The sequence below is a fragment of the Roseitalea sp. MMSF_3546 genome (assembly GCF_030732865.1).
Lineage (GTDB): Bacteria > Pseudomonadota > Alphaproteobacteria > Rhizobiales > Rhizobiaceae > Roseitalea.
In genome coordinates this window covers 1-110790 of sequence record NZ_JASHKB010000001.1, presented here as the reverse complement: position 1 = coordinate 110790, position 110790 = coordinate 1, and the positions used below count along the sequence as shown (strand labels likewise).

The window sequence follows — 110790 nt, the reverse complement described above, 5'->3', positions numbered from 1 at the left end:
CAGGCCGAGCGCGACATTGAGCGGCGAGCCGCCAAGGACGCCGTCGACGGTCACCGCGAACCGTTTGCCGCCGGCATGGTCGCCGACGAACATGTCGTAAAGCGCTTCGCCGCAGGTCAGGATCATGGTGCACCCGGCAATCGGGAGCGCCGTCGCGGCGCTCGCAAGGAAACGGTGGTGCCGGCACGAATCGCGCACCCGGCGGCCTGGCCCATTGTCTACTTTGCGCGCCTCGTCATGCAAGCGCGTCGTCGGCCTTGCGAACGCCCGATGCCGGAAAAGCGCGGTGCGGGCAAGACAAACGCCGTTGACTGTTGCATCAATTGATGCTGGCGCAACGGTGCACCGTGTCAGCGGGTTGCTGACGGGAACTCACGGAAAGGAGGCCAGCCATGCCGGGCGTGCGGATCGCCTTCGTTGCCAGCGCTCTGATGATCATCCTTGCCAGCGGCACCGTGTTCTTCCGCCTCGTGGAGGGTTGGAGCTGGGTGGACAGCTATTTCTTCACCGTGGTGACCCTGTCGACGGTCGGCTATGGCAGCCTCGTGCCGCAGACCGTGCTCGGCAAGATCGCGACGACCGCCTTCATCTTCGTCGGCCTTGGAATCTTCGCCGCCGCGATCCAGCAGATCGCGACCTTTGCCACGACCAGCCAGGAAGAACGGCGCGCCAGGCGGCGACTGCGCCGGGCGCAGCGGCGCAAGGCGCGCAAGCTGATCGGCGACGATGATGTCGCCCAGACCGAGCGCGAGGAGGCGTAGCGTGGGCTACCCGTCCGCCTTCAGCTCCAGCCGGCGCGCGTGCAGGATCGGCTCGGTGTAGCCCGAGGGCTGCTCGCGGCCCTTCAGGACCAGTTCGAGCGCGGCCTGAAACGCGATCGAGGCGTCGTAATCGTCGGCCATCGGGCGATAGGCCGGATCGCCGGCATTCTGCCGGTCGACGACCCTGGCCATCTTCTTCATGGTCTCGACCACCTGCTCTTCGGTGACCACGCCGTGATGCAGCCAGTTTGCCATGTGCTGGGAGGAGATGCGCAACGTGGCGCGATCCTCCATCAGGGCAATGTCGTTGATGTCGGGCACCTTGGAGCAGCCGACGCCCTGGTCGACCCAGCGCACCACATAGCCAAGGATGCCTTGCGCATTGTTGTCGAGCTCAGCCTGGATGTCCTGGGGCGTCCAGTTGGGCTGGCGGGCAACGGGCACGGACAGAATGTCGTCCAGGCTGGCGCGCGGACGGTCCTTGAGTTGCGCCTGGACGGCGAAGACATCGACGGCGTGATAGTGCGTGGCGTGCAGGGTCGCGGCGGTCGGCGAGGGTACCCAGGCGGTGTTGGCGCCGGATCGGGGATGGCCGAGCTTCTGGTCGAGCATGGCGGCCATCAGATCCGGCATCGCCCACATGCCCTTGCCGATCTGCGCCCGGCCCGAAAGGCCGCAGGCGAGCCCGATATCGACGTTCCAGTCCTCATAGGCGGCGATCCAGGCAGCGGACTTCATGTCCGCCTTGCGGATCATCGGCCCCGCTTCCATGGCGGTGTGGATCTCGTCGCCCGTGCGGTCGAGGAAACCGGTATTGATGAAGACGACACGGTCACTGGCGGCGCGGATGCACTCCTTCAGGTTGACCGTGGTGCGCCGCTCCTCGTCCATGATGCCCATCTTGATGGTGGCCGGCGCCATGCCGAGCGCCGCCTCGACGCGGCAGAAAAGGTCCACCGCGAAGGCGACCTCCTCGGGGCCGTGCATCTTCGGCTTGACGACATACATCGAGCCGGTGGCCGAGTTGGCGCGCCGGCCGTTCGGACCGATGTCGTGCAGCGCGATCAGCGCGGTACACATGGCATCCATGATGCCTTCGGGGATCTCGCTGCCATCCTCGAGCACGATGGCGGGATTGGTCATCAGATGGCCGACATTGCGCACCAGCATGAGCGCGCGGCCCTTGAGCGTCTTGGCCGTGCCGTCGGGCGCGGTGAAGACCGGATCGGGGTTGAGCCGGCGCGTAAAGATCCTGTCGCCCTTGGTGACCTGTTCTTCAAGGTCGCCCTTCATCAGGCCGAGCCAGTTGCCGTAGACGAGCGTCTTGTCGGCGGCGTCGACCGCGGCGACCGAATCCTCGCAATCCATGATCGTGGTCACGGCCGATTCCAGGACGACATCGGCAATATGGGCGGGATCGGTCTTGCCGATCGGGTTCGTGGCGTCGATGACGACGCGCACATGCAGGCCGTTGTTGACGAGAACAACCGCGTCCGGGGACCTCGCCTCGCCTTGATGGCCGGCGAACCGATCGGCCTCGCGCAGCCCGGCGATCCGGCCGTCCTCCATCTGAACGGCCAGTGCGCCGTCCTCGACGGCAAGCGCGCGCGCCTCGCGCCAGTCGCCGTCGAGCGCAAAGTGCCCATTGAGAAAGTCGCGCGCCCAGGCGATGACGCGTTTGCCGCGATCGGGGTCGTAGTCCGCGCCCTGCGGCAGATCGCCGAGCGCGTCGGTGCCATAGAGCGCGTCATAGAGCGAACCCCAGCGGGCATTGGCGGCATTGAGCGCGAAACGCGCATTCATGATCGGCACGACGAGCTGGGGACCTGCGACCGAGGCGATCTCCGGATCGACATTGGCCGTGGTGACGGAGAAATCGGCGCCCTCGGGCAGCAGATAGCCGATCTCGGTCAGGAATGCCCTGTAGGCCGCCATGTCCGATGGCGCACCGTTCTCGCGATGCCAGGCATCGAGCCGGTCCTGAAGTTCGGCGCGCTTTCCAAGAAGGGCGCGATTGGACGGCGCCAGATCGTGGGCGATTTCGGAGAAGGCGGCGAAGAAGGCGTCAGGCTCGACGCCGGTGCCGGGGATGGCGGCGTCCACGAGAAAGTCGTGCAGCCCCTTGTCGATCTGCAGTCCGTGGCGGTCGATGCGTTCGGCCATGATGCGCTCCCGGCTCCGGTGATGTCGGGTTGCCATAGAAAGCAGCGTCCATTGCCGTCAATCAGGCGAAAGTGCGAAGCTTCTTTTCCGTCAAGGCACAAATGGGCCGGCATTGCCCTGCATCTGTCATGGCCCGTGCCGAGAAAAGCGCCGATGCGCCGGATCACCATCGCCTCCGCTACCGCCTGACCACGCGCATCGGAAGGCCGTCCTTGGCCTGCACGGTCAGCTTCTGCACAGGCCAGGGGGCGAGGTCCGGGGTCGGTTCGAAGCCGAACTCGTTGAGCAAGAGCGCCAGCGCGATCACCGCCTCCTGAAGCGCGAAGGTGGCGCCGATGCAAACGCGCGGGCCGACGCCGAAGGGCAGATACTGGAAACGGTCGATCGCATCGCGGTTGTGCGGCCAGAAGCGTGACGGCTGGAAGGCATTGGGGTGGTCCCAGAACATGCGGTGCCGGTGCAGCACCCAGGGCATGACCAGCACCGTCGTGCCGGCAGCGATCGCCACCTGCGTGCCGTCCCTGAAGGTGAACACCTCGTCGTTTACCGCCATGCGGTTGATCGACGGCGCGGGCGGATAGAGCCGCATCGCCTCCTCGAAGGCCGCGCGGGTCTTCGGCATGCGATCGAGCCATTCCACCGGCGGCGGGTCGTCCGCCAGCACCGCGGCGATCTCCTCTTCGACGAGCACCCGCTCATGCGGCGCGTTGGCGAGCAGGTAGAGCGTCCACCCCAGCGCGCGCGCCGTGGTCTCGTGGCCGGCACCGATGAAGGTGATCAGATTGTCCTCGATCTCGCCGGCGGTCAGTCCGTCGGGCCCTTCCGCCCTGAGCAGCAGGGTCAGGAAGTCGTCGTGCACCGTCTCGGGCGCCGATCTCATCGTTTCGCGGCGCGCCTTAATGGTGTCGCGCACCACCTTGCGGAACTTGGCCATGGTCGACCGGCCGCGCACCCGCTGAACGCGCGGCACCCATTGCGGCGCCTTGAGCAGATCGAGCGGATCGACCCGGCCCATGGTCGACAGCAGACGGTCGACATCGTCGGCAAAGTCCATCCCGCCGGTCCTGATCTCGTCGGAGAACAGGGTCGTCGCCAGGATCTCGTAGGTCAGATCCGTCATGTCGTGGGCGATGTCGCGCACCGTGCCCTGGGCGGTCCGATAGCGGTCGAGGAAACTGTCGGCCCGGGCGCGCATCATGTCGGCAAAGCCCTTGATGTGGCGCGGCGTGAACACCGGGGCCATCGCCTTGCGCGAACGGCGCCAGACCTCGCCCTCGGCGGTCAGCAGCCCGTCACGCAGGATCGGCCGCAGGATGAGCTGGCGCACGCGCGCCATGCGGTAGTTGGCCTGGTTGTCGACGAGCACATGCCGGATCAGCTCGGGATGATTGCAGATCAGCGTCGTCTCGTTCAGGAAACGCGTGCTGATATGCGTACGCGTGTAGGAGGGCTCGCCCCACAGTTCGAGCGGGTTGCGCATGATCGTGCGCACCACTTCGAGCCGCGTCGGAATGTGGGTGCGCGGCACCGGATGGGGCGGCACGAAGGGCTGGGGCTTGGCATCCATGGGCGTTCGGCGTCCTGTCGCCAGTGAGTATGGGCCACGATCATGGCCGGTCAACGGCGCGGGGTGCGGCCATTCGCGCCGATCGGGACCCCGCGGCACCGCCATGGTGCAACGCACGGGTGGCGCAATGCGCCGCGGCGGGCTAGACAGGAGACCTCGAAACGGCCTTCCACCACATCCGGGGAACCTCCATGCGAATGCGCAAGCTCGGCCGCACCGGCCTGAACGTGTCCGAGATCTGCCTGGGCACCATGACCTGGGGATCGCAGAACACCGAGGAGGAGGCTCATGCGCAGATGAGCTACGCGCTCGAGGCGGGCGTGAACTTCTTCGACACCGCCGAGATGTATCCCACCACGCCCTTTGCCCTTCAGACCGCCGGGCGCACCGAAGAGTTCATCGGAAGCTGGCTCGCCGAGGGCGGGCGCCGCGACAAGGTGATCCTGGCCAGCAAGGTGATCGGTCCGGGCGGGCACGGCATCGATGGCGGCAAGCCAATCACGCCGGCCAAGATCCGCAAGGCCTGCGAGCGCAGCCTGAAACGGCTGCGGACCGACCATATCGACCTGTACCAGATCCACTGGCCGAACCGCGGCTCCTATCACTTCCGTCAGCACTGGGACTATGCGCCCGAAAAGCAGGACAGGAAGAAGGCGGTGGCCGATATCGAGGCGACGCTGGCCACGCTCGACGAACTGGTCAAGGCCGGCAAGGTGCGCCATGTCGGCCTGTCCAACGAGACCGTGTGGGGCACGATGCACTATCTGCGCATCGCCGAGGAGAAGGGCTATCCGCGCGTTCAGTCCATGCAGAACGAGTATTCGCTTCTGCACCGGCTTTACGACCTCGATTTCGCCGAGCTGGCCCATCACGAGCATGTCGGCCTTTTGACATATTCGCCGCTGGCGGCCGGTCTGCTGACGGGCAAATATGCCGGCGGTGCGGTGCCCGAGGGCTCGCGGCTGACGATCCACGAAACCCTGGGCGGACGCGTCTCGCCCTATGTCGAACCGGCGCTGAGCGAATATCTCGACGTTGCGCGCAAACACGGACTCGACCCGGCGCAGATGGCGCTGGCATGGTGCCTGACCCGGCCGTTCATGACCGCGGTGATCATCGGGGCGACATCCATGGACCAGCTCAAGACCTGCATCGATGCCAAGGATGTGAAGCTCGACGAGGCCGTGCTCGCCGACATCGAGCAGGTCCATCGCCGCTGGCCAATCCCGATGTGAGGGCTGAAGCCGGCGCAATTTGCCGGCTAATTCCGGTTCGACAAAGCCGGCTAACGGTTCACGCGTTCCTGCACCTTGGCGCTTTCGAGCTCCCGCAGCGCATGGCGGCCGATCCATCGGCGCGCCGGCGTATCGGCATCCATCAGCACCGCGCAAGTCCGGCGCGCGGACGCGTTGAGGTTCGCATTGCGCTTGCCGACGGCGCGCAGGGCCATGTCGACCGCCTTCTTGACCAGCGGCCGGGCATCCTCCGGCGCGGCCTCGATCAGCGCCAGCGCCTTTTCGAACGCGGCATCGCCGGCCGCCTTGTCGTGCACCGACAGCGCCCACACCAGAGCATAGGCCGCCCGGCGCACGAATTCCGCCTCGCGCGGAGCCCATTCATGGACCTTGGCCCAGGCGAACGGCGTCCTGTCGAAGAGCACGAAACAGGTGTGATCGCAGATCGCCCAACTGTCGAAATCGGCGCACCACCGGTCCATCACCGCCTCGGACAGCCGCGCCGGATCGGCGATCTCCGCGGCGAGCACGCGCGCCTCGTATTTGCCGATATCCCAGAGGGCGAGCGCCAGATCGTGATCGCGGCCGATCGCTTTTGCCTTGCGCTTGAGATCGCCCATGGCGATGCCGAAGGCGTTGTCGCCGGGAATGTTGTAGCGCGCCATCGAGGCCAGGCCTTCGGGCGTGCCGTTTCCGGCGAGCCAGGCAAGGATTGCGTCAACCGTCATGGGGCTATCGTTGGTCGGCGATCGTGTCATCGCTGCCTCCGGCGGTGCTGGCGCCGCATCATGCCACGAGCCCCTTGTGCCGGCTCATGGAAAACGCCCTGCCCTTCGTGTGCAAGCTGTGGCACAATGGCGCCGTGGGGTCGATGACGAGGTACGATCCATGGCAAAGGCAACGGGCATTGGCGGCGTGTTTTTTCGCGCCCGCGACCCCGAGGCGCTCAAGGCGTGGTACGCGACCCATCTGGGCGTCGACAGCGCGCCGGTCTGGATGCAGCAGGCCGGGCCGACCGTGTTCGCACCATTTGCCGAGGACACCGACTACTTTGCGGCGGACAAGTCCTTCATGATCAATTTTCGTGTCGACGATCTCGACGCGATGATCGCGCGATTGCAGCAGGCCGGGATCGCCGTCGAGACCCGCGCCGAGTGGGACGCGCATCCGGAAGTGGGCCGCTTCGCGCGCATCCACGACCCCGAAGGCAACCCGGTCGAGCTGTGGCAGCCGGCAAGCAGATGAGCGCCGCAGCCGACCGCGCATCCCTCAATGCAGCACGATCTCGCCGTCCACCTTGCGCCATTCGCCGGGGCTGATCAGCTTCTTGTGGGTGTAGCGCACCGAGTGCAGCGGGCCGTCGAGATTTTCCTCCCAGAAATCCAGAAACCGGCGCATTTCGGGGAACTTCGGCGCCAGGTCGTAATGCTGCCAGATGAAGGTCTGCAGGATGCCCGGATGGTCGGGCATGCGATAAAGAATGTGCGCCGTGGTCAGCCCGTAGCCTTCCAGTTGCCGTTCCAGATCGCCGTGCGTCGTCATCGTCACCTCGTGAAATGGTCCAACGAATCATGAACTGTGGCGACTTGGAAGTAAAAAGTCAATGAATTCAGTGGCTTGGCAGCCGCACCGCCGAAGTGCTGCCAAGCCTGTCCGCAGCAGGCCCGCCGCGGACCGCAACTGCGGTGGGCACCCTCGGCGCGGTTTGGATTTCGGGCCGAAAAACCCTATATGACAGCAATGACTTGCCGCCGATTCGCGCAATCGGGCGCGGGCGGGAACCTGGACAAAAGGCCGCATGAGCGACGCACCCGAACAATCCCTCCCCGATGCCGACACGACGAGCAATGGCGATTACGGCGCCGGATCGATCAAGGTCCTCAAGGGCCTTGACGCGGTGCGCAAGCGTCCGGGCATGTATATCGGCGACACCGATGACGGCTCGGGCCTGCACCACATGGTCTACGAGGTCGTCGACAACGCCATCGACGAGGCGCTGGCCGGCCATGCCGACCGGGTCACGGTCACGCTCAATGCCGACGGCTCGGTCACGGTCACCGACAACGGCCGCGGCATTCCGGTCGACATCCACGAGGGCGAGGGCGTCTCGGCGGCCGAGGTGATCATGACGCAGCTGCATGCCGGCGGCAAGTTCGACCAGAATTCCTACAAGGTCTCGGGCGGGCTGCACGGCGTCGGCGTCTCCGTGGTCAACGCGCTGTCGGTCTGGCTGACCATGAAGATCGGCCGCAACGGCAAGTTCCACGAGATGCGCTTTTCGAACGGCGTGGCCGACGCGCCGCTGGCCGTCACCGGCGAGGCGGGCGACTTCACGGGCACCGAGATCACCTTCATGCCCTCCACAGAGACGTTCTCGCAGACCGAGTTCTCCTTCGACACGCTCGAACACCGGCTGCGCGAACTGGCCTTTCTCAATTCGGGCGTGCACATCGTGCTCACCGATGCGCGCCACGCCGACAAGCGGGTCGTCGACCTGAAATATGACGGCGGGCTGGAGGCGTTCGTGCGCTGGCTCGACCGCGCCAGGAAGCCGCTCATCGACACGCCCGTGGTCATCCATGGCGAGCGCGACGGCATCACGGTGGAGGCGGCGCTGTGGTGGAACGACAGCTACCACGAAAACTTGCTGTGCTTTACCAACAACATCCCGCAGCGCGACGGCGGCACCCATCTGGCCGGTTTTCGCGGCGCGCTGACCCGGCAGGTCAACGGCTATGCCGAGGCCTCCGGGCTCGCCAAGAAGGAAAAGGTCTCGCTGACGGGCGACGATTGCCGCGAAGGGCTGACCTGCGTGCTGTCGGTGAAGGTTCCGGACCCGAAATTTTCCTCCCAGACCAAGGACAAGCTGGTCTCCTCGGAGGTGCGGCCGGTGGTCGAGGGCCTGGTCAACGAGACGCTCGGCGAGTGGCTGGAGGAGCACCCGGCCGAGGCCAAGACGCTGGTCTCGAAAGTGGTCGAGGCCGCCGCCGCGCGCGAGGCGGCGCGCAAGGCGCGCGAGTTGACCCGCCGCAAGGGCGCGCTCGACATCACATCGCTGCCCGGCAAGCTGGCCGACTGCCAGGAGCGCGATCCGGCCAAGTCCGAAATCTTCATCGTCGAGGGCGATTCGGCGGGCGGGTCAGCCAAGTCGGGCCGCTCGCGCAAGAACCAGGCGATCCTGCCGCTGCGCGGCAAGATCCTCAATGTCGAGCGCGCGCGCTTCGACCGCATGCTCGGTTCCGACCAGGTCGGCACGCTGATCACCGCGCTGGGCGCGGGCATCGGCAAGGACGAGTTCGACCCCGACAAGCTGCGCTATCACAAGATCATCATCATGACGGACGCCGACGTCGACGGCGCCCATATCCGCACGCTGCTGCTGACCTTCTTCTTCCGGCAGATGCCCGAGATCATCGAGCGCGGGCACCTTTATATCGCCCAGCCGCCGCTCTACAAGGTGACCCGCGGCAAGGCCTCGCAGTACCTCAAGGACGAGGCGGCGATGGAGAGCTATCTCGTCGATGTCGGGCTCGAGGAGGCGGTGCTGGAGACCGCCAATGGCGACATTCGCGCCGGCAACGATCTGCGCGCGCTGATCGAGACCTGCCTGCGCGCGCGGTCGGTGCTCGAGGGCCTGCATTCGCGCTATGACCGGGCCGTGGTCGAACAGGCCTGGCTCGGTGGCGCGCTGGATCCGGCGCTTCTGACCGATCTGGGCCGTGCCGCCGACATCGCCTCGACGGTCGCCGGCCGGCTCGACATGATCTCCGAGGAGACCGAGCGCGGCTGGACCGGGCGCATCAACCCGTCCAACGAGGGCGATGGCGGCTTCATCTTCGAGCGCACGGTGCGCGGCGTGAAGGAGGCGATGATCATCGATGCCGGGCTGATGCAGTCGGCCGACGCGCGCGCGCTCAACGGCCTGACGCCGCGGCTGGAGGTAGCCTTCGACGCGCCGGCCACGCTGCGCCGCAAGGAAACGGCCAAGACCATCAACGCGCCGACCGAGCTCATCGACACCATCTTCGACACCGCCCGCAAGGGGCTGACACTGCAACGCTACAAGGGGCTCGGAGAGATGGATGCCGAGCAGCTCTGGGAGACCACGCTCGACCCCGAGGCGCGCTCGCTGCTGCAGGTCAAGGTGACCGACGCCACCGACGCGGATTCGCTGTTCAGCCGGCTGATGGGCGACGAGGTCGAGCCGCGCCGCGAGTTCATCCAGGACAACGCGCTGTCGGTGGCGAACCTGGATATCTGAGGCAGGCCGCGACCGGCGGTCGTGCGACCGCCAGCGGCATGCGAGCGCTTCAGGCGGCGGCGCGCATCTTCGTACGCGACCTGTTGCGGCGGGGCCGTGCCGGCCTGGCGGCTCGCGGCTTGCCGGAATTTGCGGCCAGCGGATGCCAGGGTTGGCCGCCGCCGACCGGGATCGACGCCTTGAGCAGCTTCTGGATGTCCTTCAGCGCCGCCGACTCGTCGGCCGAGCAGAAGGCGACCGCGCGCCCATCGGCGCCGGCGCGGGCCGTGCGGCCGATCCGGTGCACATAGTTCTCGGCGACGTTCGGCAGGTCGTAATTGTAAACGTGCCCGACGCCTTCGATGTCCAGCCCCCGGGCCGCCACATCGGTGGCGACCAGCACCTTAGTCGTGCCCTTTCGGAAGGCGGCAATGGTGCGCTCGCGCTGGCCCTGGCTCTTGTTGCCGTGGATCGAGCCGGCGGCGAAACCGGCCTTGGCGAGCTGTTTCATGATCCGCTCGGCACCATGCTTGGTGCGCGCGAACACCAGCGAGCGCTCGCCGGGGTGGTCGGCAAGCATGGTCTTGAGCAGGGCGAGCTTTTCGGGCTGGGCGACGAAATGCACCCACTGGTCGATCCTGTCGACCGCAAGCCCCGGACGGGCCACCTCGATGCGGACCGGATCGGTCTGATAACCGCGCGAGAGCTCCTCGATCTGGCGCGGCATGGTGGCCGAAAACAGCATGGTCTGGCGCCTTGCGGGCAGCAGCCGGGCGATGCGCCGGAGCGCGTGGATGAAGCCCATGTCGAGCATCTGATCGGCTTCGTCGAGCACCAGAAAGCGCGTGTCGTCGAGCGACAGCGCCTTGCGCTCGATCAGGTCGATCAGACGGCCGGGCGTGGCGACGAGAAGGTCGACGCCCTTGCGCAGCGTGTCGGCCTGCCGGTTCATCGAGGCGCCGCCGACCACGAGCGAAACCCGCAGATGCGAGCCGCGGGTGAAGTCGCCCAGCGTGTCGGCGATCTGTTTGGCGAGTTCGCGTGTCGGCGCCAGAACGAGGCCGACGGGCCTTTTGGGCTCGGGCCGGACGCCGGTCTTGCCCAGCGCGTGCACGAGCGGCAGGCCGAAGGCGGCGGTCTTGCCGGTCCCGGTCTGGGCGAGGCCGATCACGTCGCGGCCGGCGAGTGCGTGGGGGATGGCCTGCGCCTGGATCGGCGTGGGCGTGACGAGCCCGCCTTCGGCGAGGCGGGCGGTGAGGCGGGGCGCGAGCCCCAGCGATTGAAAGTCCATCATGTTCCTTCGGGCGGGCGCGCGGCCCGCATTGCTTGGCCGCCGGCCCCGCGATCCGGGTCCGGTCGGTAACGCGACGCGCGCAAGCCGGCCGCACGATGAACGTGCCGGGCCGCATCTTGCGCCGCTTCCTGCGTGAAGGGGGAAACTGTCGTCTGAACGTCGGCCTTGGCGGCGCCCGTGGCGCCCTCTGCTCACGCGGCAGGGCTGACGACGTGGCCCTCAGATCGGACGTTCGGGCGGACAAGTCAACCCATGACGCGCAACTTCCTGCCGCCGCCTTGCGCCGGAGGGCGCATCGAGGCGCCATGCGTGCTATGCTGACAGGCAAGAAAGGCAGACGGCGTGAGCGATCCATTGGACACGTTCTTCGGTATTCCGAGTTCCTGGACACTTGGCGAGCTCTCCGGGTCGGGCCATCGCGTGGTGTTCGAATGCGTTCATTGCGGGCATCGCGCGCCGCTCGATCTCGAAGCGCTCATCCGCAAGCACGGGCCGCGGACGCGGATCGCCTATTTCAGGCGCAACATGGCCTGCATCCGCTGCGGGCGAACCGGGCAGGGCTGATCGGCGGCAGGCTGCGGCAGCGTGTCATCTCCCGGCCGTAGGGACCGGGAACCATATCCGCACCGAAAGGTTGTGGCTATGGCAGAATCCGTCTTCGATCCCTTCATCCTGTCGCGCATCCAGTTCGCGGCGAACATCACCTTCCATATCCTGTTCCCGACGATCACGATCGCGCTGGGGTGGGTGCTGCTGTATTTCAAGCTGCGCTACAGCCGCTCGGGCGATGAAGCGTGGATGCAGGCCTATTTCTTCTGGGTGAAGATCTTTGCCCTGTCCTTTGCGATGGGCGTGGTCTCCGGCATCACCATGAGCTTCCAGTTCGGCACCAACTGGCCGGGCTTCATGGAGACCGTCGGCAATGTCGCCGGTCCGCTGCTCGCCTATGAGGTGCTGACCGCGTTCTTCCTGGAGGCGGTTTTCGTCGGCATCATGCTGTTCGGCTTCAGGCGCGTGTCGAACCGGGTGCATACGCTGGCGACTTTCCTGGTCGCCTTCGGCACCACGATGAGCGCCTTCTGGATCCTGGTGCTGAACTCGTGGATGCATACGCCGGCCGGGTTCGAGATGCGCGAGGGCGTCGCGCACGCCACCGACTGGTGGGCGATCGTCTTCAACCCTTCCATGCCCTACCGGCTCGCGCACATGCTGCTTGCCTCGGGTCTGACGGTGGCCTTCCTCATCGCGGGCATTTCGGCGCTGCGCTACCTGCTGGGCGATCGCTCGGCGGCCATGCGCAAGGCGCTGAACACTGGCATCGTTCTGGGCGCGGTCCTGATCCCGATCCAGATTTTCGCGGGCGACCTGCACGGGCTGAACACGCTCGAGCACCAGCCGGCCAAGGTCGCCGCCATGGAAGGGCATTGGGAAACCAAGAGCGGCGCGCCGCTGATCGTGTTCGCCCTGCCGGACGAGCAGGCGCGCGAGAACCGCCTGGAGCTCGGTATTCCGGGCCTGGCCAGTCTGATTCTGACCCATTCCTGGGACGGCGAGGTGCCGGGGCTGAACGATTTCGTGCTGGAGGACGGCACGGTGAAGCACCCGCCGGTGGTGCCGGTCTTCTTCGCCTTCCGCATCATGGTCGGCATCGGCGTGCTGATGCTGGCGGCAAGCTGGGTCGGCGCGTGGTACCTTTGGCGGCGTCGGGCGAGCGACGATGCGCTGCCGCGCTGGCTGGCCATGGCCTTCGTGCCGATGGCCCTGTCGGGCTGGGTCGCCACCATCGCCGGCTGGTATGTCACCGAGATCGGCCGCCAGCCCTGGCTGGTGACGGGCGTGATGACGACAAGCGACGCGCTCGGCCCCGTCGCAGGCGGCATGGTGATGTCGACCCTGCTCGCCTATCTGGCGGTCTATGTCCTGCTGCTTGGCGCCTACGCCTTCGTGATCGTGCGCCTTGCCAGCAAGGCGGCGAAGGCCGGCGGGTCCGACAGGCCCGAACCCGATCCGGCGGGCGGCACCGCCATTCCCGGCGGTCGGGACGCCATGCCCGTGGTAGCGGAGTAGGTATCATGGACGTGTCCCTCATATACCCGCATCTGCCGGTGATCTTTGCCGTGCTGATGGGCATTTCGATCCTGGTCTATGTCATCCTGGATGGCTTCGATCTGGGCGTGGGCATCCTGTTCGCGGTCGCGCCTGTCGAGGATCGCGACCGGATGATCGCCTCGATCGGCCCGTTCTGGGATGCCAACGAGACCTGGCTGGTGCTGGCGATCGGCATCCTGCTCGTCGCCTTTCCGATCGCCCATGGCGTGATCCTGACGGCGCTCTATCTGCCCGTGGCGGTCATGCTGATCGGGCTGATCGCCCGCGGCATCGCCTTCGAATTCCGCGCCAAGGCGAATGCCGACGAGAAATGGCTGTGGAACCGGGTGTTCTTCGGCGGCTCGCTGGTGACCGCACTTGCCCAGGGCTACATGCTCGGCGCCTATGTGCTCGGCCTGCGCGGCGACATGATCGGCGTTCAGTTCGGGCTCGTGGTCGCGCTGTGCCTGACCGCCACCTATGCCGCCACCGGCGCGGCCTGGCTGATCTACAAGACCGAGGGCGATCTGCAAAAGCGCGCGGTCGGCTGGATGCAGCGGGCGCTGCTGTTCACCATGATCGGCATGCTCGCCATTTCGCTTGCAACGCCGCTTGCCAGCGCGCGCATCTTCGACAAGTGGTTCTCGGTGCCCGAGATCGTGTTCCTGGCGCCCCTGCCGCTGATGGCGGGCTTTCTGTTCGGCTTCCTGTTCTGGCAGCTTGCCTATCTGCCAGACCGCAATGACCGGTTCTCGCTCGTGCCGTTCATCGCCATGACGGCGATCCTGGCGCTCGGATTTGCCGGGCTCGCCTATTCGTTCTATCCCTATGTCGTTCCCGACCGGTTGACGATCTACGAGGCGTCGGCCGCGCCCGAAAGCCTGATCATCATTCTGGCGGGCACGCTGGTGGTGTTGCCGGTGATCGCCGGCTATTCGGTGTTTGCCTACCGTGTGTTTGGCGGCAAGGCGACCGAGTTGCGCTACGATTGACCGAAGGATCGCCGATCCGCATGCGGACCGACCCCATGGCATCCCTGCCCGAAGGCGTGCAGCATCTGCCCGCCGCGCTGGACGCCGATGAACAGCGGGCGCTGCTGGCCGATATCCGTGCCGTGGTCGGCAAGGCGCCGCTGTTCGTGCCGGTCATGCCGCGCACCGGCAAGCCGATGAGCGTGAAGATGACCAATTGCGGCGCGCTCGGCTGGCTGACCGACAAGCTGGGCGGCTATCGCTACCAGCCGACCCATCCGGTGACGGGCGCGCCATGGCCGCCCATGCCGGACAGCGTGGTCGCGCTCTGGGACCGGTTCGCCGGCTATCCGCACGCGCCCGAAGCCTGCCTGATCAATTTCTATGCGCCGGACGCCAGGATGGGCCTGCACCAGGATCGCGACGAAGACGACTTCGACGCGCCGGTGGTGTCGGTCTCGCTGGGCGATGACTGCCGGTTCCGCATCGGCGGCAGCAAGCGCGGCGGCAAGACCATCTCGCTGCGGCTGCAATCGGGTGACGTGCTGGTGCTGGGCGGCGCCTCGCGGCTCGCCTATCACGGCGTCGACCGGATCGACGCTGGCACCTCGATGCTGCTGAAGCAGCCCGGCCGCATCAATCTGACGCTTCGGCGGGTGACGGCGCCCTGATCCGTCTCGAATGGCTCATGCTGCCGGCATCCTTCACCCTTCCCAAGCCGGCGGAAGGGATGACGGTGGGGCAACCTCACAGCTTCCTGAGCAGCACCGATTCGACCAGATGATCGGAGCCCTTGCGCAGGATCAGATCGGCGCGCGGGCGCGTGGGTAGGATGTTCTCGCGCAGATTCTTCAGGTTGATGTTGACCCAGAGCCCCTCGGCGATCGCGCGGGCGGCATCGGTGGAAAGCTGCGAATAGCGATGGAAGAAGGATTTGGGGTCGCGGAATGCCGTCTCGCGCAGGCGCATGAAGCGCTCAAGGAACCAGTCGCGGATCAGCCCGTCATCGGCATCGATATAGATCGAGAAATCGAAGAAGTCGGACACGAACGGAATGGTGCGGCCGTCCTCGGGCAGGTCGCGGACCTGAAGCACGTTGATGCCCTCGAAGATCAGGATATCCGGCCGGTCGATGGTCTGGTAGCGGCCCGGCAGCACATCATAGGTCAGATGCGAGTAGAGCGGCGCCGAGACCTTGCCCTCGCCTGCCTTGATCGCCGACAGAAAGCGCAGGATCGCGGCGACATCATAGCTTTCGGGAAAGCCCTTGCGCTCCATCAGGCCGCGGGCGCGCAATTGCGCGTTCGGCAACAGGAAGCCGTCCGTCGTCACCAGGTCGACCTTGGGGCTGGACGGCCAGCGCGCCAGCAGTTCGGTGAGGATGCGTGCCGTGGTCGACTTGCCGACCGCCACCGAACCGGCAATGCCGATGATGAAGGGCGTCTTGATGGCGTCGGGGAAGTTCAGGAAGCGCTTGCGCTGCTGGAACAGCCCCTGCGAAGCCTCGACATGGGCCGACAACAGCCGGGAGATCGACAGATAGATGCGCCGGACCTCGTCGAGATCGACGGGGTCGTTCAGCGAACGCAGGCGTTCGACCTCCTCGGCGCTGAGCGTCAGCGGCGTGTCGGCACGGAACTCGGCCCAGCGCTCGGCCGTGAAATGGCGATAGGGAGACACCTCGCCGCCGGCGAGCTGGTCGATTGTGGTCAGACCGTCGGCGAACATCTCAAGGCTGTCCGGCTCCAATTCGGTCGTTGCGGCGTTGTCGGCTGTCCGGTCCATGGTCGATGCGATCGGTCGGCGGAACTGCCCCGCCTTATGCGGTGCGCGAGGCCTTTTCCGCAAGACCACTTTGGGCGGAGCGGCGTTCCAGTTCGGCCAGCACCTCGTCGAGCCCGACGCCGCGCAGCCGGCACACGACCAGCCAGTGGTAGAGAAGGTCGGCGCTCTCGGCGACGAGCGCCTGCCGATCCTCGCCAAGCGCGGCGATCACGGTCTCGATCGCCTCCTCGCCGAGTTTCCGGGTCGCCTTTTCCGGTCCGGCGGCGATCAGCCTGGCGGTCCAGGATTGGGCGGGGTCGGCGCTTGCGCGCTCGGCGATGGCCGCTTCGAGGTCATGCAGGGAAAACCGGGTCATGGCGCCTTATGCCGCCGGATCGAGCCGGACCGCAAGGCCGGCCCGCGCCATATGCGCCTTGGCCTGGGCGATGGTATGCGTGCCGAAATGGAAGATCGAGGCGGCAAGTACGCCGGTCGCATGACCGTCGCGCACCCCCTCGACGAGATGGTCGAGGGTGCCCACGCCGCCCGAGGCGATGACCGGCACGCGAACCGCATCGGCAACGGCGCGGGTGAGCGCGATGTCGAAACCGGCCTTGGTGCCGTCCCGGTCCATGGACGTCAGCAGAATCTCGCCGCCGCCCAGATCGACGACCTTCCTGGCGAACGCGACGGCATCGATGCCTGTCGGCGTACGGCCGCCATGGGTGAAGATCTCCCAGCGATCCGGCTCGCCCTCGGCGGACACCTTCTTGGCGTCGATGGCGACGACGATGCACTGATTGCCGAACTTGTCGGCCGCCTCGGCCACGAATTGCGGTGTCTTCACCGCCGCGGTGTTGATCGAGACCTTGTCGGCGCCGGCCAGAAGAAGCTTGCGGATGTCCTCGATGGTGCGCACACCGCCGCCGACCGTCAGCGGCATGAAACAGTGCTCGGCCGTGCGCGCGACGACATCGAAGATCGTCTCGCGGTCGTCCGACGAGGCGGTGATATCGAGAAAGCACAACTCGTCCGCGCCCGCCGCATCATAGGCGCGGGCCGCCTCGACCGGATCGCCGGCATCGATCAGATCGACGAAGTTGACGCCCTTGACGACGCGGCCGTCCTTGACGTCGAGGCAGGGAATGACGCGGGCCTTCATCGTCATGACGTCACATCCGCAATTCCCCTGTAGAGCGCGGCCAGGTCGAGGCCGATGCCCAGGCCGTCAAGTTCCACGGGCGTTTTCGGATCGTCGCAGATGACCGGGTCGCCGAACCGACCCTCGTCATCGCGCGCCCAAAGCCAGATGCGCGGGGTGTCCTGGGCGATCACCAGATAGTGTTTGAGCGAGGCAATGGCGAGATATTCGTCGGCCTTCGGCCCGAAGTCGTCGCGCATCGACGCCGGGGACAGGATCTCGGCGACAAGCAGGGGTTCGGCGGTCGCCAGCCCGGCGGCCTGCGAGGGACGGTGGACCATGACGTCGGGATAGCGGACGCTGTTGCCGGCCCGGACGCCGAAATCGGACGAGCCGACAATGTATTCGTCGAGCCCGATCTGGTCGACGATCTGTCGCTGCAGGCGTACCGCCAGCCAGTAGTGGCGTTCGGTGACGTTGATCATCATCTCCACCACCTTCCCCTGCACGAATTCGCGCCTGCCTTCGCGTTCGTGGTTCCAGCGCAGGAACTCGTCGGCATTGGTCGGATGTCGGAACTGAAGGTTCACCCTTGCGTCTCCGCTATGCCCTTGTAGAGCGCGGCGAGGTCGAGGCCGACGCCCAGGCCGTCGAGTTCCACGGGCGTTTTCGGATCGTCGCAGATGACCGGCTCGCCGAACCGACCCTCGTCATCGCGCGCCCAAAGCCAGATGCGCGGGGTGTCCTGGGCAATCACCAGATAGTGTTCGAGCGAGGCAATGGCGAGATATTCGTCGGCCTTCGGCCCGAAATCGTCGCGCATCGACGCCGGCGACAGGATCTCGGCGACAAGCAGGGGTTCGGCGGTGGCCAGCGCCTTGCCGTCGCCGCCAGCCGCCTCGACGATCACGTCGGGGAAGCGAATGCCGCTTGCCGTCCGAACGCCGAAGTCGGCCGAGCCGATCATGTACTGGTCGGTTCCAAGCTGGCTGGTCAGGGCAAAGAGCAGCCTGTTCGCCAGATTGGCGTGATTGCGCGTCACATTGATCATCAATTCGACCACCCTCCCGTGCACGAATTCACGCTTGCCCTCGCGCCCTTGGTTCCAGCGCAGGAATTCGTCGGGGGTCGTCGGCCATTTGTCCTGGATGTTCATGGCGCGATCATAGCACGGCGTGCGCGTTCACGTGAACAAGCCCTCGTCCGGCGGCAGGATGCCGTTGAGCACGCCCAGCGCGATCTGCGGGTCGATGCGCCCGTCATAGAGCGCACGGCCGGAAATGGCGCCCTCGAGCCGTTCGGCATCGGGCATGACCATGCGGACGACATCGGCGAGCGAGGCGAGCCCGCCCGATGCGATCACCGGGATCGAGACCGCATCGGCCAGATCGATGGTCGCATCCCAATTGATGCCCGACAGCACGCCGTCCCGGTCGATGTCGGTGAAGACGATGGCGGCCACACCCGCGCCCTCGAAACGCCGGGCCAACTCGATGGCGTCGAGCTCGGACGTGGCGGCCCAGCCCTCGACCGCAACCTTGCCGCCGCGCGCGTCGATGCCGACGGCGACCTTGCCGGGGAACGCCTTGCAGGCCTGCCGCACCAGGTCGGGATCGCGTACCGCCGCCGTGCCGAGGATCACGCGCGCCAGGCCCTTGTCGAGCCAGCCCTCGATATCGGCCATGGTGCGGTTGCCGCCGCCAAGCTGGACCGGGTTTTTCGTCGCCTTCAGGATCGCATCGACCGCAGCGCCATTGACGCTTTCACCCTCGAAAGCGCCGTTGAGGTCGACCACGTGCAGCCATCCGAAGCCTTCGTCCTCGAAGGTCTTCGCCTGCGCGGCCGGGTCCTCGTTGTAGATCGTGGCCTGCTCCATGTCGCCGAGCTTGAGCCGGACGCATTGGCCATCCTTGAGATCGATGGCGGGGAAGAGAATTTTCGGCTTCATGGGGCGCCGTTAACACTAGATTTAGTGTTTGAACAAAATGGAAACACTGTATATGTGTTCATGAGGCGCTTGCACAACCTAAACGAGTCGCCTTCTATGAAAATGAGAAAGCCGGGATGGACCCCCGGCCTTCTCTCGCTGAACACGGGCCCAGCGAGCCTCCTAGAAATGGCTTGCGCATCCCTGCATGTTCGCAGGCGAAGCGCAAGTCCCCAAAAAGGCAAATCGGCCCGCTAGGCAGAAAGGAATTGCTATGCCTAACGGTAAACTGACGAAATCTGAGGCCATCAAGACGTGGGTACTACGTGCGGTTGGCTGGAAAGTGCGCGATATCCAGAGTCGCTTCGACGTTGATCCTCGCCGACTGTACGACGTTTGGGAAGAACGGACCCATAAGGGCAGCCGCACTCTAGCAATTCGCTTGTTCGAAAAGCTGTTCCCGAATGAAGAATCGGCCGGGCGATTTGATGTTCATCGACGTCGTTTTGAACGCAAACAAAAGGGGTCCGAGAACCCGATGCTACCCGGACTTTAAGGCGCCCATTTGAGAAAATTGGCGATCAGGGCCAGGCCGAGGGTCTGGCTCTTTTCGGGGTGGAACTGCGTGCCCGCCATATTGTCCCGGACGACGATCGCGGTGACCGGTCCGCCATAGTCGCAGGTGGCAACGACGTCATCGGGGTCTTCGGCGGCCAGATGATAGGAATGGACGAAATAGGCGTGATATCCGTCGGGGCCGGTGCGGATACCGTCCAGCAGAGTGTGGGGCCGCCTGACATCGAGCGTATTCCAGCCAATCTGCGGGATGCGGAGCGCCGGGTCGGCCGGGGTCATCTCGACGACATCGCCGCCGACCCAGCCAAAACCCGGCGTGACCGTCTTTTCGAGCCCGCGCGTCGACATCAGCTGCATGCCGACGCAAATGCCCAGAAACGGCCGTCCCTTGTCGCGCACGGCGGTTTGCAGCGCCTCGACCATGCCCGGCACGGCATCGAGCCCGGCGCGGCAATCGGCATAGGCGCCGACACCGGGCAGCACGATCCGGTCGGCGGTCGCAACGCGACCGGCATCGGCGGTCACCTCGACGCTCGCCTCGATGCCGACCTCGCGCGCGGCGCGCTCGAACGCCTTGTGCGCCGAGCGCAGATTGCCCGAGCCGTAATCGATCAGGACAACGCGCATCAGCGGCTCGTCCCTTGCGGCGGTTCATAGAGGAATTCGGGCACGTCGCCTTCGGACGGACCGGGATTGCCATCGGACCGGTTGTCGCGACCGGAAAGGCCGAACCGCTCGGCAAAGCGCAGTTCGGCCTCGGCACGGTCGCTGGCCTCGATGATGTCGACGACAGCATAGCCCTGCCGGCGGGCCTTGGCGACGCGCCAGCCCTGGGCCTCGAGCCCGACAAGGATGGCCAGGACGATCGACGCCGCCAGCACGAAACCCCCAAGTTGCGGGTCGCTCGAAAAAAAGCCCAGCGCCAGGCTCGCAGCGATCAGCAGCAAGGAGGCGATCCACAGCCGGTGCCACAACAGCCACAGCAGCGGAAAGGCGAGCGCCAGAAGGGACCCGCCATCGCGGATGGCGATCACCGCCGGCCGGCTGCGCGGCTGGGTCCGCTCGTCGCGCATGATCACGTAGCGCGCCATCGCCTATCCGCCCAGCGAGCCCTTGGTGGAGGGAATGGCGTCGGCGCGGCGCGGGTCGATCTCGACGGCGGTCCGCAACACCCGCGCCACCGCCTTGAAGCAAGTCTCGGCGATGTGGTGGCTGTTGGCGGCATAAAGATTCTCGACATGCAGCGTGATGCCGGCGTGCTGGGCGAATGCCTGGAAGAACTCGCGGACCAGTTCGGTGTCGAAGCCGCCGATCTTCGGCGCGGTGAAGGCCACCCGCCAGACCAGGAACGGCCGCCCCGAGACATCGACGGCGGCGCGGGTGAGCGCCTCGTCCATGGCCAGATCGAGGCTGGCGTAGCGGGTGACGCCACGCCGGTCGCCGAGCGCGCCGGCGATCGCCTTGCCCAGCACGATGCCGGTGTCCTCGACGGTGTGATGGTCGTCGATATGGGTGTCGCCATTGGCGCGAACGGTGATGTCGATCAGCGAATGGCGGGCCAACTGGTCGAGCATGTGGTCGAAAAAGCCGATGCCGGTGACGATGTCGCCCTGCCCGGTGCCGTCGAGATTGACGGTAGCGGCGATATCGGTCTCGTTGGTCTTGCGGTTGATCGTGGCGCTGCGCGCGGTCATGGCCTTGTCCCGGTTCGTGCGGTCGGGTCTTATCAAGTGGTTCCGGCAAAGACCAGCGGCAAGGCGGCCGGTTTGCACCGCCGGCCGACGCACCTACATAGGGCGCGACCAATGACGGGAATGATTCAAATGAGCCAGACCAACGCACTGCCTTCCATGCATGCAACGACCATCGTCACCGTGCGCAAGGGCGGCACGGTGGTGATCGCCGGCGACGGTCAGGTGACCATGGGCCAGGCCACGGTGATGAAGGGCAATGCGCGCAAGGTCCGCCGCATCGGCAAGCAGGGCGAGGTGATCGCCGGGTTCGCGGGCGCGACGGCCGACGCGTTCACCCTGCTCGAACGCCTCGAAAAGAAGCTCGAGCAATATCCGAACCAGCTCATGCGCGCCTGCGTCGAACTGGCCAAGGACTGGCGCACCGACAAGTATCTGCGCAATCTCGAAGCGCTGATGCTGGTCGCCAACAAGGAAGTCACGCTGTGCGTGACCGGCAATGGCGACGTGCTCGAACCCGAACAGGGCATCATGGCGATCGGCTCGGGCGGCAATTACGCGCTTGCCGCGGCGCGGGCGCTCGCCGACAGCGACCTGGATGCCGAGGCCATCGCGCGCAAGGCCATGGCGATCGCGGCCGACATTTGTGTCTACACCAATGACAATGTGATCCTGGAAACGCTCGATGAAGGCTGAGCCGGGCGCAGTCACCTTCAGGCCCGTCACCGAAGCCGACCTTGCGATACTCGCCCAGTGGCTGGCGCGGGAACATGTGCGGCAATGGTGGGGCGATGTCGATACCCAGATCGGACGCCTCCGCGCGAAGCTGGATGGCCAGGATTCCACCCGGCCCTTCATCTTCGAGCTGGAGGGCGTACCGGCAGGCTACGTCCAGTATTCGTTCTTCGACGACAACAAGACGCCCGCCCAGCTCGCCGAAACCCCATGGCTGGACCTGCTGCCCAACGGCGCCGTGGGCATTGACCTGTTCATCGCCGAAGCCGGTTCGCTGTCGAAAGGCCTCGGATCGGCCGTGGTGCGCCTGATGGCCGAAATGCTTTGGCAGAAGGGCTATCGCCTGATCCTGATCGACCCCGACGCGACCAACACGCGCGCCGTCAGGGCCTATGAAAAGGCCGGGTTCCATGCGGTCGATGAACTGCGAGGCAAGACGGACAATTACCTGATCATGCGGTTTGATCCCGCAATCATCCGGCAAAGGGGAAGCTGAATGCTGTCGCGGGCGCAACTGGACGACGCCGTCGCCCGTCAGATCATCGATGCGGGCCAGCGCGACCGGCTGATGGCGCTCGCCGAAGGCACGCTCGATGCCGAAACGGTCCGGTCGACCGTCAACGCCAGCATCGACGAGAACATGCGCCTGATCGGCGGCGGCAACGACGTTTTCGTGACCATCGGCATCGTCATGCTCGGTGCGGGGCTCTTCGCCGCCGCGAGCACCGTGCTCGGCGTCGGCCAGGCGAGCGTGTTCGCATTGATGGCGGTGTTCGCCTGGGCCGTCGCCGAGTTCGTCACGCGCCAGCACCGCATGCGCCTGTCCTCGACCGTTCTGGGCCTTGGCTTCGTCGCCGCCTCAGGCGAGCTGACCTGGCTGCTCGTCTCCTCGCAGTTCGACCTCGCCGTGCCGGACAATCCGCTGCAGCTCGCCGCCATGCGGCCGCAGCTCGGCATGGCCGGCACGGTCTTTCTTGGCGGCATCGCGCTGTCGGCCGTGCTCTATTTCTGGCGCTTCAGGGTGCCGATCATGGCCGGCGTGATCGCGCTCGGCCTGACCGCCCTGGCCTTCTTCTACGTTGCGCTGTTCCTTTATGACGGGGTCACCGAGGGCCGGCTGACCATGCCCGCCCTCGAGGAACTGCCCGAACTGTTGCGCAGCGCGCTCTACATGCCGCTCGTGTCCGGTCTGATCATCTTCGCGGTCGGGGTGATGTTCGACCTGCGCGACCGCGAGCGCGTGACGATCTGGTCGGACTGCGCCTTCTGGCTGCACGTCATCTCGGCGCCGCTGCTGGTCCATCCGCTGTTCATCATGGCGACGGGCCAGGATGTCGTCTTCGGCGAGATCGAGCCGGGCACCAGTGCGATGATCCTGCTGGCGGTGCTGATCACGGGTTTCGTCTATGTCGCGCTGGCCATCGACCGGCGCTCGCTGCTGATCCCCACGCTTGCCTATTTCGGCTCGCTCGGCATCTACTATCTCATCAATTCGACCGCCAACCAGACGGGCATTCCGCCCTTCGCGCTGATCCTGCTGGTGGTCGGCGCGCTGATCATCGTGTTCGGCGCCGGCTGGCAGCGCATCCGCAACTTGATCGTGCGGCCCACCCTCCCCACATCGGTGCTCGACAGATTGCCCCCGATCAAAGTGTGACTGCGCGTATGACCCATTTCTCTCCCCGGGAAACCGTCTCGGAACTCGACCGCCACATCATCGGCCAGAAGGACGCCAAGCGGGCCGTGGCCATCGCGCTGCGCAATCGCTGGCGGCGCCAGCAGCTCGACGATGCGCTGCGCGACGAGGTGATGCCCAAGAACATCCTGATGATCGGACCGACCGGCGTCGGCAAGACCGAAATCTCGCGACGTCTGGCCAAGCTCGCCGGGGCGCCCTTCATCAAGGTCGAGGCGACCAAGTTCACCGAGGTCGGCTATGTCGGCCGCGACGTCGAGCAGATCGTGCGCGATCTGGTCGAGATCGGCATCTCGCTGGTGCGCGACAAGAAGCGCGAACAGGTCAAGGCCAAGGCGCGGATCAACGCCGAGGAGCGCGTGCTCGACGCGCTGGTCGGCAAGAATGCGAGCCCCGCCACGCGCGATTCGTTCCGCAAGAAGCTGCGCGAGGGCAGCCTCGACGACAAGGAAATCGAGATCGAGGTCGCCGATACCGGCCAGGGCGGCATGCCCGGCTTCGAGATCCCGGGCATGCCCGGCGCCAATGTCGGCATGATCAATCTGGGCGACCTGATGGGCAAGGCGTTCGGCCAGCAGCGCACAAAGCAGGTCAAGACCACGGTGCGCGAGAGCCACGATCTGCTGGTCGCCGACGAGTCCGACAAGCTGCTCGACGAGGACCAGCTCGTTCACGACGCGCTCCGGCTGGTGGAGAACGACGGCATCGTGTTCCTCGACGAGATCGACAAGATCGCCGTCGGCGAAGGCCGGCTGGGCGGCTCGGTCAGCCGCGAGGGCGTGCAGCGCGACCTTCTGCCGCTGGTCGAGGGGACGACGGTGGCCACCAAATACGGCCCGCTCAAGACCGACCACATCCTGTTCATCGCCTCGGGCGCCTTCCATGTTTCCAAGCCCTCGGACCTTCTGCCCGAACTGCAGGGCCGTCTGCCGATCCGCGTCGAGCTGCGGGCGCTGGAACGCGACGACTTCCGCCGTATCCTGACCGAGACCGAAGCGAGCCTGATCAAGCAATATGTGGCGCTGATGGCGACCGAGGAAGTGGCGCTCGAATTCACCGACGATGCCATCGACGCGCTGGCCGACATCGCCGTCGAACTCAACGCATCGGTCGAGAACATCGGAGCCCGGCGCCTGCAGACGGTGATGGAGCGCGTGCTCGACGACATCTCCTACACCGCGCCCGACAAGCCGGGCGAGACGGTCACCATCGACGCCGACTATGTGCGCAAGAATGTCGGCGAACTGGCCAAGAACACCGACCTTTCGCGGTATATTCTTTAGACTGCAGGATGCTCGCTCGCTCCTCAGGATGAGGCGAGAGCACGGTCCCGGTCACCGCCCGGCGTGCCTAATCGCCGCGTCGAGCCGAAGCCGCAGATCCTCGAGCGTCTCGTCGCCAAGAACCTCGATTCCGGCCGCCAGAAGATTGGCCAGTTCCGTCGCCTTGGGCGACAGGTTCGAGGTGTCGATCGTCACCTTCGGCGCCGATTGCAGGGCGAGGCGCTGCAAATCGTCGGCTTCGTCCCAGATGATGTTGAGGCAGGCGACGATCTGCTGGACGAGGATCCAGCGCGGCGTGCCGCGCTTGCCGTGTTCGAGCGCCGAAAGATAGGCGGCCGACACGCCGATCGCCTCGGCCATCTGCTTTTGCGTCATGCCCCGTTCGGCGCGCAGTTCGCGCAGGCGCTGGCCGAACGGCGTCATCGCCGCGCGGACCGGCGGTGATCGCCCGGCCGGCGCAGGCGGACATAGAACGCGCCCTCGCCGCCATGGCCGCGCGCCGCCTGGCGGACGCCGCTGACGAGCGAGGCGAAGGGTTCGGCGGCAAGCCAGATCGGCAGCATGCGGCGCAACACGCCCTCGCTGTGCGGCGAGCGTCCCTTGCCAGTCACCACGAGCACGTGCCGGCAATCGCGCGCCCGCGCCTGAACCAGAAAGCGGTGCAGATGGGTGTGGGCCTCGTCCTGCGTCAGGTGATGCAGGTCGATGGAGGCATCGATGGGCATGCGACCGCGCGCCAGCTTGCGATAGACCGGCTGCTCGAGCGGGCCGGGTCCGGACGGCCTGTGGCCCGGTCGGGGTTCGGGCCGGGCCGGCGCCGCGCCAGTGCGCGGCAGGGCGGCGCGACGGGTTTCGCCGGAGGGGCGCGAGACGGGCCTGTCCGTCGGCGGTTGGTCGTCGAAGGCCTCAGCCACCCATTCGGCCCAGACCTCCTGCTGGGCGGCGCGATGGCGCGCCCGGTCGAGCGGATTGACGGTGCGCGCCACGCGGTTCCACAGGATCCGGTCTTCCAGCGACAGCGGATGGTTCGGCTTGTGGTCGGCCCGGCGCTTGCTCATGCGTCGAGCTCCCCGGGAAGACGTTCGGCCAGCGCGCGCGGCACGAGCACGGTGAAGTCGCAGGCCGAACGCACGCCGCCGGCGGCCTCTCCGGCCGTCTCGCCGGTGCCGAAGAAGATGTCGCCGCGCGCCGGGCCGACAATCGCCGAGCCGGTTTCCTGGGCGATCATCAGGCGCCGAACCGGCTTGCCGGCGACGGCGTCGGCATGGACATGGATCGGCGTGCCGAAGGTGTGGATGAGCCGGTCGACGGCGAGCGAGCGATGCGCGGTGAGCGGGATCTTCGCGGCGGCGACCGGCCCGTCCCGCGGGTCGCCCGGCGGCATGGCCTTGAAGAAGATGTAGGACCGGTTTTCCCGCATGAGCGCGGCTGCCCGGTCCCGATGGCCGGTCAGCCAGGCCCGGATGGTCTGCATCGAGACCGTTTCGGCGTCGATCTCGCCGCGCTCGACCAGAAGCCGGCCGATCGCGGTGAAGGGATGGCCGGTCTTGCCGTCATAGCTCACGCGCATGACCGAGCCGTCGTCCATGGCGAGCCGGGCGGCGCCCTGGACGTGCACGAAGAAGGCGTCGACCGGATCGGCCAGCCAGGCGATTTCGAGCCCCTGCCCGGCGAGCGCGCCCGCCTCGATGGCGGCACGGTCGGGATATTCGGCCAGCCGGCCATCGGGCAGGCGGCGGGCGAACCGAAAGCCGGCATCGAGTTCGGGCGGTCGGCCGGCCTTGTCGACGGCGACCAGATCCGGCGGCCGGCGCAGGAGCGGCGTCGCGAAGGGCGGCTTGCGGTCGCGGCTCGCCGGCAGGACCGGTTCGAAAAAGCCGGTCACGAGACCGCGCGCACCGTTGCGGGCGTGAAGGCGAAACGGCGCGAAATGGGCCTCGAAAAAGGCGCGGGGAGAGAGGCGGGCCCTGCGATCGCCCGCCTTGCGGGCGAGATCGATCAGGGGATCGGGCGCAATGCCCAGCCGGCCGGTGCGATAGCGCTCGGCGGCCGGCTTTTCGCCATGGCGACGAAAGGTCGCGAGCGCCGCGCCGTGGTCGTCCTCGCGCCAGCCCGGCAGTTCCGCGAAGTCCGTCGGGCGAAGCTGCCACATGGTCCGGCGGCCTCCCGCGCCCGCGCCTCAGTCGTCGGCTTCGGTCGCTTCCAGCTTCCAGTTCGGATCGCGGTCGCGCACGTCGCGCACGAAGGTCCAGACATCCTGCACTTCGGCCACGGCATCGGGATCGCCCTCGACGATCTCGCCGTCGGCGCCGCGGGTCGCCGAGACGAGCTGGCTGACCACCGAAACGGTCACCAGCGCTTCGTGCTCGCGCATCTGGGCAGCGCTGATGGAAATGGAGTCGATGCCGACGAAATTGGTCTGGACCGTCTCGCCGCGCGCCTCGCGCTCGTCGAGCGCGGCCTCGAAGCCTTCATAGACATCCTTGGTCAGAAGGTTGCGGAGCGTCTTACGGTCGCCGTCGGCGAAGGCCATCACGATCATCTCGTAGGCCATCTTGGCGCCAGCCAGAAACTCCTGAGGGTCGAAGTCGGGCGCGGCATCGCGAATGGCGCGCAGGCCGGCGTTCAGTTCGGTGCCGGGCTTGGCGACCTTGTCGATATCGGAATAGGGATCGGATTTCTCGCCGCGTCCGGGCAGCGTGATGACATTGTCCGCTTCGCCGGCATCGTCATTGCCCACATCCTTGCCCGATCGCGCATAGGGGTCGAAAGGCGGTCGCTCATGGCCGGTGCGCCGGCCAAGGACATTGCGCAACTGCAGGAAGACAAACACCGCCGCGACCACGAAGATGAGGGTGACTATGTTGGAGGTGTCCATCGATACGTCCGCTACTGGTGTTTGCTGCGTTTGGCGCGCTCCTTATGATATAGAACGCGCGGCGTCATCATTCAAACCGGGTGCCACAGTACCTAGATGATGGAAAACAACGTCGCCAATGCGCCGACGATCCAGATTTCCGGAGTTGCATGCCGTTTTCCCTCATTCCCTTCGCGCTTCTGGTGATCCCGCTGATGGAGATCGCCGTGTTCGTTGTCGTCGGCGGACAGATCGGCGTGCTCGCAACGCTGGCTCTGGTGGTGGTGACGGCCATCGGCGGGTCGATCCTGCTGCGCATTCAGGGCTTCGGCCTGGTCAACCGCATCCAGGCGGACATGAATGCCGGCCGCGTGCCGGCGCGCGAACTGGTTCATGGCGTGATGATCCTGGTGGCGGGCGTGCTGCTGCTGACGCCGGGCTTCGTGACCGACGCGGCGGGCTTTGCGCTGTTCGTGCCGTTCATCCGCGACACCGTCTGGGGCTTCGCGCGCAGCCGCATCAGGGTGGTCACGCCGCACGACACCGGCACGCCGCGCGGCAGCGACCGGGGCGATGGCGGGCCGACCATCGATCTGTCCGAGGACGACTACGCGCGTGATCCGGACCCCGATTCGCCCTGGGGCGAAGACGAGCCGCCGGCCAGGCGCTGAGCCGGGCCAGTGCTTGTCAGGCCTCATGCACCATGCTAGGCGACCGCAACCGGCGCGGCAGGCGCATCATTGTTTCCAATTCCCAATCAGCAGGCGATTTCGATGGCGAAGGACACGCAGACCAAACCCGAGGGCGAAAACGGCGCGACCGCCAGCGGCAATGGCAACGGCCAGGCGCCGCGGCTCAGCGTGCTGACGCAGTATGTCAAGGATCTTTCCTTCGAAAGCCCGGGCGCGCCGATGTCGCTGCGTCCGCGCGAAAAGGCGCCGGCGATCAACATCAATGTCAATGTGAACGCCAACGCCATCGCCGACAATGACTATGACGTGGTGCTGACGCTGAACGCCACCGCCAAGGACGGCGAGAAGGTGCTGTTCAATGTCGAACTCGTCTATGGCGGCGTGTTCCGCATCGAGGGCTTTCCCAGGGAGCAGACGCTGCCGGTGGTGTTCGTCGAATGCCCGCGCATGCTGTTCCCCTTCGCCCGCCAGATCGTGGCCGAATGCACGCGCAATGGCGGCTTCCCGCCGCTGATGATCGACCCGATCGACTTCTTGAAGATGTTCCAGAAGCGCATGGCCGAGGAACAGGCCAAGCAGAAGGTTCAGCAGCAGCAGCCGGCCACGAACTGAGCCGGAAGGCCGATCCGGCCGTCAACCCAGCTTTCGCCACAGCGCGTCCTCGCCCAGAAGCTCGACCATGCGGGCATGGGCGGCCGCCTCTTCTTCGCTGAGGCGCGGGGCGAGCGGGCTCGGCCGTTCGCCATGGCATGCGCGGCTGCGCACACCCGCGCCTTCGGCCTGATAGTCGCCATCGGCGATGTCGAATCCCAGCGCCGCCTGCTTGCCGCCGACCAGTTCGATATAGACCTCGGCCAGAAGCTCACAGTCGAGCAGGGCACCGTGCTTGGTGCGCCGCGAATTGTCGACGCCGTAGCGCTGGCACAGCGCGTCGAGCGAATTGGGACCCATCGGATGGCGGCGGCGCGCCAGCGCCAGGCTGTCGACGACGCGCTCGGCCTCGATTTGCGGGAAACCGATGCGGTCGAACTCGGCGTTGAAGAAGCCGACGTCGAAGTTCGCGTTGTGCGCGATCAGCCGGGCGCCTGCGGTGAACTCCAGCCATGCATCGACCACTTCGGCAAAGCGTGGCTTGTCGCGCAGCATGTCGTCGCCGATGCCGTGCACGGCGAGCGCGTCGGGATGCACCGGTCGGCCGTCGGGATTGATGAAGACATGATAATGGCGGCCGGTCAGGAACCGGTTGTCGAGTTCGACGGCGCCGATCTCGATGATGCGGTCGGCGGACGGGTCGAGCCCGGTGGTCTCGGTGTCGAAGATGATCTCACGCATCGCGTTCCGATTCATACGCGATCGGGGCGCGCGCTCAAGGGGACAGCAGGCCTGTCCAAGCCTATTGGCGGATCGTCGCCGCCTCGGCCTGGCGGGCTTCGGCGTTCAGCACGGCGATCAGGTCGCGCACCTTGGCGCGGGCATTGTCAAGGCCAAGCGAGGTGTCGATGAGAAAGTCGGCACGGCGGCGCTTTTCGGCATCGGGAACCTGACGGGCGAGGATCGCGTCGAACTTGTCGCCGGTCATGGACGGCCGGCCCAGCACGCGCTCGCGCTGCACCTCGGCCGGCGCTGTGACCACCAGGATGCGGTCGACGCGATCCTCGGCGCCGACCTCGAACAGAAGCGGGATATCGAGAACCACGAGCGGGACGCCCCGCGCCGATGCCTCGGCCAGGAAACGGTCCTCGGCCTGGCGCACAAGCGGGTGGACGATCGCTTCGAGCCTTGCCATCGCCTCGGGGTCGTCGAGCACGCGCGCACCGAGCCTTTCGCGATCGACCACGCCGTTTTGCGTGGTGCCGGGAAAGGCGGCTTCGATCAGCGGGGCGGCCTCGCCGCGATACAGTTCATGCACGGCGCCATCGGCATCGTGCACCGGCACGCCGGCGTCGGCGAACATGGCCGCCGTGGTGGACTTGCCCATGCCGATCGACCCTGTGAGTCCCAGCCGGATCATGCCAGGCCCGCCCTTGCGAGGTCGGCGACGATATGGGCGCGCAGCGCCGCATCGACCTTCGGGCGTTCGCCGAACCAGCGCTGAAAGCCCGGCACCGCCTGATGCAGGAGCATGCCAAGGCCATCGACGGCGGTCAGCCCTCGTTCGCGGGCGGCCTCGAGGATCGGGGTATGAAGCGGCGCATAGACGATGTCGACGACAATGGCGTCATCGCGGGCGCGGGCCAGATCGAGCGTCAGGGGCGGCTGCCCCTTCATGCCCAGCGAAGTGGTGTTGACGATGAGATCGGCATGCGGGGCAAGGCGATCGAGCGCCTCGAGCGATGCGGGGTGGACGCTGGCGCCGAAGCGGGCCGCCAGGTCACCGGCGCGGGCCAGGGTGCGGTTGGCCAGATCGACATGACGAAATCCGGCGCCGACAAGGGCGTGGATGACGGCGCGGCTGGCGCCGCCGGCGCCGATGACCAGCGCGCGCGCGCCGGCGCGCCAGTCCGGGGCGAAATCATCGAGATTGGCGGCAAATCCGTAGGCGTCGGTATTGCCGGCGCATGGCGCGCCATCCTCGAACCAGACCGTGTTGACCGCGCCGATGACCCGGGCCGCCTCATCGCGCCGATCGAGCGCGGCGAAGGCCGCCTCCTTGTGCGGGATCGTCACATTGCCGCCGGCCCAGCCCGCGTTCGCAAGCGAATCGAGGAAGGCACGGAAACCGGCGGGGGCGACATCGACCGCCTCGTAGCTGCCGGCAATGGCGAGCGCTCGAAGCCAGTAGCGATGGATCAGCGGCGAACGCGAATGGCCGATGGGATGGCCGACGACGAAGGCGCGCGGCGCCTCAGCCATCGATCGCCGCCATCGCCCGCAACTGCGCCAGAAGCGGCAGCAGCGGCAGGCCGATAATGGTGAAATGGTCGCCATCGACCCGTTCGAACAGCTGAATGCCCTCGCCCTCGATCCGGTAGGCGCCGACGCTGGCGAGCGCGGCCTCGCCGACCCGCGCAAGATGGCGGCCGACGAAGCCAGGCGACAATCGGCGCACATGCATGTGCGCGGTTGCGACATGGCGCCACAGCGTTTCGCCGTCGCGCGTGAGCGCCATCGCGCTGTGCAGGCTGTGGGTCTTGCCCGAAAAGGCCAGAAGGCGCCGCCGTGCTTCATCCATGTCGGCGGGCTTGTGCAGCAATCGCCCTTCAAAGGACAGGGTCTGGTCGGCGCCGAGCACCAGCCGGCCGGGATGGCGCGCGGCGACCTCGGCGGCCTTGGCTTCGGCCAGCACCGCGGCAATGTCGGCGGCATCGAGCCCGCCTTCGAGGAGCGGGGCTTCGACGGCGCGCTCGTCGATGCGGGCCGGCGCCGTGTCGATGACAAGGCCCGCATTGCGCAGGATCTCGGCGCGAAAGGCGCTGGCCGAGGCCAGGATGAGGATCGATGCGGGTTCGGATCGCTGTGTCATCGTGCCTGCCGTTTAGAACCCCCGGGCCCGTCAAGGCAAGCGATGCATTGGAACGCGGACGGACGGGGAATCGCCTGGCCGGTGTGGACAACGCAAAGCGCGGCGAACGGACATGCACAGGGGCGGCGAAAAGCGCCTTTTGCATCAACATGTGGAGGATGGGGGAGGCGAAAGGCGCGCCGGATGTGAATTGCGGGAATTGGGCGAAAACGCACGCCGTATCCGCGCGCGATCCAAAGACGGCGTTCGGGTGAGCGGCGCGCAAGGGCTTGAGAGCGTTACCGATTTGCTGCTATCCACAGATCGGTCGCTTCTTGCACAGCCAATGTGGCGGTCCGTAGGTCGTTTGGGATGGCGCGGGGCTTTGACGGGCGAAGGAAACAATTCCGGCTATTCACAGACTCATAGAAGAATCAAGAATCCCTAATCTCCATCATTTCTCTATAGAAGGCTGTGAAAGGACCGCTGCGCATGGCGATGGCGACGCGAAACATCCTGAAGGTCATGCAGGGCGAAACGGTGAACCCGCCCCCGATCTGGGTGATGCGGCAGGCCGGACGATACCTGCCCGAATACCGGCAGACCCGGGCCCAGGCGAAGAGCTTTCTCGATTTCTGCTATACGCCGGACCTTGCCGTTGAAGCGACGATGCAGCCGATCCGCCGCTACGGCTTTGACGCGGCGATCCTGTTTGCCGACATCCTCCTGATCCCCGATGCGCTGAAAAGGGACGTGACCTTCGTGCAGGGCGAGGGACCGCGCATGCGGCCGCTGGAGCCCGGAGAGGTCGACACGTTGAGTATCGCGACGGTGACCGATCATCTGGCGCCGGTCTTCGAGACGGTGCGGCGGCTGCGGGCCGATCTGCCCGAGGAGACGACGCTGCTCGGCTTTTGCGGTGCGCCGTGGACGGTTGCGACCTACATGATCGCCGGCCGCGGCACGGCCGATCAGGCGCCGGCGCGGATGATGCTCTATCGCGAGCCGGCCGAGCTCGACAGGCTGCTGGACCTGCTCGCCGAGGCATCGGCACGCTATCTCGTCGGCCAGCTCGATGCCGGTGCCGATGCCGTGAAGATCTTCGACAGCTGGGCGGCGGTGCTCGACGAAGCGGCATTCGAGCGCTGTTGCGTGCGTCCGGTCCGACGGATCATCGAGATGGTGCGCGCCGAACGGCCCGGCGCGAAGGTGATCGCCTTTCCGAAGGGCGCCGGTTACCAGTATCGCGGCTATCGCGAGAAGACGGGCGCCGACATGGTGGCGCTCGACTGGACGGTGCCGCTCGACATCGCCGCGGAGATGCAGAAGGAGGGGCCCGTGCAGGGCAATCTCGACCCGCTGCGCGTCGTGGCCGGGCGCGCGGCGATCAGGGAAGGGGTCGACCGGATCCTGGAAGCGCTGTCGGGTGGTCCGTTCGTGTTCAATCTGGGCCATGGCATCACGCCGCAGGCCGACCCGGACGACATGGCCTACCTTGTCGATTACGTGCGCGGGCAGGCATGATCCTTGCGTGAAGCGGAGCACGATGTGAGCGCGGAAGCCCGTGAGACCGGCGCGCAGAAGGGGCGCAAGGCGGCAATGCGCGCGGCGATGGCGCTGGTCGCGTTTCTGGCGCTGGCGGCGTTCGTGTTCGTGTTGTCGCCCGCGGCTCGCTATGACTGGGCCAGGGCGGTCCATGTGATCGCGATCATATCCTGGATGGCGGGCATGCTCTATCTGCCGCGCCTGTTCGTCTATCATTGCGACGCCGAGCCCGGCTCGGTGCAGGCGCAGACCTTCGTCGTCATGGAACGGCGGCTGCTGAAGGTCATCATGCTGCCGGCCATGCTGGTGTCGTGGGCATTCGGCCTGTGGCTCGCCTGGGCGGGCAGTTTCTGGCTGGCGCCCTGGTTCGTGCTGAAGATGGTCGCGGTGCTGGCGATGACGGCGGCGCATGGCTATCTGGCGCGGTCGGCGCGGCATTTCGCCGAAGGCACCAACACGCGCAGCGCGGGGCACTGGCGCATGGTCAACGAGGTGCCGACGCTCGCGATGATCGCGGCGGTGATCCTGGTGATCGTCAAGCCGTTGTGATCGGACGCTCGCGATCGGAGGGGTCCGCGCGGTTTCGGCGCGGCGCGTCTTGAAATCGGCACAAAGAGCCCGTAAATGGCGCAACAGGCGGTCGCCGCACTTCTTCCTTCCCCTGCGCGTATTCTGCTGCCTTCTCCTTTTTCCTGACCAGGTTCGACCATGGAACAGATGAAGCTACACGATTTGCAACAGAAATCGGCGCCCGAGCTCGTCGAATTCGCAGAGAGCGTGGAAGTGGAAAACGCCAGTGTCCTGCGCAAGCAGGAATTGATGTTCGCCATTCTCAAGCGCATGGCGGCCGATGAGGTCGAAATCATCGGCGAAGGCGTTGTCGAGGTCTTGCAGGACGGTTTCGGGTTTCTACGCTCGGCGAGCGCCAACTATCTGCCTGGTCCGGACGACATCTATATCTCTCCCTCGCAGATCCGCCGTTTTTCGCTGAAGACGGGTGATACGGTTCAAGGCACGATCCGCGCGCCCAAGGACGGCGAACGCTACTTCGCGCTTCTCAAGGTCAACACGATCAATTTCGAGGATCCCGAGAAGATCCGCCACAAGAGCCATTTCGACAACCTCACGCCGCTCTATCCCGATCAGCGGATCAACATGGAGGTCGAAAACCGGCAGACCAAGGATCTGTCATCCCGGGTGATCGATCTCATCGCGCCGCTGGGCAAGGGCCAGCGCGGGCTGATCGTGGCGCCGCCGCGCACCGGCAAGACGGTTCTGCTGCAGAACATCGCCCATTCGATCACCGCCAACCATCCCGAATGCTATCTGATCGTCCTGCTGATCGACGAGCGGCCCGAGGAGGTCACGGACATGCAGCGCTCGGTCAATGGCGAGGTCGTGTCGTCGACCTTCGACGAGCCGGCGTCGCGGCACGTGCAGGTCGCCGAGATGGTCATCGAGAAGGCCAAGCGGCTCGTCGAGCACGGCCGGGACGTTGTGATCCTGCTCGATTCGATCACGCGCCTGGGCCGGGCCTACAACACGGTGGTGCCCTCGAGCGGCAAGGTGCTGACCGGCGGTGTCGATGCCAATGCCCTGCAGCGGCCCAAGCGGTTCTTCGGCGCGGCGCGCAATATCGAGGAAGGCGGATCGCTGACCATCATCGCGACCGCCCTGATCGATACCGGCAGCCGCATGGACGAGGTGATCTTCGAGGAGTTCAAGGGGACCGGCAATTCGGAGATCGTGCTCGACCGCAAGGTGGCGGACAAGCGTATCTTCCCGGCGATGGATATCCTCAAGTCCGGCACGCGCAAGGAGGACCTGCTGGTGCCACGGTCCGACCTACAGAAGATTTTCGTGCTGCGCCGCATCCTGGCGCCGATGGGGACGACGGATGCGATCGAGTTCCTGATAGACAAGCTGCGCCAGACCAAGAACAATGCCGAGTTCTTCGATTCGATGAACGCCTGATATCGATTCGTTTGCGGAACGAAGAGTTCATCACGCCTATCCGATTCGTTTCCGCAACGAATTTCTCGGTGGCCGCGACACCATGCATCGGATCTGTCGGCCGACCATCCGATTCGGGGGCGCAACGATATGGACACGATCATTGCCCTTTCGAGCGGCGCGCCGCCCAGCGGCGTGGCGGTGATCCGCATCTCGGGGCCGGGTGCCGGACCCGTGGTGGAGCGATTGTGCGGGTCCGTGCCCGAACCCCGCATGGCGAGCCTGCGGGCGTTACGCGATCCGGATGGATCGCTTATCGATCGCGGGATCGTGGTGTGGATGCCGGGGCCGGCGAGCTTCACCGGCGAGGATTCGGCGGAATTGCAGCTTCACGGCAGTCGCGCCGTCATCGACCGTGTGCTCGAACTGGCGACCGCCCAGACCGGTGTGCGGCTGGCGGAGGCCGGGGAATTCGCCCGCCGCGCCTTTGCCAATGGCAAGCTGGACCTGACCGCCGCCGAAGGGCTTGGCGATCTTATCGCCGCCGAAACGGAAGCGCAGCGGCGCTTCGCCGTGCAGCAGGCCGAGGGAACCCATGGAGCGCTCTATGCGGCATGGCGTGATCGGTTGCTGCATGCGCGGGCGATGATCGAGGCGGAGATCGATTTTGCCGACGAAGATGACGTGCCGGGGTCGGTCGCCAATCGGATCTGGGGCGATATGGCGGCGCTGCGCGAGGAGATCGGCCGTCATCTTGGCGCCGAGAAACGCGGCACGATGATGCGTTCGGGCTTTCAGATCGTGATCGTGGGACAGCCCAATGCGGGCAAGTCGACGCTTCTGAACGCGCTTTCGGGCAGCGATCGGGCGATCGTTTCGTCGGAACCGGGGACCACGCGCGATATCGTCGAGGTTCGGCTCGATCTGGGCGGATATCTGGTTGTCCTGGCCGATACGGCCGGGCTGCGCGAAGCCGATGGGGTTGTCGAACAGGAAGGCATCCGGCGCGCTCGGGCCCGGGCACGGGATGCCGATCTGGTGTTGCAGCTCTCCGAAGGCGATGGCTTCGACGATCTCGACCTGCCGGCCGCGGTTCCGGTCTGGCGCATTGCGACGAAAACCGATCGGGGTCGGTCGGCCGCCGACGCCGATCTTGGCATCAGCGCCCTGACCGGTGACGGTGTCGATGTTCTGCTGACCCGGTTGACGGCGATGATCGGGGAACGGGCGGGCTCGGTTGTCGATGTGGCGCCGAGCCGGGCGCGCCATGTGGGTCATCTGCGGGCCTGTGCCGAGGCCTTGACCCGCGCTTGTGACGGTGGCGCGGCGGTGGAACTGCGGGCCGAGGATCTGCGTATCGCGGCCGAGGCGCTCGGCAAGATCACCGGGGCCATCGATGTGGAAGAGGTGCTCGGCGAGATTTTCGGCGCATTCTGCATCGGCAAGTGATTCACGTGAAACATCACCGAACGCGGCGCTGGCCAGGTTATGGGCCTAGAAGGCGGACTGCGTGTTTCACGTGAAACAGCGTGGCTCTTGACGCGGCGGCGCGATCGGGCCAAGTCGTCGCCATTGGCTTGAAGCGGAGTGCGGTCGATGACCGACAGCTATGACGTCATCATTGTGGGCGGCGGCCATGCCGGCGTCGAAGCCGCACGGGCGGCCGCGTCCACCGGGGCGCGCACGGCGCTCGTCACGCATCGGTTCGACACGATCGGCGTGATGTCCTGCAATCCGGCCATTGGCGGGCTTGGCAAGGGTCATCTGGTGCGCGAGATCGACGCCCTGGACGGGCTGATGGGCCGCGTTGCGGACGCGGCCGGTATCCAGTTCCGGCTGCTCAATCGGCGCAAGGGTCCGGCGGTGCGAGGCCCGCGAACCCAGGCCGACCGCAAGCTCTATCGCCAGGCCATGCAGACTGAAATCCGAGCCATGGACGGCCTCGATGTCGTCGAGGCCGAGGTGGCGGCACTGCATTTCGACAGGCCGGGGCGCGTCGCCGGAATCGTCACCGGAAGCGGCGAGGCGATCCGCGCCGGCGCCGTGGTGCTGACGACCGGCACGTTCCTGCGGGGCATGATCCATATCGGCGAGCGGTCCTTCGCCGCCGGGCGCATGGGCGAGCAGCCAAGCATCGGCCTTGCCGAACAGCTCGCCGCGCTCAACGTTCCGCTCGGCCGGCTGAAGACGGGTACGCCGCCCCGGCTCGACGGATGCACGATCGTCTGGGACCGTCTCGAGCGGCAGGAGGCGGACGATGATCCGGTTCCCTTCTCCTATCTGACCGGGTCGATTGCCAATCCGCAGATTGCCTGCGGCGTGACGCGCACGACCGAGGCAACGCATGCGCTCATTCGCGATAATATCGAGCGGTCCGCGATGTATTCGGGTCGGATCGAAGGCGTGGGACCGCGCTATTGCCCGTCGATCGAGGACAAGGTGGTCAGGTTCGGTGACCGCGACGGACACCAGGTCTTTCTCGAGCCGGAGGGGCTGGATGACGACACGGTGTATCCGAACGGCATTTCCACGTCGCTGCCGGAGGATGTCCAGCATGCGTTGCTGGCGACGATCGCCGGCCTCGAACAGGCGGTGATCGTGCAGCCGGGTTACGCGATCGAGTATGACTATGTCGATCCGCGTGCGCTGCATCCAAGCCTGGCGCTGCGCGGCGTCGAGGGATTTTATCTTGCCGGGCAGATCAATGGCACGACCGGCTACGAGGAGGCCGCGGCACAAGGGCTTGTCGCCGGGCTCAACGCGGCGCGGTTTGCCGGCGGCGCGGATCCGGTGCTGTTCAGCCGGGCGGAAAGCTATATCGGGGTGCTGATCGACGATCTGACGTCGCGGGGCGTGTCCGAGCCCTACCGGATGTTCACGTCGCGCGCCGAATACCGGCTTTCGCTGCGGATCGACAATGCCGATATGCGTCTGACACCGCTGGCGATCGAAACCGGGCTGGCGTCCGATGCCCGAAAGATCCATTTCCAAGCGGCGCGGGAAGCGCTCGAGGCGGGCCGGCAGCGGGTGAAGTCAGTGTCGGTAACGCCGCAGGAGGCAAACCGATTCGGACTCGAAATCAATCATGACGGGGTGCGCCGGTCGGCCTACGATCTGCTGGCCTATCCGCGGGTCGTTTTCGTCGATCTGATACGGATCTGGCCCGAACTGGAAAGCATCGATGCGAAGATTCGCGAGCGGCTGGAGATCGAGGCGCAATATGCCGTCTATATGGAACGGCAGGCGGCGGACATCGCGGCCGTCAAGCGCGATGAGGGCATGGCAATACCGGCCGATCTCGACTATGGGCGGATTGCCGGCCTTTCGAACGAGCTGCGCGACAAGCTGGCTGCCCGCAAGCCGGCAAGCATGGCCGAGGCGCAGCGGATCGACGGTATGACGCCGGCGGCATTGGCGCTATTGGCGATGCATTTTCGCGTGATGCAGGGTCCTTGCGCCGTGGCGGAGCCGAAGGCGGCGAATGGTTAGCGTCCGGGCACTGGAACCGGGCGGTGTTTCACGTGAAACGGCGAAGCGGCTCGAGAATTTCGCGGCGCTGTTCGAGACGTGGTCGTCGCGCATCAATCTGGCGGCGCCGTCGACCAGCCCCGAGCTATGGTCGCGTCATATCGCAGACAGCGCACAGCTTCTTGAGCTCAGGCCCGATGCGCGTCATTGGGTCGATCTGGGCAGCGGCGGCGGCTTCCCTGGCCTTGTGATCGCGATCCTGCTGTCCGACAGCACCGAAGCCCGTGTCGATCTGATCGAGAGCAATCGCAGGAAAGCGGCCTTTCTGCAGACGGTCAGAGCGCGTTGCGCGCCCGTGGCGCGCGTGCATCCGGTCCGGATCGAGGACGCGATCCCTTCCATTCCGGCGCCGCAGATCGTCACCGCTCGCGCGCTTGCGCCGTTGCCCCGCCTGTTGGCGCTCGCGGAGCCCTGGCTGACCGGCTCGACGGTGGCGCTGTTTCACAAAGGCCGTGGATATGCCGCCGAAGTCAAAGAAAGCCGTGCCGGCTGGGCCTTCGATCTGATAGAACATCGCAGCAAGGTCGCAGCGGATTCCGTGATCCTGGAGATCGCCAATCTGCGTGCGCTGCGATAACCATGCCGGATGGCGGGCGTGCTTCGGAGTTTTCGATGGCAAAATCACCGCGCGTGATCACCATTGCCAATCAGAAGGGCGGCGTCGGCAAGACGACCACCGCCATCAATCTGGCCACGGCGCTCGCCGCCATCGGCGAAACCGTGCTGATCGTCGATGTCGACCCGCAGGGCAATGCCAGCACCGGGCTCGGCATCGACCGCGACGACCGCACCGTTTCGGCCTATGACGTGCTGCTGGGCGACGCGACGGCCTGCGAAGCGGCCATCGCCACGGCCGTGCCCGGCCTGTCCATCGTGCCGTCGACCATGGATCTGCTCGGCGTCGAAATGGAAATCGCCACGGCGCGCGACCGCGTCTTCCGATTGCGCAATGCGCTCGAAAAGGACGATGTGCGCCGCTTCACCTATGTGCTGGTCGACTGCCCGCCATCGCTGAACCTTCTGACGCTGAACGCCATGGCCGCGGCGGATTCGCTGCTGGTGCCGTTGCAGTGCGAGTTCTTCGCGCTCGAAGGCCTCAGCCAGCTTCTGAAGACCGTCGAGCAGGTGCGCGGGTCCGTCAACGCGGAACTGACGATCCAGGGGATCGTGCTGACCATGTATGACCGGCGCAACAATCTGGCCAATCAGGTCGTCGACGATGTGCGCGCCCATATGGGCACGGCGGTCTACAACACAGTGATTCCGCGCAATGTGCGCCTGTCCGAAGCGCCGTCCTACGGCAAGCCGGCGATCCTGTACGACCTGCAATGCGCGGGAAGTCAGGCCTATCTCAACCTCGCCTCGGAGGTCATCCAGCGCGAGAAACAGGCGCGGGCGGCCTAAGCCATTTTGGATTCGCAGTCGAAACGAAACGGGCATCACCATGGCAGATGACAGATCGAGCAAGCGGCTGGGGCGAGGTCTGGCGGCGCTGATCGGCGAGATGGACCAGCCCGAATCGGCCACCGAGCCGGTGGTCAGGGAGGATCGGGCCGTGCCGATCGAGCTCGTTTCGCCGAACCCGAACAATCCCCGGCGCGCCTTTTCGCAGACCGAGATCGACGAACTTGCAAGCTCGCTGCGCGAGCATGGGCTGATCCAGCCGATCGTGGTTCGTACGGCGCGCGGGCGCGATGGCTACGAGATCGTGGCCGGCGAGCGACGCTGGCGGGCGGCGCAGCGCGCCGGGCTGCTCGACATTCCGGTCATCATCCGCGATGTCGACGACAAGGCGGCGCTGGAGCTCGCCATCGTCGAGAATGTCCAGCGCGCCGATCTCAACCCGATCGAGGAGGCAGCGGGCTATCAGCAGCTCATCGACGAACACGGCTACACGCAAGCCGATCTGGGCGACGTGATCGGTAAGAGCCGCAGCCATGTCGCCAACACGCTGCGCCTGCTGAAGCTGCCCCAAGATGTGCAAGCTCTGGTGGCGGACGGTTCGCTGTCCTCGGGCCATGCACGCTGCCTGGTCACCGCCGCGGACCCGATGGCGCTTGCCCGTCGCATCGTCGAGGAGGGGCTTTCGGTGCGCCAGGCCGAGGCGCTGGCCCAGGTCCCGGCCGGCGACAAGGCCGCAAATGGCGGCAAGGCGAAACCGGACAAGGATGCCGATACGCTGTCGCTCGAAAAGGCGCTGTCGGACGCGACGGGCTATCGCGTGGCGATCAGTCACGGCGCCAAAGGCGGCGAGGTGCGGATTCGCTATCGCTCGCTCGAACAGCTCGACGATCTGTGCCGCCTGCTGCAGAGGCAGTGAACCGGACCAATTCGTTCGATTCGATTCGCGGCCGAAACCAGTGGCCGGCCGGTGATCAGCGGCGGCGCGCGCTCTGTATGGCCAGCGCCATCAGCGTGATGTGCAGGATGTTGCGTTCGAGATTGCGGCTGCGGCGGGCCTGCAGTACCGCATCCTGCAGGCGCTGAAGCGCGGCACGGATGGCCTGTGGCGGCCAGCGTTGCAGGGCCGTCTCGATCAGCTTGCGACGGGCGAAGAAGACCGGCGGCCTGGCCGAGGCGACCACGGCGGCCGCGCTCTTGTTGTGTGCGTGCATGTCGTGCCGCAGCCGGTCGAGAAGCTGGAACTGGCGGATCAGCACGGCGAACAGCACCGAGGGTGCGCCGCCGGCGCCGTCGAACTTGGTCATGGCGCGGTCGAAACCGGGCAGATCGCCGGCGAGCACGGCATCGCTGACATCGTCATAGGCGAGCGCGGAGGCATCGCCGCTGATCGCGCGGACATCGTCGAGCGTCACGGCCGGCTGGCCCTCGGTATAGAGCAGGACCTTTTCGAGTTCGTTGCGCGTGGCGCGCCGGTCGCCGCCGAGATGGCCAACCAGAAACTGCCGGGCGTCGAGTTCGAGCCTGCGGCCCGCCGCCTCGAAGGTCTCGTCGACCAGGCGCTGGATCCCGCGCTCATTGTCCGCATAGCACGGCAGGGCGAGGCCGGCCCCGGCGCGCTCGACCGTGGTGCGCAGACCGGCGCCCTTCTTCAGATCGCCGGCCTCGATGACGACGGTAGTCCGGGGCGGCGGATCGGCGAGCAGCGTGTCGAGCTGGGCGGTGAGCGCGCGATCATTGCCGACGCCGCGCAGCCAGATGAGCCGGTCGCCGCCGAACATGGCGACCGTGTAGGCTTCGTTGAGGAGCCGTTCGGGATCGGCGGCAAAGCCGTCGGCGTCGAGGCGGATCGCGCTGAACGGGTCGTCGAGCGCCACGCCGCTTGCGGCGGCGAGCCGGCGGCCGCGTTCCGTCACCAGGCCATGGTCGGGGCCATAGACGAGATAGACCGTGTAGCCGGCCGGCTTGCGCAGAAAGGCGTCGACCTCGTTGGCCTTGAGCTGGGCCACCGCTAGCCCGTGCGGCCGCTGGCCAGCCGTGCGGCGACGACCGCGTGAAGCTGCCGGGCGAGCACCCGGGCGGCGCGGTTTTCGGCATCGCGCAGGGCGCGCCGATTGGCGAACTCCTGTGTCGTCACGTCGATCGAGGCGGCGGCCCGGCGGGTCTCTTCGAGCACAACCGCCCCATCCTCGGCGCGCCGCAGCGTCAAAGTGCCGGTCACCGTTACCCGGCGCGCGGTGACGTCGACCTCGCCGGGCATGGCGATGGTGTCGAGCAGATCGTCGGTGTCGGCGGTGACATCGAGCGTGGCGAGGTAAAGCGGCGCCATGGTCGTGGCGCTGCCGCCCCGCAGCAGGAAGATCAGCTCGTTGCGCACCTTCAGGGCAAGCCGGTTATCGACCTCTTCGACGGCAATGGACGACAGCGTCGAAGACACGCCCGCGTCCGGTGCGCCGGACTGGTAGAGCGGCTGCACCGTGCAGCCGGCGGCGAACAGCAGTCCGGCGAGGATCGTGCCTGTCCATCTGCGCGCGCGGACCATGCTCACCCTCCCCGTCATGCCACGATGTTGACGATACGGTCGGGGACGACGATGACCTTCTTGGGGTCGTTGCCGTCAAGATGGCGCCGGACGAAGTCCTGCGACAGCGCAAAGCTCTCCACATCGGACTTGTCGGCGCCGCGGGCGACGGCGATCTCGCCACGGCGCTTGCCGTTGATCTGCACCGGCAGGGTGACGGTGTCGTCGGCGGTCAGCGCGGGGTCGAATGCCGGCCAGCGGCTGGCCGCGACGAGCCCGTCATGGCCGAGCGCCTGCCAGCATTCCTCGGCCAGATGCGGGGCGATCGGTGCGACGAGCTGGACGAGGATCGACAGGCACTCATGCGCGGCGGCCCTGTCGGCCGGTACATCGGCGCCCGTCGCCTTGTCGAGTGCCGGGGCGATGGCGTTGACCAGTTCGTGGATGCGGGCGATCGCCTTGTTGAAGGCGAGCCGCTCGAAGTCCTCGCCCACGCCCTTGAGCGCCTTGTGCGTGGCGCGGCGCATGGCGAGGGCCTCGCCCTGCGCGCCGGAGGGATCGCCCGGTGCGATCGTCCCGGCGGCCCCGGCAATGATGCGCCAGACGCGCTGGATGAAGCGATGGGCGCCCTCGGCCCCGGCGTCGGTCCATTCGACGTCGCGATCGGGCGGGGAATCGGACAGCATGAACCAGCGCGCCGTGTCGGCGCCATAGCTCTGGGTGATGTCCTCGGGCCCGATCGTGTTCTTCTTGGACTTGGACATCTTCTCGAGATGGCCGATGGTCAGCTCTTCACCGGTCTCGGCGTCGAAGGCCTGACGCAAGTCGTCGCGCGTTTCGATTCGGACCCGTGACGGTTCGACCCAGCTGCCGTCGGCGGCGCGGTAGGTCTCGTGGACGACCATGCCCTGGGTGAACAGCCCCTTGAAGGGCTCGTTGACGGCCATGTGGCCGGTGCGGCTCATCGCACGGGCGAAGAAGCGCGAATACAGCAGATGCAGGATCGCGTGCTCGATGCCGCCGATATACTGGTCGACGGGCAGCCAGGCATTGGCGGCCTCGGGATCGGTCGGACTGTCCGCATGCGGCGCAGTGAAGCGGGCGAAGTACCAGGACGAGTCGACGAAGGTGTCCATGGTGTCGGTCTCGCGCCGCGCCGGCTCGCCGCATTCGGGGCAATCGACATGTTTCCAGGTCGGGTGATGGTCGAGCGGGTTGCCCGGCTGCTCGAAGCTGATGTCGTCGGGCAGGATCACGGGCAGATCCGCCTGGGGCACGGGCACCAGGCCGCAGCTTTCGCAGTGGACAATCGGTATCGGGCAGCCCCAATAGCGCTGGCGCGAAATGCCCCAGTCGCGCAGGCGGAATCGCGTCACGCCACGGCCCTTGCCCTGCGCCTCGAACCAGTCGATGGTGCGGTCGATCCCTTCCTCGCTGGAGGCTTCGCCAATCCCGGCAAAATGGTCGACATAGACAACCGTGTCGGTCTTGGGCGGCACGAGCGCCTCGTCTTCGACCGGCGTCCGGTCCCCCGGCAGAAAGAACGCGTTGCGGACCGGCAGGCCGTATTTGTGCGCGAAATCGAGATCGCGCTGGTCATGCGCCGGGCAGCCGAAGACCGCCCCGGTTCCGTAGTCCATCAGGACGAAATTGCCGACCCAGACCGGCAGCAGACGATCCTCGGCGGGATGATGGACGGTCAGTCCGGTATCGAAGCCGCGCTTTTCGGCTTTTTCCAGCGCCTCTTCCGACGTTCCTGTCCGTCGGCATTCGGCGTTGAATGCCGCAAGATCGGCGTTGTCCGCTTCAAGCGCGATCGAAAGGGGATGGTCGGGCGAAATCGCCACGAAGCTTGCGCCATGCAGCGTATCGGGCCTTGTCGAATAGCAGTCGATCGCCTGGTGGCCGTGCACCGGCGTCATCAGATGGAAGGGGATCTCGAGGCCGCGCGACTTGCCGATCCAGTTGCGCTGCATGGTGCGCACCTTTTCGGGCCACTCCTCCAGCGTGTCGATGGCGTCGAGCAGGTCCTGCGCGTAGTCGGTGATCCTGAACACCCATTGCGCGAGTTCGCGCTGTTCCACCGGCGCGCCCGAGCGCCAGCCCTTGCCGTCGATGACCTGTTCGTTGGCAAGCACGGTCTGGTCGACCGGATCCCAGTTCACCTTCGAGACGCGACGCCCCACCAGCCCGGCGCCAAGGAAGTCGAGGAACAGCCGCTGCTGGCGATGATAGTAGTCGACGTCGCAGGTGGCGAACTCGCGGCTCCAGTCGATCGAAAGGCCCATGAGCTTGAGCTGGCCGCGCATGGTCTCGATGTTCTTGTAGGTCCAGTCGCGCGGATGCACCCTGTTCTGCATCGCCGCGTTCTCGGCGGGCATGCCGAAGGCGTCCCAGCCCATCGGGTGCAGCACGTTGTAGCCGATGGCCCGCTTGTAGCGGGCGACCACGTCGCCCATGGCGTAGTTGCGCGTGTGCCCGATATGAATGCGCCCGGACGGATAGGGAAACATCTCCAGCACATAGTATTTCGGCCGGGGATCGTCATTGTCGGTGGCGAAGATGCCGGCCTCGTCCCAGGCCCTTTGCCATTTGGGTTCGGCGGTGCGGGGATTGTATCTCTGCGTGCTCATCAATGCTGGAAATCCGGACGAGACCGATGAATTGGGCGGCTTGAAATCGGGGCGTGTCCATGCACTTAACCGTGCAATGTCGCGCCGGTGTCATGCCGGCAAAAGCGCACAGCGTCAACCACGGCCGGGAACCGCACATGCACAGCCAGCACGAACCGCCCGACGCGGCCGGGCAGGTCGAAACCGTCACCCGCTTTCGGCAGGTCGTCGAGGCGGTCGGCAAGGCCGCGCGGGCGGCCGGGCGCGACCCGCAGGCGGTGACGCTGGTCGCGGTAACCAAGACCTTCGATGCCGCGGCGATCCGACCTGTTCTGGATTGCGGCCATCGCGTGTTCGGCGAGAACCGCGTACAGGAAGCGCAGGGCAAATGGCCGGCCCTGAAGGCGGACTATCGCGATATCGAGCTGCACCTGATCGGGCCGCTGCAATCGAACAAGGCGGCCGACGCGGTGGCGCTGTTCGACGTCATCGAATCGGTCGACCGGGAGAAGATCGCGCGCGCGCTGGCCAAGCAGATGGACAGGCAGGGCCGCCGCCCGCGGCTCTACATTCAGGTCAATACCGGCGAGGAGCCGCAAAAGGCCGGCGTGACGCCGGACGATCTTGGCGATTTCGTCGCCCTTTGCCGCGGCGAGCTCGAACTCGGAATCGAGGGCCTGATGTGCATTCCGCCGCTTGACGACAATCCCGGCCCGCATTTCGCGCTCTTGAAGAAACTCGCCGCCGAGAACGGCCTCGAGCGTCTGTCCATGGGCATGTCCGGCGATTTCGAGACCGCGATCGGGCTCGGTGCGACGAGCGTGCGGGTCGGCTCGGCGATTTTCGGTGCCCGATAGGCGCTTGTCGGGCGGGCGGCCTCTTTTTGGCTGACTTTTGAGCGCGAATACGGCAGAGTGTGACCGGGTCGGACCGTCGCGACGACCCGCACGGGGCGCCGTTCAGCCGACGAGAGGTCTTCTATGACGCCGAAATGGGTCCGATTTGGCGTTGCGGGCGGAGAAACGAAACCACTCGCGATCGTTGAGTGCAAACCCGATCCGGCGTCTGCAAGGGCCGGGCGCCTGTCCGTTCCGCCTTATCCGTGCCAACCTTCCGACAATGTTCATTTGCCGAGCTTGACATGCGCAAGATAGCCCTCGCCTTCGCCTTTGCCCTTGCCGTCCCCAGTGTTGCCGGGGCCGCCCAATGCATCACCAGCCAGAGCCAGTTCGGGGCCTTCAAGCAGACGCTGGCCCAGGAGGCCGCGGCGGCCGGCGTCGGCCAGCGCGGCATGCAGGCACTGCAGAATGCCGGACTGTCCGGCATCACCTGGCGCTTCGAATCGAACCCGGCTTCACAGACCGGGACCCGCCATCGCAGCCCCGAAGTGTTCCTCAAGAGCCGGTTTTCCAGCGTCAACTCGTTCATTTCCGGCGCGCAGCGGCGGCTGAACGGCAATGCCCGCCTGTTCCAGTCGCTCGAGAACCGCTATGGCGTCCCAGGCTCCATCCTGGTCGCGATCTGGGGCTATGAAACCTCGTGGGGCGGCTATACCGGCGACACGCCGATCGTCTCCGGCGCGGTGACGCTCGCATCCTATTGCCGCCGCCATCCGCGGTTCCGCGAGCATGCGATCGCCGCGCTGCGCCTTGTCGATCGCGGCGTGATTTCGGCCAACAGTCGCGGCGGCCCGTCGGGCGAACTCGGCCACATGCAGTTTCTCGCCGGCAACTGGATGCGCTTTGCCGTGGACGGCAATGGCGATGGTCGTGCCGACCCCAACAACGCGGCGGATTCGCTTGCCACCGCGGCAAACATGCTCAGCCGCTACGGCTGGCGCGCCGGCCAGCCCTTCACGCAGGGCTCGGCCAATTTCCGGGTGCTTTCGCGCTGGAACGACAGCGGCAACTACCAGCGCGCCATGGCCTATGCGGCCAGCCTGATCGACCAGTGATCGCGGTCGGCGGCCCGCTTCGGGACGCCGTTCACGGCAAACGCGAAAACCCGCGCCTGCACCACAGACGCGGGCGCTGTCGCGAATTGCGCGAGGATCAGTCTTCCTTGGGTGCCAGCACCTGACGACCGCGATACATGCCGGTCTTCAGGTCGATATGGTGCGGGCGCCGCAGTTCGCCCGACGCCTTGTCCTCGACATAGCTCGGGTTCTTGAGCGCATCGCTGGAACGGCGCATGCCGCGCTTGGCGCGGGTCACCTTTCGCTTGGGTACGGCCATGGTCTTTGCTCCAAATCGTCATGCGCATCGGCCGGGCTCCTTGCCAGCCCCGTCGGATAAGCCGTCATGCGCGGAAAAGTGACGGCGCTATACACAATAAGCGCGCCGTTTGAAAGATGGCCCGAGCAGATTCTTGGCCCGATCCGAGGCCCCGGCTTACTGGCTCAGGCAGCCGATATAGGCGCCCGACTGGCGCGCCCGACGGGCGATGACGCCGGCCACTTCGCGGTGATGCGCGCTGGGCCTGGCCGGATCGCGCATGTGCGGATTCGGCAGGGTCGTCGCCAGAAGCGCCGCCTGCATCGCGGTGATGTCGGACGGTTCCCGGTCGAAATGATGCTCGGCGGCCACCTGCACGCCGAACTGGCCCTGCGGCCCCCATTCGGCGATGTTCAGATAGATTTCCATGATCCGCTTTTTCGGCAGCACGAAATCGATCCAAAGCGCCAGCGGCACTTCCAGCGCCTTGCGCACATAGGATCGGTCGTTCCACAGAAACAGGTTCTTTGCGGTCTGCATGGTGATCGTCGAGGCGCCACGCGTGCGCTCCCCGTCCAGCGCATCGGAGATGACCATGTTCAGCGCGGCCCAGTCGATCCCGTCATGGGCGCAGAACTGCCCGTCCTCGGACATCATCACCGACTGGTACAGCGATGGGGCGATCTCGTCGAACTCCACCCATCGGCGCTCGACCGGTTCGCCGGCGAGCGCGCGCGAGAGCATCAAGGTGGATACCGGGCGCACATCCTCCACGCGATAGAGCAGCGCCAGCACAAAGGGCGTCAGCGCGATGGCGAAGAGCACCACAAGAGGAATGAGCACCCAGCGGCGCAGAAACCAGCGACGACGCGAACGCTTCACGGCTGCCGGTCGTGCCTGCCCGGCCGCGCCGCCGGAGGCGCCCGGACCGGGTTTCGCGGGTCGGCCGGCCTTGGCCCTTGCGCGCTTTTTCGGACGCCTTGCCGGTTCGCCGGACGATGAGGGATGGGTGTCGGTCACGGTCTTGTCGGCGGCCCCTGCTCGGCTCGATCGTGGTCGTCCCGTCATTGGCTTCCGACATATGCGTCCTGCCGGCGGCCGGGTCTATGCCAGTGTAACACGGACAGATCGGTTTTGGTTCGCATTTGTCGTTCTGCCCGACCCGAGCTTTGCGGCGGGATAATCGTCGAATATAGACGCCTCATGACCGATGTCTCCCTTTTCCGCTCCGCATTGGCCCAACGCGCCCAGGCCGTCGAGGCCTTTCTGGACAGTGCGATCACGCCGAACACGGTTGCCGGCGAGACGGTCCGGCCGGAGCGACTGGTCGCGGCGATGCGCCATGGTGTTCTCAATGGCGGCAAGCGGCTGCGGCCGTTTCTGGTGATGGAATGCAACGCGCTGCTTGGCGGCGTGGACGATGCGGCGCTGGCGATCGCGGCGGCGGTCGAATGCGTGCACTGCTATTCGCTGATCCATGACGATCTGCCGGCGATGGACGACGACGATCTGCGTCGCGGCGTGCCGACCGTGCATGTCGCCTTTGACGAGGCGACGGCGATCCTCGCCGGCGATGCCCTGCTGACGCTGTCCTTCGACCTGGCCGGACGCCGGCCGGCGGGGCTTTGCGTCGAAAAGGCCAACGCGCTCGTGGTCGCGCTGGCGCGCGCGGCGGGCCTGGGCGGCATGGCCGGCGGGCAGATGCTCGACCTTCAGCACGAGCACGGCGCGGTCGACCCGGCCATGGTCGAAACCATCCATGCCATGAAGACCGGTGCGCTGATCCGCTTTTCGTGCGAGGCGGGCGCGATCGTCGCGCGGCCGGATGCGCGGGAGACGATGCGCCGGTTGGGAGCGATCCTCGGGCTAGCGTTCCAGCTCGCCGACGATCTGCTCGATGTCACCGCCGATGCGGCGGCGATGGGCAAGGCGACCGGCAAGGACGCGGCGGCCGGCAAGCAGACGCTGGTCGGCCTGCACGGGGTCGACTGGGCGCGGCAGCGGCTCGACGCGCTGGTCAGCGAAGCCGACGCCCTGCTGGCGCCGTTCGGCGATAAGGCAGAAACGCTGCGCCAGGCGGCGCATTTCATCGCCCATCGCGGCTATTGACGGCGCTCAGTTCCTGATGACCATGCACGAGCCGCCACCGGCGCGGATGCGACCGCAAATGGCGTTGGCCTCGTTTCGGCTGTCGGCGCCCACGCGCACCACATAGAGCGGCTTCGGCCCACGCGCTGTCCTTTGCCGGCTCACGGCCATGGGCAGGTCGCGCAGGGCGCTGTCGTGTCGCGCCCTGATCCGCTGCCAGGACCGCATCGCGGCCGCGCGGCTGAAATTCCCCGCAAGCTGGATCGCCCAGGGCTTGTGCAGCGTCCCGGCCATCGGCACGGCGGCGGAACGGATCACGGGCAGCCGTTCGCAGGCCTGCCTGAAGGTCTTGCCGTCCTCGAGCGCGAGGTCGCGGATCGCGCGCTCGCGCGGGGCGAAGACCTCGGCCGGCTCGCCGGTAATGCGCAGCACATAGTTCTCCGTTTCGAGCGGCAGGTTGCTGCGGCCGGCCAGCCACCGGTCGACGCGATCCTCGCCGGCATTGTAGGCCGCGGCGGCAAGGCCCAGATTGCCGAAGCGCAGGCGCAACGCCGCCAGATAGGTGGCCGAGGCGGGCAGCGCCTGGCGCGGGTCGAAGCTGTCAGCCAGCCCGCGCCGCGCCGCCGTCGCCGGCATGAACTGGGCGATGCCCTCGGCCCCGGCGGGCGAGACCGCATTGGCGTCGAACCGGCTCTCGGTCCAGATCAGGCGCGCGAAATAGGCCGGAGGCAGACCATTGCGCGTTGCTTCGCGCTCGATGATGCCGCAAATCGCCGAATGGTCCACGGCGGCCGATTCTTCGGCGAACGCTCGTTCCGATTCGGCACCGTAACAGATCAATGCGGCAAGCAGCAGCGTCGCCACACGGTGCGTCAGCGCCGCTGCAAGAACCTCATGCGGCCGCATCCTCGTCGCCTGCCCTGCCGAAACGCGCCTCGATATAGTCGGCGACTATGGCCTCGAAATCGCCGGCGATGTCATCGCCGCGCAGCGTCGCCGCCTTCTTGCCGTCGATGAAGACCGGCGCGGCCGGCGATTCGCCGGTGCCGGGGAGCGAGATGCCGATATCGGCATGCTTGGACTCGCCCGGGCCGTTGACGATGCAGCCCATGACGGCGACCTTGAGCTCCTCGACGCCGGGATACTTGTCGCGCCAGACGGGCATGTTGCGGCGCAGGTCGTCCTCGATCTTGCGGGCGAGCTCCTGAAACACCGTCGAGGTCGTGCGTCCGCAGCCCGGGCAGGCGGCGACGACGGGCAGGAACTGGCGAAAGCCCATGGTCTGCAGCAGCTCCTGGGCGACCTGCACCTCGCGCGTCCTGTCGCCGTCCGGCTCTGGCGTCAGCGAGATGCGGATCGTGTCGCCGATCCCCTGCTGCAGCAGCACGGCCAGCGCGGCCGAGGAGGCGACGATGCCCTTCGAGCCCATGCCGGCCTCGGTCAGGCCCAGATGCAGGGCGTGATCGCACCGACCGGCAAGATCGGTATAGACGGCAATCAGATCCTGCACGCGGCTGACTTTGGCCGACAACAGGATCTTGTTGCGTGGCAGGCCGGTCTGCTCGGCGAGCTCGGCCGACAGCAGCGCCGACTGCACGATGGCCTCGCGCGTGACCTGGTCGGCCGACAGCGGGAAGCCCTTTTCCTGGTTTTCGTCCATCAGGCGCGTCAGCAGGTCCTGGTCGAGCGAGCCCCAGTTGACGCCGATGCGCACCGGCTTGTCGTGGCGGATCGCCATCTCCACGATCTCGATGAACTGCCGGTCGCGCTTGTCGCGAAAGCCGACATTGCCCGGATTGATGCGGTATTTCGCCAGTGCCTCGGCGCAGGCCGGGTGATCGGCAAGCAGCTTGTGGCCGATATAGTGGAAGTCGCCGACCAGCGGCACGTCGTGGCCGAGCCGTTCGAGCCGCTCGCGGATCCTCGGCACGGCGGCGGCGCTCTCGTCGCGGTCCACGGTTATGCGCACGACCTCCGAACCCGCCCTGTGCAGGGCGGCGCACTGGGCGACCGTGGCGTCGATGTCGGCGGTGTCGGTGTTGGTCATCGACTGGACCACGACCGGCGCATCGCCGCCAACGGTCACGCCGCCGACATCGACCGGCACGGATTTGCGGCGTGGCAGAGGCGCGGCGAGATAACCATCGGCATTGTTGTGCATCATGGTCCGGTTTTAGCGATTATGCGCCGCGATCGCAATCGGCACGGCACGCCGACGGCCATCGGCCGGCTACCGCGAATTGATTGCGGGCCGATGACATTGCGCGCCGGGCCGACTATGTTGCGCTGCAATGCGACAAGCCGGACGGGGACGCGACATGGCAGACCAAACAAGGACCGCGGTGGTGACCGGATCCAATTCGGGCATCGGGCTGGGCATCTCCCGGGCGCTGGCCGCCGAGGGCCACAATGTGGTGCTCAATTCCTATACCGACAGCGACGACGATCATGCGCTGGCCCGCGAGACCGCCGAGGCGACCGGCAACCGCACGGTCTATATCCGTGCAGACCTTTCCAAGGCCGACCAGGCGCGCATGCTGGTCGAAAAGGCGGCCGAGACATTCGGCACGGTCGACATCCTGGTCAACAATGCCGGCATCCAGCATGTCGCGCCGGTCGAGGCGTTTCCGACCGAGAAATGGGACGCGATCATCGCCATCAACCTGTCGTCGGCCTTCCACACCACGGCGATGGCCGTGCCGATGATGAAGAAGGCCGGCTGGGGCCGGATCGTCAACATCGCCTCGGCGCATGGGCTCAGGGCCTCGCCCTACAAGGCGGCCTATGTGGCGGCCAAGCACGGCGTGGTCGGCCTGACCAAGACCGTCGCGCTCGAATTCGCCGAAGCAAAGCTCGATGCGACCTGCAACGCCATCTGCCCCGGCTATGTGCTCACGCCGATCATCGAAAGCCAGATCGAGGACCAGAAGAAGGTGCACGGGATGACGCGCGAGGAGGTGCTGGACAAGATCATGCTCATCCGCCAGCCGACGCGGCAGTTCGCCACGGTCGAGCAGCTTGGCGGGCTGGTCGTGTTCCTGTGCTCGGATCATGCCGCGCAGATCACCGGCACGACGCTGTCCGCCGATGGCGGCTGGACGGCTATGTAGCCGCGCGGCGATGGCATCGTCAGGCGAAAGGGCCGGCAACGGCACCGCGAAGCCGGTCAATCTCGCCCTTCAGGGCGGGGGCTCGCATGGCGCCTTCACCTGGGGCGTGCTCGATGCGCTGCTGGAAGACGGCCGGCTCGATTTCGACGGCGTTTCGGGCACCAGCGCGGGGGCGATGAACGCGGTGGCGCTGGCCGATGGCTGGCAGCGCGGCGGGGCCGAAGGCGCGCGGGAGTGCCTCGCCGCGTTCTGGGAGGCGATCGCACGCAAGGGCCGGTTCTCGCCGCTGCAGCGAACGCCGGCCGATATCTGGTTCGGCAATTTCTCCTATGAGAACTCGCCGACCTATCGGTTCTTCGACATCTTCAGCCGGGTCTTTTCGCCCTATGACGTCAATGTGCTCGACTACAACCCCTTGCGCGAGGTGCTCGTCGAAACGATCGATTTCGACCGCGTGCATCGATGCGCCGGCTTCAAGGTGTTCGTGTCGGCCACCAATGTGCACAACGGCAAGGTGCGGGTGTTCCATGGCGAGGAGGTGACCGCCGATGTGGTGATGGCCTCGGCCTGCCTGCCGACGCTCTACAAGGCGGTCGAGATCGACGGGATCCCCTACTGGGACGGCGGTTTCGGCGGCAACCCGGTGCTGTTCCCGTTCTTCTACGAAACGCAGACCGAGGATTGCCTGCTGGTGCAGATCAACCCGATCGAGCGCGAGGCGACCCCGCAGACTGCGCAGGAAATCCAGGATCGGATGAACGAGATCACCTTCAATGCGGGCCTGCTGCGCGAATTCCGGGCGATCGAGTTCGTGCGCCGGCTCAAGGCCGACGGGCGGCTGGAGGGCACCGATTACCGGTCGACCCGCATGCACCGCATCGCCGCCGATGCGGTGGTCAAGGACCTGTCGGCCTCCTCCAAGCTCAACACCGAATGGAGCTTTCTGACCGAGATGCGCGACACCGGGCGCGCGGCGGCACAGGACTTCCTCGAAGCGCATTTCGCCGATATCGGCGTGCGCGCCTCGCTCGACCTGTCGGAGGAATTGAGGGCCGACATCCTGCCGGTGAGCGAGCGCGAACCGGTCGGCAAGCGCATGCGCAAGGCCATGAAACGGCTTTCGCGCGACAACGCGAGGGAAGGCGGCGAATAGGCGCGCCGCTCAGCGCGCCTCGAGCGCGTCGGCGAAGAAGTCGACCAGCGCCTGAACGTGAGGCTCGACGGGCCGTCCGTGCTGGACCTCGCGCTTGAGCCCGGCAAGCGCGAGGACGAATATGCGCCCGATCGTGGTCGCGTCGGCGCCAAATCGGTCCAGCGAGACCTCGCCGCGCCTGGCCGCCTGCTCGACGGCGCGCGTGATAGCCGCTGCCATGGTCGCCTCCCATTTCTCGGCGATGTCGGCGGCGATTTCCTCGTTGATGCCGATCAGCTCGACGCCGTGGGGGGTGTCCTCGACGAAGCGGTGCATGCGAAGGATGGAGCAGTCGATGGCGCCGAGCAGGCGATCGCGAAAGCTGCCCTCGCGCTCGAAGGCGGCCTCGGCGTTCGCCGTCGCGCCGCCCATCAGCTCGCCGGCCAGTGCCCGAAAGATCTCCGACTTGTTCCTGAAGACCTGATAGAGCGCCGGCCGCGACATGCCGGCGGCGCGCGCAATGTCGTCCATCGACGTCTTGCGGAAGCCGTAGGTCACGAAAACTTCAAGGGCGGCCTTCAGGATGGTGCCGCGTTTGCCGTCGACGACGCAATCGAGCATGATGGCTTGACTTTATGACATCTTTCGTTATTTTGTCAAACCGTCGATCGCGGCATTCACAGATGTCGCGGTTTTCGCTATTGTGCAGTGCGGCATAGCAGATTTCGGTCCATTGGGATCAACGGCCGTATTGACCGACAGACCGTCTTGACCAACCGGCGCCCGGCGGCGCATCCAACGAGCAGCACTGGACATCCTCATGAAAGCCCATCGTTACGCGGCGATCCTGGTCTTCATTGCCTGCGCGGGCTGGGTGCTGACCGGCGATTTATCCTATGTCGGCAGTGCCACCGGCCAGGATGACCAGGCGGAGACGACGGCCGATCCGGCGCCGAGCGCGGCCGAAGGCGAGACGGCCCAGCCTCGCGCGCTGCAATCGGTGGCCGTCGCCGTCGTTCCGGGGCTCGAGCATCGCAGGACCATCCGCGTGTCGGGCGTCACCGAGGCCGACAAGCGCACCGAACTGACCGCGCGGGCGGGCGGCATCATCGAGCAACTGCCGGTCGCCGAGGGTGACCAGGTCACCGAAGGCCAGGTGATCGCACGCATCGCCGCCGAAGGGCGCGAAGCGGCCGCACGCAGCGCCGAGCAGGCGCTCGAACAGGCACGGTCGGAGTTCGAGGCGCGGCGGGAACTGGTCGAACGCGGCACGCTTCCGCGCCTGCAACTGGATCAGTTCAAGTCGGCGCTGCTGCAGGCCGAAAGCCAGTACGAGGCGGCAAAGGTCGAACTCGAGCGGCTCGAGGTCGAGGTGCCGTTCGACGGCATCATCGACGAGGTGATGGTCGAGGAAGGTGGCACGGTCAATCAGGGCACGCCGGTGGCGAACCTGATCGCGCTCGATCCGATCATCGGCGTCGGCGAGGTCAATGAAAGCGATCTGAGATCGGTGCGTGTGGGCGGAGATGCGCAGTTGCGTCTGGTCACCGGCGAGGTGGTCGACGGCACGGTGCGCTATGTCAGCCGCGAGGCGCAGCCAAGAACGCGGACATTCACCGTCGAAGTCGAGGTGCCAAATCCCGATCTCGCCGTCCCCGCGGGCATGACGGCCGAGGTGCTGCTGCGCGGCGAGGCGGTCCATGCGACCCCGGTGCCGCGCTCGGTGGTCACGCTCAACGATGAGGGCGAACTGGGCATTCGGGCGGTCGACGAGGAGGACCGCGTCGTCTTCTATCCGATCGACCTGGTCGACGACTCCACCGGGGCGTTGCTGCTGGGCGGCATTCCCCGGGGCGCGCGCATCATCGTCGCCGGCCAGAACCTGGTCACCGAGGACCAGAAGGTCGAGGCCGTTCAGGCCGATCGCGAGATGATCGACCGGCTGATCGCCGAGGCGACCGACGGGGCCGCGATCCAATGATGAATTTCCTGGAAATCGCGGTCCGCAATGCGCGGCTGACAATCGTCGCGCTTTCGTTCTTCCTGATCGCGGGAACTGTCGCCTATGTCGGCATCCCCAAGGAGGCCGAGCCGGACGTTCAGTTCCCGGTCGTCTATGTCGGGCTGTCCCTGCAGGGCATCTCGCCCGAGGATGCCGAGCGGCTGCTGATCCGACCGCTCGAATCCGAGCTCCAGAACATCACCGGCGTCGACACGATGACCGCCAGCGCCTATCAGGGCGGCGGCAACATCGTCGTCGAATTCGACCCCAGCGCCGATCTCAGCCGGGCGCTCGACGATGTGCGCACCGAGGTCGACCAGGCCAAGGGGCAGTTTCCGCCGGGAACCGACGAGCCGAGCGTCGTCGAGGTCAACATCTCCGAATTCCCGGTGATCGTCGTCACGCTGTCGGGTGATGCGCCCGAGCGCGTGCTCACGCGCGCTGCCAAGGCGCTGCGCGACCGCCTCGAAGAGGTCGGCGGGGTCCTGGACGCCAATCTGCAGGGCTCGCGCGACGAACTCGTCGAGGTCATCATCGATCCGGTCAAGCTGTCGTCCTACAATCTGCAGCTCGACCAGCTTGTCGGCGGCGTGGGCGCCAACAACCAGCTCGTCGCCGCCGGAACGCTGGAGGGCGATGAGGGCCGTTACGCGGTCAAGGTCCCGGCACTGATCGAGACGGTCGAGGACATCGCCAATCTGCCGATCTCGGTGAGCGGCAATGCGGTCGTGCGCGCCCGCGACCTGGCGACGATCCGCAACACGTTCGAGGATGCCGAGACCATCGCACGGCTCAACGGCAAGCCGGCGATCGCCATCGAGGTGTCCAAGCGCGCCGGCGCCAATCTGATCGAGACGGTGGATGCCGTCAAAGCCGAAGCCGACGCCTTCCGCTCGGAGCTTCCGGCCGGCGTCGAGGTGACCTTCAGCCAGGACCGCTCGACCAACATCCGCACGCTGCTCGACGACCTTCAGAACTCGGTGCTGACGGCGGTGCTGCTGGTCTTCATCGTCATCCTGTTCTTCCTGGGCTTCCGCTCGTCGCTGCTCATCGGCCTGTCGATCCCGACTTCGTTCCTGATGGGGATCCTGTTCCTGTCGCTGGCCGGCTACACGGTCAATCTGGTCGTCCTGTTCAGCCTCATCCTGGCGGTCGGCATGCTGGTCGACGATTCGATCATCGTGACCGAATACGCCGAACGGCGCATGGCCGAGGGCGTCGCCGCAGCGCCCGCCTTCGCCGAGGCGGCGCGGCGCATGTTCGGCCCGGTGGTGGTCTCCACGCTCACTCGGATCGCAGCGTTCTCGCCGCTCCTGTTCTGGCCGGGGATCGTCGGCGAGTTCATGAGCTACATGCCGATCACGCTGATCGCCACGCTGTCGGCCTCGACGATCTATGCGCTGCTGTTCGCGCCGACCATCGGCTCCATCGTCGGCAAGGCGGCGATCCAGAAGCGCCGGCCTGACGGGCTCTACATGGCGCTGATCAAGCGCGCCGTGCGCTTTCCGATCCTGACGATCCTGGCGGTGGCGGTGCTGCTCGGCGGCATCATCCAGTACTACGTCAACAACAACAACGGCGTCGAGTTCTTCCCGGCCGTCGAGCCCGAATACGGCCTTCTTTACGTGAAGGCGCGGGGCAATCTTTCGCTGGAAGAGCAGGACGCGCTGGTACGCCGGGCCGAGGAGCGCCTGCTCGACTGGCCGGGCATCGACACGGTCTATGCCCGCTCGGGTTCCTCGCGCGGCGGCATCCAGCTCGGTTCGGGCGGCGGCGAGGACACGATCGGCACGATCCAGTACGAATTCGTCGACTGGCGCGAGCGCAAGGCGGCCGGCGATATCCTGACCGATCTGCGCGCCGAGTTCGCCAGCATGCCCGGTGTCCAGATCGAGATCTCGGTGCCCGATGCCGGCCCGCCGCAGGGCAAGCCGATCCAGGTGCGGCTGTCGGCCGACGACCCGACCGGGCTCGAGACCGCCGCCGCGGAGGTGGCCGCCTATCTGGAGACCATCCCGGAGGTGATCGACCTCAATGACGGCCTGCCGCCGCTCAGCGTCGACTGGGAGCTGAAGGTCGACCGGACCGAAGCGGCCAAGTTCGGCGTCGGGCCGGATTCGGTCGGCCGGGTGGTGCAGCTCGTCACGACCGGGTTGAAACTGTCCGACTACCGGCCGGCGGGCGCCGACGATGCCGTCGACATCCGCCTGCGTCTGCCCGAGGACCGGCGCACGCTCTCGATGCTCGACCAGTTGCGCATCGAGACGTCCGGCGGGGCGGTGCCGGTGACCAATTTCGTCAGCCGCGAGCCGGCCGCTTCGCTGGGCACGCTGACGCGCGTGGATGGCTCGCGCACGATCGACGTGACCGCCAACCTCGTCGAGGGCGCCCAGGATTCGGTGTTTCAGGCACAGGTCGCCGAGCACCTGGCGACGATGGACTTCCCGCCCAACATCCGCTGGGAGATGGTCGGGTCGGACCAGGAAAGCGACGAGGCGGCGGCGTTTCTCAGTCAGGCATTCGGCGTGGCGATCTTCCTGATCTTCGCGCTGCTGCTCGCCCAGTTCAACCGGTTCACCTATGTCTGGCTGGTGCTGTCGGCGGTGGTGATGTCGACGATCGGCGTGCTGCTCGGCCTCGCCATCATGCAGATGCCGTTCTCGATCATCATGAGCGCGGTGGGGACCATCGCGCTGGCCGGCGTCGTGGTGAACAACAACATCGTGCTGATCGACACCTATGCGCGGCTGCGCCACGAGGGTGTCGACAAGATGGAGGCCGTGCTCGAGACCTGCCGCGAGCGTGTGCGCCCGGTCATGCTGACGGCGGTGACCGCGATCCTGGGCGTGCTGCCGATCGCCTTCGGGATCAATCTGGCCCTGCTCAGCCACGAGGTCACGGTCGGCGCGCCGTCGACGCAGTGGTGGGTCTCGCTGTCGAGCGCCATCGTGTTCGGCCTGGGGTTCTCGACGCTGCTGACACTGGTGGTGACGCCGGCGGCGCTGATGCTGTTCACGCGGGACAACGAACAACTCGCCAAGGGCAACCGGATCCTGCGGCTCATCCGCTGGCTCCGGGCGCGGCTGTCCCGGCAAACCGCGAACGCCGGGCCTGGCGCGGCGCCCCCAAAGGCGCCCGCAAGGGCGCCCGGCCGTCCGCTGCCGGCCATGGAGCCCGAGGACATGCCCGACGACATGCCGGGCGATGTGCGGCCGTTCCCGAAGGCGGCGGAATAGGGAGGCGGGCTTGCGGTTTCCACCTCCCCTTCACGGCAGGCAGGCGATTGGCGAGCGCAGCGCGACAAAGCCGGGCGGGGGTCGTTGAAGCGGGCCTGAGTGCTCCGCCATTCGCCCCACCCGCTCGACCGGCGCTGCGCTTGGTGTTGCGTGCCTCCCCAAGGGGGAGGCGGGGGTGCATGTCGTTTCGAACCGCTCGCGGCCGTGATTACATGGTCGTCGATGCGCTCACGCCGCGTGCCGCTTGGGCGTGATCAGGCCGCGATTGACCAGCACTTCGGCGATCTGAATCGCGTTGAGCGCGGCGCCCTTGCGCAGATTGTCCGAAACCACCCAGATGTTGAGCCCGTTGTCCACCGTGGGATCCTCGCGTATGCGCGAGATGTAGGTGGCGTCCTCGCCGGCCGATTCATAGGGCGTCATGTAGCCGCCGTCCTCGTGCTTGTCGACGACCAGACAACCGGGCGCCTCGCGCAGGATCTCGCGGGCCCGCTCGGCGGTGATCTCGTTCTCGAACTCGATATTGACCGCCTCGGAGTGCCCGATGAAGACCGGCACGCGCACCGCGGTGCAAGTGACCTTGATCTTCGGGTCGAGCATCTTCTTGGTCTCGGCGACCACCTTCCACTCTTCCTTGGTCGAGCCGTCCTCCATGAAGACGTCGATATGCGGGATCAGGTTGAAGGCGATGCGCTTGGGAAACTTGTCGGTCTCGATCGGATCGGCGACGTAGACGGCACGGGTCTGAGCGAAGAGCTCGTCCATGGCATCCTTGCCGGCGCCGGAGACCGACTGATAGGTGGCAACCACCACGCGTTTGATCGTCGCCGCATCGTGCAGCGGCTTGAGCGCGACGACGAGCTGTGCGGTCGAGCAGTTCGGGTTTGCGATGATGTTGCGCCTGGTGAAGCCCGTGATCGCGTCGGCATTGACCTCGGGCACGATCAGCGGGACATCGGCTTCGTAGCGAAAAGCCGAGGAATTGTCGATCACAACGCAGCCGGCGGCGGCAATCTTTGGCGCCCACTGTTTGGCGACCGAGCCGCCGGCGCTCATCAGGCAGATATCGGTGTCGGAGAAGTCGAAGCTCTCCAGCGCCTGGACCTTGAGCGTCCTGTCGCCGAAGGAGACCTCCTGGCCGACCGAGCGGCGCGAGGCGAGCGGGACGACCGTGTCGGCCGGAAAGCCGCGCTCGGCAAGGATGTCCAGCATTTCGCGGCCGACATTGCCGGTCGCGCCTGCGATGGCGATCTTGAAACCCATGGTTCCCATCTCCTGTCTCTCCCCGTTTGCATCAAAGCACCACTCGTCCCGCCCCCGGGAGAGTGTGGGGCGGAGCGGGTCAGCCGGTCGTCTTCTTGATCATGATTGTGGCCGTCATGGTGGAGTCCTTGTGGTCGAATGCGGGCCGATTGTCAATTCGGCCCCGGCGACGACACATTTCGTGCCCAGCCTGACCCGCATGACCGCCACCACACCATGGCCGCACGCGCTTGCGGCACTCATCGCGATCGGCGCGCTGCTCGCGCCGCACGCCGCCGCCATGTCCGAACCGGTGCCTGGCCGGCTGACGGGCGACACGCTGACCGCCGCCTTTGTCGGCAAGACCTATCGCGGCGTCTATCAGGACGGCGTTTCCTGGCGCGAAACCTATCTGGTCGACGGCGAAGTCGACTATCAGGACGACGTCAACGCGGCACGCGGTGAATGGTTCGTGCGTGAGGATCTCCTGTGCACCTTCTACGACGGCGATCTGGTGGGCGGCTGCTTCGTCGTCATGCGCCGCAGCGAAAACTGCTTCGATTTCTATGCGGTCGATCTTGAGACCAATGTTCCGGCGGCGGGCTGGGGCGCGGTGCGCGGCGCCTTCGGCTGGACGGCGCGCGGCGGTCGTTCCGACCTGCTGCGGACCTGTCCGGAAGGGCTGGTCTCGTAGGCCCGCGCGGTGAATCTCAACAGATCCTAGCCCGCATAGGCGGCGACGATGGCATCGCCCATCTCGGCGGTGGAGACCTTCCTCGCCCCCTCGCTCATGATGTCGCCGGTGCGCAGGCCCTGATCGAGCACCATGGAGATCGCGGTTTCGACCCGGTTGGCCTGCTCGATCATGGCGAAGGAATATCGCAGGCACATGGCAAAGGAGGCGATCATGGCGATCGGGTTGGCAACGCCCTGCCCGGCAATGTCGGGCGCCGAGCCGTGCACGGGCTCGTACATCGCCTTGCGCCGGCCCGTCGCGGGGTCGGGGGCGCCGAGCGAAGCCGACGGCAGCATGCCCAGCGAGCCCGTCAGCATGGCGGCGACATCCGACAGCATGTCGCCGAACAGATTGTCGGTGACGATGACGTCGAACTGCTTGGGCCAGCGCACGAGCTGCATGCCGCCGGCATCGGCCAGTATGTGGGTCAGTTCGACATCCGAAAAGCGCGTCGCATGGGTGGCGGTGACGACCTCGTTCCACAGAACGCCCGACTTCATCACATTGCGCTTTTCCATCGAGCAGACCCTGCCCGACCGCGTGCGCGCCAGCTCGAAGGCGACGGCGGCGATGCGCTCGATCTCGCCGGTCTCGTAGACCTGCGTGTCGACGGCGCGCTTTTGCCCGTTGCCCAGATCGGTGATCTCCTTGGGTTCGCCGAAATAGACGCCGCCGGTGAGCTCGCGCACGATCAGGATATCGAGGCCCTCGATCACGTCGCGCTTCAGCGATGACGAATCGGCCAGCGCCGGATAGCATATGGCCGGCCTGAGATTAGCGAAAAGGGCCAGGTCCTTCCGGAGCCGCAACAAACCGGCCTCGGGCCGTTTGTCATAGGGAACGGCGTCCCATTTCGGCCCGCCGACGGCGCCGAACAGCACCGCATCGACGGTCCTCGCCGTTTCCATGTCGGCCTCGGAGATCGCTTCGCCATGGGCATCGAATGCAGCGCCGCCGACCAGGCCCTGCGTCGTCGTGAAGCCGGCATCCTCGGTCGCGTTCATGTGGTCGATCAGCTTGACCACTTCGGCCATGGTTTCGGGGCCGATGCCGTCGCCGGGCAGCAGCAGGAGCGAGCGTTGTGTCATGGCGTGTCTCTTCGTGCGGGGAATCTGGCGTGCTTGTAGGCAGATCGCGGGCCGGACTCAACCGCCGCGCGGCTTGCCGGCACGCCAATCGCGCGCGCGCCTGTTCCGGCCAGCGAGCCGCGCGGTCTCGGCGATGCGTTTGGCCCGGGTGCCGGGACGTCTTGCCTGCTTGATCCATTCAAGGATCCCGCGTCGCGCCGAAAACGGAAAGGCGTCGAAATGGCCTCGCGCGCCGGGCACGGCATCGAGGGCGGCCGCCAGATCGTCCGGCACGATCCCTTGCTCGACATCGTCCAGAAACGACCAGGAGCCGTCCTCGCGCGCAGCGTCGACGATGGCCTGGCCGGCCGGATGCATGAGGCCTTGCCGTTCAAGGCTCAGGACGATGCGCTTGTTGACCGCCGACCAGGCGCTGCCGGGCTTGCGCGGCGAGATCATGAGCAGGCTGCGCCCGGCGTCCTTCTTGCGTGGCAGCGAGTCGACCCAGCCATAGCGCAACAGCGCCGCGAGAAGCCGCTCGCGCTCGATATGGCCCGCATTTGCGGACTTTCGCCAGAGCACCAGCCAGACGCTCCGTCCTTGCCCATGATTGGCGTCGAGCCAGGCAAGCAGTTCGGCCTCGCTGGAGACGGCAATCTGCTCGAGCGTCTCGCCGGCCATCGCGGCCCGTCAGCCCTTCTTCGCGGTGACGTCGATCTCGATCTTCATCTCCGGCCTGATCAGGCCGGTGACCGTCATGGTCGCGGCGGGCTGTATCCCGGCGAAAAACGCGCCGAGGATCGGAAACACGCGATCGACAAGACCGGCATCGGTGATCGCGTAGCGCGCACGCACGATGTGCGCGCGCTCGAAGCCGGCCTCGGCAAGCGTGCGGTCGATGGTGGCGAGCGCGTTGCGCGTCTGGGTTTCCACGTCGTCCGGCATGGTCATTGTGGCATAGTCATAGCCGGTCGTTCCGGAAACGAAACACCAATGCCCGTCGACGAGGGCACGGCTGTAGCCGGCGGCGGACTCGAATGGCGAGCCGCTCGAAATGTGGCGGCGGTCGGTCATGCTTCGGTCCTGACGATGACGGCGAGAATGCGGCGCACCAGTGGCCCGACGATCAGGACCGCCGGGAAGGCGAGCGCCCATGACGACAGCCAGGCGGACAGGAAACCGTTGAGCGAGCCGATGGCCAGAAAGGTCGACAGGCACGAGACGATGCACGACATCATGCCCGACAGGAGGAAGCCGAACGCCAGTGGCTCGGCGCGTTTTGGCAGGAAAGGCCGCATGGTCGCTTCCGTTGCGTTCATGCCCAGGGCCGGCTGTCGGCCCGGCTCGCTTCATAGGTGTCGATCGCCGCGGCCTTCTGGAGCGTCTGGCCGATGTCATCGAGACCGTTGAGCAGGCAATGCTTGCGGTGCGGGTCGATGTCGAAATGGATGACGCTGCCATCGGGGCCGCGGATTTCCTGGGCTTCAAGGTCGACCGACAGCGTGGCGTTGGCGCCGCGTTCGGCATCGTCCATCAGCTTGCCCAGCTCTTCGGGGCTGACGACGATCGGCAGGATGCCGTTCTTGAAGCAGTTGTTGTAGAAGATGTCGGCGAAGCTGGTGGAGATGACGCACCGAATGCCGTGGTCGAGCAGCGCCCAGGGCGCGTGCTCGCGCGAGGAGCCGCAGCCGAAATTGTCGCCGGCCACCAATATCTTGGCGTCGCGCCAGGCCGGCTTGTTGAGCACGAAATCGGGGTTCTCCGTGCCGTCCTGGTTGTAGCGCATCTCCGCGAACAGGCCCTTTCCGAGGCCCGTGCGCCGGATGGTCTTCAGATAGTCCTTGGGGATGATCATGTCAGTGTCGACATTGATGATCGGCAGCGGTGCCGCCACCCCGGTGAGCTTGTCGAATTTTTCCATGGTGTTCGCCCTTGTCGGTTGGCGAGGGTCTATCAGTCTTGCGCATGAAAATGAAGCGCGGCGCGCCCGCGATCAAGACTTGCGCGAACGCGCAAGTGCGCGGCACAAGAAGCCATGCAGACTTCCCGTTCGCACACGCCGCGCCGCTCGGTGCTCTACGTGCCAGCCGATCGCCCGCGGGCGATGGCAAAGGCGGAAACGCTGGGCAACGACGCCGCGATCTTCGATCTCGAGGACGCGGTTGCGCCCGAGGCCAAGAACGCCGCGCGCGAGGGCTTGCGCCGCCATTTCGCCGAGCATCCAAGTTCACCCAAAGAACGCGTGATCCGCATCAACGCGCTCGACACGCAGTGGGGCACCGAGGATCTGCTCGCCGCCCGCGCCTGCATGCCCGACGCGATCCTTCTGCCCAAGGTCGAAGCGGCGGGCGACCTCGTCGCCCTCGCCGACGCGCTGGCCGAAACCGATGCGCCGCCGACGCTGAAACTGTGGGCCATGATCGAGACGCCACGCGCCGTCATCAATGCCGCCAGGATTGCCGAAAAGGCGCAGGAGTCAAGCATGCGCCTTGATTGTTTCGTTATCGGAACGAACGATCTCTTCGCCGCCGCCCGGCTTCCCATGGCCGGCGCGCGTGACCATGCCCATGGCTGGCTGATGGCCGTGGTGCTGGCCGCTCGCGCCGGCGGGATCGACGTGCTTGACGGCGTGTTCAACGATCACAACGACGCGGACGGGTTTGCCGCCGAGTGCGCGGCCGGCGCGGCGATGGGCTTTGACGGCAAGACGCTGATCCATCCGGCGCAGATTGCGGCGGCCAATGCCGCCTTTGCGCCCGATGCGCAGGCGGTCGCGGCGGCGCAGCGCGTCGTCGATGCCTTCGCACTGCCCGAAAATCGTGACAAGGGCGTGATCGTGGTCGATGGCCGCATGGTCGAGCGGCTGCATCGCGACGCGGCGCTGGCGCTGATTGCCCGGCACGGCAGAATCGCGCAATCTGACGCGGGTGCGGACGATGGGGACTGAAAGGCGATGAAGGCCTATCGATATCTGACCGGATTCGACGATTCGGCGTTCTGCCACAAGGTGACCGAGGCCCTGTCGAAGGGCTGGGAACTGCATGGCGATCCGAGCTATGCCTTCGATCCGGTCGCCGGGAAGATGCGCTGCGCGCAGGCCGTGACAAAGGACGTGCGGGACCATGACTACGACCCGCTGCTCAAGCTGGGCAGTCTGTAGCGGTCCGGCCCCGCCGCCGCCGGTCAGCCGACCGAGGCTTCGATGCGGGCCATGTCGTCGTCGGACAGGCCGAAATGGTGGCCCAGTTCGTGCACCAGCACGTGCGTGACGATGTCGCCGAGCGTTTCATCGTTCTCGCACCAATAGTCGAGAATGGCGCGGCGATAGAGCGTGATGCGGTTGGTTTCCTGGCCGGTGGCCGGGTTCCACAATTCGGCGATCCCCCGCCCTTCGAACAGGCCGAGCAGGTCGAACGGCGTATCGAGCCCGAGATCGTCGAGAACGTCGTCGCTGGGAAAATCGGCGATGCGGATCTGCACGTCGCCAGTGAGCTTGCGGAACTCGCGCGGCAGATGCGCATAGGCCTCGCGCGCGATCTTCTCGATCGCCGCCAGGTCGGGCGCGAAGCGCTGGTCCCAGTCATGTGCCGGATCGTGAATGCCCATATGCGTCCGTCTTGCTTTTCGGCCCATATATGGGGTCGGCGCCGATTTTGAAAGATTTGCGGTATTCGGCGGCCGCGCCGGCCCGATGCGGCCGGTGGCTCGCGCATCCATGCCGGTCAGAAGCGGTCGGGCCGCAGCACGTCGACATCGGCAATGGTGATGATGCCCATTTGCGGCTCGAGCGCCTCGTAGATGCGGTCGATGGCGATATCGGCCTGCTCGGCCGACATCACCGACACGATCATGACCATGCGGCCGGTATCGCCGATCATCCTGTCGGTGTCCCAGGTGCCTTCCGAGCCCTTGCCGGCATGGGCGTCGAACAGGGTGTAGCCGGAAACCGGCACCCGGTCGAGAACGCGCGTGATACGGCCGACGACGGGGGCCTCGCAGATCACCGTCATCTGCTTCTTGGGGTGGGTCTTCATCTCATCCTCCCGCGACCAGCTGGGCGATTGCGGCATAGGCCGGAATGCCGACGGTCAGGTTCATCGGGAAGGTAACACCGAGCGACAGCGACAGATAGATCGATGGTCGCGCCTCGGGCAGAGCCAGGCGCATGGCGGCGGGCACGGCGATATAGGACGCGCTGGCGGCGAGCGTCAGCAGAAGCGCGGTGCCGCCGGCGGACAGTCCGGCGAGCAGCGCGAAGGGTACGGCGATGGCGGCGCCGACGAAGGGCATGACAAGACCGAAGCCGACCAGCCGCGCATCGAGCACCTGGCGGGCCTGCGCCATGCCGCGCCCGGCGACCGCACCCATGTCGAGAAGGAACAGGCACAGAACGCCAGTGAAGGGCACCACGATGAAGCCCTCGATGGCCGCCATGCCCTCGGCCCCGGTGATCGCGCCGATGACGAAGGCGCCCATAAGCACCACGACCGAGGAGTTGAGGAAGACCTCCTGCAAGAGCCCGTTATTGCCGTGCTCGGTGGCCTTGCGGTGGCTGGCCGCCGAGCGGGCCAGAAACAGCGCGACCAGGATGGCCGGCGTCTCCATGACCGCGGCGACGGCGACCATGAACCCTTCCGGCGCCAGGCCGATCGAGCGCACCGCTTCGGTCGCCGCCACGAAGGTGACGATGGAGATCGAGCCGTAATGGGCGGCGACTGCGGCCGCATCGATGCGCGGCAGCTTCGAGATGCGGCCAAGGATGACGAAGGCGACAAGCGGGATCAGGGCCGAGAGCACCGCACCGGCGAGCAATGCGAGCACCAGCGCGAGCGTCAGGCCCTCGGCGGCGAGCGCGACGCCGCCCTTGAAGCCGATCGCCAGCATCAGATAGATCGACAGCGTCTTGGCCATCGCCTCGGGCAGGGTGAGCTGCGAGCCGGCGAGCGAGCCGACAAATCCCAGGATGAAGAACAGAACCGGCGGGGACAGGATGTTGCCGGCGGCGAGCTGGAAGATGGCGTCCATGGCGGGCGGTCGTCGCTTTGCGCTGGGTGGGGCGGGTCCGGGCGTCGGTCGCGCCTCTATAAAGGGCCGCGTTGCACCGCACAAGGCAACGCCGGATCGGCCTGACAATTGCCCCGCCGGAACCTTGCGCCAGGCGAAGCGTTGGCTGGGCAGACAACAAGATAGGGGAAACAAACCGTGATTGAATGGATTCTGATCCTGCTCGTCATTGCCGCGGTGGCCGGCCTGCTCGGCTTCGGCCGTCTGTCCGGCATCGCGCTGACGGGCGCAAAGATCCTCATCGCCATCGTGCTCGTGCTGTTCCTGCTCGTGCTGTTCGGCATCATCGCCATAGCCTGAGCGCGCCACTTTAACTTCATGGCCATTTCCTCCATATGGTGTGGAGCACACGCCGGCATGGAGCGCAGCGCAGGCAATGGCCATCGACGCGGATTTCGCCAAGATGAACGGGCTCGGCAACCAGATCATTGTTGCCGACATGCGCGGGCGTGCCGATGAGATCACGCCGCACGCTGCGGTGGCGCTGAATCACGATCCGGACACGGCCTTCGACCAGATCATGGCGATCCACGATCCGCGCTCGGATGGCACGGACGCGTTCATCCGCATCTACAACAATGACGGTTCGCAGGCGGGCGCCTGCGGCAACGGCACGCGCTGCGTGGTGCAGGCGCTGGCCGCCGAGACCGGCCGCGCCGCCTTCACCTTCGAGACGATCGCCGGCATCTTGAATGCCGAAGAAGACGAGAACGGTCTGGTGTCGGTGGATATGGGCGTGCCGCGTTTCGGTTGGCAGGACATTCCGCTGGCCGAGGAATTCGCCGACACGACCGGGATCGAATTGCAGATCGGGCCGATCGACGCGCCGGTGCTGCACACGCCGTCCGTGGTCAGCATGGGCAATCCGCATGCCGTCTTCTGGGTGTCGGACGACATCTGGGCGCATGATCTGGCCCGGTTCGGCCCGCTGCTCGAAAACCATCCGATCTTTCCCGAACGCGCCAACATCACGGTCGCGCGGGTGCTCGATCCGGCGCATATCGTCATGCGTACCTGGGAGCGCGGCGTCGGCCTGACACAGGCCTGCGGCTCGGCGGCCTGCGCCACGCTGGTCGCGGCGGCACGCAAGAGCCTTGTCGGCCGGGCGGCAACGGTGACCGTGCCGGGCGGAGACCTGCACATAATGTGGCGCGAGGACGATCATGTCGTCATGACCGGCCCGGCCGAATGGGAGTTCGCCGGCAAGCTCGATCCGGCGACGGGGCAATGGCAGCGCGCGCTCGCCGGCGACAACGACAATGCCGAACGGGACACGGCCTGATGGCGGTCGAAGTCACCACATTCGGCTGCAGGCTGAACGCCTATGAGGGCGAGGTCGTACGGCGCGAGGCCGAACAGGCCGGGCTCGGCGCGCTCGAAGGCGGTGCGGTGGTCATCAACACCTGCGCGGTTACCGGCGAGGCCGTGCGCCAGGCGCGTCAGGCGATCCGGCGGGCCCGCCGCGACAATCCGCAGGCGCGCATCGTCGTGACAGGCTGTGCGGCGCAGACCGAGCCGGGCACCTTTGCCGCGATGGACGAGGTCGACCTGGTGATCGGCAATGACGACAAGCTGCGCGCCCAGTCCTACCGCGCGCTGCCCGAGTTCGGCGTCAACGCGTTCGAGAAGGTGCGCGTCAACGACATCTTCGATGTGCGCGAGACCGCCAGCCACATGGTCGATGCGATCGAGGGGCGCACCCGCGCCTTCGTGCAGGTGCAAAATGGCTGCGATCATCGCTGCACTTTCTGCATCATTCCCTATGGGCGCGGGCATTCGCGTTCGGTGCCGATGGGCGCGGTGGTCGAACAGGTGCGCCGGCTGGTCGACAACGGCTATAGCGAGGTCGTGCTGACCGGGGTGGACCTGACCTCCTACGGGCCGGACCTGCCGGGCGCGCCGAGCCTGGGGCGGCTGGTCAAGACGATCCTCAGTCATGTGACTGACTTGCAGCGATTGCGGCTGTCTTCGATCGATTCCATCGAGGCGGACGACGCGCTGTTCGATGCCATCGCCAACGAGGCGCGGCTGATGCCGCATTTCCACCTTTCGATGCAGCATGGCGACGATCTGATCCTCAAGCGCATGAAGCGCCGGCACGGCCGCGCCGATTCCATCGGCTTTTGCGAGATGGTTCGTGCGCTCAGGCCCGATGCCTCCTTCGGCGCCGACCTGATCGCCGGGTTTCCCACCGAGACCGAGGCGATGTTCGACAACACGCTGTCGGTCGTCGACGCCTGCGGGCTGGCGCGCGTGCATGTGTTTCCGTTCTCACCGCGCACGGGTACGCCGGCGGCGAAGATGCCGCAGCTCGACCGGGGCGTCGTCAAGGCGCGCGCGGCGCGGCTGCGCGCGGCGGCCGAGCGGGCCTGGCGGACGCACTTGCGCCGGTTTGACGGCGAGACGCTGGCGGTGCTCATCGAAAAGCCCGGCTTCGGCCGTGGACCGGACTTCACGCCGGTGGTCGTCGACGGACCGGCGGGGGAACCCGGCGAGATCGTGACCGTTGCGATCACGGGCGATGACGGCAACGCGCTGGTCGGCCGGTCGGCGCTGCCGATGGCTGCGGAGTAGCGCGATGGCAGGACTGTTCAAACGCATCTTCTCGTTCGGCAAGGGCCGCGTCGAGGAAACCCAGGGCGACCCGACGGCGCCGCAACCGCCCCAGGAGGTCCCGCCGCCGCCCTTCGAGACGCCGCCGGTGACGCCGGGCGAGGTCCCGCCGCAACCCGATCCCACGCCCTATCCGCCCGATGAGGTGCCGCCGGCACCGGGGCCCGAGGCGCCTCCGGACGGCGAGCCCGGGCCGCCGCCCCCGGAGGAATTGCCGCCGCAGACCGAGCCCGTGCCCGAGCCGCCACCGGAGATCGAGCCCGATCATCCGGTCGAGGCGCCCGACCGGCCCGAGCCCGGGCCGACGCCGGAGCCGCCGGGCATCGACCCGACCACCCCGGAGAAGACCCCGCCCGCCTCGCTTGCGCCGGTGCCTGCCGCCGACACCGGCCCGCGCAAGGTCACGATCGGCGACCATCCGGTGGACGCGGCCGAAACCATCCCGACCCAGAACCCGCAATCGGAAGGCTGGTTGCGGCGGCTGACCTCGGGCCTGTCGCGATCCTCGCGCCAGCTCACCGATTCCATTTCGGGCGTGTTCACGCGGCGCAAGCTCGATGACGAGACGCTCGAGGCGCTCGAGGACATCCTCATCCAGGCCGATCTCGGCGTGGAGACCGCAATGCGCGTCACCGATACGCTGGCGGCGACGCGGCTGGGCAAGGACGTTTCGCCCGAGGCGGTGCGCGCGGTCATGGCCGGCGAGATCGAGGCGGTGCTCGCGCCCGTCGCGCAGCCGCTCGAACTCGACCTTTCCCACAAGCCGCACGTGATCCTGGTCGTCGGCGTCAACGGCACCGGCAAGACGACGACGATCGGCAAGCTGGCGGCCAAGCTGCGCGCGGCGGGGCTTTCGGTGACGCTGGGCGCAGGCGACACGTTCCGCGCCGCGGCCATCGAGCAACTCAAGATCTGGGCCGAGCGCACGGGATCGCAATTCGTCGGCACCACGCTGGGCGCGGACGCGGCGGGCCTTGCCTATGACGCCTATGCGCGGGCGCGCGAAAACGGCTCGGACGTGGTGATCATCGACACCGCCGGCCGGTTGCAGAACAAGGCCGAGCTGATGGACGAACTGGCCAAGATCGTGCGTGTCCTGCAAAAGCACAATGCGGACGCCCCGCACACCGTGCTGCAGACGCTCGATGCGACGACCGGCCAGAACGCGCTCGGCCAGGTGGAGATCTTCCGCAACGTCGCCGGCGTCAACGGGCTCGTCATGACCAAGCTCGACGGCACCGCGCGCGGCGGCATATTGGTGGCGATCTCGGCGAAGTTCAAGCTGCCGGTCTATTTCATCGGCGTCGGCGAGGGTGTCGACGATCTCGAACCGTTCCGCGCCCGCGATTTCGCCCGCGCCATCGCCGGGGCCGACGCGCCCGTGCCACAGGAAGCCTGACCCATGAGCGAAGCCACCGACCGCGCGGCAACCGAAAAGCCGGCCATGCACCCCATGCTCAAGCTCGTGCTGGAGTTCGGCCCGCTGCTGGCCTTCTTCTTTGCCAATGCCCGCGGCGGATGGCTCGCCGACCGCTTCCCGCAGCTTGCCGAACTGGGCGGGCCGATCTTCATCGCCACGGCCGTGTTCATGGTCGTCACCGTGATCGCGCTGTCGGTGTCCTGGCTGGTGGCGCGCCACATCCCGCTGATGCCGCTGGTCTCGGGCGTGATCGTCATCGTCTTCGGCGCTCTGACGCTGTGGCTGCAGGACGAATTGTTCATCAAGATCAAGCCGACCATCATCAACACCATGTTCGGCACGGTGCTGCTGGTCGGGCTGTTCGTCTTCCGGGTCTCCCTGTTGCGCTACGTCTTCGACACCGCCTTCAAGATCGACGACCGGGGCTGGTACAAGCTCACGGTGCGCTGGGGGCTGTTCCTTTTGTTCCTGGCAATCCTCAACGAGGTGATCTGGCGCAGCTTTTCGACCGATTTCTGGGTCGCCTTCAAGGTCTGGGGCATGACGCCGATCACGCTCGCCTTCACCCTGTCGCAGATGCCGCTTCTGATGCGCCATTCGCTCGAAGAGGAGTGACCCGGCCTCAGGTCCTTCCGGCTTCGCGCAAGACCTTGCGGATATAGGTGTTGGCCGAGCGGAAATGGCTCGGCCCCGACGCTTCCGCCCAGCGTCCGAGCGTCCATTTGTTCATCCACGGGTAAAGGCCCGCGACGTAAAGCACCTCGTCGCCGTTGGCGGCGATGAAGGCGCGCAGGCGCATGGCCTGCGCCTCAAAGGCGGTGCGCAGTACGGCCCAGTCGCACCTGTTGGCGTCTTCGTAGATCGGCGCATTGTAGGCCTTGAGCTGGGTCCACTTGACGCCGGGCGCCGGCGTTTGAACGGGCTTGCCCGCCCGCGATGCCTCGACCCAGGCGAAGAACAGCCCGATCCAATGGGTGCGATGGGCGATGACGCCCTTTATCGTCGCGGTTTCGCCCGGCGCGGACAACATGGACTTGGCTTCGGTGATACCGTCGAGGGTGCGCGTCAGCCGGGCGTGCTCCTTATCGAAGACGGTGAGCAATTCGTGCTGGCTGGTGGCGGCGGGCATGGCGCCTCGTTCCGATTGGTCTCGGGGGCGATCGTATCGCGGCAAGCGGGCAGACGCCTTGCGTCAAGTCAATCCATGCCGGCATCGGCGCCCTCGGGGTTGGTGAAGGGCGGCGCGCCGCCCTCGCCGCTTGCGAGCCGGCGGTGATGGTGCAGCATCCAGTGCACGGTCGGAAAGGCGAGTTCGTCCCAGGGAATGGCGTCGAAGCGGAACAGTCGGGCCTCGAGCGTCTCCTCGCCGGCGGAGAAATGGCCATCGGTCAGCGTGGCGCGATAGATGAGCTGCACCTGGCTGAGCCGGCGCACGGTGTAGATCGCCAGCACGTCGTGCAGGACAAGCTCGGCATTGGCTTCCTCGCGCGCTTCGCGCCGCGCCCCTTCTTCGGGCGTTTCGCCCAGTTCCAGATAGCCGGCGGGAACGGTCCAGTATCCGCGACGGGGTTCGATCGAGCGACGGCACAGCAGGATGGCGCCGTCATGGTCGATGACGGAGCCGACGACGATGCGCGGGTTCTCGTAGGCGATGAAGCCGCAATGATCGCAGACCTTGCGGCGGTGGGTGTCCCCGTCCGGCCGGCTGGTGGAAAAACGCGGTGCGAGATGATCGTTCATGATCGCCAGGATAGGGCAGGCCGCGGCCCAGGGAAATGCCCGGAACCTCGGCTACCGACGGCCGGCGAGCGCGTCCTCGACCATCATCAGTTCGGACAGGTTTTCAGCCGTCACATAGCCGGCGAGCGCGCCGTCGCGGCCCATCACGGCGACGGCGGGCTTGCGATGCTGCTGGAGCTGAACCATGGCCGCATAGAGCGTTTCGTCTTCGGTCATCACCGGCACGTCGCGGTTCATGTAGGCGCTGACCGGCCCGTCGCGGCCGGCCTCGTCGAGCCCGGCGATCAGGTCGCGCGTGCCGAGCACGCCGGCCATGGTGCCGTCATTGGCGAGCACGGGAAACTCGCGCTGCGTGGTCATCAGCAGAAGATCGGCCGCCTGCCCCAGACGGGCGCCGGGGCCGAGCGCCTCGTACTGGGTGATCATGCCATCGCGCACGCCCAGCGAACGCGCAATGTCCTGCATGCCCGTCATCTGCGATTCGGCGGTGGCGGCGATATAGACGAAGATCGCCACGAAGATGAGCAGCGGATTGCCGCCAAGAAGGCCCAGGAAACCGAATATGATGGCCAGGAACTGCCCGATACGGGCGGCGATCTGCGTCGCCCGGACGCGCGAATAGCGCGTCGCCAGCAGCGCGCGCAGGACCCGTCCGCCATCCATGGGAAAGGCGGGGATGAGGTTGAACAGCACCAGGATCACATTGACCGCCGCAACGCGCGCCACGAAGCTCACCGTCGGATCCTCGATCGCGGCGGCCGTCGAAAGGTCGACATTGGCACCCAGGATGAAGATCAGGACCGTGGCGATGACGACGTTGACGGCCGGGCCGGCCAGCGCGACGACGATCTCCTGGCCGGGCTTTTCGGGCATGCGCTCGAGCTGCGCCACGCCGCCGATCGGCAGCAGCGTGATGCGCGGCGTGACGATGCCATAGCGCCGCGCGGCGATGGCATGGCCGAGCTCATGCAGCACCACGCAGGCGAAAATGGCGATGATGAAGGCGATGCCCTCGACCGCCGCGGCGGTGCCGCCTGTCTGAAGCGCCACAAGGCCGATCCAGGCAAGCAGCAGGAAGAAGGTCAGATGGATGCGGATCTGACTTCCTGCCACCGTGCCGATGGAAAAGGACCATTGCATCGCCGTTCAATATCTGCCCAGATGCATCTCAGTGCCCGCGCATACTACGCAAGACCGCGTTTTGCCAGCATGGCGTTAGGCGTCGGGAGCCGGCCGCGGAACGCCAGATAGGAGTCCTCCGGATCGCGCGCGCCGCCGGCCGCATAGATGTGTTCGCGCAGCCTGTCGGCCAGATCGGTGTCGAAGGGGTCGCCAGCTTCCTCGAAGGCCGAGAACGCATCGGCATCGAGCACCTCCGACCACATGTAGGAGTAGTAGCCGGCCGAGTAGTGATCGCCAGAAAAGACGTGCTGGAAATGCGGCGGCCGGTGACGCATCGCGATCGCCCCGGGCATGCCGAGCGCGGACAGCCTTTCGTGTTCGAAGGCGACGACGTCATCGGGCACTTGCGCGCGCTGGTGAAAGGCCATGTCGAGCAAGGCGCAGGCGGTGTACTCGATCGTTTCACGGCCGGTGTCGAAATTGCTGGCGGCCAGAACCTTGTCGAGCAACGCGGCGGGCATCGGTTCGCCCGTTTCCTCATGCACCGCAAAGCGGTTGAGCACTTCGGGCACGGTCAGCCAGTGCTCGAAGAGTTGCGAGGGCAGTTCGACGAAGTCACGCGCCACGCGGGTACCGGAGATGCTGGGATAGGTCACGTTGGAGAGCATCCCGTGCAGTGCATGGCCGAATTCGTGGAACAGCGTGCGTGCGTCGTCAAACGACAGATAGGCGTGCCGGCCGGCCGGCGGCTTGGCGAAGTTCATCGAATTGGTGACGATCGGCGTCTCCCCCCTGAGCGCCGACTGCACCTTCATCGCGCTCATCCAGGCTCCCGAACGCTTGGTGGGGCGGGCGAAATAGTCGCCCACGAACACGGCGACGTGGTTTCCGTCGGCGTCGCTGACCTGCCAGACACGGGTGTCCGGATGGTGCGTCGTCAATCCCCGGACTTCCTCGAAGCGCAGGCCGAAGAGCCGGCCGGCCGTGTCGAAGGCGGCCTCGATCATGCGTTCGAGACGCATATAGGGTTTGACCTCGTCATCGGCGTAGTCGTAGCGCGCCGCCCGGATCCTTTCGGCATAGTATCGCCAGTCCCAGGGCTCGAGCCGATGGTTGGCGCCCTCCTCGCGCATCAGCGCGGCGATGTCGTCGGCCTGGCGCGCGGCGCTCGTGCGGGCCTTGTCCCAGACCGTCTCGAGCAGCGCGTTCACCGCTTCGGGCGTCTTCGCCATGGTGCCGTCGAGCTTGAGTTCGGCGAAATGGTCATGACCGAGCAGCGCGGCCTTCTGCGCGCGCAGGGCCAGTGTCTCGGCCATGATGGGACGATTGTCGGCGTCGCCTTCGCCCTCGCCGCGCGACATCCATGCGCGCCACGCCCTTTCGCGCAATTCGCGGTTGGGGCAAAATGTCAGGAAGGGCTCGACGATCGAGCGCGACAGGCTGACGGCGTGGCCGCCGTCCTTGCCGTTTTCGGCGGCAACGCCGGCCATGGCGTTCACCAGCCATTGCGGCAGGCCGGCAAGATCGGCGGCATCGACCGGCATCGTCCATTCGGCCTCATCCCTGAGCACGTTCTGGCCGAACGCCGTGCCCAGCTCCGCCAAGCGTGCGTTGATCGCGGTCAGGCGGGCCTGGTCCTCGCCTTCGAGCGCGGCGCCCTGGCGGATCAGATTGCGTCTGTAGCGCATGAGGACCTGCCGCTGCTCCTCGTCAAGTTCGAGGCGATCCTGCCAGAGACGCTCGATGCGCTCGAACAGTTCCCGGTTGCGCGCGATTTCACCGCCATGGCGGGCAAACAGCGGCGATAGTTCGCGCTCGGCGGCCTGGATGATCGGATTGGTGTGGTTGGACGCCTTGAGATAGAAGAGCGTCGCCGCCCGCGACAGCAATTGACCCGAGCGCTCGAGCGCTGCGACCGTGTTGTCGAAGGTCGGCGGCTCCCGATTGCCGGCGATCGCCTCGATTTCGGCGAGTTCGGCGGCAAAGCCGGCCTTGATCGCCGGTACGAAGTCGGTGTCCTCAATGTCCTCGAAGCGGGGCAGGCCGAGCGGGCCATCCCATTTGTCCATGGCGGGATTGATCTTGCTTGTCACGGGGTGCATCCGGTGTGAGTGATCGGGATCGGGCGGTCTCCGCTTCACCTAAGCCGGCCCGGTGCGGGTGCCAAGTGCCGCGTGGGGTTTTGCGGCGGCCGTCAGCGCGTGGGCGGGCGGCGTCGCTGCAGTTCGGCGAAACGATCATTGATGGTCTCGCGCACCGCTTCCCACAGCAGCGAGAAGGATTGAAAGCCCTCCTCGGAGACCTCGTCGGTGTCGAGCGAGCGCACGACCGTGGCGAGCACCTCGTTGATCTGGGCCTTCAGCGCGCCCAGTTCGGCCGGATCGGTGCTGACCGCGGCGCGCTTCTGGATGTCGAGAAGCTGATAGTTGAACACGTCGGCGCGATTCTTCTGGCTGGCGACGAACCGCGAGCGCAGGGCGAACAGGCCGGATACGACCAGGGTGAGGACGGTGACCAAAAGGGCCAGCGGCTCGGCGTTCTCCTGGACGAAGCTCGGCTCGTCGCGCTCGTAGAATGCGCGGGCGCCGTCGTGCAAAGGCACGGTCAGGCCGCCGGTCGCCGCCGGTCGTGCGATCGCCGAGGCCAGGGCGAAACGGATCGTCAGGTCCTTGCGATGCTCGAAGAGGATCCGGGTGAGTTCGCGAAGCGGCGCTTCGCCGACATCCTCGCGCGTGACCAGAAGGCGCTGGACGGCCAGGGTCGAGGTGTCGCGCGCAGGAACGGGGAGCGCGCCGGTGAACGCGCCTTCGGGGATCTTCGCCGCTTCGAGAAAGGGCCGCTTGACGGCAATGGCCTCGGCCTGGCCAATGGAGATGAAGCGCAGGTCGAGACCGGTCAGCTGTGCATCCTCGAACATGCGGATCAACTGCCGGTCGCGCAGCGAGCGCACGGCGAACAGCGCGTCGACTTCACCGCCGAGCAGTCTCCTCGCCCCGGTCAGGAATGGCTCGGCCTGCCAGTCGAACCCCTCGATCGGCAGATCGTAATGGTCGCCGATGACCCAGAAGGACCGGAAGTTGGCTGTGTCGTATTCCGGGATGGAGACACTGAGCCGCTCGATCTGCTGGACGGTGCGGGCCGGGGCCCTCTGGCGCACGATCAGATGGAACAGATCGGGATAGAGCGCGGCGATGCCGCGAATGTCGGAGAAGACCGGCGTGTCGGCGCGAATCACCGCAGCGTCGATCTGCCTGGCGTTCAGCAATGCGATGTTGTGCGATGCATCGCGCGTGGGGACGATTTCGAGGCGTAGCGAATCCGAGTGGCGCTCGGTGACTTCGGCCACCTCGCGCAGAAGGATATGGGCATCCGAGCCGATCGGCCCGGTGCCGATCGTCAGCGTGGCGGGCGGCCGGTCGCGCGATATCCACTGCCAGGTGGCAAGAATGGCCAGGATCGCGACGAGTAGGGCGAGCAGGACGCTGCGCTTGAACACGCGCGAACGCCGCGAGACGGCGTTGGCCGGATTGCGGGCCGGCTCGTCGGGCGCTGCATCGGTTTGCCGGTCCGGTTCCATTGCCCATCACGCCGATCGAGGCTGGCCTATCGGCCCCGATCGCGCGCGGCCAGCGTGCGCAGGCGCAGCGCGTTGAGCCGGATGAAACCGGCGGCGTCCTTCTGGTCGTAGGCGCCGCGATCGTCCTCGAAGGTCACGAGCGCGTCGTCATAGAGCGAGGTGTCCGACTTGCGGCCGGTGACGATGGCATTGCCCTTGTAGAGCCTGAGCCGGACACTGCCCTCGACCCGGGCCTGGCTGTGGTCGATGGCCGCTTGCAGCATTTCGCGCTCGGGCGAGAACCAGAAGCCGTTATAGATCAGCTCGGCATAACGCGGCATGAGCTCGTCCTTCAGATGCGCCGCGCCGCGATCGAGGGTGATCGATTCCATGGCACGATGGGCCGCCAGAAGGACCGTGCCGCCGGGCGTCTCGTAGACGCCGCGCGACTTCATGCCGACGAACCGGTTCTCGACAAGGTCGAGGCGGCCGATGCCGTTGTCGCGGCCAAGATCGTTGAGCGCGGCCAGAAGCGTCGCCGGGCTCATCGCCTCGCCGTTCAGCGCGACCGGATCGCCCCTTTCGAAGGCGATCTCGATGTCGGTGGGCGTGTCGGGCGCCTCCATGGGCGAGACCGTGCGCATATGGACATATTCGGGCGGGGCGACCCAGGGATCCTCGAGCACCTTGCCCTCGGAGGACGAATGCAGAAGGTTCGCGTCGACCGAGAACGGCGCCTCGCCGCGCTTGTCCCTGGGCACCGGGATCTGATGCTTTTCGGCGAAATCGATCAGGTCCGTGCGCGACTTGAACGTCCAGTCGCGCCACGGCGCGATGACCTTGATGTCCGGGTTCAGCGCGTAGGCCGACAGCTCGAACCGGACCTGGTCGTTGCCCTTGCCCGTGGCGCCGTGGGCGATGGCATCGGCATCGGTCTGGGCGGCGATCTCGACCAGCCGCTTGGAGATGAGTGGCCGGGCGATCGACGTGCCGAGCAGGTAGACGCCCTCATAGAGCGCATTGGCGCGGAACATGGGAAAGACGAAGTCCCGCACGAACTCCTCGCGCAGATCCTCGATATAGATCTCGCGAATTCCGAGCATCTCGGCCTTGCGCCGGGCCGGCTCCAACTCGTCGCCCTGGCCCAGATCGGCGGTGAAGGTGACGACTTCGGCACCGAGTTCGGTCTGCAGCCATTTCAGGATGATCGAGGTATCGAGCCCGCCCGAATAGGCGAGCACGACCTTTTTTGCGGCGAGGTGTTCGTTGGGCATTCTTGGTGTTCCGGGGAGTGGGGGGTTGATGCGGGCGCACCATATTGCGTTTGTGCCTGCGTGCAAGTGTCGGAAGAATGCCCGTGACGCGTGAACCGGCGGTCATGGACGCAGGTCATGGACGCAGCTCATGGGCGCAGCTCATGTGCGCAGGTCGCATGGCGTCCGCCGCCAGCCGCCGCCCGGAACGGCCGCGGCGCCTGAGACGCAAGGCGCCCCCATGCACGAATCGGGTTGCGGGAGGAGTCGAATCGTTCTTGATTGCCGGTCTGCATGCGGCGCTGCGGGGCCGGCGTGCTGTCATCAAGGCAGCAACGGACGGAGGTTCGGATGAGCGAATTCATTCCCGGTGTCTCGGTCCTGGTGCAGTTCGCGCTCGCATCGGCCATTCTGGCGATAACGCCCGGGCCGGACATGGCGCTGTATGTGGGTCGCGCGATCACCCATTCGCGGGCGGTGGGCCTTGCCTGCTTTGCGGGCGCGGTGACGGGCGTGCTGATCCACACCGTGCTGGTGGCGCTCGGCCTTTCGGCCCTGCTGGTGGCGGCGCCGACCGCCTTCATGGTGCTCAAGATCGTGGGCGCGCTTTATCTGGTCTATCTAGCCTGGCAGGCGATCCGGCACGGCTCGTCCTTCACCGTGCGCGAGAGCAGCAGGGGAAAGGCCGGTTCGCTCTGGGGCCACTACCTGACAGGTATCGGCATCAACATCCTCAACCCGAAGGTGGCGCTGTTCTTCCTGACCTTCCTGCCGCAGTTCGTCTCGCCGGACGATCCGAACGCGCCGGGCAAGCTGATCTTCCTGGGGCTGTTCTTTCTGTTCGTGGCGGTGCCGATCATCCTGCCGATGATCCTGGCGGCCGATCTGTTCGCCGGCGCGCTCAAGGCACGGCCGCGGATCACGCGTCTGCTCGACTGGATGTTCGCCGGCGTTTTCGGCGCGTTCGCGGTGAAGATACTGACCGCGCAGGCGCGATGAGGGGCGTGCGGTTCACTCGCCTTGGCCGGCGATCATCATCGCCTCATAGGCCAGCCGCTCGGTCTTCTTCATCCGCTCGCTTTCCGATTTGAGCTGGCCGCAGGCAGCAAGGATATCCTGGCCGCGCGGCGTGCGCACCGGCGAGGCATAGCCATTGGCGTTGATGAAGTCGGCGAAGCGCTCGATCTGGTCCCAGTCCGAGCATTCGTAATCCGAGCCGGGCCATTTGTTGAACGGAATGAGGTTGATCTTGGCCGGAATGCCCTTGAGCAGGCCGACCAGTTCGCGCGCCTCGGCCAGGCTGTCGTTGACGCCCTTGAGCATGACATACTCGAAGGTGATGCGGCGGGCGTTGGACAGCCCCGGATAGGCGCGGCACGCCGCCAGCAGTTCGGCGAGCGGGTATTTCCTGTTGATCGGCACGAGAACGTCGCGCAATGCGTCGGTGACGGCATGCAGCGAGATCGCGAGCATCGCCCCGGTCTCGGCGCCGATCGGGCCGATCTTGGGCACGACGCCCGAAGTGGACAGCGTCACGCGGCGCCTGGACAGCGACAGCCCTTCGCCATCGGTGAACACGTTGATGGCGTCGCGGACATTGTCATAATTGTACAGCGGCTCGCCCATGCCCATCATGACGATGTTGGAGACCTTGCGCCCGCGCCCCGGAACGATGGCGCCGGCGGGCGTGTCCGCATCGGGAAAATCGCCCAGCCGCTGGCGCGCGATGAGAACCTGGGCGACGATCTCGCCGGCGGTCAGGTTGCGCACCAGCCGCTGCGTGCCGGTATGGCAGAAGGTGCAGGTGAGCGTGCAGCCAACCTGGCTGGAGACGCACAGCGTGCCGCGCCCCTCCTCTGGGATATAGACCGTCTCCACCTCGACCGGCCGCCCGGCGCCACGCGCGGGATAGCGCAGAAGCCATTTGCGCGTTCCGTCGGCGGAGATCTGTTCCTCGACGATCTCGGGCAGGCCGATCGTGAAGTTTTCGGCAAGCAGGGCGCGCAGGTCCTTGGAGACATTGCTCATCGCGGCCAGGTCGTCGATGCCCCGCACGTAGAGCCAGTGCCAGATCTGCTGGACGCGCATGCGCGCCTGTCGCTCGCCGACGCCGGCCTCGATCAGCGTGGCGCGCAGCCGCTCGCGTGTCAGCCCGGCCAGGGCCGGGCGTTCGTCGAGCGCGTGCGGCCGGGCCGGTGTCGGCGCGGCACGGGCCTTGGCGTCGGTCAGGTCGAGTGTTGCGGGCATTGTCGGTGCCTCGGCATCGGGCGTGTCGGTCTGCCCGCCCAGATGTGGCATCGCGGCGCCGATTGCAAGAAAAAGCCGGGCACGAAGGCCCGGCAGTCGTGACTGGAGGATTGTTGTTGGCGCCCGATCAGTCGCAGCTTTCGATCGCGTTGAGGGCCGCGGTGACGCCCGAAAGCGAATATTCATAGGTGGTCTGGTTGCCGCGGCCGGAGGTGGCCTCGACCACCATGCGCGCACCGGCCTTCATGGCGTCGACCAGAATGGAATCCTGGGCCGCGTTCTCGGTCCAGGCGGTGTTTTCCTTGGAGAAGAAGGTGAAGGGCTTGCCGTCGACAGTCACCTTGACCTGCGAATTCTCCTGCAGCGGGTAGCCGGCGATGAATTGCGGCTCGTAGGTGACGTTCTGATTGCCGCGCTGGGTGACCAGGAAGAAGTTCTCGCCATGATTGAGGTTGGCCGGCTCCTTTGTCAGCGGCAGCGAAACGACATAGCAGACCTTGCCGTTGGACGACTGATAGCTGATGGCGCCCCAATCGTTGAACTGGCCGATGCGCTGCGGCGTCTGCGCGGCCGCCATGGCGACCGTGAAGGCCAGGATCACCGGGGCCAGAAGGGTTGCGACAAAGGGTTTCCCGTCAAGCATGTTCCCACCACTGCGTTACTCGTGTCGCCACTGCATGATCACACCCGGCTCGGGACGCGCATGCCGCTTCCACAATGGCAAAAAGATGGTTACCAAACCATGAACGATGCGGCGATCGGCCCGGCTTTTGAAGGCTGTGCGCCACGAATTTGCCCCGGCGGAAGCGCGACGTTTCGATTCACCGGAACGGGTTTTCGATAGGAAAGCGGCAACAGTTTGACTTTGTTCGGCAAGTTGGGTGAAGGTCCTGGCATCGAGGCGGCGGCGGGTCCGGGCGGCACGGGCTGGACGTCCCGAGGGGAGTCGATCCTCCGAAAACGGGCTGACTGCGTTTCATGAGCGAACAGCACAGACACTTCGCCGCGCTCGCCGCACGGATCGCCGGCGAGCGCGATCGGGCGGCCTTCACCGAGCTGTTCGATTTCTTCGCTCCGCGCATCAAGGCCTATCTGCGCCGGCTGGGCATGGAGGACGGTGCGGCCGAGGATATCGCCCAGGATGTCATGATCGTGCTGTGGCACAAGGCGCATCTGTTCGACCCGGCCAAGTCGTCGCTGTCGACCTGGCTGTTCCGGGTGGCGCGCAACCGGCGCATCGACGCGCTGCGGCGCGACCGGACCGGCCAGCTCGACCCCGACGAGCCGATGCTGCAGCCCGCCGAGGCGACCGCGGTCGATGTCGCCATGGATGCCGAACAGCGCGACGACCGCGTGCGCCGGGCGATGGCCGAACTGCCGGGCGAACAGGTGGAACTGGTGAAGATGGCCTTCTTTCTGGGTTATTCGCACAGCCGGATCGCCGAGCAGACCGGCCTGCCGCTGGGCACGGTCAAATCGCGCATCCGGCTTGCCTTCGGCCGGCTGCGGCGCGCGCTCGAGCAGGACGACAAGGTCGACACCGACTTCTGATCCATCAGGTTTTGCCGGCGTGTTGGTCTTGCGGCGCGCGGTATCGCGGGCCGTGGCGGCTCAGCTCCGCGACGTCCCGCCGTCGATGATCGGGCCTTCCTCCGCCTCGCCCGTGTCGATGTCCTCTTCGGCCAGTGCACGGCGGGCGGCGGCGCGGTGCGCCTCGGTGATGTTGCCGCGCACGGCAGCGAAGGCGGCGGTCAGCACGGCGATGTCGTCGCCGAAGCCAACGCCGATGATGAAGTCGGGGATCGAATCGAGCGGCAGGATGAAATAGGCGAGCGCGGCCAGAAGGATGCCCCGCACGCGCGGCGGCGTTTGCGGATCGAGCGCGCAGAAATAGGCGGCAACGACCTCGTCGACGAACGGGATCATCCGCGCATAGCGCTTGACCTTGGGCCAGAAGCGGCTGCGCACGCGCCTTTCGCGGCGCGACTGCGTGTCCTCGGAGCCGGGCTCCAGTATCTCGCCGATCTTGACCTCGTCCATGGCGCTCATCCGTCAATCCGGCCTGACATGGTTCCGAAGTGCACCGGTTTCAAGCGCGCGCCGGCAGCGTGGTCAGCCGGCCGCCTTGTTCATGGCCGTGGCGAGCGCGACGTCGAGCTCGGTGACGCCGCCCGAATCGTGCGTGGTCAGGCGCACCGAAACGCGATTGTAGACATTGGTCCATTCGGGGTGATGATCGAGCTTTTCGGCGGTCAGCGCGCAACGCGCCATGAAACCGAAGGCCTCGGCGAAATCGGCGAAGCGGAACTGTCGGACGATCGCCGCCTCGCCATCCTCGACCGACCAGCCGCCGAGGTCGGCGAGCGCCTTTTCGATTTCAGTGCGTGTCAGGCAGGGTCGGGTCATGGCATCGGCTCCCTTGTCCGTTCGCCGGCGTCATCGCGACATCGCCGCCGAACCGCGTGGGTCGGCGTGGCGTCTGGTGCCGATCCGCTCCGGCGCCAGCGGATAGGTCTGCTCGGCGATGTAGGGTCCGCCGCCGACCGAATCGCGCGATGACATCAGCACGAAGCGGTCGATCTTGAAGGGCGGGACGTAAAAGCCGCCGCGGATCGAGATGTAGTTGGCCACGGCCGCCGGCGAGGTGCCGCGCAGGCGCGCCAGCGTGACGTGCGGGGTAAACTTGCGCGGATCCGGTGCGAGGCCGAGGCGGCGGCAGATGCGCGCGATCTCGGCCTGCAGCTCGAAAAGGTCCGGCGAGGCGGTCGGCACGGCGAACAGGCTGTGCGGCTTCTTGCCGCCAAAGGCGCCGAGTCCGGAAAAGCCGAGCATGAACTGGCGCCGGTGCACCCGTTCGAGCGCATGGGCGATCTCGTCGGCCATGTGGTGTTCGATGTCACCGATGAACCGCAGGGTCAGATGGTAGCTTTCCATGTCGATCCAGCGGGCGCCCGACAGCCCCCCGCGCAGCATCGACATGGTTGTTGCGGCATGGTGAGGGATTTCGAGTGCGGCAAACAAGCGCGGCATGGTCAGTCCCCCTCGTTTCGGGCGGCGGCTGGGCCGGTCGCGTCGGCAAATCACCCCGCCTTTGGTCAGCGAATCACGCAAATGCGCGGAGCGCAAGGCCGGCTTCGTCTCATGCGATCAACAAACGCTCAGGATTTGTTCCCTCGCGTATCCAGGTAGCGGCGCATGATCGGCAGGAAACGCTCGACCATCACGGCGACGCCCGCCTGCGTGGGATGAATGCCGTCGGGCTGCATCATGCCCTCCACCGTCGCCGCGCCCTCCAGAAAGAACGGGTCAAGCGGCACGTCATGGGTTTCGGCCAATTCGGCGTAGATCGGATTGAAGCGGGCGGCATAATCCTCGCCCATATTGGGCGGCGCGATCATGCCGGCAAGGATGACGTCGATGTCGCGTGCCTTCAGCCGGGTGATCATGCGATCGAGATTGTCCCTGACAATGGCCGGATCGACGCCGCGCAGCGCGTCGTTGCCGCCCAGTTCGAGGATGACGAAATCTGTCCCGTCGGGCACCGACCAGTCCAGCCGGGCGAGGCCCGCCGACGTGGTGTCACCGGACACGGCCGCGTTGGCGATGGCGACGTCATAGCCCTCGTCGATCAGCGCGGCTTCGAGCCGGGCGGGAAAGTCCGCGCCCGGCGGCAGTTCGAAGCCGGCCATCAGGCTGTCGCCGAAGGCAACGCCCTCGATCGTTTCGGCGCGCAGCGGCAGCGCGCCGGCGGCAAGGGCAAAACCGGCGACGACCAGGATACGTAAGGCAGAATTGAACATGCGCTGTGCTTTTCCCATTTAGGCAAGGCTCGTCGCTGCAATATAGGTTGGTCTGCCCGTGTCTGAACCCGTCATCGCCCTCGATCGCGTCAATCTGAAGCTGGGTTCGGCGCACAGCAGCGTGCAGGTGCTCAAGAATGTCAGCCTTTCGGTCGGGCGCGGCGAGGCGGTGGGCGTCGTCGGCCCCTCCGGATCGGGCAAGACGACGCTCTTGATGGTGCTGGCCGGGCTCGAACGGCCCGACAGCGGCACCGTGGGCGTGGCGGGCGCGCGGCTTGATGCGATGAGCGAGGATGCGATCGCCCAGTTTCGCGGGCGCAATATCGGCTTCGTCTTCCAGTCCTTCCACCTGATCGCCAACATGACGGCGCTCGAAAACGTCGCCGTGCCGCTCGAACTCGCCGGCGAGACGGACGCGTTCGGCAAGGCGCGGGCCGAACTCGTGGCGGTCGGGCTCGGCGACCGGCTGACGCATTATCCCGGCCAGTTGTCGGGTGGCGAGCAGCAGCGCGTCGCGATCGCGCGGGCGCTGGCGCCCGAACCGGCAATCCTGATCGCCGACGAGCCGACCGGCAATCTCGACCAGGACACGGGCGGGCAGATCGCCGATCTGGTGTTTGCCACGCAGAAGGCGCGGGGCACGACGCTGGTGCTCGTCACCCATGACGGCACGCTGGCCGAACGCTGCGACCGGCAGGTGCGGGTGCGCTCGGGCGAGGTGTTCGCCGATGCGGGCGCCGAAAGGCTCGCCGCCGAATGAGCGCGCTGCAATCGGTCATGCTTTCGCTGCGTTTCGCGCTGCGCGAGGTGCGCGGCGGTCTGTCGGGGTTCTATGTCTTCCTGGCGTGTATCGCGCTGGGCACGGCCGCGATTGGCGGGGTCAACGCGGTCAGCCAGGCGATCACGCAGGGTATCCAGTCCGAGGGCCAGTCGATCCTGGGCGGCGATGCGCGCTTCCAGCTGATCCACCGGACCGCGACGGCCGAGGAGATGGCCACCCTCGCGGCGATGGGCACCGTCGCCCACAGCGTCAATACGCGGTCGATGGCGCGGCTCGCCGACCAGTCCGACCAGACGCTGGTCGAGGTCAAGGCGGTCGATCACCTCTATCCGCTCTATGGCGCGCTGGTGACCGAGCCGCAGATCGGCATCGGCGACCTGGGGCGCGAGACCGACGATGCCTTCGGCGCCGCCGCGCAGCCGATCCTCCTGGAGCGGCTGGGGATTGCGGTGGGGGACACGATCCTGATCGGCGACGGCCGGTTCACCATCCGCGCGACCATCGAAAGCGAACCGGACGCGCTGTCGGACGGGATCGGCCTTGCGCCGCGCGTGATCGTTTCGGTCGAAGGGCTCGAGGCGTCGGGGCTGATCCAGCCCGGCGCCCTGATCGAGCATGTCTACAAGATCAGGATGGCGCCGGGAACATCCGGGGCGCGGCTCGAGGCGTCGGTCGAAGCGGCGCAGGAGGCCCATCCCGACGCGGGCTGGTCGGTGCGCACGCGCGCCAATGCGGCGCCGGCGCTGGCCGCCAATGTCGAGCGCTTCGCCCAGTTCCTGACGCTGGTCGGCCTGACCGCGCTGGTCACGGGCGGCGTCGGGGTGGCCAATGCGGTGCGCGCGTTCCTCGATTCCAAGCGCGACGTGATCGCGACCTTCAAATGCCTGGGCGCGCCGGGCGGCACCGTCACGCTCATCTATCTGTTCCAGATCCTGATGATCGCCGCGGTCGGCATCGCCATCGGGCTGGTGCTGGCGGTGCTGGCGCCGTTCGCCGCCAGGGCGGCGCTGGCGGGCATCGTGCCGCTGCCAGCCGATACCGGGCTCTATCCGTGGGCGCTCGGGCTTGCCGTGGTCTTTTCGGTGCTCACGGTCTTCGTCTTCGCGCTGATCCCGCTTGGCCGGGCGCGGGACATCCCGGCCTCCAACCTGTTTCGCAATCAGACCATCGATGCGGCGCGCCTTCCGCGACCGCTGTATGTCGCCGGCGCCGCGGCGGCCGGCCTGCTGCTGGCCGGGCTTGCCATATGGAACGCCGAAGCGCGGTCCATCGCGGCGCTGTTTCTTGGCGGCGTGCTGTTCGCCTTCGTGGTGCTGCGCTTCGTATCGGTCGGCCTTCAGGCGGGTGCGCGGCGCATCCGGGGCGTGCGCGGCACCTCATTGCGGCTCGCCATCGGCAACATCCACCGCCCCGGCGCGCTGACACCGTCGGTCGTGCTCGCGCTCGGGCTCGGCCTGACGCTGCTGGTCGCGCTGGCGCTGATCGACACCAATCTGCGCCAGCAGATCGCCGGAAACCTGCCCGAGCGGGCGCCGAATTTCTTCTTCGTCGACATCCAGAGCGCTGTGGTCGACGACTTCGCCGAACTGATCGAGGCCGAGGCCGGCGACGAGGGCAAGCTGGTGCGCGTGCCCATGCTGCGCGGGCGGATCGTCGCGCTCAACGGGCAGGACGTCGCCGAGATGGACCTGCCGCCCGAGGGCGCCTGGGTGCTGCAGGGCGACCGCGGCCTGACCTATGCGAACCAGGTGCCGGAAAACTCCACGCTCGTCGAGGGCGAATGGTGGCCGGACGATCATGACGGCGCGCCGCTGGTGTCGTTCTCGGCCGAGGAGGCGCGCGAACTGGGGCTGGGTCTTGGCGACACGGTCACGGTCAATGTGCTCGGCCGCAACATCACCGCAACGATCGCCAGCCTGCGGCAGGTGGAATGGGAGTCGCTGGCGATCAATTTCGTCATGGTCTTCTCGCCCAACACATTCGCCGGCGCGCCGCATGCCTGGCTGGCGACGCTCACCCTGCCCGAGGAGGAGACGGCGCGCGAGGGCGCGATCCTCTCGGCGGTCACGCGCGCCTTTCCGTCGGTGACCAGCGTGCGCGTCAAGGACGCCATCGATCTGGTCAACCGGGTGATCGGGCAGTTGGCGACCGCGATCCGCGCGGCCGCGGCGGTGGCGCTGATCGCCTCGGTGCTGGTGCTGGCCGGGGCGCTGGCGGCGGGCAATCGCGGCCGCATCCACGACGCGGTGGTGCTCAAGACGCTGGGCGCCACGCGCAGGGCATTGATCGGCAGTTTCGTGACCGAATATGCGATCCTGGGGCTGGCGACGGCGCTGTTCGCGCTGCTTGCCGGCGGGCTGGCCGCCTGGTTCGTCGTCACGCGGATCATGGAGCTGGGCTGGAGCTTCCGGCCGGAAATCGCGCTGGCGACGGTGATCGCGGCGCTGGTGCTGACCGTCGGCTTCGGCCTTCTGGGCACCTGGCGCGTCCTGGGCCAGAAGGCGGCGCCCGTGCTGCGCAATCTTTGAGGGTTTACCGTTCGTTAACCACGCAGGACCCTGGCGGGCCACTTCGCCCGGTCTTGCGCGGTTTTGCCGCCGCCGCGCACTGCCGACAGGCTCGGGAAAATCTTGTAAAACCTGCAGGGGCGCCTCATATTACCCGCAGGCATGCTGGAGGGTCCCGCCAGCGGCGCCTCGGCACGTGGTCCCTTCAATCCTCATCCACGTTGGTCCGGACACCCGACGGGACGAGAAGGCTTAACGAGGACGAAATGGTTGAACTTCGCAATGCTCAATCACGCGTAGGCGTCGGCGCTCGCACTTATGACGCCAGCATCGATGAGGGCCTGCGCTCCTACATGATCCGCGTCTACAACCTCATGGCGCTCGCCATGGGTATCACGGCCATGTTCGCCGCCGGCACGGTCATGCTCGCAACGACCGGCAATCCGGCAGCCGCCGTGGCGACGCTGCCCAACGGAACCATGCTCACCCAGCTCGGTGCCGTGATCTACGGCTCGCCGCTGCGCTGGGTGATCATGCTGGCTCCGCTCGGGGTGGTGTTCTTCCTGGGCTTCCGCATCGAGAACATCAAGCCGCAGACGGCACAGTCGCTGTTCTGGGCGTTCGCCGCCCTGATCGGCCTGTCGCTGTCGTCGATCTTCCTGGTCTACACATCGGCGTCGATCGTGCAGACCTTCTTCATCACGGCGACCGCGTTCGGTGCCCTGTCGCTCTACGGCTACACGACCAAGCGCGACCTTACTGGCATGGGCTCGTTCCTGATCATGGGCGTGTTCGGCCTGCTGCTGGCGATGATCGTGAACATCTTCCTGCAGTCCTCGGCGCTGCAGTTCGCCATCTCGGCGATCGGTGTTCTGGTGTTCGCCGGCCTGACGGCCTATGACACCCAGAAGATCAAGGAAATGTACTATGTCGGCGACGGCGCGGCCGTGGCCGAGAAGAAGGCCATCATGGGCGCTCTGGCGCTCTATCTGGACTTCATCAACATGTTCCAGTTCCTGCTCTATTTCCTGGGCAACCGCGAGTAAGGGCAGCAGGACCGGGTGCGTTTCGGGCGGCCGTTCGGCCGCCCTTTTCTTTTGCCCGGGATTCTGCTTGTGTGCGCTGCACAAACCAGGGGCAGAGCCGGTGAGCGCACAGTTTTCGATAAGGGATGCAACCGGAGGCGACGTGCCGGCGATCACCGCGATCTACGGCGAAGCGGTGCGCAACGGCACGGCGAGCTTCGAGCTCGACCCGCCGGACGAGGCCGAGATGCGGCGGCGCTTTGATGCCGTCGTTACGAAGGGATATCCGTATCTGTGTGCCGATGCGCCCGATGGCGCGGTCGGCGGCTACGCCTATGCCGGGCCGTACCACACCCGGCCGGCCTACCGTTGGACGGTGGAGAACTCGGTCTACATCGCGCCGTCGGCACGGGGCCGAAAGCTCGGGCAGGCCCTGACGCGCGAGCTCGTCGAGCGGTGCGTGCAGCTCGGTTTTCGCGGCATGGTCGCGATCATCGGCGGCGCCGATCACATGGCCTCGATTCGCATGCATGAGCGGCTCGGCTTCGTCCATATCGGCACCATGCCGGCAACCGGCTTCAAGCACGGGCGCTGGCTCGACACGGTGATGATGCACCGGCCGCTGGGCGAGGGCCGTGCAACCGATCCCGACCCGCACAGCTATCCGGGCACGCTGTACCCGGCTCGCTGACGTTCGGGCGGTGCCCGGTCAGTTCGACTGCACGAGGCGGAGCTGGCGGTCGAAGACCTTCAGAACCTGGCCCAGTTCGTGGCCGCGCTTGAGCACCATGCCCGAGGCATTGAGGACCGAATAGGCGCCCTGCCTGCGCGCCGAGCGCGGGTTCTTCTCGATCCGGTAGAGCGGCATTTCCGAGGTGCGGCGGAAGACCGAAAACACCGCGCGGTCCTTCAGGTGGGAGATGCCGTAATCGCGCCACTGCCCGCCGGCCACCATGAAGCTGTAGACACGCAGGATCTGATCGAGTTCGCGCCGGTCGAAACGCACTTCGGCGGGCTGGCCCTGCGCCTGGGCCGGGCGGAGCGGAACGACATTGCCCGCCTCCGCGCCAAGGGCCGGCTGTCGCGCGTTTTCATCATCAGAACCGGTCGTAATGGCCTGCCTCCATCGTTCGATTGTCGTCGAAATGCCCATGGTGACCGATTTTGGCAAGCCCGCGCAAGTGCGCCTGGCCGATCGCGGCGATCGGTCATGCCAGCGGTGCATCGGGGCCGGCGATTCACATTGCTGTCACCGGTCTGCGCAAGCGTGATGGCGTGTCGCGATTTCGCCGCACAATGACCACATGGCCGCCCCGATCACCCCGACAATCGGTGGCGCTGCGTTCGTCGCACTCTAGCCCGGCACGGCGGGCGCGGCACGCTCGGTACGGCGTCCCTTGCGCGCGCCGCCGACAGCGGACCGGATTCGTGCATGCATCGGAAATTCTGTTGCCCCCAGCCCCGATGCTGCGCGGATCCGGTTTTCGTCGGGACGATTCAGGCGCCCGTCAGCCCGGTCAGATTTGCGGCACCCAGGATCGGGCCGGGATGGCCATCGGCGGTGACCGCCTGCACGAGCACGGCGCAGCCGTCGGCCTTGTGGTCGGCGACCTTCTGACCCGGCAGTTGAAGTTCCATCGCCTTGCCGTCCCACATGCCGAGCGTCTGCATGCTGCGGACCGCGTTGGCATAGGTGACCGTGCGGCCGGCATTCTCGCCGCGCTCGATCCGGACCGGAGTGCTTGTGCTGAAATAGACGAGCGTGAGATGGGTGTCGTGGCCGGCCGGCTTGGTGCCGTCGCCCACCGCGATCGCCAGCCTGTCGCCGACGCTGCGAATCGCCACCGGCACGGTGAGGCCCTGACCGCCGCGGGCAAAGCGCGACAGCATCGACCTTATCGCGCTGCCCTTGCCGCCATTGAGATGGTCGCGGCCATTGACGACCGCCTGCGGGGTATAGACGGCGCGACTACCCAGGGCCCGGGCATAGGCGCGCTGGCGGGCGGTGTTCTCGGGGCTGGCGAGCGTGTCCTTCCAGCCAAGATAGTCCCAATAGTCGACATGATAGCCCAGCGCGAGCACGTCCGGTTCGGCGGCCAGATCGCGCAGCACCGCATCGGCGGGCGGGCACGAGCTGCAGCCCTGGCTGGTAAACAGTTCGACGACGCCAGTCGGGCCGCTGCCGGCGCGGGCGCCAATGGCGGGCATGCCGGCAAGCAGGGCCGCCGCGCCCATGCCACGCGCGAACTCACGCCGGCTGACCGGCCGCATGGTTAAGCCTTTTCTCATGGCCTGAACGTAGTCCTGGCGGGCATCAACGGAAACTCACTTTCCGTTGAGGCAATGACGTTGCGAAAGGTGGCGCATGGGCACCCGGTCTCTGGCGCCGCGGATCGGCATTGACTATAGACGTGGCAGCATTTGTCGCAAATGTCACATTGTGCGCCTAGAGGTTGGCGCGATCGAACGCAACGGGACCACACACATGAAAATCGCAGTTCTGGGCGGCGACGGGTTCGTCGGCTGGCCCACTTCGCTCCATCTGTCCGATGCCGGCCACGACGTCCATATCGTCGACAACCTGTCGCGGCGCTGGATCGACACCGAACTGGGCGTCCAGTCGCTGACGCCGATGGACTCGATCCAGGAGCGCACGCGAATCTGGCACGAGGAGACCGGCCGGCGCATCGGTTTTCACCTGATCGACCTGGCCAAGGACTACGACGTGCTCAAGCAGTGGCTTGCCGAGCACCGTCCCGACGCGATCGTCCACTTCGCCGAACAGCGCGCCGCGCCCTATTCGATGAAGACCGACCGGCACAAGAACTATACGGTCAACAACAACGTCAACGCCACGCACAACCTGCTCAACGCGCTGGTCGAGATCGATCTGGACGCCCATCTGATCCATCTGGGCACGATGGGCGTCTATGGCTATTCGACGATCGGCGCGGCGATCCCCGAGGGCTATCTGCCGGTCGGCATCGAAACGCTGGACGGCGCGCGTGTCGACCAGGACATTCTCTATCCGGCCAATCCAGGCTCGATCTACCACATGACCAAGTGCCTCGATCAGCTCCTGTTCCAGTTCTACGCCAAGAATGACGGGCTCAGGATCACCGACCTGCACCAGGGCATCGTCTGGGGCACGCATACCGAGCAGACGCGGCGCCACCCGCAGCTCATCAACCGGTTCGACTATGACGGCGACTATGGCACCGTGCTCAACCGCTTCCTGATCCAGGCGGCGATCGGCTATCCGCTGACCGTGCACGGCACGGGCGGGCAGACGCGCGCCTTCATCCACATCCAGGATTCGGTGCGCTGCATCGAGCTGGCGCTTTCCGACGCGCCGGCGCGTGGCGACAAGGTCAAGATCTTCAACCAGATGACCGAGACGCACCGGGTGCGCGACCTGGCCGAGCTGGTCGCGAAGATGACCGGCGCCAAGGTCGCCTATCTGCCCAATCCGCGCAAGGAAGCGGCCGAAAACGATCTGGTCGTGCGCAACGAGCAGTTCCTGGCGCTCGGCCTTCAGCCGACGACGCTCGCCGAAGGCCTGCTCGAGGAGGTCGTCGAGGTGGCGAAAAAGTTCGCCTACCGCGTCGACCGCTCGCGCGTGCCCGCCGTCTCGGCCTGGACCAAGGATATCGCCAAGACCGTCGAGACCGATCCGGAAGGCAAGCGTCTCAAGAGCGTCTCCTAGCCGGCGCCGACGGACATTCCCCGTCCGGACGGGCTGTGCTATGGTCCGGACGTGAAAGGGTGAACCGCCATGGCCGACGAGCCGGACAATCTGGTCCTGGAGCTGTTGCGCCAGATCCGTGACGACCAACAGGCGATGCGCCGGGAGCAGCAGATCATGCGCGAGGAAATGGACGAGATGCGTCTCGATCTGACCACGCGCATCGACGGCAACACGCTGATCCTGAACTTCCTGGCCGGTCTCGTCAGCGATCACGAGGACCGGATCACCGCGCTCGAGAACACCGACACCGAGCCGGCCGAGTAGCGGCCGATCCCGCCCGCACGGCCCAACCGCCCGCGTCACCGCCATGGCCAGCAACGCCTTCGTTACGCTCGTCACCAACGCCGACTACGCCGGCGCGGCAATCGCGCTGGTGCGTTCGCTGAAGCTTTCGGGCACGAAGGCCGACCTTGTCGTCATGCACACCGGCGGCGTCGCTAACGCCGACCTCGCCCCGCTCGCCGGTCTGGGCGCGCGCCTTGCCCCGGTCGATCTGCTCGACACTTCGCCCGAATTCAACCAGCGCCACGCCCGCGCGAAGCTGCATGCCGACGCGCCGTTCACAAAGGGCAACAAGCCGGTCTTCCACACCCCGCTCGACAATTTCGCCAAGCTGCGGCTTTGGCAGATGGTCGACTATGACAGCGTGGTGTTTCTGGACGCCGACACGCTCGTCGTGCGCAACATCGACAGGCTGTTCGCCTATCCCGAATTCTGCGCCGCGCCGAACGTCTATGAATCGCTGGCCGACTTCCACCGGCTCAATTCGGGCGTGTTCACCGCGCGCCCGTCGCAGGCGACGTTCGAGGCGATGATGGCGCGGCTCGACGTGGCGGACGCGTTCTGGCGGCGCACCGACCAGACGTTCCTGGAAACCTTCTTTGCCGACTGGCACGGCCTGCCGGTGACGTTCAACATGCTGCAATATGTCTGGTTCAACCTGCCGGAGCTGTGGGACTGGAACAGCGTGCATGTCATCCACTACCAGTATGAAAAGCCCTGGCAGGCCGACCATCCCAAACGCCGACAATTGCAGCCGCTGATCGATCTGTGGTGGGCGTATCGGAGGGGAGAGGGCATTCCCGACATGAGCGCGCTGGCCGAACCGACCAGATGACCATCGACACATGCGTCCGACCCCCCTCTGTCGGCTTCGCCGACATCTCCCCCACATGGGGGGAGATTGGGTACCGGTGGCGATCGCATGCGCCCGTTCTCCCCCCTTGTGGGGGAGATGTCCCGAAGGCACAGAGGGGGGTGTGGTGACCACCATCCTCGTCTCCGGCGCGACGGGCCATGCCGGGCGCTTCATCGCCGAAGCCTTCCTTGCCGCCGGCGACGAGGTCGCCGCCCTGTCGCGCACCCCGCCGCCGGACGGTTTGTTTTCCGCGCCCGTCCGGTGGATGCCCGGATCGCTCGATCCGGACGCCGATCATGACGCGGTCTTTGAGGGCGTGGACGTCTTCGTCCATTGCGCCTTCGCGCACGTGCCGGGCCGATATCGCGGCGGGGAGGGCGACGATCCGCAAGGCTTCGTGCGCGCCAATCGCGACGGCACGCTGGCGCTGATGACGGCGGCAAAGCGGGCGGGCTTATCCCGCGCCCTCTTCCTGTCCTCCCGCGCGGTCTACGGGCCCAAGCCGCCGGGCACGGTGCTGGTCGAGACGATGGCATGCGCGCCCGACACGCTCTATGGCGAAACCAAGCTGGCCGTCGAGACCGCGCTCGCCGACATGGCCGATGAGCGCTTCCTGCCCGTCTCCATCCGCGCCACCGGCGTTTACGGGCCCGCCGGACCGGGCCGCGCCCACAAATGGGCCGGGCTGTTTGGCGCCTTCGCGACGGGCGAAGAGATCGCGCCGCGCGTCGGCACCGAAGTGCATGGCGACGATCTGGCGGGTGCGGTGCGCCTGCTGGCGACGATGCCCGCCCTCGATCTCGTCCGTTTTGGCCCGGCGCCGGTCTTCAACGTCTCCGACATCGCGCTCGACCGGCGCGATCTGCTCGCCGCGTACGCAAGAAGGGCCGGTGTCGACAAAACCCTGCCACCGCGCGCCGACGCGGCGGCGTTCAACGCGATGGATTGCGCGCGGCTGAAGGCGCTCGGCTGGGCACCACGCGGTGCGCTCGATCTTTCGGGCATGGTTTAGCGCGACGCCCGCCTTGCGCTTGACAGGGCCGGGCTCGCGCGGTTAGCTCCGGCAACGTCGCGTTGGGAGAATCCGGCTCTGCCGGTGCCGAAGGAGCAACCGCCCTGGCAAACTCTCAGGCTCAAGGACCATCGCGACGCTGAACTCTGGAGAGTGGCCGACCGGCCCGCCGACGGGATAACGATCTCAGGCAAGAGGACAGAGAGGGCATCGTCGGACGCCATCGCCGCGTCCTTGGGATGATGCCGGCCATCCGATCCGGCACGATCACGGGAAAGTGCATGCCGGAACTCGAACGCACCATACTTGACGCGCTTCACCGGGACCTCGGTGCCAGGATGGTGCCATTCGCCGGCTACGAGATGCCCGTTCAATACGCCGCCGGCGTGATGAAGGAACATCTGCATACGCGCGCCAGGGCCGGCCTTTTCGATGTCAGCCACATGGGCCAGGTCATCCTGCGCGGCGACGATGCCGCAAAGGCGCTGGAGACGCTGGTTCCGGCCGACATTTGCGGGCTCAAGCCGGGCCGGCAGCGCTATGGCGTCTTCACCAATGCCGAGGGCGGGATCGTCGACGACCTGATGATCGCCCATCGCGGCGACCATCTGTTTGTCGTGGTCAACGCGGCCTGCAAGGCCGGCGACATCGCCCATATGCGCGCCCATCTCGACTGCAGCGTCGAGCCGGTCGAGGACCGGGCGCTGCTGGCACTGCAGGGACCGGACGCCGAGGCGGTGCTCGGCGCGCTGGTCCCGGAAGCGGCCACGATGCGCTTCATGGACGTGCGGACCGCCGACAGCGATTTCGGCGCGCTGTGGATCTCGCGGTCGGGCTATACCGGCGAGGACGGCTACGAGATTTCGGTGCAGAACGGGCGCGCCATTGCGTTCGCGCAGGCTTTGCTCGCCGACGGACGGGTCGCGCCGATCGGGCTTGGCGCGCGCGACAGCCTGCGGCTCGAAGCGGGGCTTTGCCTTTACGGCAACGACATCGACGCGGAGACCACGCCGGTGGAAGCGGCGCTCGAATTCTCGATCGGCAAGGCGCGGCGGACGGGCGGCGCGCGCGCCGGCGGCTTTCCCGGCGCCGAACGCATCCTGCGCGAAATGGAAACCGGCGCCCCACGCCGCCGCGTCGGCCTTTTGCCCGAGGGCCGGGCACCGATGCGCGCCGGCACCTGCCTTTACGAAACAGAGACCGCCGAAACGCCGGTCGGAACCGTCACGTCCGGTGCCTACGGACCGTCCGTCGAACGACCGATCTCGATGGGCTACGTGCCGACGACGATGGCCGCGCCGGGCACCGCGCTGTTCGGCGAGGTGCGTGGCCGGCGCCTGCCGGTGACGGTGGCGGAGCTGCCCTTCCGACCCTCGACCTACAAACGCTAAAAGGGGAACCGAGCGATGAAATTCACCGAAGACCATGAGTGGCTGCGGGCCGAGGGCGACGTGTTCGTCGTCGGCGTCACCGAATACGCGGCCGAACAGCTCGGCGACGTCGTCTTCGTCGAGCTGCCCGAGGAGGGCGTCACGGTCAAGAAGGACGACGAGATCGTCGTCATCGAGAGCGTCAAGGTGGCGTCCGACATCAAGGCGCCGGTCGATGGCACGATCGTTGCCGTCAACGACAAGCTCGGCGACGCACCGGCGCTCGTCAACGAGGATCCGCTCGGCGAGGGCTGGTTCTTCAAGATGCGCATCGACGATCCGGCCGCCATCGAGGGCTTCATGGACGAAGCCGCCTATCGCGAGATGATCGCCTGAACCACGCAGCCAAGCACCGGGAACCGCCATGCCGTTCAGCCTGACCGACTACGAACCCTATGACTTCGCCAATCGGCGCCATATCGGACCGTCGCCGGAAGAGATGGCCGAAATGCTCCGGACCGTGGGGGCCGACAGCCTCGACGCGCTGATCGACGAAACCGTGCCGGACAGCATCCGCCAGTCCGAGCCGCTCGATTTCGGCCCGGCCATGGCCGAGCACGAACTGTTGTGGACGGCCCGGCAGATCGCGCGCAAGAACAAGGTCTTCACCTCGATGATCGGCCAGGGCTATCATGGCACGGTCACGCCGCCGGCGATCCAGCGCAATATCCTGGAGAACCCGGCCTGGTATACGGCCTACACGCCCTATCAGCCCGAGATCAGCCAGGGCCGGCTGGAGGCGCTGCTAAACTACCAGACCATGGTCGCCGACCTGACGGGTCTACCGGTCGCCAATGCCTCGCTGCTCGACGAGGCGACGGCGGCCGCCGAGGCGATGGCGATGGCGCTGCGCACGGCGAAATCGAAGGCGCGGGCCTTCTTCGTCGACGAGAACTGCCATCCGCAGAACATCAATGTCATCAGGACGCGGGCCGAACCGCTGGGTGTCGAAATCATCGTCGGGCCGGCCGAGGCGCTCGAGGCCGGAAAGGTATTCGGCGCGGTGTTTCAGTATCCGGGCACGTACGGCCATCTGCGCGACTTCTCGGCCGAGATCGCCGCATTGCATGCGCAAAAGGCGATCGGCATCGTCGTCGCCGATCCGATGGCGCTGCTGCTGCTCAAGGAGCCCGGCGCCATGGGCGCCGATATCGCGGTCGGCTCGACCCAGCGCTTCGGCGTGCCGATGGGGTTCGGCGGACCGCACGCGGCCTATATCGCATGCACGGACGCGCTCAAGCGCGCCATGCCCGGGCGCATCGTCGGCGTATCGGTCGACACCCATGGCAACAAGGCCTACCGGCTGTCGCTGCAGACGCGCGAGCAGCATATCCGGCGCGAAAAGGCGACATCCAATGTCTGCACCGCGCAGGCGCTGCTGGCGGTGATGGCGAGCTTTTATGCCGTCTTTCACGGGCCCAAGGGCCTCAAAGCGATCGCCCAGCGCATCAATCGGCGCACCGCGCTGGTCGCCGACACGCTGCGCGCGGCCGGCTTTGCCATCGAGCAGGAGACCTTCTTCGACACCATCACCATCGATGTCGGCGCCATGCAGCCGGTCATCCTGCGCGCCGCACAGGACCGGCGCATCAATCTGCGCCGGATCGGCAATACCCGGATCGGCATCACGCTCGACGAGACGACGCGACCGGAAACCATCGACCGGCTGCTGGAAGCCTTCGGCCTGCCCGGCGCCGATTTCGAGGCCGCCGAGGCGATCCGCCTGCCGGCCGACCTGTTGCGCCAGAGCGAGTACCTGACCCATCCGGTGTTCCACATGAACCGCGCCGAGACCGAGATGATGCGCTACATGCGCCGGCTCGCCGACCGGGACCTGGCGCTCGACCGGGCGATGATCCCGCTGGGTTCGTGCACGATGAAGCTGAACGCGGCGGCGGAGATGATGCCGATCACCTGGCCCGAATTCTCGGCCATCCACCCGCACGCGCCGGCCGACCAGACCGAGGGGTATCGCAAGCTGATCGACGATCTGTGCGAGAAGCTGTGCGTGATCACCGGCTATGACGCCATGTCCATGCAGCCCAATTCGGGCGCGCAGGGCGAGTATGCCGGCCTCCTGACGATCCGCGCCTGGCATCGCGCCCGCGGCGACACGAACCGCGACATCTGCCTCATCCCGATCTCGGCGCACGGCACCAATCCCGCCTCGGCACAGATGGCGGCCATGAAGGTGGTCGTGGTTGCGGCGCGCGACAATGGCGACATCGATGTCGACGATTTCCGCGCCAAGGCGGCCGAGGCCGGCGACCGGCTGGCTGCCTGCATGATCACCTATCCGTCGACGCACGGCGTCTTCGAGGAGACGGTGCGCGAGGTGTGCGCGATCACGCACGAGCATGGCGGGCAGGTCTATCTGGACGGCGCGAACCTGAATGCCATGGTCGGCCTGTCCAGGCCCGGCGAGATCGGCGCCGATGTGAGCCATCTCAACCTGCACAAGACCTTCTGCATCCCCCATGGCGGCGGCGGGCCGGGCATGGGGCCGATCGGCGTCAAGGCGCATCTGGCGCCCTTCCTGCCGGGCGATCCGCTGGCCGGAGACGGGGCGGTGAGCGCGGCGGCGCACGGGTCGGCGTCGATCCTGCCGATCTCCTGGGCCTACATCATGATGATGGGCGGCGACGGACTGACACAGGCGACAAAGGTGGCGATCCTGAACGCCAACTACATCGCCAGGCGGCTCGAGGGCGCTTATGACGTGCTGTTTGCCGGACGCAACGGGCGCATCGCCCATGAGTGCATCATCGACACGCGCCCGTTTGCGGCGAGCGCCGACATTTCCGTCGACGACATCGCCAAGCGCCTCATCGACAATGGCTTCCATGCGCCGACCATGAGCTGGCCGGTCGCCGGCACGCTGATGATCGAGCCGACCGAAAGCGAGACCAAGGCCGAACTCGACCGTTTCTGCACGGCGATGCTGGCGATCCGCGAGGAAATCGCGGCGATCGAGCGCGGCGACATGGACCGGGACAACAATCCGCTCAGACGCGCGCCACACACCACCGCCGATCTGATCGCCGAGTGGGATCGGCCGTACGGCCGGCAGGAGGGCTGTTTCCCCGCCGGTGCTTTCGATGTCGACAAGTACTGGCCGCCGGTCGGTCGCATCGACAATGCCTATGGCGACCGCAATCTGGTGTGCACCTGCCCGCCCATCGCCGAATACCGGGAGGCCGCCGAGTAGCTGGTCCGCGCGCCCGCGGGCCGTGCAACCGTGGGTGCGCTGCCGGCACTCCTGCACGTGCCGTCTCGCAATGGCGCTTTCGAAGTGCCGGAAATTGCACTATAATCGACGGTCGAACTCCGAAGAGATCAGGCGGACTCGGAAGGGGAACGACCATGGCAGTCTTCAGCCGGCAACTTGACCGATTCCTGACGCAGCATATCCGGCAGGGGCGTATCGACGTCCAGTATCCCGACGGGCGAACCGTCACCTATGGCGAGGAGCTCGCCGAGCCGGTCGGGCTGCGGCTGAGCGAGGAGAAGTGGATCGGGCGCATCCTGCGCAATCCGGAACTGCGCTTTGGCGAAGCCTATATGGAAGGCGCGCTGATGCCGCAGGCGCGCACCATCCACGATCTGCTCGATACGCTGTGGTCGAACCTTTACGGCGACGACCCCGATGCCGGCGGGCCGTCGGGGCTTGCGGTGCAGGCGCTGCGCGCCGTCCAGCGCGCCAATTCGCCGGCGCGGGCCCGGCAGAACGTCGCCCATCACTACGATCTGGGCGACGATCTCTACCGCCTGTTCCTGGACGAGGACATGCAGTATTCCTGCGCCTATTTCGCCGAGCCGGGCATGACGCTCGACGAGGCACAGGCCGCCAAGCGGGCCCATATCGCACGCAAGCTGGTGCTCGAGCCGGATCAGCGCGTGCTCGATATCGGCTCGGGCTGGGGCGGCATGGCGATGGAGCTGGCGCGGCGCGGGGCCACCGACGTTCTGGGCGTCACGTTGTCGTCGGAACAGCTCGCCACGGCGCGGCGCCGGGCCGAACAGGCCGGCCTGGCCGATCGCGTGCGCTTCGAGTTGACCGACTATCGCGATCTCGACCGGCAGTTCGACCGCATCGTCTCGGTGGGCATGTTCGAACATGTCGGCACGCGCCACTACAAGGAGTATTTCGACAAGGTCGCGCGGCTTCTGTCGAAGGACGGCGTCGCGCTGATCCATACGATCGGGCGCACCGGGCGTCCGGGCGTGACCAATCCGTGGATCGCCAAATACATCTTTCCGGGCGGCTACATTCCCGCGCTGTCGGAGATCGCTCCGCATGTGGAGGCGGCGGGCCTGTTCCTGACCGACCTCGAAGTGTTGCGGCTGCATTATGCCGAAACGCTCAAGGCCTGGCGCGAGCGGTTCCTGGCCAATGCCGACAAGGCGGCAGCGCTGCATGACGAGCGTTTCGTGCGCATGTGGGACTTCTATCTGGCGACCAGCGAACTGTCGTTCCGTTACGGCACGCATGTCGTCTTCCAGCTGCAGCTCGCCCGGCGCCAGGACGCGGTGCCGCTGACGCGCGACTATCTGCACGCGCCCGCCGAAACCGCCTCGCGCCGGCGCCGGCGCGCGCCGCGGCCGGCGGCGCTGCAGGACACCGAGAAGGGATAGCCGGCCCGGCTCGCGCCGGCGGCGGGTCGACAGCGGCGGTCGCGGCCCATAGGGTTGCGTGCCATGGCCGCGCCCTTCAAGCACACGATCCACGACGCGCACCATCACTTCGGCTGGGATCATGCGATCGCGCCGGCGGCCAAGGTGGCGCCCGGCGACCGCATCGAACTTGAATGCATCGACGCCTCGGCGGGCCAGATCACCGCCGCAAGCACGGTCGCCGACGTGACCGCCATGGACTCGGCGAAGGTCAATCCGGTAACCGGGCCGATCGAAGTGGACGGGGCCGAGCCGGGCGATATCCTGAGGATCGAGATCGAGGGTTTCGCGCCGTCCGGCTTCGGCTGGACGGCCAATATCCCCGGCTTCGGGCTGCTGGCGGATCAGTTCCGCGATCCGCATCTGAAGATCTGGGATTATGCGGCGGACACGCTGGCGCCGGCCCTGTTCAGCGAGATGGCGCGCGTGCCGCTCAAGCCCTTCATCGGAACGATCGGACTGGCGCCGGCCGAGCCGGGCCGCCATTCGATCATCCCGCCGCGGCGCATGGGCGGCAACATGGATGCGCGCGATCTGGCCGCCGGCACCACGCTCTACCTGCCGGTCGAGGTCGCCGGCGCGCTATTGTCGGTCGGCGATACCCACGCCGCCCAGGGCGATGGCGAGGTCTGCGGCACGGCGATCGAAAGCCCGATGACGGTCGCCCTCAAGCTCGATCTGATCAAGCAGCGCCCGCTTGCCTTTCCGCGCTTTTCGACGCCCGGGCCGGTGAGCCGGCATCTCGACGCCAGGGGCTACGAGGCGACGATGGGCATCGGCCCGGACCTGATGGGGTGCGCGCGCGATGCGGTCGCCGGGATGATCGACCATCTGGGCGCGCTGCACGGCCTTGCTGCCGAGGACGCCTATCTGCTTTGCTCGGTCTGCGGCGATCTGCGGATCTCGGAAATCGTCGACCAGCCAAACTGGGTTGTCTCGCTCTACTTTCCGCGCATCGTGTTCGACTAGCCGCCTGCCGGCCCGATGACGCTTGCGGCGCGCCGAGGCGCTGGCGTAGCGTGGTGCCGGGAGGAGCGTCGATGCTATTCAGCGACAAACGGGGCGGTGCGCGCGTCCGCGCCGAAGCGGAGCGCGCCGGGTGAGGGTCGGTTTCCTGCGGTTTGCCGACGGCTTGCACCGGCTTTCGAAATGGCTGTGCATCGCCTGCCTGGCGGTCGTCTTCGGCGGCATGATGACCGTGGTGCTGCTGCGCTATGGGCTCGGCGTCGGCTTCATCGAGCTGCAGGATCTGGTGACCTACGCGTTCGGGTTCCTGGTCACCTTCGCCATGCCCGTGGCGATGCGCCTTGACAAGCATGTGCGCGTCGACGTGCTGCGCGCGTCCTGGCCCGCCGCGCGCAACCGGCGGGTCGATGCGGCGGGTTTCGTGCTGCTGCTCGTGCCGGTCTTCGGGCTGCTGCTGTGGCATTCGGGCCAGCCGGTGGGTTATGCGTGGCAGATCCTCGAAGGCTCGCGCGAAACCGGAGGGCTGCCGGGCCTGTTCCTGGTCAAGACGGCGGTTCCGGTCACGGCGGCGCTGATGATCGTGCAGGGGGCGGCGCTGCTGCTGGGAGCGCGAACCGATGAGCGCTGACGCGTTGTGGATCATCGCCATGACGGTGGCGCTGCTGGGCGGCATCCTGTCGGGTCTGCCGGTCATCGTCGTGATCTCCGGGGTGCCGCTATTGTTCGCGCTGGTCGCCGGCGCGTTCGCCCAGTTCGACCTGGTCCTGTTGCAGGCGATCCCGCTGCGCGTCTTCGGCATCATGGAAAACGCCCTGCTCATCGCCGTGCCGCTGTTCGTGCTCGTCGGCGTCCTGCTCGAGCGTTCCCGGCAGGCCGAGCGCATGCTGGCCTCGATCAGCCGGTTTCTCGGCGGCGCGCCGGGCGCCCTCGTCGCCGCTGTGCTGGTGATCAGCACGCTGGTCGCCGCCTCGACCGGGGTGATCGGCGCGACCGTCATCATGCTCGGCATGATCGCGCTGCCGGCGCTGCTGAACGCCGGCGTCGACGACAAGACGGCCAGCGGGCTCGTCTGCGCCAGCGGTACGCTGGGGCAGATCATCCCGCCATCGATCGTGCTGATCCTGCTCGGCGATCAGGTCTCCAACGCCTATATCGAGGCGCAGCAGGCGGCGGGCAATTTCGCGCCCGATCCGGTCACCGTGGGCGATCTGTTCGCCGGCGCGCTGGTCCCCGGCCTGTGCCTTGTGGTGCTCTACGGGCTGTATGCGATCGTGCGCGTGACGTTCTTCGGCGCGCGCGCCGTGCCCCGCCCGCAGCCGCTGTCGGCGTCGGTGCCGACCGGTTCGCCCGTGGCGCTGGCCGACGGGCTGTGGCGCATCGCCGTGGACGCGCTGCCGACGCTGGCCCTGATCGTCGCGGTGCTCGGCTCGATCCTGGTGGGCATCGCGACGCCGACCGAGGCGGCCGCGGTGGGCGTCGCCGGCACGCTTCTGATCGCCGCCTCGGCCAACGACCGGCGCCTGCGCCTGCCGGGACTGCTGACGGCCGGCTGCGCGCTGTGCCTTTTCGCCGTCACCCGCTTCGGGCTGATCGATGTCGCCTTTGCCACCGGCGCGCTGAGCCTGACGCCGGCGACGATCTTCGTGCTGGCGCTGATCGTCGCGGTCGGCATCGGGCTCGGCATGGCCGCCGTCAGCCTGGTGCGCGGCGGCGTGCTCGTGCCGGCGCTGTTCGAGACGCTGATCATCACCGGCATGATCTTCGGCATCATCGTGGCCGCCAGCATCCTGGCGCTGATCTTTCGCGGGTTCGAGGGCGACCGGCTGGTCGCCGACTTCCTGACGTCGATCCCCGGCGGGGTGATCGGCATGCTGGTGCTGACCATGGCGGTGATCTTCGTTCTGGGGTTCATCCTCGAATTCGTCGAGATCATCTTCATCGTCATTCCGATCGTCGGCCCGGTGATCCTGCAGACGGGCATCGATCCGGTGTGGTTCGCCGTGCTCGTCGCGCTCAATCTGCAGACCTCGTTTCTGACGCCGCCCTTCGGCTTCGCGCTGTTCTATTTCCGCTCGGTCGCGCCAAGGCACATCTCGACGGGACGGATCTTCCGTGCTGTGATCCCCTTCATCGCCATCCAGCTGGTCGTGCTCGGCATGGTGGCCGCCTATCCGCCGCTCGCCACCTGGCTGCCCGAAGCACTGTTCTGAAACCCAAGATCCATCAAGGAGGAGACCCCATGAAAAGACGCAATTTCCTAAAGGCGAGCGCCGTGGCCGCGCCCGCCGCCGCGCTGGCCACGCCCGCCATCGCCCAGGGCAAGATCGAGTGGAATCTGCCAACATCGTTTCCGGCCCAGGCGCCGGGCGTGGGTACCAATGTGACCACATTCGCGGCGCGCGTCGCCGCCCTGTCGGACGGGCAGATGACGCTGAAGGTGTTCTCGGCCGGCGAACTGGTGCCGCCCTTCGGCGTGGAGGACGCCGTTCAGGGCGGGACCGCGCCGATCGGCCATTCCACCCCCTATTACGCCGCCTCCAAGAACAGCGCGCTGCACTTCTTTTCGGCGGTTCCGTTCGGCATGACCGCGGTCGAGCATGACGGCTGGCTGCGCCATGGCGGCGGCAACGAGCTTTGGCGCGAGATCTATGCCGAGCGCGGCCTTTATCCGCTCTATTCGGGCAATTCGGGCACGCAGGCCGCCGGCTGGTTCAAGAATCCGATCAATTCGGTCGATGACCTGGCCGGGTTGAACATGCGCATTGCCGGGCTCGGCGGCGAGGCGATGCGCAAGCTCGGCGTCAATGCGGTGCTGACCCCGCCGCCGGAGATCTTCCCGGCCTTCCAGTCGGGCGCCATCGATGCCGCCGAGTGGGTCGGTCCGCTGCTCGACCAGGCCTTCGGCCTGAACAAGGTGGCGTCCTATTGCTACGTTCCAGCCTTCCATGAGCCCTCGGCCGGTCTTGAGATCGTCGTCAACAAGGACGCTTTCGACGAACTGCCCGCCCGGATGCAGGCGATCCTGACCAATGCGGCCGAGGCGGCGTCGGCCGAGACGCTGGCCCAGTTCGACTATTTCAACGCCCAGGCCATGCAGCAGCTCAAGGAGGCCGGCGTCACCTTCGACCAGTTCCCCGAAGACGTGATCGCGGCGCTCAAGACCGCCGTCGCCGAGGTGATGGACGAGAACTCGCAGGCCAACGAGGACTTCGCCCGCGTGCGCGAGAGCTATGAGGCGTTCCTGACGCTGGCGCGCGAGTATGCGAGTGCCGTCAAGGTGCCCACCTTCACGCAGCGCGCCTGAACGCTCGAGCGCTGCGGCTGGCGCCGCGCTGCGTGGCGGCGCCGACCTGCGGCCGCGCAATGGTCCGCCGGGGCGATTGCCGCGCTGTCGGCCCACCGGCCTTGCGGCGATCGGCCCGTCCGCAACCGTTTGTTAACCATGATCGGGGCATCGTGACCCCCATTCTTCGACAGATGGGGGACGCGATGCGGACGATTTCGAGCGCCATTTGCCTGGCCGGGGCGATGACGGGCCTTGCCGTATCGGCGGCCCTCGCCGACGGCCATGGCGGTTTCTACGACCCCGTCGAGGACATGGGCGTTGTCGGCAATATCGAGGCCTCCTACCGGGCGAGCGATATCGAGGACATCGATCCGCGAGCCAATTTCTGGGCGTTGCGCGGCACGCTGAACCTGCGCGATGGCGGCTATCCGCAGGTGCAGATCGATGTCGGCTACGAGCGCGCGAGGCTGGACGATCTGAACGTGGACGCACTGGACGGGGCCGTGCATCTTTACCAATACGCCACGCCGAACATCGCCTATGGCGCGTTCATCCAGGGCGCGCGGTTCACCACCAATCTGTTCGACCTGCTCGGCATGCCGGACGAAGACGACAGCGCGACCGACGTCGTCGGCGGCCTGCAGGTCGCGTATCTGGGCGACCTTGGCACGGTCTACGGCCAGGTCGGCTATGGCGTGGCCGAATATGACGGCGATTCCTACGAGCGTTACGCCGCCAAGGCGGGCGTGCGCGCCTATGCGACCGACAATTTCCGCTTCGATGTGGAAGGCGCGTTCAACCGCCTGGACGGCGATGACTGGGGCGTCAACGCCTATACGCTCGCCGCGCAGGGCAATTATCGCATCCGGAGTTCGCCCGTGTCGGTCTTCGCGCGCTACGAATATGACCGCTTCACCTATGACGAATCGGATGTGCAACTGGGCGATCTGGACGTGCAGACCATCTCGGCTGGCGTGAAGATGCATTTCGGCTCCACGAGCCTGCGCGAGGAGGAGCGCAACGGACCGCAATGGTCGGCCAACCGCGCCTACTACTGAGCGGCCATCGGGGCGGTGGCCGGTCGCGCCTGACCGGGCGTCTTGACACCAGCCGGCCTTTCCCCCATAGCGCCCGCAAATCTGGACGAGCTTGATACCGAGCCGCCGACCGGGACACGTCACAGGCGTCGATCCCGGAGGTCACCACCCGACAGCGCGATGCGCCCTCGGGTGCGCTTCGGCTTTGGCGCTCCCCCACCCTGAGTGTGAACATCGCGAGCCTAAAATGGCGCGAGGCAGCTCTCAGCGCCTTTGCCAGGTGCCGCTGCTGCCATTTAGGCACGAGAGCCCGCCCCCGGCCTCAACCGTGCAGGTAGTGTTCGGCCCCCGAAAGGTCAGCGATGTCGAGGTATGTTCGACGACGGGCGCGGGACCGAAGGTGTTGGTAACGGCACGGTAGGTGTGCAAGAAGCGGCCCTTGCCCTGACTGCCTTGTCTCGTGCTCGCGGGACCTTCGGTGGACTCGAGAATGGATACCTCACCGTCGGCAAACAAAAGCGCGGATTGGGCACTCGTCTGCGCGACCACCTTTGGCGCCTCATTGGCGGTTGACGTGCATGCGGTAAACGCAACCAACACGCCAACTGCAGAGAGACATGTCGTGGTCGATCTCAACATGGCCCATCCCGTCCAGACGCAATGAAGATGTAACTGGCAACATTGCAGACTGTCAATTGGCCGGTTGCCAGTCATCGTCCGCAGGCCGTCCGGCATCTCGCCTGACCGGGCGTCTTGACACCAGCCGGCCTTTCCCCCATAGCGCCCGCAAATCTGGACGAGCTTGATACCGAGCCGCCGACCGGGACACGTCACAGGCGTCGATCCCGGAGGTCACCACCCGACAGCGCGATGCGCCCTCGGGTGCGCTTCGGCTTTGGCGCTCCCCCACCCTGAGTGTGAACATCGCGAGCCTAAAATGGCGCGAGGCAGCTCTCAGCGCCTTTGCCAGGTGCCGCTGCTGCCATTTAGGCACGAGAGCCCGCCCCCGGCCTCAACCGTGCAGGTAGTGTTCGGCCCCCGAAAGGTCAGCGATGTCGAGGTATGTTCGACGACGGGCGCGGGACCGAAGGTGTTGGTAACGGCACGGTAGGTGTGCAAGAAGCGGCCCTTGCCCTGACTGCCTTGTCTCGTGCTCGCGGGACCTTCGGTGGACTCGAGAATGGATACCTCACCGTCGGCAAACAAAAGCGCGGATTGGGCACTCGTCTGCGCGACCACCTTTGGCGCCTCATTGGCGGTTGACGTGCATGCGGTAAACGCAACCAACACGCCAACTGCAGAGAGACATGTCGTGGTCGATCTCAACATGGCCCATCCCGTCCAGACGCAATGAAGATGTAACTGGCAACATTGCAGACTGTCAATTGGCCGGTTGCCAGTCATCGTCCGCAGGCCGTCCGGCATCTCGCCTGACCGGGCGTCTTGACACCGGCCGGCCTTTCCCCCATAGCGCCCGCAAATCTGGACGAGCTTGACACCGAGCCGCCGACCGGGACACGTCACAGGCGTCGGTCCCGGAGGTCACCACCCGACAGCGCGATGCGCCCTCGGGTGCGCTTCGGCTTTGGCGTTTGGGATTTCGCCCGTCGATGATTATCTCGGGGACATGGGCCGGACGGCGTGGTCCGGCAATGTGAAACCGGCTTTGGGATTGTCATGTTTGAATCGCTTCAGGATCGCCTGGGTTCGATATTCGGCTCGCTGACCGGGCGCGGCGCACTGTCGGAGAAGGATGTCTCCGCGGCGCTGCGCGAGGTGCGCCGCGCGCTGATCGAGGCGGACGTGTCGCTGGAGGTGGTGCGCGGCTTCGTCGAGCGCGTGCGCGAAAAGGCGGTCGGCGCCGAGGTCCTCAAATCGGTCAAGCCCGGCCAGATGGTCGTCAAGATCGTCCATGACGAATTGGTCGAAACGCTCGGCTCGGAGGCCGAGACCATCGATCTGAACGCGCCCGCGCCGGTCGTGATCATGATGGTCGGCCTTCAGGGCTCGGGCAAGACGACGACGACCGGCAAGATCGCCAGGCGGCTGGCCGAGCGCGACAAGAAGAAGGTGCTGATGGCCTCGCTCGACACGCGAAGGCCGGCGGCACAGGAGCAGCTCAGGCAGATCGGCGAGCAGACTGGCGTCGCCACCCTGCCGATCATCGCCGGCCAGGGCCCCGTCGAGATCGCCGGCAGAGCGGTGCAGGCGGGCCGGCTCGGCGGCCATGACGTGGTCATTCTCGACACGGCCGGCCGCACCCATATCGACGAACCGCTGATGGTCGAGATGGCCGATGTGCGGCGCGCGGCCAACCCGCACGAGATTTTGCTGGTCGCCGATTCGCTGACCGGCCAGGACGCGGTCAATCTCGCCAAGAGCTTCGACGAACGTGTCGGCATTACCGGTCTGGTCCTGACGCGGATGGATGGCGACGGACGCGGCGGCGCGGCGCTGTCCATGCGCGCGGTCACCGGCAAGCCGGTCAAGCTGATCGGCACCGGCGAGAAGATGGACGCGCTGGAGGAGTTCCATCCCAAGCGCATCGCCGACCGCATTCTGGGCATGGGCGACATCGTCTCCCTGGTCGAAAGGGCGGCCGAGACGATCGACCAGGAAAAGGCCCAGGCCATGGCCAAGAAGATGGCCTCGGGCAAGTTCGACCTGAACGATCTGTCCGACCAGCTTCGCCAGATGCAGAAGATGGGCGGCATGGGCGGCCTGATGGGAATGATGCCCGGCATGGGCAAGATGAAGGACCAGATGGCCGCCGCCGGCATGGACGACAAGATGTTCGGCCGTCAGCTCGCGATCATCTCGTCGATGACGCCGCACGAGCGTGCCCATCCCGAAGTGCTCAAGCACAGCCGCAAGAAGCGCATCGCCGCCGGCTCGGGCACCAATGCCGCCGAGATCAACAAGCTTTTGAAGATGCACCGCCAGATGGCCGACATGATGAAGTCCATGAAGGGCAAGAAGGGCGGCGGCATGATGGGCAAGATGATGGGCGGCATGATGGGCAAGATGGGCATGCGCGGCGGCATGGGCGGGCTTGGCGGCATGCCCGATCCCGCGCAGATGAGCGAAAAGGAGCTCAGGCAGCTCCAGAAGCAGGCCGAACAGATGGGGCTCGGCCCCGGCGGCGGCCTGCCGCCGGGCGGGCTGCCCGGCCTTGGCGGCGGGCCGCGACTGCCGGGCACTGGCGGCCCCTCGCTGCCCGGCCTGCCGAAGGGCCCGAAGAAATGATGTCGACCGTCGTCGAAATCCCCACGCTCGAGACCGGGCGTCTGATCCTACGCGGTTGGCGCCAGGCTGATGTCGACCCGATGGCCGCCATGTTTGCGGATGAAGCCGCCACGCGCTTTGCGGGCGGTACGCATGACCGCGACGGCGCCTGGCGGCAGATGGCCGCCTATGCCGGTCACTGGGCGCTCAGGGGATGGGGGCCGTTCGCGGTGACGCTCAAGCAGGACGGCAAGACGATCGGCTATTGCGGCCCGTGGGATCCCGAAGGCAAGGCGGACGAGCCCGAGATCACCTATGGGCTGGCGACGGCGTATCATGGCAGGGGTTATGCCACCGAGGCGGTCCGCGCCGCGCTGGGCTTCGCCCATGAAACGCTTGGCTGGCGCACCGCGGTCAGCTTCATCGACAGGGACAATCACGCCTCACTCGGTGTCGCCCGCAAGCTGGGCGCGCGCCGCGATGGCGAGACGCTGCTCTATGGCTCGGTGGCCGTCGAGATCTGGCGTTATCCGGACGCCGAGGCATCGGGCGCGGAGACGGCAGCCTAATGTTTGAGTCAAGCAGCATTTTTGAAGTTTGTCGCGTAGGGCGTCCGGTTGCTGACGATGGCCCAAAG

At 66.5% G+C, this 110790-nt stretch carries 112 protein-coding genes and 1 riboswitch (1 of these 113 only partly in view); of the genes, 58 read left to right on the top strand and 54 right to left on the bottom strand.

The window, feature by feature from the left end; translation table 11 throughout:
• On the bottom strand, positions 1–126 hold the beginning of the coding sequence (locus RBB34_RS00560; RefSeq protein WP_306117230.1) for a carbohydrate kinase. Its footprint begins 819 nt before the window's first position; only the first 126 of its 945 coding nucleotides appear in the window; it begins with the start codon at positions 124–126; the stop codon falls past the left edge of the window.
• Between the two features lie 266 nt (positions 127–392).
• On the opposite strand from RBB34_RS00560, the gene RBB34_RS00555 reads away from it, so the two are divergent.
• Complete coding sequence (locus RBB34_RS00555; protein WP_306117229.1) at positions 393–761, top strand: potassium channel family protein; 369 nt, start codon at positions 393–395, stop codon at positions 759–761.
• A 6-nt stretch (positions 762–767) separates the two neighbouring features.
• Here RBB34_RS00555 and RBB34_RS00550 read toward each other — a convergent pair whose 3' ends face one another.
• Both RBB34_RS00550 and RBB34_RS00545 read right to left on the bottom strand, forming a co-directional pair.
• Positions 768–2924 carry a malate synthase G gene (locus RBB34_RS00550; protein ID WP_306117228.1) on the bottom strand — a complete coding sequence of 719 codons (2157 nt, stop codon included), beginning with the start codon at positions 2922–2924 and terminating at the stop codon, positions 768–770.
• A 178-nt stretch (positions 2925–3102) separates the two neighbouring features.
• Complete coding sequence (locus RBB34_RS00545) at positions 3103–4491, bottom strand: cytochrome P450 (RefSeq protein ID WP_306117227.1); 1389 nt, start codon at positions 4489–4491, stop codon at positions 3103–3105.
• Between the two features lie 191 nt (positions 4492–4682).
• Here RBB34_RS00545 and RBB34_RS00540 point away from each other — a divergent pair, with 191 nt between their 5' ends.
• On the top strand, positions 4683–5726 hold the full coding sequence (locus RBB34_RS00540) for an aldo/keto reductase (protein ID WP_306117226.1): 1044 nt from the start codon (positions 4683–4685) through the stop codon (positions 5724–5726).
• Positions 5727–5776: 50 nt separating this feature from the next.
• Here the strand turns inward: RBB34_RS00540 and RBB34_RS00535 are convergent, their stop codons facing one another.
• Positions 5777–6454 (bottom strand): DNA alkylation repair protein, encoded by a 678-nt coding sequence (locus RBB34_RS00535; protein WP_306117225.1) that lies wholly within the window; start codon positions 6452–6454, stop codon positions 5777–5779.
• 160 nt (positions 6455–6614) lie between these two features.
• Here RBB34_RS00535 and RBB34_RS00530 point away from each other — a divergent pair, with 160 nt between their 5' ends.
• Complete coding sequence (locus RBB34_RS00530; protein WP_306117224.1) at positions 6615–6971, top strand: VOC family protein; 357 nt, start codon at positions 6615–6617, stop codon at positions 6969–6971.
• A 24-nt stretch (positions 6972–6995) separates the two neighbouring features.
• Here RBB34_RS00530 and RBB34_RS00525 read toward each other — a convergent pair whose 3' ends face one another.
• On the bottom strand, positions 6996–7268 hold the full coding sequence (locus RBB34_RS00525) for an usg protein (protein WP_306117223.1): 273 nt from the start codon (positions 7266–7268) through the stop codon (positions 6996–6998).
• Positions 7269–7524: 256 nt separating this feature from the next.
• Between RBB34_RS00525 and gyrB the strand changes: the two genes are divergently transcribed.
• Positions 7525–9987: a DNA topoisomerase (ATP-hydrolyzing) subunit B gene (gyrB, locus tag RBB34_RS00520; protein ID WP_306117222.1), complete on the top strand. Its 2463-nt coding sequence runs from the start codon at positions 7525–7527 to the stop codon at positions 9985–9987.
• A gap of 49 nt (positions 9988–10036) precedes the next feature.
• Here gyrB and RBB34_RS00515 read toward each other — a convergent pair whose 3' ends face one another.
• The gene (locus tag RBB34_RS00515) at positions 10037–11260 is read right to left on the bottom strand and encodes a DEAD/DEAH box helicase (RefSeq protein WP_306117221.1); all 1224 of its coding nucleotides are present in this window, start codon (positions 11258–11260) and stop codon (positions 10037–10039) included.
• 342 nt (positions 11261–11602) lie between these two features.
• On the opposite strand from RBB34_RS00515, the gene RBB34_RS00510 reads away from it, so the two are divergent.
• The 4 genes from RBB34_RS00510 to RBB34_RS00495 all read left to right on the top strand — a co-directional run bounded on the left by RBB34_RS00510 (position 11603) and on the right by RBB34_RS00495 (position 14990).
• Positions 11603–11824, top strand: a complete 222-nt coding sequence (locus tag RBB34_RS00510; protein ID WP_306117220.1) for a hypothetical protein — start codon at positions 11603–11605, stop codon at positions 11822–11824.
• A gap of 78 nt (positions 11825–11902) precedes the next feature.
• A complete protein-coding gene (locus tag RBB34_RS00505; RefSeq protein WP_306117219.1) occupies positions 11903–13327 on the top strand; it encodes a cytochrome ubiquinol oxidase subunit I in 1425 nt (474 codons plus the stop codon).
• A gap of 11 nt (positions 13328–13338) precedes the next feature.
• Positions 13339–14340 (top strand): cytochrome d ubiquinol oxidase subunit II, encoded by a 1002-nt coding sequence (locus RBB34_RS00500; protein ID WP_306117460.1) that lies wholly within the window; start codon positions 13339–13341, stop codon positions 14338–14340.
• 35 nt (positions 14341–14375) lie between these two features.
• Entirely contained in the window at positions 14376–14990 is a 615-nt protein-coding gene (locus RBB34_RS00495; RefSeq protein WP_306117218.1) for an alpha-ketoglutarate-dependent dioxygenase AlkB, read from the top strand.
• A 76-nt stretch (positions 14991–15066) separates the two neighbouring features.
• Here the strand turns inward: RBB34_RS00495 and coaA are convergent, their stop codons facing one another.
• The 9 genes from coaA to hisB all read right to left on the bottom strand — a co-directional run bounded on the left by coaA (position 15067) and on the right by hisB (position 21421).
• Positions 15067–16047: a type I pantothenate kinase gene (coaA, locus tag RBB34_RS00490; protein WP_306117459.1), complete on the bottom strand. Its 981-nt coding sequence runs from the start codon at positions 16045–16047 to the stop codon at positions 15067–15069.
• Between the two features lie 91 nt (positions 16048–16138).
• The gene (locus RBB34_RS00485) at positions 16139–16459 is read right to left on the bottom strand and encodes a phosphoribosyl-ATP diphosphatase (protein ID WP_306117217.1); all 321 of its coding nucleotides are present in this window, start codon (positions 16457–16459) and stop codon (positions 16139–16141) included.
• Between the two features lie 6 nt (positions 16460–16465).
• A complete protein-coding gene (gene hisF / locus RBB34_RS00480) occupies positions 16466–17251 on the bottom strand; it encodes an imidazole glycerol phosphate synthase subunit HisF (RefSeq protein ID WP_306117216.1) in 786 nt (261 codons plus the stop codon).
• The gene (locus tag RBB34_RS00475) at positions 17248–17814 is read right to left on the bottom strand and encodes a Uma2 family endonuclease (protein ID WP_306117215.1); all 567 of its coding nucleotides are present in this window, start codon (positions 17812–17814) and stop codon (positions 17248–17250) included. Before RBB34_RS00475 ends, hisF begins: the two co-directional genes overlap by 4 nt.
• Complete coding sequence (locus RBB34_RS00470; protein WP_306117214.1) at positions 17811–18380, bottom strand: Uma2 family endonuclease; 570 nt, start codon at positions 18378–18380, stop codon at positions 17811–17813. The genes RBB34_RS00475 and RBB34_RS00470 overlap by 4 nt, the downstream gene beginning before the upstream one ends.
• A 27-nt stretch (positions 18381–18407) precedes the next feature.
• A complete protein-coding gene (gene hisA / locus RBB34_RS00465) occupies positions 18408–19172 on the bottom strand; it encodes a 1-(5-phosphoribosyl)-5-[(5-phosphoribosylamino)methylideneamino]imidazole-4-carboxamide isomerase (RefSeq protein WP_306117213.1) in 765 nt (254 codons plus the stop codon).
• A gap of 531 nt (positions 19173–19703) precedes the next feature.
• Positions 19704–20354 (bottom strand): imidazole glycerol phosphate synthase subunit HisH, encoded by a 651-nt coding sequence (gene hisH / locus RBB34_RS00460; RefSeq protein WP_306117212.1) that lies wholly within the window; start codon positions 20352–20354, stop codon positions 19704–19706.
• Positions 20354–20818, bottom strand: coding sequence for a DUF2628 domain-containing protein (locus tag RBB34_RS00455; protein ID WP_306117211.1), 465 nt, complete (start codon positions 20816–20818; stop codon positions 20354–20356). Before RBB34_RS00455 ends, hisH begins: the two co-directional genes overlap by 1 nt.
• A gap of 3 nt (positions 20819–20821) precedes the next feature.
• Positions 20822–21421: an imidazoleglycerol-phosphate dehydratase HisB gene (hisB, locus tag RBB34_RS00450; protein WP_306117210.1), complete on the bottom strand. Its 600-nt coding sequence runs from the start codon at positions 21419–21421 to the stop codon at positions 20822–20824.
• Positions 21422–21550: 129 nt separating this feature from the next.
• Here hisB and hslV point away from each other — a divergent pair, with 129 nt between their 5' ends.
• From hslV to hslU, 4 genes are read left to right on the top strand one after another with little or no spacing between them, the layout of a single operon-like run.
• Complete coding sequence (gene hslV / locus RBB34_RS00445; protein ID WP_306117209.1) at positions 21551–22114, top strand: ATP-dependent protease subunit HslV; 564 nt, start codon at positions 21551–21553, stop codon at positions 22112–22114.
• Positions 22104–22649, top strand: a complete 546-nt coding sequence (locus RBB34_RS00440) for a GNAT family N-acetyltransferase (RefSeq protein WP_306117208.1) — start codon at positions 22104–22106, stop codon at positions 22647–22649. The genes hslV and RBB34_RS00440 overlap by 11 nt, the downstream gene beginning before the upstream one ends.
• Positions 22650–23810 carry a hypothetical protein gene (locus tag RBB34_RS00435; RefSeq protein ID WP_306117207.1) on the top strand — a complete coding sequence of 387 codons (1161 nt, stop codon included), beginning with the start codon at positions 22650–22652 and terminating at the stop codon, positions 23808–23810.
• 8 nt (positions 23811–23818) lie between these two features.
• Complete coding sequence (hslU, locus tag RBB34_RS00430) at positions 23819–25132, top strand: ATP-dependent protease ATPase subunit HslU (RefSeq protein ID WP_306117206.1); 1314 nt, start codon at positions 23819–23821, stop codon at positions 25130–25132.
• 51 nt (positions 25133–25183) lie between these two features.
• Here the strand turns inward: hslU and RBB34_RS00425 are convergent, their stop codons facing one another.
• The 4 genes from RBB34_RS00425 to RBB34_RS00410 are packed head-to-tail and all read right to left on the bottom strand — an operon-like array spanning position 25184 to position 28010.
• A complete protein-coding gene (locus RBB34_RS00425) occupies positions 25184–25555 on the bottom strand; it encodes a helix-turn-helix domain-containing protein (protein WP_306117205.1) in 372 nt (123 codons plus the stop codon).
• Positions 25552–26190 carry a Smr/MutS family protein gene (locus tag RBB34_RS00420; RefSeq protein WP_306117204.1) on the bottom strand — a complete coding sequence of 213 codons (639 nt, stop codon included), beginning with the start codon at positions 26188–26190 and terminating at the stop codon, positions 25552–25554. The genes RBB34_RS00425 and RBB34_RS00420 overlap by 4 nt, the downstream gene beginning before the upstream one ends.
• On the bottom strand, positions 26187–27284 hold the full coding sequence (locus RBB34_RS00415; protein WP_306117203.1) for an MltA domain-containing protein: 1098 nt from the start codon (positions 27282–27284) through the stop codon (positions 26187–26189). Before RBB34_RS00415 ends, RBB34_RS00420 begins: the two co-directional genes overlap by 4 nt.
• Before the next feature lie 27 nt (positions 27285–27311).
• Positions 27312–28010, bottom strand: coding sequence for a Tim44/TimA family putative adaptor protein (locus tag RBB34_RS00410; RefSeq protein WP_306117202.1), 699 nt, complete (start codon positions 28008–28010; stop codon positions 27312–27314).
• Positions 28011–28159: 149 nt separating this feature from the next.
• On the opposite strand from RBB34_RS00410, the gene RBB34_RS00405 reads away from it, so the two are divergent.
• Both RBB34_RS00405 and secB read left to right on the top strand, forming a co-directional pair.
• Positions 28160–28660: an FxsA family protein gene (locus RBB34_RS00405; protein WP_306117201.1), complete on the top strand. Its 501-nt coding sequence runs from the start codon at positions 28160–28162 to the stop codon at positions 28658–28660.
• A 102-nt stretch (positions 28661–28762) separates the two neighbouring features.
• Positions 28763–29293 (top strand): protein-export chaperone SecB, encoded by a 531-nt coding sequence (gene secB / locus RBB34_RS00400; RefSeq protein WP_306117200.1) that lies wholly within the window; start codon positions 28763–28765, stop codon positions 29291–29293.
• Between the two features lie 21 nt (positions 29294–29314).
• On the opposite strand, the gene dnaQ is transcribed toward secB, so the two are convergent.
• From dnaQ to RBB34_RS00380, 4 genes are all read right to left on the bottom strand, one after another.
• Complete coding sequence (gene dnaQ / locus RBB34_RS00395; protein ID WP_306117199.1) at positions 29315–30013, bottom strand: DNA polymerase III subunit epsilon; 699 nt, start codon at positions 30011–30013, stop codon at positions 29315–29317.
• A 61-nt stretch (positions 30014–30074) separates the two neighbouring features.
• Complete coding sequence (coaE, locus tag RBB34_RS00390; protein WP_306117198.1) at positions 30075–30692, bottom strand: dephospho-CoA kinase; 618 nt, start codon at positions 30690–30692, stop codon at positions 30075–30077.
• Entirely contained in the window at positions 30689–31534 is an 846-nt protein-coding gene (locus tag RBB34_RS00385) for a shikimate dehydrogenase (RefSeq protein WP_306117197.1), read from the bottom strand. Before RBB34_RS00385 ends, coaE begins: the two co-directional genes overlap by 4 nt.
• Positions 31527–32144 (bottom strand): Maf-like protein, encoded by a 618-nt coding sequence (locus RBB34_RS00380; protein WP_306117196.1) that lies wholly within the window; start codon positions 32142–32144, stop codon positions 31527–31529. The genes RBB34_RS00385 and RBB34_RS00380 overlap by 8 nt, the downstream gene beginning before the upstream one ends.
• Positions 32145–32615: 471 nt before the next feature.
• Between RBB34_RS00380 and hemE the strand changes: the two genes are divergently transcribed.
• The 8 genes from hemE (at position 32616) to RBB34_RS00340 (ending at position 41469) form a co-directional block, all read left to right on the top strand.
• A complete protein-coding gene (gene hemE, locus RBB34_RS00375; RefSeq protein WP_306117195.1) occupies positions 32616–33647 on the top strand; it encodes a uroporphyrinogen decarboxylase in 1032 nt (343 codons plus the stop codon).
• A 24-nt stretch (positions 33648–33671) separates the two neighbouring features.
• The gene (gene hemJ / locus RBB34_RS00370; protein ID WP_306117194.1) at positions 33672–34217 is read left to right on the top strand and encodes a protoporphyrinogen oxidase HemJ; all 546 of its coding nucleotides are present in this window, start codon (positions 33672–33674) and stop codon (positions 34215–34217) included.
• A gap of 159 nt (positions 34218–34376) precedes the next feature.
• Positions 34377–35642, top strand: coding sequence for a transcription termination factor Rho (rho, locus tag RBB34_RS00365; RefSeq protein ID WP_306117193.1), 1266 nt, complete (start codon positions 34377–34379; stop codon positions 35640–35642).
• A 129-nt stretch (positions 35643–35771) separates the two neighbouring features.
• Entirely contained in the window at positions 35772–37070 is a 1299-nt protein-coding gene (gene mnmE / locus RBB34_RS00360; protein ID WP_306117192.1) for a tRNA uridine-5-carboxymethylaminomethyl(34) synthesis GTPase MnmE, read from the top strand.
• A 147-nt stretch (positions 37071–37217) separates the two neighbouring features.
• The gene (mnmG, locus tag RBB34_RS00355; RefSeq protein ID WP_306117191.1) at positions 37218–39110 is read left to right on the top strand and encodes a tRNA uridine-5-carboxymethylaminomethyl(34) synthesis enzyme MnmG; all 1893 of its coding nucleotides are present in this window, start codon (positions 37218–37220) and stop codon (positions 39108–39110) included.
• Positions 39103–39726 (top strand): 16S rRNA (guanine(527)-N(7))-methyltransferase RsmG, encoded by a 624-nt coding sequence (rsmG, locus tag RBB34_RS00350; RefSeq protein ID WP_306117190.1) that lies wholly within the window; start codon positions 39103–39105, stop codon positions 39724–39726. Before mnmG ends, rsmG begins: the two co-directional genes overlap by 8 nt.
• 35 nt (positions 39727–39761) lie before the next feature.
• A complete protein-coding gene (locus RBB34_RS00345; RefSeq protein WP_306117189.1) occupies positions 39762–40553 on the top strand; it encodes a ParA family protein in 792 nt (263 codons plus the stop codon).
• Between the two features lie 40 nt (positions 40554–40593).
• A complete protein-coding gene (locus RBB34_RS00340) occupies positions 40594–41469 on the top strand; it encodes a ParB/RepB/Spo0J family partition protein (protein WP_306117188.1) in 876 nt (291 codons plus the stop codon).
• Between the two features lie 55 nt (positions 41470–41524).
• On the opposite strand, the gene holA is transcribed toward RBB34_RS00340, so the two are convergent.
• From holA to leuS, 3 genes are read right to left on the bottom strand one after another with little or no spacing between them, the layout of a single operon-like run.
• On the bottom strand, positions 41525–42559 hold the full coding sequence (holA, locus tag RBB34_RS00335) for a DNA polymerase III subunit delta (protein ID WP_306117187.1): 1035 nt from the start codon (positions 42557–42559) through the stop codon (positions 41525–41527).
• 2 nt (positions 42560–42561) lie between these two features.
• A complete protein-coding gene (locus RBB34_RS00330; protein ID WP_306117186.1) occupies positions 42562–43092 on the bottom strand; it encodes an LPS assembly lipoprotein LptE in 531 nt (176 codons plus the stop codon).
• Positions 43093–43106: 14 nt separating this feature from the next.
• Positions 43107–45704: a leucine--tRNA ligase gene (leuS, locus tag RBB34_RS00325; protein ID WP_306117185.1), complete on the bottom strand. Its 2598-nt coding sequence runs from the start codon at positions 45702–45704 to the stop codon at positions 43107–43109.
• Between the two features lie 137 nt (positions 45705–45841).
• On the opposite strand from leuS, the gene RBB34_RS00320 reads away from it, so the two are divergent.
• The gene (locus tag RBB34_RS00320; RefSeq protein ID WP_306117184.1) at positions 45842–46540 is read left to right on the top strand and encodes a YggS family pyridoxal phosphate-dependent enzyme; all 699 of its coding nucleotides are present in this window, start codon (positions 45842–45844) and stop codon (positions 46538–46540) included.
• Positions 46541–46824: 284 nt separating this feature from the next.
• Complete coding sequence (locus RBB34_RS00315) at positions 46825–47637, top strand: lytic murein transglycosylase (protein ID WP_306117183.1); 813 nt, start codon at positions 46825–46827, stop codon at positions 47635–47637.
• Between the two features lie 97 nt (positions 47638–47734).
• Here the strand turns inward: RBB34_RS00315 and rpmF are convergent, their stop codons facing one another.
• Together rpmF and mtgA are read right to left on the bottom strand one after the other, a co-directional pair.
• A complete protein-coding gene (gene rpmF, locus RBB34_RS00310; protein WP_306117182.1) occupies positions 47735–47917 on the bottom strand; it encodes a 50S ribosomal protein L32 in 183 nt (60 codons plus the stop codon).
• 156 nt (positions 47918–48073) lie between these two features.
• Complete coding sequence (gene mtgA / locus RBB34_RS00305; protein ID WP_306117181.1) at positions 48074–48778, bottom strand: monofunctional biosynthetic peptidoglycan transglycosylase; 705 nt, start codon at positions 48776–48778, stop codon at positions 48074–48076.
• A 321-nt stretch (positions 48779–49099) separates the two neighbouring features.
• On the opposite strand from mtgA, the gene RBB34_RS00300 reads away from it, so the two are divergent.
• On the top strand, positions 49100–50005 hold the full coding sequence (locus RBB34_RS00300) for a polyprenyl synthetase family protein (protein ID WP_306117180.1): 906 nt from the start codon (positions 49100–49102) through the stop codon (positions 50003–50005).
• Positions 50006–50011: 6 nt separating this feature from the next.
• Here the strand turns inward: RBB34_RS00300 and RBB34_RS00295 are convergent, their stop codons facing one another.
• Both RBB34_RS00295 and ispG read right to left on the bottom strand, forming a co-directional pair.
• Positions 50012–50890: a lytic transglycosylase domain-containing protein gene (locus tag RBB34_RS00295; protein WP_306117179.1), complete on the bottom strand. Its 879-nt coding sequence runs from the start codon at positions 50888–50890 to the stop codon at positions 50012–50014.
• The gene (gene ispG, locus RBB34_RS00290; RefSeq protein ID WP_306117458.1) at positions 50877–52145 is read right to left on the bottom strand and encodes a flavodoxin-dependent (E)-4-hydroxy-3-methylbut-2-enyl-diphosphate synthase; all 1269 of its coding nucleotides are present in this window, start codon (positions 52143–52145) and stop codon (positions 50877–50879) included. Before ispG ends, RBB34_RS00295 begins: the two co-directional genes overlap by 14 nt.
• A gap of 157 nt (positions 52146–52302) precedes the next feature.
• Between ispG and RBB34_RS00285 the strand changes: the two genes are divergently transcribed.
• Together RBB34_RS00285 and RBB34_RS00280 are read left to right on the top strand one after the other, a co-directional pair.
• On the top strand, positions 52303–53094 hold the full coding sequence (locus RBB34_RS00285; RefSeq protein WP_306117178.1) for a 3-hydroxybutyrate dehydrogenase: 792 nt from the start codon (positions 52303–52305) through the stop codon (positions 53092–53094).
• A 10-nt stretch (positions 53095–53104) separates the two neighbouring features.
• Positions 53105–54247, top strand: a complete 1143-nt coding sequence (locus tag RBB34_RS00280; protein ID WP_306117177.1) for a patatin-like phospholipase family protein — start codon at positions 53105–53107, stop codon at positions 54245–54247.
• 9 nt (positions 54248–54256) lie between these two features.
• On the opposite strand, the gene RBB34_RS00275 is transcribed toward RBB34_RS00280, so the two are convergent.
• On the bottom strand, positions 54257–54847 hold the full coding sequence (locus tag RBB34_RS00275; RefSeq protein ID WP_306117176.1) for a TetR/AcrR family transcriptional regulator: 591 nt from the start codon (positions 54845–54847) through the stop codon (positions 54257–54259).
• A 199-nt stretch (positions 54848–55046) separates the two neighbouring features.
• On the opposite strand from RBB34_RS00275, the gene RBB34_RS00270 reads away from it, so the two are divergent.
• Both RBB34_RS00270 and RBB34_RS00265 read left to right on the top strand, forming a co-directional pair.
• Positions 55047–56207 (top strand): efflux RND transporter periplasmic adaptor subunit, encoded by a 1161-nt coding sequence (locus tag RBB34_RS00270; RefSeq protein WP_306117175.1) that lies wholly within the window; start codon positions 55047–55049, stop codon positions 56205–56207.
• Positions 56207–59464, top strand: coding sequence for an efflux RND transporter permease subunit (locus tag RBB34_RS00265; protein ID WP_306117174.1), 3258 nt, complete (start codon positions 56207–56209; stop codon positions 59462–59464). The genes RBB34_RS00270 and RBB34_RS00265 overlap by 1 nt, the downstream gene beginning before the upstream one ends.
• Before the next feature lie 228 nt (positions 59465–59692).
• Here the strand turns inward: RBB34_RS00265 and RBB34_RS00260 are convergent, their stop codons facing one another.
• Positions 59693–60727, bottom strand: coding sequence for an aspartate-semialdehyde dehydrogenase (locus tag RBB34_RS00260; protein ID WP_306117173.1), 1035 nt, complete (start codon positions 60725–60727; stop codon positions 59693–59695).
• 181 nt (positions 60728–60908) lie between these two features.
• Between RBB34_RS00260 and RBB34_RS00255 the strand changes: the two genes are divergently transcribed.
• On the top strand, positions 60909–61400 hold the full coding sequence (locus RBB34_RS00255) for a hypothetical protein (protein ID WP_306117172.1): 492 nt from the start codon (positions 60909–60911) through the stop codon (positions 61398–61400).
• A gap of 26 nt (positions 61401–61426) precedes the next feature.
• Here RBB34_RS00255 and leuB read toward each other — a convergent pair whose 3' ends face one another.
• The 5 genes from leuB to leuD are packed head-to-tail and all read right to left on the bottom strand — an operon-like array spanning position 61427 to position 64430.
• A complete protein-coding gene (leuB, locus tag RBB34_RS00250; protein WP_306117171.1) occupies positions 61427–62530 on the bottom strand; it encodes a 3-isopropylmalate dehydrogenase in 1104 nt (367 codons plus the stop codon).
• A 57-nt stretch (positions 62531–62587) separates the two neighbouring features.
• Positions 62588–63190, bottom strand: a complete 603-nt coding sequence (locus RBB34_RS00245; RefSeq protein WP_306117170.1) for a YdeI/OmpD-associated family protein — start codon at positions 63188–63190, stop codon at positions 62588–62590.
• Between the two features lie 9 nt (positions 63191–63199).
• On the bottom strand, positions 63200–63583 hold the full coding sequence (locus tag RBB34_RS00240) for a RidA family protein (RefSeq protein ID WP_306117169.1): 384 nt from the start codon (positions 63581–63583) through the stop codon (positions 63200–63202).
• Positions 63580–63828, bottom strand: coding sequence for a DUF2798 domain-containing protein (locus RBB34_RS00235; protein WP_306117168.1), 249 nt, complete (start codon positions 63826–63828; stop codon positions 63580–63582). The genes RBB34_RS00240 and RBB34_RS00235 overlap by 4 nt, the downstream gene beginning before the upstream one ends.
• On the bottom strand, positions 63825–64430 hold the full coding sequence (leuD, locus tag RBB34_RS00230) for a 3-isopropylmalate dehydratase small subunit (RefSeq protein WP_306117167.1): 606 nt from the start codon (positions 64428–64430) through the stop codon (positions 63825–63827). Before leuD ends, RBB34_RS00235 begins: the two co-directional genes overlap by 4 nt.
• 114 nt (positions 64431–64544) lie before the next feature.
• On the opposite strand from leuD, the gene RBB34_RS00225 reads away from it, so the two are divergent.
• Together RBB34_RS00225 and RBB34_RS00220 are read left to right on the top strand one after the other, a co-directional pair.
• Entirely contained in the window at positions 64545–65456 is a 912-nt protein-coding gene (locus tag RBB34_RS00225) for a CoA ester lyase (RefSeq protein WP_306117166.1), read from the top strand.
• Between the two features lie 6 nt (positions 65457–65462).
• Entirely contained in the window at positions 65463–65669 is a 207-nt protein-coding gene (locus RBB34_RS00220) for a DUF1737 domain-containing protein (protein ID WP_306117165.1), read from the top strand.
• Between the two features lie 23 nt (positions 65670–65692).
• Here the strand turns inward: RBB34_RS00220 and RBB34_RS00215 are convergent, their stop codons facing one another.
• The 3 genes from RBB34_RS00215 to RBB34_RS00205 all read right to left on the bottom strand — a co-directional run bounded on the left by RBB34_RS00215 (position 65693) and on the right by RBB34_RS00205 (position 67534).
• The gene (locus RBB34_RS00215) at positions 65693–66115 is read right to left on the bottom strand and encodes a metallopeptidase family protein (protein ID WP_306117164.1); all 423 of its coding nucleotides are present in this window, start codon (positions 66113–66115) and stop codon (positions 65693–65695) included.
• 116 nt (positions 66116–66231) lie between these two features.
• Positions 66232–66543, bottom strand: coding sequence for a hypothetical protein (locus RBB34_RS00210; protein ID WP_306117163.1), 312 nt, complete (start codon positions 66541–66543; stop codon positions 66232–66234).
• Position 66544: 1 nt separating this feature from the next.
• Positions 66545–67534 (bottom strand): sodium-dependent bicarbonate transport family permease, encoded by a 990-nt coding sequence (locus RBB34_RS00205; protein ID WP_306117162.1) that lies wholly within the window; start codon positions 67532–67534, stop codon positions 66545–66547.
• A 177-nt stretch (positions 67535–67711) separates the two neighbouring features.
• On the opposite strand from RBB34_RS00205, the gene RBB34_RS00200 reads away from it, so the two are divergent.
• From RBB34_RS00200 to RBB34_RS00180, 5 genes are all read left to right on the top strand, one after another.
• Positions 67712–67873: a DUF1328 family protein gene (locus tag RBB34_RS00200; RefSeq protein ID WP_306117161.1), complete on the top strand. Its 162-nt coding sequence runs from the start codon at positions 67712–67714 to the stop codon at positions 67871–67873.
• Between the two features lie 76 nt (positions 67874–67949).
• The gene (dapF, locus tag RBB34_RS00195) at positions 67950–68855 is read left to right on the top strand and encodes a diaminopimelate epimerase (protein WP_306117160.1); all 906 of its coding nucleotides are present in this window, start codon (positions 67950–67952) and stop codon (positions 68853–68855) included.
• Entirely contained in the window at positions 68855–70147 is a 1293-nt protein-coding gene (mtaB, locus tag RBB34_RS00190; RefSeq protein WP_306117159.1) for a tRNA (N(6)-L-threonylcarbamoyladenosine(37)-C(2))-methylthiotransferase MtaB, read from the top strand. Before dapF ends, mtaB begins: the two co-directional genes overlap by 1 nt.
• A gap of 4 nt (positions 70148–70151) precedes the next feature.
• The gene (ftsY, locus tag RBB34_RS00185; protein WP_306117158.1) at positions 70152–71585 is read left to right on the top strand and encodes a signal recognition particle-docking protein FtsY; all 1434 of its coding nucleotides are present in this window, start codon (positions 70152–70154) and stop codon (positions 71583–71585) included.
• Between the two features lie 3 nt (positions 71586–71588).
• Positions 71589–72221 (top strand): septation protein A, encoded by a 633-nt coding sequence (locus tag RBB34_RS00180; protein ID WP_306117157.1) that lies wholly within the window; start codon positions 71589–71591, stop codon positions 72219–72221.
• Between the two features lie 7 nt (positions 72222–72228).
• Here RBB34_RS00180 and RBB34_RS00175 read toward each other — a convergent pair whose 3' ends face one another.
• The 6 genes from RBB34_RS00175 to RBB34_RS00150 form a co-directional block, all read right to left on the bottom strand.
• Positions 72229–72735, bottom strand: a complete 507-nt coding sequence (locus tag RBB34_RS00175) for a ClbS/DfsB family four-helix bundle protein (protein ID WP_306117156.1) — start codon at positions 72733–72735, stop codon at positions 72229–72231.
• Between the two features lie 68 nt (positions 72736–72803).
• Positions 72804–73346, bottom strand: coding sequence for an NUDIX hydrolase (locus RBB34_RS00170; RefSeq protein WP_306117155.1), 543 nt, complete (start codon positions 73344–73346; stop codon positions 72804–72806).
• A 51-nt stretch (positions 73347–73397) separates the two neighbouring features.
• A complete protein-coding gene (locus tag RBB34_RS00165) occupies positions 73398–74486 on the bottom strand; it encodes a site-2 protease family protein (RefSeq protein ID WP_306117154.1) in 1089 nt (362 codons plus the stop codon).
• A gap of 44 nt (positions 74487–74530) precedes the next feature.
• A complete protein-coding gene (locus RBB34_RS00160) occupies positions 74531–76570 on the bottom strand; it encodes a M3 family metallopeptidase (protein ID WP_306117153.1) in 2040 nt (679 codons plus the stop codon).
• Positions 76571–76662: 92 nt separating this feature from the next.
• Positions 76663–78045 carry a TAXI family TRAP transporter solute-binding subunit gene (locus RBB34_RS00155; protein WP_306117152.1) on the bottom strand — a complete coding sequence of 461 codons (1383 nt, stop codon included), beginning with the start codon at positions 78043–78045 and terminating at the stop codon, positions 76663–76665.
• A 26-nt stretch (positions 78046–78071) separates the two neighbouring features.
• Positions 78072–79298 carry an argininosuccinate synthase gene (locus RBB34_RS00150; RefSeq protein WP_306117151.1) on the bottom strand — a complete coding sequence of 409 codons (1227 nt, stop codon included), beginning with the start codon at positions 79296–79298 and terminating at the stop codon, positions 78072–78074.
• Between the two features lie 330 nt (positions 79299–79628).
• On the opposite strand from RBB34_RS00150, the gene RBB34_RS00145 reads away from it, so the two are divergent.
• Positions 79629–80276 (top strand): LysE family translocator, encoded by a 648-nt coding sequence (locus RBB34_RS00145; RefSeq protein ID WP_306117150.1) that lies wholly within the window; start codon positions 79629–79631, stop codon positions 80274–80276.
• A gap of 12 nt (positions 80277–80288) precedes the next feature.
• Here RBB34_RS00145 and rlmN read toward each other — a convergent pair whose 3' ends face one another.
• The gene (rlmN, locus tag RBB34_RS00140) at positions 80289–81524 is read right to left on the bottom strand and encodes a 23S rRNA (adenine(2503)-C(2))-methyltransferase RlmN (protein WP_306117457.1); all 1236 of its coding nucleotides are present in this window, start codon (positions 81522–81524) and stop codon (positions 80289–80291) included.
• A gap of 127 nt (positions 81525–81651) precedes the next feature.
• Complete coding sequence (locus RBB34_RS00135) at positions 81652–82167, bottom strand: invasion associated locus B family protein (RefSeq protein ID WP_306117149.1); 516 nt, start codon at positions 82165–82167, stop codon at positions 81652–81654.
• Positions 82168–82502: 335 nt separating this feature from the next.
• Here RBB34_RS00135 and RBB34_RS00130 point away from each other — a divergent pair, with 335 nt between their 5' ends.
• The gene (locus RBB34_RS00130; protein ID WP_306117148.1) at positions 82503–83075 is read left to right on the top strand and encodes a sigma-70 family RNA polymerase sigma factor; all 573 of its coding nucleotides are present in this window, start codon (positions 82503–82505) and stop codon (positions 83073–83075) included.
• Positions 83076–83135: 60 nt separating this feature from the next.
• Here RBB34_RS00130 and RBB34_RS00125 read toward each other — a convergent pair whose 3' ends face one another.
• The 4 genes from RBB34_RS00125 to RBB34_RS00110 all read right to left on the bottom strand — a co-directional run bounded on the left by RBB34_RS00125 (position 83136) and on the right by RBB34_RS00110 (position 85324).
• Entirely contained in the window at positions 83136–83564 is a 429-nt protein-coding gene (locus RBB34_RS00125; protein WP_306117456.1) for a YkvA family protein, read from the bottom strand.
• A 72-nt stretch (positions 83565–83636) separates the two neighbouring features.
• Complete coding sequence (locus RBB34_RS00120; protein WP_306117147.1) at positions 83637–83930, bottom strand: 4a-hydroxytetrahydrobiopterin dehydratase; 294 nt, start codon at positions 83928–83930, stop codon at positions 83637–83639.
• 30 nt (positions 83931–83960) lie between these two features.
• Positions 83961–84554 carry an RNA 2',3'-cyclic phosphodiesterase gene (gene thpR / locus RBB34_RS00115; RefSeq protein WP_306117146.1) on the bottom strand — a complete coding sequence of 198 codons (594 nt, stop codon included), beginning with the start codon at positions 84552–84554 and terminating at the stop codon, positions 83961–83963.
• A 128-nt stretch (positions 84555–84682) separates the two neighbouring features.
• Positions 84683–85324 (bottom strand): arylesterase, encoded by a 642-nt coding sequence (locus tag RBB34_RS00110; RefSeq protein WP_306117145.1) that lies wholly within the window; start codon positions 85322–85324, stop codon positions 84683–84685.
• A 58-nt stretch (positions 85325–85382) separates the two neighbouring features.
• Between RBB34_RS00110 and RBB34_RS00105 the strand changes: the two genes are divergently transcribed.
• From RBB34_RS00105 to RBB34_RS00090, 4 genes are all read left to right on the top strand, one after another.
• Positions 85383–86084 carry an ABC transporter ATP-binding protein gene (locus RBB34_RS00105; RefSeq protein WP_306117144.1) on the top strand — a complete coding sequence of 234 codons (702 nt, stop codon included), beginning with the start codon at positions 85383–85385 and terminating at the stop codon, positions 86082–86084.
• The gene (locus RBB34_RS00100) at positions 86081–88633 is read left to right on the top strand and encodes an ABC transporter permease (RefSeq protein ID WP_306117143.1); all 2553 of its coding nucleotides are present in this window, start codon (positions 86081–86083) and stop codon (positions 88631–88633) included. Before RBB34_RS00105 ends, RBB34_RS00100 begins: the two co-directional genes overlap by 4 nt.
• A gap of 245 nt (positions 88634–88878) precedes the next feature.
• Positions 88879–89658 (top strand): Bax inhibitor-1/YccA family protein, encoded by a 780-nt coding sequence (locus RBB34_RS00095; RefSeq protein WP_306117142.1) that lies wholly within the window; start codon positions 88879–88881, stop codon positions 89656–89658.
• Between the two features lie 100 nt (positions 89659–89758).
• Complete coding sequence (locus RBB34_RS00090) at positions 89759–90328, top strand: GNAT family N-acetyltransferase (RefSeq protein WP_306117141.1); 570 nt, start codon at positions 89759–89761, stop codon at positions 90326–90328.
• Positions 90329–90346: 18 nt separating this feature from the next.
• Here RBB34_RS00090 and RBB34_RS00085 read toward each other — a convergent pair whose 3' ends face one another.
• Both RBB34_RS00085 and RBB34_RS00080 read right to left on the bottom strand, forming a co-directional pair.
• Positions 90347–90790 (bottom strand): DUF2794 domain-containing protein, encoded by a 444-nt coding sequence (locus RBB34_RS00085; RefSeq protein ID WP_306117455.1) that lies wholly within the window; start codon positions 90788–90790, stop codon positions 90347–90349.
• A gap of 344 nt (positions 90791–91134) precedes the next feature.
• Positions 91135–91926, bottom strand: a complete 792-nt coding sequence (locus RBB34_RS00080; protein ID WP_306117140.1) for a DUF1223 domain-containing protein — start codon at positions 91924–91926, stop codon at positions 91135–91137.
• 196 nt (positions 91927–92122) lie between these two features.
• Here RBB34_RS00080 and RBB34_RS00075 point away from each other — a divergent pair, with 196 nt between their 5' ends.
• The 15 genes from RBB34_RS00075 (at position 92123) to RBB34_RS00005 (ending at position 110722) form a co-directional block, all read left to right on the top strand.
• Positions 92123–93343 (top strand): NAD-dependent epimerase/dehydratase family protein, encoded by a 1221-nt coding sequence (locus tag RBB34_RS00075; protein WP_306117139.1) that lies wholly within the window; start codon positions 92123–92125, stop codon positions 93341–93343.
• A 69-nt stretch (positions 93344–93412) separates the two neighbouring features.
• Positions 93413–93649: a hypothetical protein gene (locus RBB34_RS00070; RefSeq protein WP_306117138.1), complete on the top strand. Its 237-nt coding sequence runs from the start codon at positions 93413–93415 to the stop codon at positions 93647–93649.
• 43 nt (positions 93650–93692) lie between these two features.
• Positions 93693–94502 carry a glycosyltransferase gene (locus RBB34_RS00065; RefSeq protein WP_306117137.1) on the top strand — a complete coding sequence of 270 codons (810 nt, stop codon included), beginning with the start codon at positions 93693–93695 and terminating at the stop codon, positions 94500–94502.
• A gap of 145 nt (positions 94503–94647) precedes the next feature.
• The gene (locus RBB34_RS00060; protein WP_306117136.1) at positions 94648–95535 is read left to right on the top strand and encodes an NAD(P)-dependent oxidoreductase; all 888 of its coding nucleotides are present in this window, start codon (positions 94648–94650) and stop codon (positions 95533–95535) included.
• A 53-nt stretch (positions 95536–95588) separates the two neighbouring features.
• A riboswitch (glycine riboswitch) is annotated at positions 95589–95676 on the top strand.
• A gap of 140 nt (positions 95677–95816) precedes the next feature.
• Entirely contained in the window at positions 95817–96926 is a 1110-nt protein-coding gene (gcvT, locus tag RBB34_RS00055) for a glycine cleavage system aminomethyltransferase GcvT (RefSeq protein ID WP_306117135.1), read from the top strand.
• A 15-nt stretch (positions 96927–96941) separates the two neighbouring features.
• Positions 96942–97301, top strand: coding sequence for a glycine cleavage system protein GcvH (gene gcvH / locus RBB34_RS00050; RefSeq protein WP_306117134.1), 360 nt, complete (start codon positions 96942–96944; stop codon positions 97299–97301).
• 28 nt (positions 97302–97329) lie between these two features.
• Entirely contained in the window at positions 97330–100173 is a 2844-nt protein-coding gene (gcvP, locus tag RBB34_RS00045; RefSeq protein ID WP_306117133.1) for an aminomethyl-transferring glycine dehydrogenase, read from the top strand.
• A 155-nt stretch (positions 100174–100328) separates the two neighbouring features.
• Positions 100329–101600: a cyclopropane-fatty-acyl-phospholipid synthase family protein gene (locus RBB34_RS00040; protein WP_306117132.1), complete on the top strand. Its 1272-nt coding sequence runs from the start codon at positions 100329–100331 to the stop codon at positions 101598–101600.
• 63 nt (positions 101601–101663) lie between these two features.
• A complete protein-coding gene (locus RBB34_RS00035; protein WP_306117131.1) occupies positions 101664–102608 on the top strand; it encodes an acetamidase/formamidase family protein in 945 nt (314 codons plus the stop codon).
• Positions 102609–102738: 130 nt separating this feature from the next.
• Positions 102739–103233, top strand: a complete 495-nt coding sequence (locus RBB34_RS00030) for a TRAP transporter small permease subunit (protein ID WP_306117130.1) — start codon at positions 102739–102741, stop codon at positions 103231–103233.
• On the top strand, positions 103223–104815 hold the full coding sequence (locus RBB34_RS00025; protein WP_306117129.1) for a TRAP transporter large permease subunit: 1593 nt from the start codon (positions 103223–103225) through the stop codon (positions 104813–104815). Before RBB34_RS00030 ends, RBB34_RS00025 begins: the two co-directional genes overlap by 11 nt.
• Positions 104816–104844: 29 nt before the next feature.
• Positions 104845–105909: a TRAP transporter substrate-binding protein gene (locus RBB34_RS00020; RefSeq protein ID WP_306117128.1), complete on the top strand. Its 1065-nt coding sequence runs from the start codon at positions 104845–104847 to the stop codon at positions 105907–105909.
• A 185-nt stretch (positions 105910–106094) separates the two neighbouring features.
• Entirely contained in the window at positions 106095–106949 is an 855-nt protein-coding gene (locus RBB34_RS00015; protein ID WP_306117127.1) for a hypothetical protein, read from the top strand.
• Between the two features lie 1656 nt (positions 106950–108605).
• On the top strand, positions 108606–110174 hold the full coding sequence (gene ffh, locus RBB34_RS00010) for a signal recognition particle protein (protein ID WP_306117126.1): 1569 nt from the start codon (positions 108606–108608) through the stop codon (positions 110172–110174).
• A complete protein-coding gene (locus tag RBB34_RS00005; protein WP_306117125.1) occupies positions 110174–110722 on the top strand; it encodes a GNAT family N-acetyltransferase in 549 nt (182 codons plus the stop codon). The genes ffh and RBB34_RS00005 overlap by 1 nt, the downstream gene beginning before the upstream one ends.
• Positions 110723–110790 lie beyond the last annotated feature (68 nt).

Coding starts and splice junctions, on each gene's coding strand:
- RBB34_RS00555 (WP_306117229.1), top strand. CDS start 393: ATGCCGGGCGTGCGGATCGCCTTCGTTGCCAGCGCTCTGATGATCATC.
- RBB34_RS00550 (WP_306117228.1), bottom strand. CDS start 2,924: ATGGCCGAACGCATCGACCGCCACGGACTGCAGATCGACAAGGGGCTG.
- RBB34_RS00545 (WP_306117227.1), bottom strand. CDS start 4,491: ATGGATGCCAAGCCCCAGCCCTTCGTGCCGCCCCATCCGGTGCCGCGC.
- RBB34_RS00540 (WP_306117226.1), top strand. CDS start 4,683: ATGCGAATGCGCAAGCTCGGCCGCACCGGCCTGAACGTGTCCGAGATC.
- RBB34_RS00535 (WP_306117225.1), bottom strand. CDS start 6,454: ATGACGGTTGACGCAATCCTTGCCTGGCTCGCCGGAAACGGCACGCCC.
- RBB34_RS00530 (WP_306117224.1), top strand. CDS start 6,615: ATGGCAAAGGCAACGGGCATTGGCGGCGTGTTTTTTCGCGCCCGCGAC.
- RBB34_RS00525 (WP_306117223.1), bottom strand. CDS start 7,268: ATGACGACGCACGGCGATCTGGAACGGCAACTGGAAGGCTACGGGCTG.
- gyrB (WP_306117222.1), top strand. CDS start 7,525: ATGAGCGACGCACCCGAACAATCCCTCCCCGATGCCGACACGACGAGC.
- RBB34_RS00515 (WP_306117221.1), bottom strand. CDS start 11,260: ATGATGGACTTTCAATCGCTGGGGCTCGCGCCCCGCCTCACCGCCCGC.
- RBB34_RS00505 (WP_306117219.1), top strand. CDS start 11,903: ATGGCAGAATCCGTCTTCGATCCCTTCATCCTGTCGCGCATCCAGTTC.
- RBB34_RS00495 (WP_306117218.1), top strand. CDS start 14,376: ATGGCATCCCTGCCCGAAGGCGTGCAGCATCTGCCCGCCGCGCTGGAC.
- coaA (WP_306117459.1), bottom strand. CDS start 16,047: ATGTTCGCCGACGGTCTGACCACAATCGACCAGCTCGCCGGCGGCGAG.
- RBB34_RS00485 (WP_306117217.1), bottom strand. CDS start 16,459: ATGACCCGGTTTTCCCTGCATGACCTCGAAGCGGCCATCGCCGAGCGC.
- hisF (WP_306117216.1), bottom strand. CDS start 17,251: ATGACGATGAAGGCCCGCGTCATTCCCTGCCTCGACGTCAAGGACGGC.
- RBB34_RS00470 (WP_306117214.1), bottom strand. CDS start 18,380: ATGAACATCCAGGACAAATGGCCGACGACCCCCGACGAATTCCTGCGC.
- hisA (WP_306117213.1), bottom strand. CDS start 19,172: ATGAAGCCGAAAATTCTCTTCCCCGCCATCGATCTCAAGGATGGCCAA.
- hisH (WP_306117212.1), bottom strand. CDS start 20,354: ATGCGCGTTGTCCTGATCGATTACGGCTCGGGCAATCTGCGCTCGGCG.
- RBB34_RS00455 (WP_306117211.1), bottom strand. CDS start 20,818: ATGGCGCGCTACGTGATCATGCGCGACGAGCGGACCCAGCCGCGCAGC.
- hisB (WP_306117210.1), bottom strand. CDS start 21,421: ATGACCGCGCGCAGCGCCACGATCAACCGCAAGACCAACGAGACCGAT.
- hslV (WP_306117209.1), top strand. CDS start 21,551: ATGAGCCAGACCAACGCACTGCCTTCCATGCATGCAACGACCATCGTC.
- RBB34_RS00440 (WP_306117208.1), top strand. CDS start 22,104: ATGAAGGCTGAGCCGGGCGCAGTCACCTTCAGGCCCGTCACCGAAGCC.
- RBB34_RS00435 (WP_306117207.1), top strand. CDS start 22,650: ATGCTGTCGCGGGCGCAACTGGACGACGCCGTCGCCCGTCAGATCATC.
- hslU (WP_306117206.1), top strand. CDS start 23,819: ATGACCCATTTCTCTCCCCGGGAAACCGTCTCGGAACTCGACCGCCAC.
- RBB34_RS00425 (WP_306117205.1), bottom strand. CDS start 25,555: ATGACGCCGTTCGGCCAGCGCCTGCGCGAACTGCGCGCCGAACGGGGC.
- RBB34_RS00420 (WP_306117204.1), bottom strand. CDS start 26,190: ATGAGCAAGCGCCGGGCCGACCACAAGCCGAACCATCCGCTGTCGCTG.
- RBB34_RS00415 (WP_306117203.1), bottom strand. CDS start 27,284: ATGTGGCAGCTTCGCCCGACGGACTTCGCGGAACTGCCGGGCTGGCGC.
- RBB34_RS00410 (WP_306117202.1), bottom strand. CDS start 28,010: ATGGACACCTCCAACATAGTCACCCTCATCTTCGTGGTCGCGGCGGTG.
- RBB34_RS00405 (WP_306117201.1), top strand. CDS start 28,160: ATGCCGTTTTCCCTCATTCCCTTCGCGCTTCTGGTGATCCCGCTGATG.
- secB (WP_306117200.1), top strand. CDS start 28,763: ATGGCGAAGGACACGCAGACCAAACCCGAGGGCGAAAACGGCGCGACC.
- dnaQ (WP_306117199.1), bottom strand. CDS start 30,013: ATGCGTGAGATCATCTTCGACACCGAGACCACCGGGCTCGACCCGTCC.
- coaE (WP_306117198.1), bottom strand. CDS start 30,692: ATGATCCGGCTGGGACTCACAGGGTCGATCGGCATGGGCAAGTCCACC.
- RBB34_RS00385 (WP_306117197.1), bottom strand. CDS start 31,534: ATGGCTGAGGCGCCGCGCGCCTTCGTCGTCGGCCATCCCATCGGCCAT.
- RBB34_RS00380 (WP_306117196.1), bottom strand. CDS start 32,144: ATGACACAGCGATCCGAACCCGCATCGATCCTCATCCTGGCCTCGGCC.
- hemE (WP_306117195.1), top strand. CDS start 32,616: ATGGCGATGGCGACGCGAAACATCCTGAAGGTCATGCAGGGCGAAACG.
- rho (WP_306117193.1), top strand. CDS start 34,377: ATGGAACAGATGAAGCTACACGATTTGCAACAGAAATCGGCGCCCGAG.
- mnmE (WP_306117192.1), top strand. CDS start 35,772: ATGGACACGATCATTGCCCTTTCGAGCGGCGCGCCGCCCAGCGGCGTG.
- mnmG (WP_306117191.1), top strand. CDS start 37,218: ATGACCGACAGCTATGACGTCATCATTGTGGGCGGCGGCCATGCCGGC.
- rsmG (WP_306117190.1), top strand. CDS start 39,103: ATGGTTAGCGTCCGGGCACTGGAACCGGGCGGTGTTTCACGTGAAACG.
- RBB34_RS00345 (WP_306117189.1), top strand. CDS start 39,762: ATGGCAAAATCACCGCGCGTGATCACCATTGCCAATCAGAAGGGCGGC.
- RBB34_RS00340 (WP_306117188.1), top strand. CDS start 40,594: ATGGCAGATGACAGATCGAGCAAGCGGCTGGGGCGAGGTCTGGCGGCG.
- RBB34_RS00330 (WP_306117186.1), bottom strand. CDS start 43,092: ATGGTCCGCGCGCGCAGATGGACAGGCACGATCCTCGCCGGACTGCTG.
- leuS (WP_306117185.1), bottom strand. CDS start 45,704: ATGAGCACGCAGAGATACAATCCCCGCACCGCCGAACCCAAATGGCAA.
- RBB34_RS00320 (WP_306117184.1), top strand. CDS start 45,842: ATGCACAGCCAGCACGAACCGCCCGACGCGGCCGGGCAGGTCGAAACC.
- RBB34_RS00315 (WP_306117183.1), top strand. CDS start 46,825: ATGCGCAAGATAGCCCTCGCCTTCGCCTTTGCCCTTGCCGTCCCCAGT.
- rpmF (WP_306117182.1), bottom strand. CDS start 47,917: ATGGCCGTACCCAAGCGAAAGGTGACCCGCGCCAAGCGCGGCATGCGC.
- RBB34_RS00300 (WP_306117180.1), top strand. CDS start 49,100: ATGACCGATGTCTCCCTTTTCCGCTCCGCATTGGCCCAACGCGCCCAG.
- RBB34_RS00295 (WP_306117179.1), bottom strand. CDS start 50,890: ATGCGGCCGCATGAGGTTCTTGCAGCGGCGCTGACGCACCGTGTGGCG.
- ispG (WP_306117458.1), bottom strand. CDS start 52,145: ATGCACAACAATGCCGATGGTTATCTCGCCGCGCCTCTGCCACGCCGC.
- RBB34_RS00285 (WP_306117178.1), top strand. CDS start 52,303: ATGGCAGACCAAACAAGGACCGCGGTGGTGACCGGATCCAATTCGGGC.
- RBB34_RS00280 (WP_306117177.1), top strand. CDS start 53,105: ATGGCATCGTCAGGCGAAAGGGCCGGCAACGGCACCGCGAAGCCGGTC.
- RBB34_RS00275 (WP_306117176.1), bottom strand. CDS start 54,847: ATGCTCGATTGCGTCGTCGACGGCAAACGCGGCACCATCCTGAAGGCC.
- RBB34_RS00270 (WP_306117175.1), top strand. CDS start 55,047: ATGAAAGCCCATCGTTACGCGGCGATCCTGGTCTTCATTGCCTGCGCG.
- RBB34_RS00265 (WP_306117174.1), top strand. CDS start 56,207: ATGAATTTCCTGGAAATCGCGGTCCGCAATGCGCGGCTGACAATCGTC.
- RBB34_RS00260 (WP_306117173.1), bottom strand. CDS start 60,727: ATGGGTTTCAAGATCGCCATCGCAGGCGCGACCGGCAATGTCGGCCGC.
- leuB (WP_306117171.1), bottom strand. CDS start 62,530: ATGACACAACGCTCGCTCCTGCTGCTGCCCGGCGACGGCATCGGCCCC.
- RBB34_RS00245 (WP_306117170.1), bottom strand. CDS start 63,190: ATGGCCGGCGAGACGCTCGAGCAGATTGCCGTCTCCAGCGAGGCCGAA.
- RBB34_RS00240 (WP_306117169.1), bottom strand. CDS start 63,583: ATGACCGACCGCCGCCACATTTCGAGCGGCTCGCCATTCGAGTCCGCC.
- RBB34_RS00235 (WP_306117168.1), bottom strand. CDS start 63,828: ATGAACGCAACGGAAGCGACCATGCGGCCTTTCCTGCCAAAACGCGCC.
- leuD (WP_306117167.1), bottom strand. CDS start 64,430: ATGGAAAAATTCGACAAGCTCACCGGGGTGGCGGCACCGCTGCCGATC.
- RBB34_RS00225 (WP_306117166.1), top strand. CDS start 64,545: ATGCAGACTTCCCGTTCGCACACGCCGCGCCGCTCGGTGCTCTACGTG.
- RBB34_RS00220 (WP_306117165.1), top strand. CDS start 65,463: ATGAAGGCCTATCGATATCTGACCGGATTCGACGATTCGGCGTTCTGC.
- RBB34_RS00215 (WP_306117164.1), bottom strand. CDS start 66,115: ATGGGCATTCACGATCCGGCACATGACTGGGACCAGCGCTTCGCGCCC.
- RBB34_RS00210 (WP_306117163.1), bottom strand. CDS start 66,543: ATGAAGACCCACCCCAAGAAGCAGATGACGGTGATCTGCGAGGCCCCC.
- RBB34_RS00205 (WP_306117162.1), bottom strand. CDS start 67,534: ATGGACGCCATCTTCCAGCTCGCCGCCGGCAACATCCTGTCCCCGCCG.
- dapF (WP_306117160.1), top strand. CDS start 67,950: ATGGCCATCGACGCGGATTTCGCCAAGATGAACGGGCTCGGCAACCAG.
- mtaB (WP_306117159.1), top strand. CDS start 68,855: ATGGCGGTCGAAGTCACCACATTCGGCTGCAGGCTGAACGCCTATGAG.
- ftsY (WP_306117158.1), top strand. CDS start 70,152: ATGGCAGGACTGTTCAAACGCATCTTCTCGTTCGGCAAGGGCCGCGTC.
- RBB34_RS00180 (WP_306117157.1), top strand. CDS start 71,589: ATGAGCGAAGCCACCGACCGCGCGGCAACCGAAAAGCCGGCCATGCAC.
- RBB34_RS00175 (WP_306117156.1), bottom strand. CDS start 72,735: ATGCCCGCCGCCACCAGCCAGCACGAATTGCTCACCGTCTTCGATAAG.
- RBB34_RS00170 (WP_306117155.1), bottom strand. CDS start 73,346: ATGAACGATCATCTCGCACCGCGTTTTTCCACCAGCCGGCCGGACGGG.
- RBB34_RS00165 (WP_306117154.1), bottom strand. CDS start 74,486: ATGCAATGGTCCTTTTCCATCGGCACGGTGGCAGGAAGTCAGATCCGC.
- RBB34_RS00160 (WP_306117153.1), bottom strand. CDS start 76,570: ATGCACCCCGTGACAAGCAAGATCAATCCCGCCATGGACAAATGGGAT.
- RBB34_RS00155 (WP_306117152.1), bottom strand. CDS start 78,045: ATGGAACCGGACCGGCAAACCGATGCAGCGCCCGACGAGCCGGCCCGC.
- RBB34_RS00150 (WP_306117151.1), bottom strand. CDS start 79,298: ATGCCCAACGAACACCTCGCCGCAAAAAAGGTCGTGCTCGCCTATTCG.
- RBB34_RS00145 (WP_306117150.1), top strand. CDS start 79,629: ATGAGCGAATTCATTCCCGGTGTCTCGGTCCTGGTGCAGTTCGCGCTC.
- rlmN (WP_306117457.1), bottom strand. CDS start 81,524: ATGCCCGCAACACTCGACCTGACCGACGCCAAGGCCCGTGCCGCGCCG.
- RBB34_RS00135 (WP_306117149.1), bottom strand. CDS start 82,167: ATGCTTGACGGGAAACCCTTTGTCGCAACCCTTCTGGCCCCGGTGATC.
- RBB34_RS00130 (WP_306117148.1), top strand. CDS start 82,503: ATGAGCGAACAGCACAGACACTTCGCCGCGCTCGCCGCACGGATCGCC.
- RBB34_RS00125 (WP_306117456.1), bottom strand. CDS start 83,564: ATGGACGAGGTCAAGATCGGCGAGATACTGGAGCCCGGCTCCGAGGAC.
- RBB34_RS00120 (WP_306117147.1), bottom strand. CDS start 83,930: ATGACCCGACCCTGCCTGACACGCACTGAAATCGAAAAGGCGCTCGCC.
- thpR (WP_306117146.1), bottom strand. CDS start 84,554: ATGCCGCGCTTGTTTGCCGCACTCGAAATCCCTCACCATGCCGCAACA.
- RBB34_RS00110 (WP_306117145.1), bottom strand. CDS start 85,324: ATGTTCAATTCTGCCTTACGTATCCTGGTCGTCGCCGGTTTTGCCCTT.
- RBB34_RS00100 (WP_306117143.1), top strand. CDS start 86,081: ATGAGCGCGCTGCAATCGGTCATGCTTTCGCTGCGTTTCGCGCTGCGC.
- RBB34_RS00095 (WP_306117142.1), top strand. CDS start 88,879: ATGGTTGAACTTCGCAATGCTCAATCACGCGTAGGCGTCGGCGCTCGC.
- RBB34_RS00085 (WP_306117455.1), bottom strand. CDS start 90,790: ATGGGCATTTCGACGACAATCGAACGATGGAGGCAGGCCATTACGACC.
- RBB34_RS00080 (WP_306117140.1), bottom strand. CDS start 91,926: ATGAGAAAAGGCTTAACCATGCGGCCGGTCAGCCGGCGTGAGTTCGCG.
- RBB34_RS00075 (WP_306117139.1), top strand. CDS start 92,123: ATGAAAATCGCAGTTCTGGGCGGCGACGGGTTCGTCGGCTGGCCCACT.
- RBB34_RS00070 (WP_306117138.1), top strand. CDS start 93,413: ATGGCCGACGAGCCGGACAATCTGGTCCTGGAGCTGTTGCGCCAGATC.
- RBB34_RS00065 (WP_306117137.1), top strand. CDS start 93,693: ATGGCCAGCAACGCCTTCGTTACGCTCGTCACCAACGCCGACTACGCC.
- gcvT (WP_306117135.1), top strand. CDS start 95,817: ATGCCGGAACTCGAACGCACCATACTTGACGCGCTTCACCGGGACCTC.
- gcvH (WP_306117134.1), top strand. CDS start 96,942: ATGAAATTCACCGAAGACCATGAGTGGCTGCGGGCCGAGGGCGACGTG.
- gcvP (WP_306117133.1), top strand. CDS start 97,330: ATGCCGTTCAGCCTGACCGACTACGAACCCTATGACTTCGCCAATCGG.
- RBB34_RS00040 (WP_306117132.1), top strand. CDS start 100,329: ATGGCAGTCTTCAGCCGGCAACTTGACCGATTCCTGACGCAGCATATC.
- RBB34_RS00035 (WP_306117131.1), top strand. CDS start 101,664: ATGGCCGCGCCCTTCAAGCACACGATCCACGACGCGCACCATCACTTC.
- RBB34_RS00025 (WP_306117129.1), top strand. CDS start 103,223: ATGAGCGCTGACGCGTTGTGGATCATCGCCATGACGGTGGCGCTGCTG.
- RBB34_RS00020 (WP_306117128.1), top strand. CDS start 104,845: ATGAAAAGACGCAATTTCCTAAAGGCGAGCGCCGTGGCCGCGCCCGCC.
- RBB34_RS00015 (WP_306117127.1), top strand. CDS start 106,095: ATGCGGACGATTTCGAGCGCCATTTGCCTGGCCGGGGCGATGACGGGC.
- ffh (WP_306117126.1), top strand. CDS start 108,606: ATGTTTGAATCGCTTCAGGATCGCCTGGGTTCGATATTCGGCTCGCTG.
- RBB34_RS00005 (WP_306117125.1), top strand. CDS start 110,174: ATGTCGACCGTCGTCGAAATCCCCACGCTCGAGACCGGGCGTCTGATC.